Here is a 115,343-nt window from a genome sequence, read left to right as displayed (position 1 = left end):
TATCAACGTTGCTAGTTGTGTCTTCTACGCCTCGAGCAGCATCAACTTCTGCTATAATCGCCCTGCTAACTACGTCTCTTGGTGCTAAATCCGCGTGCGTATTATCGTAGTTCTTCATAAAAGCTTCGTTTTTGCAATTCCTAAGCACTCCGCCTTCTCCTCGCGCGGCTTCCGAAAGTAATATTCCAGTGTGTGCTAATCCAGTTGGGTGGAATTGTATAAACTCTATGTCTTCTAATTGCAATCCAGTATTTAGCGCTAAAGCCATTCCGTCTCCAGTTAAATCCCAGGAGTTAGAAGTTGTTGCAAATAGTCTTCCAGCGCCTCCAGTTGCAATAAGAACATTGTTTGCGCTTATTTTTTCTACGCTTCCTGTTTTTTCGTTTAGCGCTATAACTCCTTCTACGCTGTTTGTTTCGCTATTTATTGCAATGTCTGTAACGTAAATTTCTTCGCTAATTTCAATGTTTTCTTCTAAGCATTTTTGCCACAAGCTGTATAGAATTTGGTGGCCGATTCTATCTGCAGCGTACGCAGCTCGCCTAACTGGCTGTTTTCCAAAGTTTGCAGTATGGCCTCCAAAGAATCTTTGATTAATGTGACCGTCTTTTGTTCTAGAAAAAGCAACTCCAAAGTGTTCAAGTTCAATAACTGTGTCTCTAGCTTCTTTTGCCAGCATTTTTGCTGCGTCTTGATCGCTTAGCCAGTCGCCTCCGTGAACAGTGTCGTAATAGTGCCATTGCCAGCAATCTTTTTCTACGTTTCCTAATGATGCTGCAATTCCGCCTTCGGCAGAGCCTGTATGAGATCTTAACGCTTGAAGCTTGCAAATCACTAGTATTTTAGGCTGTTTTCCGTGCGTTTTTAGCGTTTGGTATTCTTTAGACTTTACTAAGCCTAATGCAGCTGAAAGTCCTGCGGCTCCAGCTCCAATAATTAAAACGTTGTAAAACGAGTTATTTATTTTTATTTGTTCGCTTTTTTCTTGACTTTTTGCGTTTGATTCGCTTTGCTCAAAGTTTGATTGCATAACACTTATTTTCTCATATTTTTCGCATTTTATTTAAGACTTTAAGACTTTTATTTAAGACTTAAGTCTTTTTTCGATTTATGCTAAAAACGCCATTTTGACTTTTGATTAATCCATCTAACTCAAGAATCGCAAGCTCTCCTGATATTTGCGATATTGAAAAATCGCCATTTGTTTCTGATTTTGCAATAGCTTCGTGAATATTGTCTATATTTGCACATACTTTGTTGTGCTTGCATTTGTGAATCGCTTTTAATATAAGCTTTTGTAAATCATTGCAAGTGTCTGGAATGCTTTCGTTGTTACTTAGTGAATGTGGTAAATAATGGTGTGAATTAGGGTAGATGTCTTCTATATCTCTGTGTGAGCATATCATCATAGCTTTTCCGTCATGAATAAGCATGTTGCATCCAGCATTATTTGGCAAAGTTACATCTCCAGGAACAGCATACAATTCTCGGTTTAGTTCCAATGCCCAATTTGCTGTGTTTAACGCTCCCGACCTTAATCTAGCTTGAGAAACTATGACTTTGCTGGCAAGTGCTGCAATAAGGCGGTTTCTTAGCAAGAATCTGCGTGCTTCTGGAATAGTTTCGGGGCAAAGCTCGCTTATGCATGCGCCTCCGCTTGCAAGTATTGCGTTAAAAAGTTGAGCATTGCTGCTTGGTCCCATATTGTTTAGTCCTCCAGCAAAAACGACTATTGTTTTACCTACAGGACTTGCGTTTATTGCGTGGCAATCCAATGCGTCTAATGTTCCCCAATGTGCTGCAGCGTCAATTCCGTAAGCTCCGCCAGAAACAATTGTGTGCCCTTTTTTAGCGCACGATTTTGCGAAAGTAAAGCTAAGTTCGTACCCGTAGTCATTGCATCCTCTAGATCCAACGATTGCAAGTGGCTGTTTGCATTGAATAAGAGCGTTTGGGTCTCCAATTCCCCATAAGCAAAGTGGGGGAGCGACTTTGCATTTTGTTGCTAAATCTTGTAATTGTTTAGGCCAATACTTGCTTTTTGGAGATATAATCCATTGTGATCCGCTTGAGCTAAACCATTTTTTGAGTTTGTTTGCATCCCAAAAAGGTAGTTTTTTCATTCGTAGGCACCATTTTTTAACAGATTTATGCAATACAGCAAAATTATTTACTTCATTTTTATTGTTTGCACTTTTACCGCCCCAAATTTTAAGACCTTCCAAAAAGCATTTTTCTAAAACCTTGATTTGTGGGTGATTTTTTACAATGTTTGTAAGCACATTGTCTAAATCGTTTGTGCTTGAATCGGTATTGCATTCTTGCTGTTTATTTTCGCTCGAATCTTTTTGATGACTATTTGTTGGAAAATCAAGCTCTAATTGTTTATTGCTTATTTTGCTTGTGCTTTTAGTGATTGATTCGCAAATAGAATATAGTGCATCTACAATGCTTGCAGCATTAACAGTTCCTATAGTAAGCGTGTACATTATTGCGTCTGCTCCATCTACACAAAACGTTAGTATTGCTCGCGCTAAAGTATCGTCATTTATTGCATAAATATCACTTGTTTGCGTGTTTGTTATATTTGCTGCATTGGTCATATTTACAGCATTTGCATTATTTGCATTATCTGTACTAATCATATTCTTGTCCTTAAGCTAATTGCTTGAGCCATATCGGTTAAATCTGGGCAAGTGCGACCACAAAGATCTGCCAAAGTCCAAGCAAGTCTAAGTGCTCTATCTGCGCCGCGTAAACTCAACTTGTGGTTTTCAAGAGACTTATTTATAAGCTCAATCGCTTTTTGAGATGTGTATTTTCTAAGCCACGTTCCAGAAGCTTGAGCGTTGCAACTCCAACCAAGTTTCTTAAAACGATCTTGTGCAACAAGTCTTGCGTTCTTTACATTTTCACGCATCATTGCGCTAGTCAAAATCTTTTCCGACATTTGACTTGCGCCGTTTTCTAACATGGCTTTTCTGGTTATGATTTTTTCTACTGGCGGAACATCCATTTGAATATCAATCCTGTCTAAAATTGGGCCAGAAAGTCTAGAAAAATAGCGTATGCGTTCCTTCTCTTTGCAAGTGCATCGCTCTCCGTTTCCGTACGCATATCCGCATGGGCACGGGTTTGCTGCTATAACTAGTTGGAATTTAGCAGGATACAGCGTTGTTCCTTTAGATCTAGAAACAGCAATATGCCCAGATTCCAATGGTTCTCTAAGTGTTTGCAAAACTCGTGGCGAAAATTCTGGAGCTTCGTCCATAAATAAAACTCCACAATGCGCGCGAGTTATGATTCCAGGCTTGGCTAAACCTGCGCCGCCTCCTATAAGAGATGCTGCAGAAGAAGTGTGATGAGGTGCTTCAAAAGGCGGAACGTCCGTTATTCCGTAGTAGGGAAGTGTTCCGCAAAGCGACCTAATAGATGCCACTTCTAGCTGCTCTTGTTCGTTAAGAGGGCACATTATGCTCGGCATTCTAGAAGCTAGCATTGTTTTTCCAGACCCAGGAGGGCCTATCATCATAACATGGTGTCCTCCAGCTGCCGCCACTTGCAAAGCCCACTTTGTGTGCTCTTGGCCTAATACTTCCGACATGTCACCAATTTCGTTTAATGGTTTATCGTTATTTACAGGCTCAACGTTATCTGCCATATTTTTGCTCGGGCATTTAATTGCGTTGCTATTAGCATTGCTCAAATCGCCAGCTTTTTCTCTTTCTTCTACTCTAATGTGGTCGTACTTGTTAATCGCATTTAGTGCGCGTTCTCTGTTCTTTTCGGCAATCGGCCTAGCTTCGTCTTCTAATTTTCCATTTAGCTCGTCTACTAAATCCAAAATATGCTTAATGCCAATTGCTTCAATCCCATTTACTAGCTTTGCTTCTTCAAGATTTCCGTATGGAATAATCATTTTTGTAATATTTTTTTGCTTAGCGTATAGTGCGATTGGCAGCATTCCTTGAATTGGTAAAACGGATCCGTCTAAATTAAGCTCGCCTAAAATAATAGTGTTTTCTAGCTCGCTAAGTGGAATAATTCCTCTGGCGCTTAGTATGCTTGCTGCGATTGCAAGGTCGTAAGATGCTCCACTTTTTGGCATAGAAGCAGGAGAAAGATTTACTGTTAGCCTTGTGTCTGGCCATTCGCATCGCAAAGACATGTATGCCGATTTAACTCGTTCTCTTGCTTCGCTTAAAGAAGTATCGGGAAGGCCAATAATTGAGAATCCAGGCAGGCCGCTAGATATAAATGCTTGCAATTGTATTGTAAAGGCCTTTAACCCAAGTAGTCCTACAGATAATGCGTTTCCAATAATCATTAGAATGCTCCTAAAATGTGGTGTATTTGAATGTTTTTGTTTTTGGAAATAAGTATTGATACAACGTCGAATCGTATTCTTCTATGCTTAAACATTTTGTGATTTTCTAGCCAATTAAATGCAGCTTTATGCGTTTTTATGCGTTTTTCTTCTGTTACTGCTTCTAGAGGAGTGCCAAAACGTATGCTTCTACGCGTTTTTACTTCAATAAATACGATTATTCCTTCTGTGTTCATCATTACAACATCAAGTTCTCCAAAACGGCTATGCCAATTTCTATCTAGCAAAATCCAATTTTTAAGCATTAGTTTTAGTGACGTGTATTCTTCGCCAAGGCTGCCTATTGTTTTATTTGGTATTGAAAAGTCGCATAGTTGTTCTTCGACTTTTGCTACGCGGCTTAGCAGCTCTTCTTGTTGTATATCTTCTTGTTGTATATCTAATATCATGTCTTCTTCGTTTATCATGATGCAATTTCATCAAGCTCAAAATCTTTTTTCTAGCTTTTTAGAGCAATGTGGTTAAAGGCTATACTTCGGCGTGTTGCCTTTAATCTAGGGAAAAATCATACTGTTTAATAAAGGATTTTTTTATTTTCTAAAAAAGCTTGCATTATGCAAAAGTTTAATCTTTTTTAAGAATCGCCTTATGTATTGATGAAAACTATATAAATATATGCAATACTTGAATTATGCAAATTAGACCAGGTTCTATGTATCCGCTTGGAGCTACCTACGATGGCGCGGGCGTAAACTTCGCATTGTTTTCCGAAGTAGCAAAGCATGTTGAGTTGTGCTTGTTTGATGAGCAAGACAACGAAACGCGCATCGATATGACTGAGCAGAATTCTTACGTTTGGCATACTTACATATCTGGAATACAGCCAGGCCAAAGATACGGCTATAGAGTTCACGGTCCGTATGATCCAAATCATGGATTGTGGTGTAATCCAAACAAGCTGCTTTTAGACCCATATGCTAAAGCGATTGAGGGAAATATTGACGGCGACGAGAGCCTGTTTTCTTATTGGTTTGCAAATCCAGATGATTTAGCAGCAATGAACACTTTGGATTCTGCAGATCACACTATGAAAGCTGCTGTTATAAACCCATATTTTGATTGGGGGAACGACCAGCACCCAATGATTCCGTATCACGATAGCGTGATTTACGAAGCTCATGTTAGAGGAATGACGAATCTAAATCGTAATGTTCCTCCCGAAATCCGCGGAACGTATGCTGGATTAGCTCATCCAAGCGTAATATCTTACTTAAAAAAGCTTGGAATTACTGCCATTGAGATTATGCCTATTCATCAATTTGTAAACGATTCTTTCTTACAAAATAAAGGTTTAAGCAACTATTGGGGATATAACACAATTGGCTTCTTTGCTCCTCAAAACTCGTATTCAAGCTCTGGTCAGCGCGGCGAGCAAGTAAACGAGTTTAAGGCAATGGTTAAGGCATATCATGCTGCAGGAATGGAAGTTATTCTAGACGTTGTTTACAATCACACTGCAGAAGGAAACGATAGGGGCCCAACTTTAAGCTTTAGGGGAATCGACAATCGTGCTTACTATCGCTTAGTAGACAACGATCAGCGTCATTATTTTGACACTACTGGCACAGGAAACTCGCTTCTTATGCGATCTCCTAAAGCCTTGCGATTAATCACAGATAGCTTGCGATATTGGGTTACGGAAATGCATGTTGATGGATTCCGATTCGACTTGGCAGCAACGCTAGCTCGTCAATTCCAAGAAGTAGATAAGCTTTCTGCATTCTTCGACATTATTGAGCAAGACCCTATTATCTCTAGCGTAAAGCTTATTGCAGAGCCTTGGGATATTGGCGTTGGCGGATACCAAGTTGGCGGATTCCCTCCAAGCTGGTCCGAGTGGAATGGCCGCTACCGCGATTGTGTACGCGATTTTTGGCGCTCGCAGCCTTCGACTTTGCCTGAGTTTGCAAGCCGACTTATGGGAAGCTCCGATTTATATGAGCAAAATGGTCGTAAGCCTGTAGCTTCTGTAAACTTTATTACTGCTCACGACGGCTTTACTATGAACGATTTGGTGAGCTATAACGAAAAGCATAATGAAGCAAATAAGGAAGGCAATAACGACGGTGCTAACGACAATCGTTCGTGGAATTGCGGAGTAGAAGGCCCTACAAATATTCACGATGTTAACGAGCTTCGTCAGCGCCAAATGCGAAATCTTTTCTCAACTTTGCTAATGAGCCAGGGCATTCCTATGATTTGCGCTGGAGACGAGATTATGCGTACTCAAAATGGAAACAACAACGCATATTGCCAAGATAATGCTATTTCTTGGATTAATTGGGATTTTGATTCCACTCAAAAAGATATGTTTGACTTTGTTTCTAAGCTTATTCATTTAAGACTAGATCACCCTGTTTTGCATAGGCGTAGGTTCTTTATTGGTCGTATGCCTTCGGACGATGCTTCAGAGATTCCGCAAGTAGAGTGGTTTGATCACACGGGTTCCGTAATGGATATGGAAGCTTGGAGTAATACTCATGCGCTTTCGGTGATGATTTATTTGAATGGTTCAGATATTCCAGAAACCGATTGGTACGGAAGTAGAATGGTCGATAATGACTTTATTCTTATTTTCAACGCGCATTACGAGCCTATAACTTTCACTTTGCCAGATAAGCGTTATGGCGAAAAGTGGACTCTTGTTGTAGACACTCATAATCCAAAAGGTCCGCAATTGCATTACGAATCTGGTTTTAATATTGTTGCTCAATCAAGAAGTTTCCTTCTTCTTATGAGTGAGAAGCAAGAATAATATTAAGAATAATATAAGCAAATTAATTAATTGTGACCTATGATTTTGCTGATTTTAGCTGGTTGTAGGTCACATTTTTAATATCTTGATTTAATATCTTGATTTAATGCATTATTTAATACATTATTTAATACATTATTTAAGATTTGACTTAAGACCTTAAACGGTCGCTTTGCATAGCTGCGACTTGCCTTGAAAACACTATTATCCACCCTAAAAATAGTAAACAAGATAAAGCTTCTACATTTGTTAAAGTGTTATTGCCATGAACCCATTGATTTCCAACCCAAGCAGTAAGAATAACAGCTAAATCCGAAGCAACGTAGAATGTTTTAGAAAGCCTAGGGGCAAGCCATGGAAGGCATATAAGCATTGTGCAAATAAGACCAGTAACACCTCTAGCACATAAATCGTGTATAACTGGGTGAGGAGTGTAGCGGAACGTTCCAATCCCAATAAACGCTATTCCTCCAAGAATTAGCAAAGCTGCCATAATGGTTGTTCGAGTCTTAAAATGCTTTGTAGTGTTAGTGCCCTTATTTTGCAAGATTTCGTGCTGTGTTGCAACAAACTCGGTTATAGCAAAGTAGCTTGTAATAATAATGCATATTCCAGCTAGAATTAGCGTTGCATTAAACATGCTTGCTGCAAACGTTGTTCTGTCTCCTAGTTGAGAGAAGTTATTGTTGTACCAATACGGGTCGTCGGAAGTTAATCCAGCAGTTGCAGCTCCAGAAATCACAAATAGTGGAAGAAGCGAAGCAACGGTTTTTGCTTCTAAAAGTTCTGCTTGTACAAGAGTTGCGTATCCAACAATTCCGCTTAATGCGCAACAAAGAACAGGAAGATAAGTGTTTACGGCACTTCTTCCAATAATGCTATTGATTATAGAAAGAAGAGCAAAAGACATAAGTAGCATTGTTGCGCCATAAATCGTAGAAAGCGCGATTATTTCAAAAGCGTGTTTTGCGATTTGCAACCAATTCTTTTTAAGTATTCCTTTGTGTGTTCTTAAATATCCGACTACAAAAGTGCACATGCTGCAAGCGGCAACCACTCCAGACGCCATTGTAAACAAGCGTTGTGTAACTTGCCATATTGCTGGCATTGTGTTTATGTATATAGACATTACAATCATGCCAAATAATGCGCACGCTAGAAAAGCGATTAATCCAGCTGCTTCTGCACGTTGAAAACGCCCCATATGAACCTCTAAAATCCGTTTCCTATTTTTCAATGCTTGTTCTATTCTATCGCGCGTGTTGCAAATTTGCGTTTGTCTGCAATGTGCGCTATTGTATTTGATTGTGCTTGGAGCTGGTAATCAGCTAGAAAGCATCGGGGTGTAGCGCAGTTTGGTAGCGCGCCTGCTTTGGGAGCAGGATGTCGCAGGTTCGAATCCTGTCACCCCGACTTTTTTATATCTGCTTGTTTTTTGAACATCTACTATACAAAAAAGCACTCTATGTGTATTCTTGTGTAGGTAAGTTTTTGATGTATTATTTGCATTACATTCTTACACTGTGATTATAAATATTTGACTCGGGAGCCGTTTCTGGCTGAGAGGAAGCGGAAGCTTCGACCGATTGAACGTGTGCTAAGTAATGTTAGCAACGGATGTCGCTCTTTTCCCGTGCCCAAATCTTTCAATATTGAAGAAAGGCACTTATTATGACTAATGTTTCAATGGAACATTCTAATCGCTGGCGTATTCTTGATATCGTCATAGCTGCTATTATCGCTGTTGCATCTGGCGTATTATTCTGGGCTTGGGATATTGTGTGCGCAGCTCCTACTAATCTTTTTGCAAGCTTATTGCCTGGTGCTGAAGGTTTATCTAATGGTTTTTGGCTTTTTGCTGGACCTTTAGCTGCAATAATCGTGCGTAAGCCTGGCGCTGCATTGTTTGCCGAAACGCTTGCTGCTTTTGTGGAACTTATGTTAGGAAATCAGTGGGGTGTTGGCGGATCGTTAATCGTCGGTATTATTCAAGGCGTTGGCGCTGAACTCGCATTCATTTTCTTTATGTACAAAACATGGAATTTGCTTTCCACTGCAATATCTGGATCGTTAGCAGGCGTAGCTTGCTTTATCTACAATTGGGTTAGCGGCGGTCAAGGCTGGAATGCTCAATATGTTATTGCAAATCTCATTACTTCTATTATTTCTGGCCTTATTGTTGCAGGTATTGTTGTGTGGCTTGTTCAAAAGGCATTAGCTGCAACTGGTGTGCTTGATCGTTTTGAATCGGGCCGTCCTCAAGCATTAGTGTGAGTTATATCTAAATACTAATTGCAACTTGTAAACTATCGTGTTTAATGCTCAAAATGCAAAAACACGGTAGTTTACTCGTATGATGCTTATATTTTGTACTTGTTTTATGTTTTATATTTTTTGAAATTGTGTTATGCAATTTTTAGATTTTTAGATTTTGCTATTTTTAGATTTTGCTATGCAATGAAAGTTTGTTTGTATGCAATTTGTTGATAAAAACGAGTGGACTCCAGCTAGCGTAGTTGCTAAAGACTGGGGTTGGAGACACGCTACGCGCAAAGATTTTGTGTTAAGGAATGTAAATATTGATATTAAGCCTGGCGAGCATGTGTTGCTTTTAGGTGCTTCTGGCGCTGGGAAAAGCACGTTTATGGCTGGTTTAGCAGGTGTTTTAGGTGATGAAACAGAAGGCATGGAAGAAGGTAGCCTTCTAATCGGTGGTGTTCATGCTAGAGACGCTCGCGGAAAAGTTGGACTTGTTATGCAAGATCCAGATTCTCAAATCATTCTTGAAAGAGTAGGCGACGACGTAGCTTTTGGAAGTGAGAATCTTGGAGTTAATAGCGAAGAGACTTGGAACCGCGTAAAGCTTTCGCTAAAAGCTGTTGGTTTAGACAATATTACTCAAGGAAGTCAGGGTCTTAGACGCTCAACACAATCTTTATCGGGAGGCCAAAGGCAACGTCTTGCTTTAGCAGGAGTGCTTGCAATGCATCCTGGATTGCTGCTTTTAGATGAGCCTACAGCTAATCTAGATCCTAAAGGTGTTCAGCAAGTTCATGATGCTGTGGCGAATATTCTTAAAAAAACAGGTTCTACAATGATTGTAGTTGAACATCATATTGATGTGTGGCTGGATTTGATTGATAGAGTTATTGTTATTGGAAAAAACGAAAATAATAATGATGCAAATGTAGGATGCGTTATTGCAGACGGTAAGCCTGAGGATGTTTTTGAAAAATATGGCGATATGCTCGCAAAAGGTGGTGCTTGGGTTCCAGGAAGAACAGTTGAATCTTTTGCACCTAAACGTTGCGATAGCGAAATCAATAGCGAAATCAATAGCGAAATCAAAGATGCGGAAGAATCTGTTGCGCTCTATACTAATGATTGCTCTTTTGGAAGAACTCTGCCACTAGCAGAACATGTTAATGTAGCTTTTCGTTTTGGCGAAGTAACGGCTTTAATGGGGCCTAATGGTGCTGGTAAAACCACGCTAGCGTTAACGATTGCAGGATTATTAAAACCAATTGCTGGCAGTGTGTGCATGATGGAAAAGTATGTTCCAAAACGACGTGAAAATAATCTTTTTACTTGGAAAAGTCAAGAATTGCTAGGGCGAGTTGGCATGGTGTTTCAGGAGCCAGAACATCAATTTATAACATCTTCTGTAAGAGACGAAGTTGCTGTAGGCCCTAAAAAGCAAGGAAAAAGCGAAAAGGAAGCTTACGATATTGCCGATAGCATGCTTGAACGTATGGATTTGAAGCGTTTTGCTCTTGCTAATCCTTATACATTATCTGGAGGAGAAAAACGTAGACTTTCTGTAGCTACGCTTTTAGCTGCCGCTCCGCGTGTTGTTATTATGGATGAGCCTACTTTTGGGCAAGATTTTAGAACTTGGACAGCAATGGTAAAACTTATTGCGCAAATACGCGATAGTGGCTCAGCGGTGATTGTTGTTACTCACGATGACGAGCTTGTAAAGTCTTTAGATGCCAGAGTAATAAGAGTTGAGTCACGAAAAAATCGCAGTGTCCGCTCATAACTATAGTGAAGGGAATGAGTAGAAGTGAATAAAACTAGTAGTGCAGAAGAATCGTCTAGTATTCAAGTTAAAGATTTTGAAAGTTTATTAAAAGTTTCGCATATTGATGTAACAGCGTCTTCTAAACGTTTAGAAAGTGAACGACTAGTTTCGCCTTCTTGGTTTATTCGTAAGCTCAATCCAATAAGTCGTTTTATTGGAGCGTTATTACTCTGCTTGCCTATGTTTGTTACATTAGATATTGTTTCTGCTTCTATTGCATTTGGTTTAGATATACTGTTATTTGCAATTGCTGGAGTAACTCCTTGGTATGTTTTACGTCATACTTGGCCAGTTTGGATTGCTGCTTCGGGTAGTTTTATATCGGTTCTTTTATATGGTCAAAGTTCTGGAGATGATATATTTAAGTTTGGCTGGATGCATATAAGCCAAGGATCATTGTATTTGGCAATTTGTACCTTTGTTCGTGTTGCATCTGTAGCAGTTCCAGGCGTTATATTAGCCATTGGATTAGATCCAACTGATTTAGCAGACGGCTTAGTACAGATTTTGCATTTTTCTCCACGATTTGTGTACGGAGCATTAGCTGGATTGAGAATGTTTAGTCTATTACAAAATGATTGGCGTGCTTTTGGTTTAGCTCGAAGGTCTCGTGGTATATCGGATGGTAAAGCGTTACAGCGTATGCTTTCGCAATCTTTTGGTTTGCTCGTGTTATCTATTCGCAGAGGCACTAAGCTTGCTACAGCTATGGAAGCTAGGGCTTTTGGAAGTAGTATTAAACGTGTTCCAGCGCGAAAATCGAAGTTAACAGCATACGATTGGATATTTTATGCAATTTGCATTGCTGTTCCTACTATTGCTTTATATGCGTCAATACAAACAGGATATTGGCATAATGCGTTTATTCATATGTAAATCATTTTGAAAATTGCAATGCGTACATATTCATAGATAGTATTCATAATATGAGCGGAATAATGAATTCTTATAATCATGATGATGTTTGGCAAGCTCCATCATGCAATACTCCTTTGAATGCAACAGTGAATATTCCTGGAAGCAAGTCGTTATCTAATCGATACTTGATTTTGGCAGCTCTTGGTAAAAAGCCAGTTGTTCTAAAGGGATTGCTGAGATCAAGAGATACGGAACTTATGATTAACGCGCTAAGCGTATTTGGAGTTAAATGCGATTCGCTAAGCCGCGACGGCACAGCAGTTTGTGTTATTCCGCCCAAAAATGGCGTTTTTAGCGTAGATGATTGTGCGGTTGTTAATTGTGGCTTGGCTGGAACAGTTATGCGTTTTGTAACAGCTTTAGCGCTGTTTGCAAATAATTGTGTGAAATTTGATGGAGATGAGCAAGCGTATGCTCGTCCAATGAAGCCTGTTCTAGATGGATTGGAACAGCTAGGCGCAAAAATCGTATATCACGGAAAAGTCGGATTCTTACCATTTAGCGTTATTCCGCCCAAAAATCTTGAATCATATGGTGTAAATTGTGCGCAAAATTCTTGCAATAATCGCGTTATTCGCATTGACTCTTCGTCGTCGTCTCAATTTATATCTGCGCTTCTGCTAATTGCATCTCGAATTCCAGGAGGATTACAAATAGAGCATATTGGAAGCAAATTGCCTAGTATGCCTCATATTCAAATGACAATGGAAGACGTGCGCAAAGCTGGCGGAGTAGTAGATATGCCAGAAAGCGGAGTATGGCGTATTAAAGAGCATGATTTGACTTTGCCAGATGAAGTTGTTGTAGAGCCAGATCTTTCTAACGCAGCGCCTTTTATTGGAGCAGCGTTGATTGCTGGCGGATGCGTTAAAATCCCTAATTGGCCGCTTAAAACAACTCAGCCTGGGGGATTGTTGCCTGGGATTCTAGAGCAAATGGGCGCAAAAATTGTTTTTGAGCATTCTAGCGCAGATTCTTCAACATTGTGCGTAACTGGTAGCGGCAAAATTCACGCAATTAAGTCGCTTGATTTGGCTGCTGCTGGCGAGGTTGCTCCAAGTATTGCTGCGATTCTTGCGTTTGCAGATGGTGTAAGCGAGTTGCACGGTATTGCGCATTTAAGAGGACACGAAACGAACCGCTTGAGTGCAATAGTTACGGAACTAAATCGCGTTGGAATAGGCGCTGATGAGCTAGATGATGGAATTCGTATTATTCCTAGCAAAAATATGCATGGGGAAGTGATGGAGACTTATGCGGATCACAGAATGGCAACTTTTGCATCAATGTTAGGTCTTCGTATATCTAATATAAGAGTAAAAAATATTGCCACTACGCGCAAAACGATCCCTGATTTTCCTGGTATGTGGAATAAGATGCTCGAATAGTGAGCTTGAATAGTTAGCTTGAATAGTGAGCCTAAATAACAAATAATCCCGAGTTTTTTTAACCCGGGATTATTTATGTGTTACGTTTTTACGTTACGTTGTTTTACACTACGATTTAGCGCTCAAACTTGTTGCCGTAAGAATCGACTCCAGCTTCTGCGATTTGTGCAGACTTTCGAGCGATTGCCAACTCTTCGTTAGTTGGGATTACAGCAATAATCACAGAGCTATCTGGAGTGGAAATAATGCGTGGCTCCTTAGAACGAACCAAGTTCTTCTCTTTATCGAGCTTAACGCCGAATGGAGCAAGCTTTTCGCATACAAGAGCGCGAACAATCTCGTCGTTTTCGCCAACGCCAGCGGTGAATGTGATAACGTCCACGCCGCCCATTTGAGCTGTGTAGTTGCCAATGTAGCCAACAATGCGGTGAACGTACACGCCAAGAGCAAGCTTAGCGTCTTCGTCGCCTTCTGCGATGAGCTTATGAATATCGCGCAAATCGCCGTGGCCAGTCATGCCCATCATGCCAGAACGCTTGTTAAAGAGCGTATCAAGCTCGTCTACGTTCATGTGAGCGTTGCGAATAAGGTGGAACACTACAGCTGGGTCAATATCTCCAGTGCGGCCGCCCATCATTAAACCTTCGAGAGGCGTTAAGCCCATAGAAGTTTCAATTGGCTTGCCAGAAACCTGAGCAGAAGCAGAAGCGCCATTACCAATGTGCAAAACAATCTGCTTTAAGCCTTCTGCAGGCTTTCCAACAACGCTTGGAACTACAGAGCCAATGTATTCGTGGGAAGTGCCGTGAGCGCCATAGCGACGAATGTGGTACTGGTTTGCAATATCTTTGTTCAATGCGTAAGTCGCAGCAACCTGTGGCAAATCGTGGAAGAACGAAGAGTCAAACACCATAATTTGTGGAACATCTGGCAAAAGTTCAGTCATAACTTCAGCGCCAACAGCTTCTGGGCCGTTGTGAAGTGGAGCCAAAACAGCCAAATCCTTCACCTTATTAATGGTCTTTTTGTTCACTAATGCAGGCTTAGGGAATGTTAAGCCACCCTGAACAACGCGGTGTCCAACAGCTACGATTCCAGACTTGGAAAGATTTGGACCATATTCCTCGAAGAAACCGAGTACGCGCTTTAAGCCTTGCTCGTGATCGTGCACTGGCTCGTCAAACTCATGCTTTTCGCCATTGAATACGTGCTTGTAGTGTCCGTCAACTGGTTCGCCAATTTTTTCTACAATACCAGATGCAATACCTTCGCCGCTTTCCAAATCGACGAGCTGGTACTTAATAGAACTAGAACCAGAATTGATAACAAGAACGGTTTTTGCCATGAGGGCATCCTCCATAAAGTGTTGATAAGGCTAGTAAATTGCCATGTTTAAGTGTACATGCAAGTTCCTACAATGAATGCCAATAAATGCTTTTGTATTTACTTATTATTACATTTGCAAATCATTGTAAGAACTTGCAATTATTAAATTATTGCTTGCGATTATTGCTTGCGATTATTAGAACTGCGCTTCCAATGCTGTAAGAGCAACAGTGTTGATAATATCTTGAACCAACGCTCCTCTAGACAAGTCATTAACAGGCTTGTTTAAGCCTTGAAGGATTGGTCCAACAGCTAACGCGCCGCTGGAGCGCTGAACGGCCTTGTACCCAATGTTTCCAGCACATAAGTCTGGGAACACAAACACATTTACGTGGCCTGCTACATCATTGCCTTTAGCTTTGGACGCAGCAACAGTTTCGGACCACGCAGCGTCAAACTGAATAGATCCAACAACCTTTAAGTCTGGGTCGCTTTCTTTTACAATCTTTGTTGCTTCTTCTACAAGATCAACGTCTGGGCCTTTTCCAGATCCAAGAGTGGAGTAAGATAGCATTCCAACCTTAGGATCTAAGCCAAAAGCTTTAGCAGTTTGTGCGGATTGAAGAGCAATATCTGCAAGCTGTTGCGCGTCTGGATTAAGGTTGATTGCGCAATCTGCAAATACTGCCACATGATCCTTAAAGCACATAATGAATGCGCCAGAAACAAGCTTAGATCCAGGCTTAGTTTTAATAACTTGAAGAGCAGGGCGAACGGTATTTGCCGTTGAGTTAACAGAGCCAGAAACAAGTCCGTCTGCTAATCCAAGTACCACTAGCATTGTGCCAAAGTAGCTTGCGTCTTTAAGCTGTTCTCTAGCTTGATCTTCTGTCATGCCTTTCTTTGCACGCAATTCGCAAAGCTTGCTAATCATCTTGCTAAGAACAGCCTCGTCGCTCATAGACTGGAAGCTTGCTTTGTTAAGGGACTTTAATCCAAGCTCTTGTGCTCTTGCAAGAATAGATTCGCGTTCTCCAACAATAATGAGGTTTACAATGTCTCGCTCTAGCAAGTAATCAGCTGCTTTTAGAATGCGATCTTCTTCGCCTTCTGGAAGTACTATTGTTTTCTTATTTGCTTTAGCTTTTCCAAGCAAGCTGTATTGGAAGGCATATGGGGTAGTAGGAGCTGCAAATGGCTGCTGCAAAGCGCTAATGATTTCTTCGTTCGCAACGTAATCACTGAATTTATTCGACTCTGCCTCGCTTATAGAAGGCAAAGTCCAAAGTGGAGTGCCATTATTGCTTTGAGCATAGTCTTCTTTTAATTCTTTTGCTAAGTCTTCTTTGCAATCAGTTACAAATACGCCAAATACTTTTGTGTATTCTTTGCTAATGCTTACGGATTGTGCTTCGATTGTTTGCAAGATTTGCTTGCTATCTCTGCCTTCTGCGCAAACGCTTAGGAACACAGGAGAAGCTAAGTCTGCTGCAACAGATGCATCGAATCTAAACAAGTTTGGATCAAATACAGAAGTAGAATCACTTGCTACAATAACGCATCCTTGAGCGTTTGTTGCGCTAATCAGCTCGTTGTAATGAGCTACAATATCTCCTCTTAGTGTGTCTTTGTTTTTACGAATTGCGCATGGGGATGCTGCGATTACTTGTTCCAGCGTTGGTTTTGTGTTGCTTGCGGCTATCAATTCGCTTGTAAACGCGTCATCATGCTTTGCAGATGGTCTAAAAACAGTTGTTGAATAATGATTAGAAAGAGCTTTTGTAACTCCTAGTGCTACAACATTGCGACTTTGCGCGCAATCTGCGCTAATAATAGTTACGTTAACTAACGACACGACTTTTCTCCTTTGATGCGTCTGTGTTTATTTTATTTTGCTTTGCATTTTATTTTGCTTTGCATTTTCGTTTTTGCTATTCTTCGTGTTTCAACGTTGAAAATTGTATGTCGAACGAAGAATCCTTAGCTATTTTAAGGCTATTTGCAAAACAACAAGCGGAAATTTTGATTTTTATGTGTTTTATTATTAATTTTTTTTTTATTCGAATAATTTTTTAGGGAGCCAACCTTTCGATTGACTCCCTAAAAATCAGCTAAGCAATTTTAGCGTTGATAGCTTAAAACTACTCGTTATCGCCAGCGGTTGCAGCGGTAGCGGTGACAGCGCCTGGCTTGTCGGTCTTAACGCCTGGCCATACCCAATCGGTGTAGTCTGGGTGATCAAGACCCTTGTCGACTGCATACTGGAAGGCTTCGAGGCGGAAGTCCTCGAGCTTCTTGATTTCGTCGGCATACTTAGCGGCATCAACCATGCGCAATGCTTCAGCAGTAAGCTCGTAACGATCCATGTCGTTCACGCGAACCATATCGTATGGCGTGGTGGTGGAGCCCTGCTCCTTGTAGCCATGAACGTTGAAGTTGTCGTGGTTTGGACGATCGTAAATCAAGCCGCGAACGTCATGTGCATAGGAGTGATAAGCGAAGAGGACTGGCTTATCGGCAGTGAAGAGATCAGTGAACTCTTCGTCAGTCAAAGCTTCGTTGTTTTCCTTAGCGGACTGCAACTTGAGCAAGTCAACAACGTTAACAACCTTGAACTTAACGCCAAGCTTGTTCAACTTGTCGGCAGCGGCCATCAATTCCTGCTGTGGAACATCGCCAACACCAGCAAGAACAACCTGAACTTCGTCATTGTTCTTAGCGTTGGAAGCCCACTTCCACTCAGCAGCACCCTTCTCGAGCTCTTCGCGAGCTTCGTCGAGAGTCAACCAAGTAGCAGCTGGCTGCTTACCAGCGAAGATGGCGTTAATCATGTTGGTGGACTTGTAAGCCTTTTCAGCAACAGCAAGCAACATGTTGGAATCCACTGGGAAGTAGATGCCGATTACGTGATCGTTGTTGAAGGTCTTGTTCAAGAGCACGGAGGTTACGCCTGGATCCTGGTGCGAGAAGCCGTTGTGATCCTGACGCCATACGTGAGAGGACACAAGCAAGTTCACAGAGGAGATTGGCTTACGCCATGGGATCTCGCGAACTGTAGCCTCAAGCCACTTTGCGTGCTGGTTCAACATGGAGTCGATAACGTGTACGAAGGACTCGTAAGAGCTCCAAATGCCGTGACGACCAGTGAGCAAGTAGCCCTCGAGGAAGCCTTCCATCTGGTGCTCGGAAAGCTGCTCGGTAACCTGGCCAGTAACAGCCATGTGCTCGTCGACTAAGCCAGAAAGGTAGCCTGCGTCCCACTGCTTGTTGGTTACTTCGTAAGCAGCCTGCAAACGGTTGGAAGCGGTCTCATCTGGGCCGAAGATACGGAAGGAATCTGGGTTGTTCTTGATGATGTCGCGAGTGTAAACACCAAGACGACGGGTAGCTTCGAGCTGACCCCAGCCGTGACCGAATTCCTTAACTTCCTTGACTTCGTAATCCTCAAGCTTTGGAAGCTTAAGATCTTCGCGAATACGACCACCATTGGCGTTTGGATTTTCGCCAATACGGAGTTCGCCCTTTGGCATGAAGGAAAGAACGTCTTCCTTAACAGCACCCTTTTCATCGAAGAGCTCTTCAGGCTTATAGGACTTCATCCAGTTCTTCAAAACCTCGAAGTGAGCTTCGGTATCGCGAGCGGAAGCCAGTGGAACCTGGTGTGCACGCCAAGAACCTTCGGTCTTCTTGCCGTCGATGAACTTCGGGCAAGTCCAACCCTTTGGAGTGCGGAAGATAATCATTGGGTAGTAAGGGCGAGTTACGTCGTTAGTTTGAGCCTCGGCCTTAATATCGCAAATCTCATCGAAGATGGTTTCAAACATATCGGCAAAGCGACGGTGAATGGAAAGGTGATCCTCATCATCGAAGCCAGCAACGAACTCATATGGCTCGTAGCCCATGCCGTGGAAGAACTCGTGAAGCTCTTCGTCGGAAATGCGGGAAAGAATGGTTGGGTTAGCAATCTTGTAGCCGTTCAAATGCAAGATTGGAAGCACAATACCATCGGTACGTGGGTTCACGAGCTTGTTGGACTGCCAACCAGTAGCCAAAGGACCAGTTTCAGCTTCGCCATCGCCAACGATTGCTGGAACGAACAAGCTTGGGTTGTTCATAACAGCGCCGTAAGCGTGGGAGAGAGCGTAACCAAGCTCTCCACCTTCGTGGATGGAACCTGGGGTCTCTGGAGCAAAGTGAGAAGGAATGCCGCCTGGGTAAGAGAACTGACGGAAGAACTTCTGCAAACCAGCTTCGTCCTTGGTGATCTTTGGATAGTACTCAGTGTAGGTACCGTCAAGATAAGACTGAGCAGTACCAGCTGGGCCGCCGTGGCCTGGACCCATGATAATCACGGTGTTCTGCTGGTGATCAGCAATAAAGCGGTTGATGTGTCCAATAAGGAAGTTAAGGCCTGGAGTTGTACCCCAGTGGCCGACTAGACGATGCTTAACATCTTCGCGAGTGAATGGCTCCTTCATTAGAGGATTGCTGCGAAGATAAATCTGACCGATAGCGAGGTAATTAGCAACGCGCCAATACTTGTCTACGCCTTCGATGGCCGCCTCGGAAACTGGAGCGTTAAGCTTCTTCCAAGGGGTGCCAATAACAGGACTCGTCATGTGTACTCCTGTACTCAAGCACTTTTCAGTGCGATTTTAATCATTACCATTTGGTTATAGAGGCCAAAAAACAAATGTATTCGCCTCTTTTTCCATCTTTTTCAGTATAGTAACAGCTTTTGACTTTTGTGCGTTTGATTAGTTACTACGTGCGAATTTGTTGAAAAAATGTGTTAAAGTGTTAACAAAAATCACCTTAAAAGTATCAATTATGTTATGTTTGATGTTCACTTTCTTGTTATGTCAAGGTTGTTTATTTTTACAATTTTTATAATTTGTTAAGTTACGGCGTTTCGCACAACGCAACGTCTAAAAGCGCCATTAGTATAAATTGAATCACCTATAAATGTGTTTCTTATATATAAGGAGAATCATGGCAAACGGTCCGGTACTTGTAGTTGACTTCGGTGCCCAATATGCCCAGCTAATCGCTAGAAGAGTGAGGGAAGCAAACGTTTATTCGGAGCTTGTTCCACACTCCATGCCAGTAGAGGAGATGCTGGCAAAAGATCCAAAAGCCATAATTCTTTCTGGCGGACCTGCCTCTGTTTATGAGCCAGGAGCGCCAAAAATTGACACAAAGATTTTTGAAGCAGGCGTTCCAGTGCTTGGAATTTGCTACGGATTCCAAGTTATGGCTCACGAGCTTGGCGGCGTTGTAGACAAAGCTGCATTGGGTGAATATGGAAAAACGCATGCAACTGTTGATGAAGCAGAAGGATTGCTTGCAAATTCTCCATTAGAGCAAAACACTTGGATGAGCCACGGAGTGGCAGTTAAGAGTGCGCCAGAAGGATTTGAGGTGCTTGCGCACACTCAAGGCGCTCCAGTTGCAGCTATGCAAGATAAAAGTCGCAAGCTTTACGGAGTGCAATGGCATCCAGAAGTCAAGCATACGCCTTTAGGCCAAAAGCTTATTTCTACATTCTTGCATGAATGTGCAGGATTGGAAAATGATTGGAATCCTTCGAGCATTATAGAAGATCAGGTTGCAAAGATTCGCGCCGAAGTTGGAGATGCACAAGTTATTTGCGGACTTTCTGGAGGAGTTGATTCCGCTGTTGCTGCGGCTCTTGTGCACAAAGCAATCGGAGATCAGCTTACTTGCGTTTTTGTTGATCATGGTCTTCTTCGTAAAGGCGAAGTCGAACAAGTTAAGCATGATTTCGTTGAGGCAACTGGAATCAAGCTTATTGCAGTAGATGCAGACGATGACTTTTTAGATGCGCTTAAAGGTGTGAGTGAGCCAGAGCGTAAGCGCAAGATTATTGGAGAAAAGTTTATTCGCACATTTGAAAAAGCTCAGCGTCAAGTTATTGAAGAAGCTGGTAAAACTGGAGCAGAAGTTAAGTTCCTTGTACAAGGCACGCTTTACCCAGATGTTGTTGAGTCTGGCGGCGGAGACGGTGCTGCAAATATTAAGTCGCATCACAATGTTGGTGGCTTACCAAAGGACTTAAAGTTTAAGCTTATTGAGCCTTTGCGCACGCTGTTTAAGGATGAGGTTCGCGCAATTGGTACGGAGCTTGGACTTCCAGATGCTATTGTGTGGCGTCAGCCGTTCCCAGGTCCTGGTTTGGGAATTCGCATTGTTGGCGAGATTACTCGCGAGCGTTTAGCTGTGCTTAGAGAGGCAGACGCTATTGCGCGCGAAGAGCTTTCTGCAGCTGGATTAGATCGCGATATTTGGCAATGCCCAGTTGTTCTTTTGGCAGATGTTCACTCTGTTGGAGTTCAAGGAGACGAGCGCACATACGGTTCTCCGATTGTGCTTCGACCAGTAAGCTCTGAGGATGCTATGACCGCTGATTGGTCGCGAGTTCCTTACGATGTATTGGCAAAGATTTCTACTCGAATCACAAACGAATGCCGTCAGATTAATCGCGTTGTGTTAGACGTTACATCTAAACCACCAGCAACAATCGAGTGGGAATAGATGAGCCTAATATAGTGAGGTAGAATCTAGCTCTAAAAAGAACAAAGTAAGAACAAGGTAAGAGCAAAGCAAAGCCGCAATTCTTGCAGAAAGGAACAATGATGATCCGCAACATAGAGGTATTTACAGGCTTCAATAAAAAGACGCTTGTAAAGTTAAAGTTTGTGTTGGCAAGAGTTGCGGCTATAACATCTTGTGTTGCTACCGTTTTGGCGGGAGCAGTAATCGCAAGCAGCCCAGCGATTGCAAATGAGAGCGCAAAATCATCTCAAAAAACTACACAAAAAGGCGTAATTGTAACAGCATTCCAACAAAATTGGAAAAGTATAGCAAAAGAATGCAAAAAAACGTACGGCCCAGAGGGCGTAAAATACGTGCAAGTTTCTCCTCCGCAAGATCATATTAAGGGCGATCAATGGTGGACAAGTTATCAACCTGTAAGTTATAAGCTAAATTCAAAACTTGGCACAGAAGACGAGTTTAAAAAGATGATTACAACTTGCAAAGCTTCGGGTGTTGGAATTATTACAGATGCGGTAATAAACCACACAACTGGTTTTTCAAACAAAGACACACTTGGCGTTGGCGGAAGCAAGTATGATGCTGCAAATCAGTCGTTCCCAGATGCTGGATATACAAAAGACGATTTTCACAAGTCAACGGAAGATATAAACACGTATAGAAAAGCAGAAATCGTTTGGACGCATCGACTTGTTGGATTGTTGGATTTAGACACTTCTAATCCTCATGTGCAAAAAACTTTGGGAGAGTACTTTGCGTATATGCTAAAGCTTGGAGTGGCTGGGTTTAGAGTTGATGCAGCAAAACACATGTCTCCACAAGATGTAAAGGCTATAAAAGCTGCGGCTGCGGATGCTGCTGGAACAACGCCAGATAAGATTTGGTGGATGCAAGAAACAATAGGGTTCCCCGAGCAAGACCCTAGAATTCAGCCAGACCAATATTTACAAACTGGCGAAGTGAACGAATTTGAGTACTCTTATAGGCTTAGAAACTATTTTTATGGGTCTATTGAGAATCTTAAACATATTACAGATAAGCTGATTCCAAGCAAAAAAGCTGCGATTTTCGTTACGAATTGGGATACTGAGCGAGACAATGCAAGCAGAGTTTTGACGTATAAAGATGGCAAAAAGTATGAGCTTGCAAACGCGTTTATGCTTGCGTATCCGTATGGAACTCCAAATGTGTTTTCTGGTTATGAGTTTACAAAACGAGATGAGGGAGCACCTGGAGCTATGCAAACTTCGATTCCTGATGTGAGTTGTGCAAAGGATTCTAAGTGGCAATGCACGCAGAGGTTAACTTCGATTCGCGGAATGATTGGGTTTTACAACGCTGTTAGAGGCACTAAGGTTACTAATTGGCAAGATGATGACGATAATAACGTTGCGTTTAGCCGAGGAAACAAGGGTTTTCTTGCGATTAACAACACGGAAAAGCCTCAAAAAGTGAATTATAAAACCGACTTGCCAGATGGCGAATATTGCAATGTTTATGAGTCTAAAGATTGCACTAAAACTGTGAGCGTTAGTGGCGGCAAAGTAGAGACCACTATTGATGCGGAATCTGCTGTTGCTCTTCATGCTAATGCTGTAAAAAGCCTTGGAAATGCTAAAGCTAGAAACGTTACAATATTTATTTGCGTGTTTTCTGTGTCAATTTGTGCGTTTGTTGTTAATAGAAGATTTGTTGAAAAATCGAAGAAGCTTGCTAAAGGCAATAGTGATGGTGTTAAAACAGGTGAGACTGAAGGTAAGTGATTCTGGAATAAATCTTTAGGTGAGTCTTTAGTTGAGCTTTATGTGAGCTTTAGTTGAGTCTGAAATAAATCAATATTCTAAAACAGGTTGACTCTGTTAAAACGTTTATTTATAATGATTATTCTGGCTTTATGCCAGTATTTAAATGATAGTTTGATAAATCAAAAGGGGTCGATCGGTTTCGACGGTGATCTGTTCGCCGCGGGGAAGCGTGCCGAGAATGCGAAAGTCCACTCGTAAACGTCCTTTCGCAAAAGAATAAGTGCTAAATCTAATCGCACTGAGTTCGCTCTCGCTGCCTGAGCTTCGCGCCAGGATTAACCAGTGAGCAGCTGCTCCGTTTACCCACTCACGTCTTCGGAGTGGTGCTAAACGTCATTAGAAGACTTGCTTGAATTGCCGAGCTGCAGGGTAGTTCAGGGACTTTTACTGTAGATATGCTCGCCATGAATTGTCTGCGATAACATGGGGGCAGAAAAACTGCCGAATGGCCAGCAGACTACGCACGTAGAAGACCGAGGGTACGGTTTCCGGACCGGGGTTCAATTCCCCGCGACTCCACAAACGCAATAACGCCACTGCTCAAACAGTGGCGTTTTTTTTTGTTGTTGTTCTATTGTTTAACATATCATGAATTGCTGTAAAGTCGCGCAAAATGCGTTAACTAGCTTCGTTTTTTGCGGACTTTTTGCTGGCTGAAGATTTTCTACTGGATGCAGATTTTTTGCTGGCTTCACTCTTTGCGCTAGTCGCAGGATTCCTGCTAGTTGTAGTGTTCGTTCTGTGTGTATCCATTCCGCTAGGCGTAGCCTTTGCGTTGTTTGCAGTGTTTCCACTGTTTGTAGTCGTGTTACTAGTTTTACTACTACTTTTACTAGTTGTGTTTTGAGTCGTGTTACTACTAGTGTTGTTTGTGTTGCTGTTTGTACTCGTGTTTTGAGCCGTGTTTTGTTGTTTTACTGCTTCTAGGTTATGTTGAAAGTTTTGGCGTTTAATCTCGTTCTTCTCGTATTCGCATAATTGTTTTCCTAGGCTTCTAGCTATCATGCGTGCTCGAGTTTTAATATTATTATCCGACATGTTTTTGAACTCGTTTAGCATGCTGATTTTACGCATGACCATGTTTTCAGCGTCTATGAGTTCTTTACAATGATTATTAACCGCGTGCGCTTGATTTTGTGCTTCTAGTTTTTCTTTTTCTGCTTGCTTGCATTTTTTAAGATGCGCGTCTCTTAGACGGCGTATAGCGTTTTCAACGCTTCTACTTCTTGTGTTCGCGCGCCCTTCGGCAATTACAGGGTTTTTCGCGTAATAGTCGTGGATGATTTTATGTGATAGTTCAGTATCGCATGCGTTGTTAGTGTCAACGCCTCTTCTAGCGTCAACCCATGGTAGTTCACTGCGCGCTCTGGCGGCTAAGTCTTGTGTAGTGTAATCTTTTAACGCTTCGCAAACGGCGTATACTACGCGTAGTTGGGAGCGGTTAAATGTTTTGTATAGTTCGATTGGGCTGAAGATAATATTGTTTTCGCTTACTTCGTCTTGTGTTAGGTAGCATATGTTAAATAGTTCTAGGCATACTGGCCCGTTTTTCCATGCTTGGAATGAGTTGGGGAATAATTGTATGCTTGTTGTGGATAAGTATTGTGCTTGACAGTAGTATGTGAGTAGTTCTAGTCTTTCGTGGCTCATTTTTCCGTAATTGTGTAGTATTGCGTATGCTACGCGTTTGATTGTAGACATTTTTAGTATTCCTTTCACCGTTGAAAAGATATGACTATTGGTGGGGTAATGGTTTTTATTTTGCGAAAACGTTACCATACGAGTTGCGTATGGTACAAACTGGCGGCGTGTCGCGAATCGACTTGCATGGGCGTTTTGACTGAACTTGAAATTGCATAACGCATTTCAAGCTCATTCAAAGCGTGATTTGGCTCAAATGTAAAGTCCAGTGGACTTTACATGCGGCGAAGACGTTCGCGCGCTGTAACGCGAGAACGACATGACCTGCCTGAGCGCTTAGGCCTCGCAAGCGACGCGACACACCCGAAAATCCTTTTCTTAAAAAAACCTGGGAAAATTCTTCAAAAACCTTGAAATGCGTATTTTTACGGTTTAAGTGTTGTTTATCATCAAATTTTACGGCAATAGTGGCCTTAATTGTGGATTAGTTTGTGTATAACATCATTTTTTTCGGTTTGGCATGTGTGGCTGAGGCTTGACTTTTTCAAACGGGGGGGGGGTATGTTAATAGCAACATCACACGGTGGATAACCGTTGGTGGAAATGCGCGAACGCGTGTTTTAGATTTTCCCCGATCTATCGCGGGTTTTCTGCGATGTGAATGGGGGAGAAGAAGAAAGGAAATAAAATGATGAATAAGAAGGCTATCGCCGCTTTCGCTGCTGGCGCAACTTTGCTTGCCGGCTTCGCAATGGCAACCCCAGCATTCGCTGCTGTTCCACGTACTGTCAGTACTGATGAAGCTAAGGATGATTCGTTTGCTCTTAAGACTTTGAAGGCAGCTTTGAAGAAGGCTTATGATGATGCTGATACTGCCGAAAATGAAAAGACGAACGCCAAGGCTGCTGCAACTATTGTAGATGAAAATGGTGATCTTTTGAACAAGGCTGACTACAAGCTCAATGATAAAGGTGAGGTTGTCAAGAAGGCTGATGATTCTAAAGATGATGCAGCTACTAAGGCAAATACCTATCGTGAAAAGCTTGCCACATACAAGGCTGCACTTGAGGCTGTAAAGACTGCTGAGGATGCTGTAAACGCTGCAACTCCAAAAGTTGAGCCTTCTAAGGATGCAAAGCGTGTTGCTCTTGCTAAGTTGGATGAAGCTAAGGAAAACTTGGGTAAGGCTCAGGAAGCTAAGGATAAGGCTTTTGCTGAGGCTGATGCTGCTTTCAACGCTAAGCATGAGGCTGAGAATAACTTAAAGGCTGCTCAGCGTGCTCTTAAGGATTACCAGGATGAGAATGCTAAGGATAAGGGTTCTCGTGCTTACAATGCTGAAGTTGAGAGCTTGAAGAAGGTAATCAATGAGGCTAAGGAAGCTTTGGCTGCTGCAAAGACCAAGTTTGCTGATGCAAATAAGGCTTTCAATGAGGCTGCTACTAAGTTCAATAAGGCTTTGAGCGAATATGCTGGTGCTTACAAGAATGCTCAGGCTTCTAAGGCTGATGTTTCTACGTATCCAACTCCAGCTTCTTTGGCTCCTCTTTCTACTGACTACAAGTATGGCACCAACTTTGTTCCATCTACAACAGTTCAGCCAGGTAAGCCAGGTGCTGCAAAGCCAGGCAAGCCAGGTCAGGCTGCTGGCCAGGCTGGCGCTAATGCTGCTGCTGGTGCTAAGACCACTGTGGTTGAGAAGAAGAAGGATGGCGGTAAGAAGTTGCCTGGTACTGGTGTTGGCGTAACTTTGACCGCTTTGGCTGCCACCATGCTTGCTGGCATGGGTGCTGCTGTTCGCAAGGCTCGTCACTAAGCATTGCGCGCGCACTTATGCTAAGTGTGTGAGTGCGTGCTTATGCTCTTTTAGAGTTTGCACTTAACGACTGGTGTGGTGTTTTGTAGGGAAATGCCACACTGGTTTTGCTCTTGATTCTTGCACTTTTGTTTTAATTCTGGTTTGCTATTATTTTCTTTTCTTCCCAGAGTTAGGGCGTTGGTTGCGGGGTTTTGAGTGTTGAGTGTGTTGCTTTCGGTTTTATTTGCTACTAGGGGCATTTAAAATCGAAAGCTTTTTTGTTTTTCACTTTTTGTTTTTTTACTTTTGGTCTATAACCCTCACTTTTTGTCTAAACTGTTTTTTGGTCTATAGCTAACCACTGTTTTTTGTAGCGTTTTTGTTATTTTGTATTATTATTTGTTGATTTTTCTTGAACAAGAGTATAGTGTTACTAAATTTGTAAAATAAGCTATTGGATTTGTGTAGTTTGTAGTGAATTATTTAAGTTTGATAGTGATTTGCGAGTAGTTATGCATTTGCAGAAGCTTGCATTATGATTTGCGATTTTACAAGAGCTTTAAGGGAGAGTTGGTTGCTGTGAAGTCAATATTTAGTAAGAATAATATTTTTATTCGTATGAGATCTATTAGTCCAGCATTGCGATGGGCTTTGGTTGGCTTCTGTTTTTCCATGCTAGGCAATCAAGCGTATGAAGGCTCGGTTTTGCCTTCGATTATTATTGTGGGCTTGCCGGCTTGGGTGATTGGTTTTCGTAAGACTTTTATGACGGTTGCCGATTTTCTTTCGCCATGCTCTGGTTGGATTGTTGATAAGCTTGGCGGTTTTCGCGCTCTTGCAATGACTGAAGGCGTAGAAGGCGTGCTTAGTTTACTACCGCTTCTTATGCTTGGCTCTCCTGCGTGGAAGTGGTCGCTGGTGGCTCTTTCTTGCGCATTGCTGATTACTGGTCAAGTGATTGATATTGCTAGCGAAGTTTTCGAGGTTGATGCTGCAGGCGGCGATGACGGCATGATTGTAAACTACAGCGGCATTGTGAGCGTTTTGGCAAGTATTACAGGAACCTTGCTCGGCTCTCCGCTTGGTTCGTGGATTGCAAGCTGGTCGATTCCTGCTGTTTTGATTTTCTCGTCCGTGACTTCTTTTGCGGCTTGTGCTACGCGATTTATTATGAAACAAGACATTGCGCGAGCGTCTTGCGAAGTAGCGGAAGCGCAGCAAGATGTAGAGAATGAATCGCAAGAATCACAAGTATCGCAAGAAAATGACGTTGCCAACAAATCCACAGTTAAGCAATCTGCGAATCCATTACTAAAGAGTAAAATCATGCTTCTTGCTGGATCTCTTTTGGTTGCTTTTATTCCTGCATGCTCTGTTTCTTATATTCTTCTAGGTCTTGGTAAGCAATATGGTTCTAACTCTTTGACGATATTGTATATTTTTACTGGTGTAGGAAGCGTGCTTGCATCCGTTTTGTATGCGCACTCGTCTCAAAAACTCGGTTTAAGAAAAGTTGCAATTTTAGGCATTATTGTGAGCGCATTTTCTTATTGCTTTATGTTTATTAATCTTTTGCCAATAATGTGCTTTGCGTTCTTACTTGAGGCAATTGGCGGAATGCTGCTAGTGGAGCCGATTATTGTTGCGCGTCAGATTCTGTTTAAGGGAAGTACTCTCGCTAAGTTTTCTGGTTGGGCGCGCCTTGCGTTTGCGATTGGTGCTACTACTGGTTCTTGGATTGGATTTGCATTCTCGTCTACGTTCCAATGGCAGCTTTTGCCTATACTCGCGCTGATTTTCACAGCAGGATTGCTTGTTGTTTTGCCTCAATTACCAAATACTAGTTATGCTGTGCTCGCATGATTATTTGTAATATTTAATATTCAATATAGTTGTGACTTTAATCATATAGTAGTTTTTATCTATAATACTTGAATTTCCGCATGGGGGGGGGGTATCCTTTGCTCTATTAACAAGCTCTTTTGCAAGATGTGAGTTTATGTCTGCAGAGCGAGTTGAAGAGCAAATATATAAGTGAGGACTGTTAATGGTTAAGAAAACGCAAACTGCTAAAAATGCTTTACATGTGTCTAAGAATTACGCGTATTTGAAGCCGAGTGTACTTCGTTCAATGGCGAATGATATAAGTGGAACTCGTTTAGAAGCATGTAAGTCGTATGCGGTTTCGCGTTTACCGAAGATTGCTGTGACTGCAACGTTAGCAAGCTTGCTTGCTTGTGGTGCTGGTTTGCCAACTCATCAAGCTTGGGCTAATGGTTTTAATCTTCCTGATGGTAGCTATAGGTATGCGAATCGTGATTCTTCTACAAAGGCGCAGAGGTATGTGGATATTAAACTAGTGCCATGCGATGAAAAACAAAACGATAATAAGGATACGGCAGACAGAAAAACTTACGGACAATATTATAAGGTTGAATACCAGTTTAATTCTAATGGCGATTGGTGGGGTGGTCGACCATTCTGGTGGGCGAGCGTGCCTAAGGGTGTTGAGATTGTAAACGGTAAAGTTAATTTGTACAAACATGAACAGTTGACTGGTGATTCGTCTTCTCAGCAAACAGGTGCAACATATACAAAGGAGTCTTGGAATCAGTCTGCAAGCCGTTTCTGGTTTAGTAAGAATACGGAGAAAACTGAGTTTGAGAATAACTGGAAGAGGATGACTGGTGAAGCCGGTGGTTATAACAACTCAGGTGATACTTACAATACTTCTACAGCATATATGAAAGATACGAGTGCACTAATTATTAACTGGGAGAGTAGGGGCAATAGAAAATCTAAGATTAGCTTCGTTATTAAATTGAATGCTAAAGAAGAGCCATTAAAGTTTGCTGCAGGTGTGTACCAGGTGATGGGAAACTGGCATTACACTGTTGGAAAGGTTGAGCTTGCACCGACTTTGCCAGAGTATTCCGAGGAATTAGAGCTTAATTATCCTACTGATAAAGTAGAGGTTGATTCTGCGAAATATGGCAAGAATCTTTCAGAAGATGCGAAGAATGCTGTTCTTACAAAGCTATGGGATGCTAATAAGAGTAATGCCGATGTGCTGAAAAAGCTTAAAGGTATGGAACAGACTCAAACTGAAGAGGCTTTCAAGCAGGCTGTAACTATTAATGATGATGGCAGTGCGAAGGTAACGTATAAAGATAACTCTACGGATACTATTTCTAAGGAGAATCTGACTAAGCGCTACGTGCCGTTGGCGGATCGCACAAAAATTACGTATCCAGATTTGACTCCTGTGAAGAATCCAACTGATCTTGATAAGTCAGAGAAGACGCAAGTTGAAGATGCTATTAAGAATGCTAATAGTAAGATTAAGGATCTTATAGAAAAGGTTGATGTTGCTGCTAATGGTGATGCAACAATCAGATTCAAGGATGCAACTGGTACTCATTCAACTAAAAAGCTTGAAGGCAAGTATCTTGTAAAGAAGCAGCGTTCGCTTGCGGATAAGTTTACGCCATTATACGGGTTACCTATTGGTGTGAAGAATCCGAGTAGCCTTTCGCCTGATGATATCAAAAAAGTTCAGGATTCTATATACGATGCTAATAAAAATGTAAATGGATTCCTTGATGCTATAAATAATAATAAAAATAACATTTCGATTGCTACTAATGGTAATGCAACAATTACTTACAAAGATAACGAAAATAGCTTCCCTTCAAAAGATACTATTTCTCACACGTTATTAGTTTATAAGATACCATCTTTATCTGAGCGAGTGAAAATTGCTATGCCAAGCAGACTTGGTGTAAAGAATGCTGCAGATTTATCTCCTCAAGAACAAAATGTAATTAAAGATAATATCAAAAAAGCTAATAAAGATCTCGATCAAAATCTTAAGAAAGACGCTAATGCTATTAATGTAGGAAAAGATGGTACTACAACAATAACGTTCAGCGATGATAGTACTGTAAAAATTCGCGGCGAGCGTCTAGTTTATACGCAAGGTAAAAGCACTGCGCAAGGAACTCATAAAGTTACTGCTGGAAAGTATACGTACAATATAACTCCTATTAAGGTGACCAATATTAATAATATCGATGGAAATAATTGGGCTGATGCAGCTCGGCGTTTCATGTTTGATAATTATAATTGGACAAATAAAGGAACAGATTTTGACAAAATTAGCCATCAGGCTCCGCTGGGAGAGGGCGGAGGTAAGATAGCTAGTGGCTATAAATGGGATCTTGGTAAACAAGTTAATGTTTTTAGTCCAATTAATGGTACTAGCGGCTTGACTATCGATACTTTTTCAAAACCCGGTGTAAATGGAATTATTCATGGCGATGATAATACTCTCCAAATTAGGGGTGTAGACGGATGGAATTCTGATGCCCAATATTTCTCATTATCCAAAGATGATCTTTTCTATGCTGATGGACCAGCGTTTAATCCAGAAGACGAAAAGAAAAAGATTGATGATGCAATAGAGAAAGCTCTGAAAGATAAGGGATTCTCTGGAGATGAACTTAATAAACTTAAGAATGAAATATCTAAAGATAAAGATGTTTTATCGGATAAAAACGGTATTAAAAAACAAGATGACGTTGATAAGCTTCTGAAGAAAATAGACGAGCTTGTTAATAAGAAGAAAGAAGAATCTGATAATAAAAAGCAGATTGATAAGGCTAAGAAGGATCTTGGTCTTGATGATAAGCAGAAAAAAGAGCTTGATGAACAGCTGAAAGGCGTAACTGATTCTGAAAAGATTCGTGAGAAGATAAACGAGTTCCAGAAGAAGCAGGATCAGCAGAAGCAAACTGAGTCTGATGACAAGCAGGAAGAGGCTGACCAAAAGCAAAAGCAGGCTGTTCAAACTCAGCAGAATGATGATAATAATACTGTCGACCAAAAGCAGAAGCAAGCTACTCAAGAGGAGAATACTTCTAATCAGCAAGCTGAAAAAGACAAGAAGGATGCTGAGCTTGAGAAGAAAAAGCAGGCTGCTATTGATGAAATTCGCAATGGTGAAGATTATAAAAATCTTACGCCTGGTGATAAGAAGCAGTTTATTGAGCAAGTTCAGTCTGCTAATGATGAAGCTGGAGTAAATAAAGCCAAGAATGATGCTACGTTAAAAGGCAATCAGAATCAGAATGCTGCTTATAACAGTAATAAAGAAGGTTTTGATAAGGCTAAGACTGATGCTAAGAAGAAGATTGGTGAGTTGACTAATCTCAACGCACTAGATAAGCAGAAGTATCAAGACGAAGTAGGTAAGGCCGATAGTCTTGATAAAGTTGCAGATATTCTAAATAAAGCTGAGTTTGATGATGCTAAAGCTGCAGCTAAGAAGAAGATTGCTGAGCTGAAGCAGAATGGTGATCTTACTGAAGATGAAGCTAATGATTTAACCGGTCGCATTGACAGTGCTAAAGATCTGCGAGAAGTTGAGGGTATTCTTGAGGAAGCTGAGCTAAAGAAAGCTAAGAAGGATGCTAAATCTGAAGTAGATAAGCTCACCAATCTTAACAAAGCTCAGAAAGATGCGCTTAAAGCAGAGATTGATGATATTGAAACTGACCCTACCAGCAATAAGTTGAATACTGTTGATCAGGCTAAGACTGCTATCACTGATGTTGTTACCAAGGCTAAAGAGCTTGACAAAAAGATGGGAGATCTTAAGGCTCTTGTTGATTTGGTCAAGAAGCAGGAAGAAGACCTTAAAAAGTCTGATAGCTACAATGATACATCTAAGAAGACTGCTTTTGACAGTGCGTTAACAAATGCATCTACTCTTGTTGACACAGCTAACGGTACGAATGCTGATGGTACCAAGGTTGACAATATTAAGAAAGCATTAGAACAAGCTGTTAATGATCTCGGTGGTAATACTGTTGACAAGTCAAAGCTTCAGGATGAAATTGAGATAGCTTATGAATTGCAAGGCAAGAATAAGCAGGGTCAGGATGATTCTTCTAAGAAGAAGAATCCAAAGTATGAGAATGCTTCTAAAGATAAGAAGAATGATTTTGATAATGCTCTGTCTAATGCAAAGAGAGTTTATGACCAAAAAGATGCTTCACAGCAGTCTATTAATGATGCTAAAGATAATTTAAGCAAAGCGATTGATGCTCTTGATGGTCATGATAAGTCTCAATTGGTAGCAAAACTCACAGAAGCAAAAGATAAGAAGAATGATGTTTCTTATAAGAATGCTTCTGTTGGGAAGCAAACTGATCTTGACAATGCTATAACCTCTGCAGAAGATATCGTAGAGAAAGCTGGTGCAACAGCAGGTGATATTACTAACGCTATCACTGCTCTTACAAATGCTGTTACTGGTTTGGACGGTCAGGATACCTCTGCTTTGCAGAAGGCTGTTAATGATGCCAATATTAATAAGTCTAAAGTAGCTTATAAGAACGCCGATAAAGATAAGCGAGATAATTTTGATCATGCTTTGCAAGCTGCTCAATATATCTTGAAGAATCCTCAGGGCAAGACTGAGGAAGCAATCAACGATGCTAAGGCTAACCTTGAAACTGCTTCTAACGCTCTTAATGGAACTGTAGATACGTCTAAGTTGCAAGCTGAAGTTAACAAAGCTAATTCTTTGAAGAAGTCCGTACAGTATACGAATGCTGTTCAGGATAAGAAGTCTGCGTTTGATGCAGCTCTGCAGCAGGCTGAGTCTTCTCTTACTGAAGCGAATAACAATCAGTCTCATAAGTCTCCTGAAGAAAAACAGAAAGCTGTTAATGATGCGCTGCAGCAGCTTCAAACCGCAGCAGTTGCATTGAATGGTGTTGATATTGCTGATTTGCAAGCTGAGATTGCTCTTGAGAATAGTGTGAAAGAGTCTGTAAAGTACGTGTATGATACTGCTGAAAAGCAGCAAGCATATAATAAGGCTTTGCAAGATGCGAAGGAGCTTGTTTCTAAACTGGCTGGATCTGGTGACGAGAGTAAAGATCTTGCTGGTAAGTCTCAATCAGAGCGTCAGGCTCTTGTTGATTCTTCGTTAAAGAATCTTAAGAATGCTAAAGATGCTTTGAATGGTGTTAATAAGACGGTATTGCAAGCTGAAGTTGATGATGATTCTCGCTTTAGCAAGTCGTTAGAATACTCGCTTGGTGAGCCTAATGATTTGGATGTGTATAAGAAGGCGTTGGCGGAAGCTAAGAGCGTGCTTGCGGATCCTAATGCTACCCAGGCTCAAGTTGATTCTGCGTTGAAGGATCTTCAGGCTGCGAAGAACAGTATTGTGAATAAGTATAGCGGCTCTGGTACTGGCTCTGGTACTGGTTCTGAGTCTGGTATTGGTGTGAATGATAACGCGCCTACTATTGCAGATAAGGGTGAGTTGAATATTCAGATTCAGAATGCTGAGTCTGATTCACAGACTGGTAACGTTGGTTCTAATAATGCCGATAATGCTGGCGCAAACTCTGGTAACGCTTCTAGCAACAACGCTGATAACACTTCTAATGGCACAAATTCTATTGATGTGAATGCTTCTGTTGAGAATAACCAGGCTGTTAAGCAGGCAGATGCTCAAGTTTCTAAGGCTCAGGCGGATGTGAATACTGCTTTGGCGGAAGCTAAGCGTGTGCTTGCGGATCCTAATGCAACTCAGGCTCAGGTTGATGCTGCTGTTCGCAACCTTTCTATGGCTCGTAAAGCTTTGGCTGATGCTAAGTCTAATGCTGCCAAGGTTCGTGCTTCTGTGCGTTCTAAGGTTTTGAAGAGTGGTCGTGCTGATCAACTTAGTAATACTGGTAGTAATGTGTCTGTGTTTGGCTTGCTTGCTGCAACTATTAGTGCTGCTGGTGCTGCGCTTTTAGGCAGCAGGCGTCGCGGTGCTTATCGTCACAGCAATAAGTAGAATACTTGCTAGCTGGTCTGGGTATTGCAGATCGGCTAGCTTTAGAGCCTCTTAATGTTGGCTTAAATGCATTCAGTATGTTTGCTCAGTATTAAATAATAGAATAATTAAATTAACTAAAAACGTGCCTCACTTTGCATTTTCTTTACTTTGCGAAGTGAGGCATTTTGCCATTTTATTTGCGATTAAATGGGAACTTGTAGATGTTTACTATATCTTAAGTTATATTAATCATAAACACTTATTGAAGCCTTTAGTTACTGAGTTGCTAAGTCATTGAATTATTGAATTATTGAATAACTAAAACCTAACGATTTGCATACGTATGCATGCATGTGTATAATATGTAAAAATAGAAAATCTTGCGAGTATGAATACAAATAAAAGAGTATAAAATATTCTGCACAAACTAAATTACAGGAGACTCTCATGCACAAGATTGTTCAAAAGTGGAATAGCATTGACCTTATTTTGCGTATTGTTATTGGTCTTTTTCTTGGCGCTGCACTTGGTCTTTTTGTGCCAGCTCACGTTTACGTGCTAGATCTTATGGGAAAGCTGTTTGTAAGCGCACTTAAATCTGTTGCTCCGATTTTGGTATTCTGCCTGGTGATTGGCGCGCTTGCAAAAGCAAAAAGTGTTGGAAACATGAAGCTAGTAATCGTGTTGTATGCGCTTTCCACATTTATTGCAAGCCTTATAGCTGTTTGCGCAGCTATGATTTTCCCTGTTGACTTCACTTTTGCGCATGTTGAAGCAGCATCTTCTCCATCTCCTCAAGGAATTGGTGAAGTTCTTAATTCTCTTGTGTTAAATATTGTTGTAAATCCTGTAGATGCTCTTGCTAAGGGCAATTTTATTGGTATTTTATTCTGGGCAATCGCCTTTGGCGTAGCGCTTCGTTTGGCTGAGCCTTCCACTAAAGCATTCTTTGACAACGTTTCGTCTGCTATTGGAAAAATTGTCCACTGGATTATTAACGCAGCGCCTTTTGGCATTATGGGTCTTGTTTATGCAACGGTGGCAAGCAATGGTCTTCGTATTTTTAGTGAATACGGTTCCGTTATTGCCTTGTTAGTATGCACTATGGCTGTTGTTGCTTTGATTGTAAATCCTATTTTGGTTTTTGTTCTTACTGGCAAGAATCCGTATCCTCTTGTATTAAGAACATTGCGCGATTCGGGAGTTACAGCGTTCTTTATGCGTTCTTCTGCGGCGAATATTCCTGTAAATATGAATTTGTGCGAAAAGCTTGGCTTTAACAAAGACAATTACTCGGTTTCCATACCGCTTGGATCAACCATTAATATGAGTGGTGCTGCTATAACGATTTCGATTATGGCTTTGTGCGCTGCTCACACTCTTGGGATTTATGTTGATATTCCAACAGCTGTTATTCTGTCTGCTCTCTCTGCTGTTAGTGCTGCAGGTGCATCTGGTGTAGCTGGTGGCTCGCTTTTGCTTATACCTCTTGCGTGCTCGTCGTTTGGTATTTCAAATGATATTGCTATGCAAGTAGTTGCAATTGGCCTTATTATTGGCGTGATTCAGGATTCGTGTGAAACCGCTCTTAACTCTTCAACAGATGTTCTCTTTACGGCAGTTGGTGAATATCGCATGTGGCAGCGTGCAGGTCTTAAATTTAAGATGGGCATGGATCACGAGACTGTGCAACTTAACAAGTAGCTGTTGTAGCTGTTGCAACCGTTGCATCTGTTGTAGCGGTTACTAAGTATTCTTACAAGTACGCGTTCTTACGTTTTATGTTTTTACATTTTTACGTTTTAGAATCGCGTACTTTTGCTATATTTTGCGAGGTGTTATTGTAAATGAATTTAACAGACGTGCAAATAAAAGAGTATAAAAAATATAATAGCAAAGATATTTTAAGACTATATGATTCTGTTGGTTGGTCTTCATATACAGATGATTTACCCGCCTTGGAAAATGGCTTTAATAATTCGCTCAAGGTTTTAGCTGCGTATAAAAATGATGAGCTGGTCGGCATTGCTAGAGCTGTTGGCGATGGATACACGGTTGTTCTTATTCAAGATATTCTCGTTTTGCCAGAGTATCAACGCCAGGGGATAGGCTCTGCTTTGTTAAATGCGATTGTGGATTGTTACCCTAATGTTCGTCAAATTCAATTGACTACGGATTGCACCGAAAAAACTATTGCTTTTTATAAATCTGCTGGTTTTATTGAGTTAGCAGAAATTGAGTGCTGCGGTTTTATAAAAGACAGAGCATGATAGCGTATTAGGCTTTAGGAAAGTGGTAGGTTGTGTTTGCAGGAATGCTGCGGTTAATCCATGCATTTGCTGCGATTATACTTCCGCTGCCGATTGTGGTTTCTCCGCCTAAGATTGTTGCGTTTGCGTAGATTACAACATTATCTCCAATATTCGGATGCCGCTTTCCGCCTTTTACAGGATTTCCACAATTATCTAGCGCAAAACTTTTTGCACCCAGTGTTACGCCTTGGTAAAGCTTAACATGCTCGCCGATTACAGTTGTTTCGCCGATTACAATACCAGTTCCGTGATCTATGCAGAAATGTGCGCCAATTTTTGCTCCTGGATGAATGTCGATTCCAGTTTTTCTGTGTGCATATTCGCTCATAAGTCTAGGAATTAGCGGTACATTAAGTTCGTAGAGTGCGTGCGCTGTGCGGTGAATAAGCATTGCATAAAAACCAGGGTATGCGAGCGTGACTTCTACTTTACTTGTGCAAGCAGGATCGCCTTCGTATATGGCTTGAATATCTGTTAAAAGTAGCTTTTTAATTGCAGGAAGAGTATTTATAAATTGATCGCAAGTTTCTCGAATTTTAATTGTGTTGTTTGTGTAGCATTGAAGTTCGTGGAATATAATGCGTTCTATAGTATCTAACGCGTTTGAAGCAATTGTATTCAAACTAGCGTTATTATTCAAACTAGCGTTGAGTTGCGTAGTCTCGTTGCTTTCATTGCGCACATGCAACTCAGGCAAAAGTAGAGCCTGAGTTGCATGTATGAGTGCAATAATATTGCGGTAATTAGGTATGAATGTAGCTTGCCTTATGTCTGAATCGTTAATTGAGTTTAGTTGATTTATAAGGTCAAGGCGATCACTCATACATTTCTCCCGTTATTTTTATTATTTTCCTTTATTTTATAGTTTTGATCATTATCTAATAATGTTATTTATTATCCATTTATTATCCATATATTATTTAATCAAAACTTGCGTATTTACAGTAGTGCTCCTAAATTTAGTTAGTCTTCAAATAATGCTGTAGACAAGTATCGATCTCCTGAATCTGGCAGTATTGCAACGATGGTTTTGCCCCTGTTTTCTTCTCTTTTTGCTTCTTGGATTGCTGTCCAAATTGCAGCTCCGGAAGAAATACCAACGAGGACGCCTTCTTTTTTGCTTATAAGCCTGCCATTTTCGATTGCGTCTTCATTTGTTACGTGAACAATGCGATTATAAATGTTTTGGTTGAGCACATCTGGCACGAATCCTGCGCCGATTCCTTGAATCTTGTGCGCTCCTGGCTTGCCACCTGCGAGCACAGGGGAGTCGGCTGGTTCTACTGCGATTGCTTCCAGATTCGGATTTTGCTCTTTTAAGTATGTGCCAGTACCTGTGATTGTGCCGCCTGTTCCAACGCCAGCAATGAGCATATCCACGTTTCCGTCAGTGTCTTGCCAAATTTCTGGACCTGTTGTTTTGTAGTGCGCGTGCACATTTGCTTGATTGGTAAACTGTCCTGGAGTCCACGCGTTTGGCGTGTTTTCAACGATTTCCTTTGCTTTGGAAATTGCGCCTTTCATTCCATCTTTAGCTGGGGTGAGCACGAGCTCGGCGCCGTATGCTTTCATAAGTTTTCGGCGTTCAATAGACATGCTTTCTGGCATTACAATAATGCTTTTATATCCTTTTGTTTGAGCAATCATTGAAAGACCAATGCCAGTATTTCCAGAGGTTGGCTCAACAATTACTGAGCCTGGTTTAAGCGTGCCTTCGGCTTCTGCTTCTTCAATCATCTGCTTTGCAATGCGGTCTTTTACGGAGCCTGCTGGGTTAAAGTATTCGAGTTTTACAATGATTTTTGCTGCTAGATTGTACTCTTTTTCAATGTGTGTAAGCTCCATAAGTGGAGTGTTTCCTACGAGTTCTTGCACGGACTTGTAAATATTAGACATAATATTTCCCCTTACTTGTTTGTTGTTTTACTTGTTTGTTGTTTTGTTTAATTTGTTTTTAATTTTTAAAAAACAATTTTTATTAATAAAGTGATTATTTATTAGTTGTTTCTAAAGATGCCATTATTCGTTTTAACATTAACACGTATTAAATTGTTATTTTTTAACGTTATATTCGATTTTTGGCATAAAAAAAGAAACAGCGCGCTGTTTCTTGAATCGTAATTTGCTGTGTTTTAACGTAAATGCTTTTAACACAGGCTAGATGATGCATACTTACTGCTTGCAAACATCATTTCGATTAAGAAATGCGCAACAGCATACGTTACAACAACAATTTGTCATCATATTTGTATGATACATGTGCACTCCTTTACTCGTCGAAATGGTGATAAGTGAAGACTATAGCGAATGGATTTGTGTTTGTCAAATTTGATTCGTGTCTGCTGATACTAATGTGTATTAACTAATACTAATTTTAAGAAACTACGCGATTTGTGCATTTGCTTTCTTTGCTGCTTCATTTGATAGTCGGTAGTTTTATTGTTCGTAATACTCGTTCACAAATTCTTCAACAGATAGGCATGTGTATGTATAACCCAGCTTTTCACACAGTTTTACAACATCTGGCTTATCTAGTTGTGCGCTAGAAAGTATGTTATCTTGCATAAATGCGTCTCGCGTAGCGCCGTCAAAAAGAACCTTTCCATTGGAAAGCACAACAACGCGATTAAATACTCGAGCAACAAAATTCATATCGTGAAGAACAGCTATAACAGTTTTTCCTTGCAAAACAAGGTGTTTAATAATTGATTCAATACAATTTTTGCCGCAATCGTCTTGGGCGATTGTAGGCTCATCTAAAATAACAACTTGAGTATCCATTGCTAAAATCGACGCAATAGAAACCATTTTTCTTTCGCAAAGACTTAAATCGTAAGGATTTAAGTCGCTTTTATCTAAAAGTCCTACAAGTTTTAGACTTTCTTTTGCTTGGATCAATGCTTGACTCTTATCAATTCCAATTTTTAAAAGTCCAAACATTACTTCGCGCATAACAGTTGATTCAAAAATCTGGTCATCTGGATTCTGGAATACAAATCCAATATCTTTAGCAAGAGAGGGAACGCTACATTCTGCAATATCTTTACCATTTAATAAAACGCTTCCAGATTTTGGCGTAAGAAGTCCTCTAAGGATTTTAAGTAAAGTTGTTTTTCCAGTGCCATTTTGACCAACAATAGCGCATGCTCCAGGAGCAAAAGACAAATTTAGATTGTTGAATATTTGTGATGTTGGAGTATGAGAAAAAGACACATTTCGTATTTCAATAGTAGGAGTCATTGTAAGCGATTCCCTTCGTGCGAGCGTAAAATTCGTGACGTTTGATCAAGAGTTATTGGATACAAGCCATTATTGTTTTTTAACGAAAGTTTTTTGCAAATTTGAGTATAAACAGGAGGATTTACGCCATATTCTTCCAAGTCTTCGCGAGAAAAGACTTTCTGCGGAGTATCAAAATCAATGAGTTTTCCTTCGCTTAAAAGCATTACGCGGTCGCTATATTGCGCGATTTTTTCCATTTTGTGCTCAACCATAATAATAGTTTGGCCCTGATTTTTTAAGGATTCTACTGCTTTAAAAACCTCTTCTGAACCTTTAGGATCAAGCTGCGAAGTTGGCTCGTCTAAAATTATTACTTCTGGTTGCATAACTAAAATAGCGGCAATAGACATGCGTTGCATTTGACCGCCAGATAAATCATATGGAGAACAATCTTTAAGATGCGCAATATTAAGCATCTCCATAATTTTCTCTACGCGACTTTGCATCTCGCTTTGCTCAATGCCAATATTTTCCAGACCAAAAGCAATCTCCTCATACACAGTAAGCTTCGAGCCTGTAATTTGATTAAAAGGATTTTGAAAAACCAGTCCAACTTTTTTGCAAAGACTGTCTATTGGAGTAGTTTTTGCGTTAAGACCGTCTACCTCTACTTTGCCGCCGTACGCTCCGTGGTAAAGATTAGGAACAAGACCTAAAATAGCTTGAGATAATGTTGATTTTCCAGCTCCATTAGCACCTATTATTCCAATAAATTCGCCTTTATGAATATCGCAAGAAATGTCATTAAGTGCAAGAGTTTTACTATAAGGATAGCGATATTTTAAGTGCTCTATATGAATAGCTGCCATGCTACATATCCTAAATTATTAAGTAACGCATAAATAATAGATGCGATTATTACGATTAAACAAGCGCATAAAAATAGCGTATTGTATTTACTAGGCTTAAACGGTTTTATGAATGTTTTTTGATTATTGCACGAAAATCCGCGAACTTCTAAAGCTATAGTTCTTTCTTTAGAACTCATAAACGAAGACATTATAATCGGGGATATTAAAGGCAAAAAAGCTTTGAAACGCGTTATTAGGGAACCTTTTGTTTGTAATCCTCTGCTTCTTTGTGCATCAACAATAGTCGAAGTTTGCTGTGTTATTTGAGGAATGATTTGAAATAGAGATACAAAAACATAGCCCATTTTAGGTGGTAAACCAGCTTGTATCATCTCTTGCATCATATTAGAAGGTTTAGTTGTAAGCGTTAAAACACAAAATGCAAACGAAATATTTAATATATTTAGCACAATCTTCATTGCTACTTCAAAACCTTCTTTGCGAGCAATCAAAGGTCCTAGTTTGAATAAAATCGTGTAGTTTCCCGATCTAAAGAAAGTTTGAACTATAAAAATAGTTACAATAATAAAACCAGTAACTTGTATTACGATTTTTATTTTTGCTAGGACCCTTGATGTTGCAAGCAATATTAGGCTCAAAATAATAAAGATAGCAAAAGAAGTATAGCCTCCAAGCAAACTCGGCGTGCTTGTAGCGCATATTACGTATGCAAGCTTGGTTTTTGCAGATAGTCCGTTTAGAAACGAATGCTTATCTTCAAATAGGCTGATGCTTTTCATAGTATCTCGTCTTATTGTGCTTATAAAAACTTGTAGAACTTAACGTTTATGCGATTTATTTGCTTGCGATAAACGCTTATTTATCAAGATCTTCGTCATCGGATTGATAAATAGCTATTAAACTCTTAGGAAGAACTTTATAAATTCCAGCTGCAAGGAACAAAACAACAATCTTGTCTGGTATATCTACAACAAGCTCATCTACGAATGATGCAAAGAAGCCTTTGGAGCCCATTGCTGCAAAAACAGCGTCGCCCCAAACGTTTCCAGTGGTTCCGCCCCAATAAATCATGTTTAGAGGTGTAGAGATGATTATTGCGATTGCTGCAACAATAAGACTTGTTATAAAAATGTGTAAGCCTTTGTTCATGTACTTTAGTCGTGCAGCGATTCCAACGCTTACGCCGATTGCTGCAGCTGTAATGCTATAGACTGTAGAAATTGGATCAATTGTTAAGCCGTAGACAATATTGGTTAAAAATCCAGCAATTCCGCCCACAACAGGTCCTGCTAAGCATGCTGAAATGCAAGTGCCTAGTGTGCCAAGCCAAAGAGGTAGCTTTAACATGCTAGCGAATAGTTTTGCAACATAATTTATGCCGATTGCGGCTGGTATTAGTACGAGTGAAGCAGTAGTTAATTTAACGCTCCAAATAGTTTTTAGTTTCTTTACCATTTTTGAACTTCCTATCAGTTAAGGAATAAATTCAAGTTCATTATACGCTTTGAGAAATGTTATTAAAGTAGTTGAAAATTAATGTGTTATAAATTGTTATATTGTTTATTTTGTGTTATTTTGTTCTTTGTTATTTGTTTTGTATTAAGTCTTTATTGAAAATAATCACAGCTATATCACTTTTATATCAAAATCAAAGTTGTTATTATTTTGTTATTTGATTATTTCACTATTCCAAATTTTGCTATCACAAATTTAACTATTCCAAATAATGATTATTTATGATAAAAAAATATAAGAGCCTTTTATGACTTTTATAAAGATGTTGTTATAAAAATATTGGCGATTATAAGAGGGAGATGACGATGAATGTAAAACATAGTAACGTGTTTACAAATCCCGAAGTTTTAGAAAGACTTAATAAATTAGAAAAATCTCCCCAAATGCAAGGGAAACTAAATGAGTTAAAAGAAGGCATAAAAAATAACGCTTTTGACCCAATGCGTTTAATCCCATTAATACCAGTAGTGCTGATTATTGGTGCTGTTGGCAATTATCTTCCTTCGTTTGACTACTCTACTTATAAATATCCTTTACTCATAATAGTTGCCTTTGTTGTTTGCTTTGCTGGCAAGTTTTTTGTAACAAATAAGGTTGATGTAAATACTCTATATGCGAATAATGTTTTAACGCCGATTCTAAATGCGATTCTGCCAGGAACGGTATTAGAAAATTCTGAAGGAATTGACAATAGTATTTTTAATAATCTTCTGCCAATATCGAGTAGGTATTATTCAAATAAACACATAATTTTTGGCGATGAATTCAAAACTGAATTTTCAAACATGCAAGCAATACACTTTTCTAGAAGTGAAAGTGGAAAAACTGTTAAAAAAACGGATTTTATTGGGCAAGTCTTATTAATAAACGCAAAAACCAATATAAATGGTCACATTAGAATTGTTCCTGTTACTGGAAAGAACTTTATGGGGCAAAAACTAAGTGGATACTATGGCAAAAAAACAAAAGAGGAGAGTGAAGTTCAAACAGAATCCATTGAGTTTAACAACTCGTATTCAATCTTTTCTACAGACGATTTTTATACAAAGCTTGTATTAGATCCAAGTTTTATAGAAGCATTGAATAATTTGCAAAAAAGAATGAGAGTTTGCATATATCTAGATAGCGAGCATATTATTGCAGCTTTTGATTCTGGTCGGTATATATTAGGAAATCCTGGAAAATCTGGAATAGAAAACCTATCTTTAACAATAGAATATGCAAGATTTAGAGATGTTTTGGCTGAATATTACGAAATAATCAGCGTAATTAGAGAAAAATTGCAAAATTAGAAGCTATAAAATTAAAAAAGTAGAAATTGCAATACTTGTGAATTGCAAAATTAGAGATAATTAAGACTAGAAAAAGGCTAAAAATAAAGGAGACATTATGGATTATAAGACTATTTTAATAGTTATTGCGGCAGTGCTTGTAGTGGCTATTGGCTGGTTTATTGGTACGTTAAATAGACTAAGAAAATATAGGGTGATTATAGAAGAGTCGCAAAAAAACGTTGACATTGCGCTCGCTAAAAGGTACGACACGATTTGCCAAATGCTTAAAGTTGCGCAATCGTTTGCAAAATACGAAAAAACAACATTAGTTGATTTGGTGAGTTTAAGAGAAGGATTAAACTCTGCGGATTCTAGCGAAGCAATGAAAAATCAGAATCATGCAATAGGGAAGATTTATGCTTTGGCAGAAGCTTACCCAGAATTAAAGTCTTCAGAACAATTTTTGAATTTGCAAGAAGAAGTGAACGACGAAAACGAGCAGCTGGCTGCAGCAAAAAGAATAGTAAATAGTAACATTAGTACTCTTAATCAAAATATTGTTACCTTCCCAGTTTCGCTTATTGCAAGATTAAGCGGAATAAAGCAGATGGCTTTTCTTGATGAAGATGATCTAAGCAATAAGAAGAATATTGATAGCATATTGGGCTAGACACTATATTGAGCTAGATAGCATATACATATATGAAGTAGCCAATCGCCCGCGAATTTGCAGTGATTGGCTATTTTTTTATAATCTTTGCGTACTAATGCTTGTATTTGTATATAGTATTGAGTGATTATAGGATGGAGCTGATTGTGTGAAGGAGCTGATTATATGGCAGAATATGATTTACCGATTTTAGAGTATGATTCAGATAAAAGTGCAGTTTTAATGCCAAATCACGATAATATTTCTGTTCAGCTTCCATCTAAAGCGGTTTTTGCTTTCTTAGGCGATGAAATCGATCAGTATGCTTTAAGCAGGAAAGCTACGATTGTAGCAAATTTTGAATCTGCAACTAAAGTATATCCAATATATGTTTTGGAAGAGAAAGTAGAGAAAAAAGTAGGGGATAAGGCAGGTGAGAATGCAGGTGAGAAAGTAGATGAAAAAGTAGAAGAAGAAACGCAAAAAATCTGCTTGGTACAGGCCCCAGTTGGCGCTCCTGCCGCTGTTCAGATATTAGATTGGTTGATTTCTTACGGCGTTAGGGAAGTCGTTAGTGCTGGTTCTTGCGGATCGCTAGTTGATTATGCGGAAAACGTTTTTCTGGTTCCGTATAAAGCTTTAAGAGATGAGGGAACTTCTTATCATTATTTGCCTCCAAGTCGTTATGTTGACGTTTCAGAGCGTTCAAGGCATGCTATTTTACAAACTTTGCAAGCGCACAATTTGCCTTATCATGAAGTTAAAACGTGGACTACGGATGGGTTTTTCCGTGAAACTAAGACGAAAGTTGCTAGTCGTAAGCAGGAGGGCTGCGCGGTTGTGGAGATGGAGTGTTCTGCTTTAGCTGCGTGTGCGCAAATGCGTGAGATTGTTTGGGGTGAGATTCTTTATACTGCAGATACTTTGCATGATGTTGAAAATTACGATGAGCGCAATTGGGGTGGGGATTCTAAAGCGTATGCGCTTGAGCTTTGTATTGAAGCAGTGTTGCGCATTTGATTTTTGTACGCGTTTACAGAGCTAATTAATGGGCTCGACGTGTATCAAACTTTGCCTGTTTTTTACAATTTGGGGTAGTGAAGAAAATAGCCGCAAATGGCAAAAATCTTCACCAGCGTTTATTAGATGTATATTGTTGGTGACTTTCAGCTAAATGCTAAATAAACTGCGATATTACAATGCCTGCAGCCATAAGTGGAATGTTAAAAATAAGGAATGTTGGAACACAAGTATCCCAAATGTGGCTGTGCTGACCATCTGCATTTAAGCCAGAAGTAGGACCAAGCGTTGTATCGGAAGCAGGAGAACCTGCGTCTCCAAGAGCTGCAGCGGAAGACATAAGAAGAATTGTTGCAGGAGTGCTAAAACCAATGCTTTGGCAAAGCGGTACGAACAAAACTGCAAGAATAGGAACCGTGCCAAACGAGGTGCCGATGCCCATAGTAACAAGCAAGCCAATAATCGTAATAACGAATGCAGCGATTAGCTTGTTTTGACCCATACAAGCAACGCCAAGGTGTACAAGCTCATTAACTCCGCCCGTAGCTTGAATCACGTTAGCGTAGCCGCCAGCAATGAGCATAATAAATGCAATAAGACCCATAAGCTTAACGCCGCCCATAAGCTGCTTGTCGATGTCTTTCCACTTTATTGCGCCAAAAATAATCATGGTTACAAGACCTGCAAGAGAAGAAAGCGAAAGATCCTTACTAATAACTTGCACTACTACAACAACAATAATCGCAAGAATGGTTACGTAGTGTGCTTTAGTAAGCGGGCCAACAACAGCGTCTGCAGCGCGAGTATCTGCTTCGGTTGTTTTATATTCGCGAGGCTTGCGGTATAGAACAAAAACTGCAAACAGTAAAGCTGCAAGCATTGCAGCACCTAAATACCAATTCACAGCGCTAACGTCTGAAACGCTAACTTTCATGCCGTTTTTAGAAAGATTAGTTGCAATAACTGTTTGGAAAATTAAGCCAAAGCCAAATGGAATAGCAATGTATGGAACTTCTAGGCCGAACGCAGTACAGCAAGCGGCAGCACGGCGATCTAGCTTAAGCTTGTTCATAATGGAAAGAATTGGTGGAATAAGAATAGGAATATAAGCAATATGAACTGGCACAATATTTTGAGACATGCATGCAATAATCGTTAGAACTGCAAGAAGAATAAATTTGTTTGCGCCAATAAGTTTACTGATTTTTTTAGAAATGATTTGAGCTAGACCGGTTGCTGTAATGGCTTCTGCAAAAGTACCAAGAAGAATGTAGGCGAGCGCAGTTTGCGCGTTTGTGGAAAATCCATCGCAAAGCAGCGCCATAATAGTATGGCTTCCATCTCCAAAAAGAGGGAGATGGCCGGCAATGCCGCCTGCAACGCACGCAACAATCATTGCGAGTAAAACATTGAGTTTAGCGAGACTTAACGCGCATAACACTACAACCGATACAATTACTGGGTTGCATAGAATGTTTAAAATTTGCATACTCTTTCACCTCTTTTTAAAGTTATCTTCATTTTGATGTTTGTAATAATATGTTTTTCAATTTTTATAATTTTTAAATTTTAATAATTAAAGACAATATCATAAAGACTTACGTAAAGTTTTATTCGTAAAGTAAAACTTAGATTACGCTTTTATAAATCACTCTTTAAAAGTTAAATACATTAATACATTAATGCAGATTCGTTCACAATAGTTTGTTAGCAATAGCATTTAAGAGTAGGCTCAGCTGTGTTGTTATCTCTAGTACCCAATCACCGCAAAATTGCACCTAATGGTTACTAGCGCTGCTTCAGAATTTATTGCGCTAAATTGTACAGCGCAAGCCAATCCAAAACCAGCGTAACAGTATTACATAGACACAGTGTAAAGCGAGTAGAAGTAAGCCTTCTGATTCATAAGATCCTCAAAGCTTCCGCGCTCAATAAGTTCGCCGCTTTTCATCACAAGAATTTCATCATATTGCTTAAGAGAATTGGCATCCAAGCGGTGAGTTACAACAAGTCGAAGAATTCCTTGTAAATCCAAAATAGACTGCGTTACGTTAACGCTCGTCTCGTTATCTAGCGCGCTCGTTGCCTCGTCAACCAGCAGAATCTCGGACTTTTTAAGCAAGCTTCGCGCAATAGCAATACGCTGCTTTTCGCCGCCTGAAAGATGACTACCGTTCTCGCCACACTGATAATCATTGCCTTTAGCGGCAATCAAATCATCCAAACCAGCCAAGTGAATCACGCGATTCACTTCCGCATCCGGGAACGGCTTGAAAAGCGTAATATTATCTAAAATCGAAGCATCAAACATAAACACAGACTGCTGCATAAGAGTCGTCTTATCATAAAGCGAACTCTTGCTCACATTGCTAAGTTCGTGATTATTCAGCTGCACGCTACCCTTATAATCCTTGTAGTAGCCCATAAGCAGATTAATCAAACTACTCTTACCAGCACCAGAAGGCCCTACTATCGCGTAAGATTTTCCAGCTTGCAAAGTTAGATTTACGTTTTTCAAGACTTTACGATCCGCATCATAAGCGTATGAAACATCTCGCAAAACAACACTTTTAATCGGATCGTCAATAATCTCGCCAGAATCCTCTTTAGCGTTACTCATGTAATCAGCCATCTTACTAATAAGCTTCTTAGCACCCTTCATCTCGCCAAGCATTTGTGGAAGACTTGCAATAGGCTGAAGTACGCCATTCATCAAATTAGTGAAAGCTAAAACCATTCCAGCAGTAATAACACCAACATGAGCGTTAACCATCCAAGCGCCAACAAGCATTACGCCAAGCTGAGTTGCAAGGCTGGAAATTGTGCCAAGAGCAGAAACAGTAGTCATCGTTTTTTCGCGAAGATTCTTTGTATGCTCAAGCTCCATCGACTGATTCTGATAACGGTTAATAACCTCCTGCTCCGCCTTAAAACTCTTAATAACCGAAACTCCGTTCAAAACATCCTTCGTCAGGGCCGTATAAGACTCATTCGATTTAGAAACCTGCTCCTCGCGAGTGGCAATTCCGCTAGCTGTAAGAATCGAGCACGCCATTGGAAGCACAGAAATAATAAGAGCAATAACAGTGAGCAACGGACTATAGTAAATCATAAGAGCTAGCGAGCTTACAAGCATAAGAACGTCTTGAACAAAGTCAAAAATCTTCTTCAAATACTTTTCTTGAATACGCTCACAATCATTAGTGAGCACAGAAAGATATGTTCCAGAATTTGCAAGCGAAAAATCGCTATAACTCTTTTTTAACAGCTTTTTAATAACAGACTCTTTATACTGATTCATTGCTTTTTCAAGAAAGCGAGGATACGCGCTGCGCTTTAACGCGAAAATCAGGGAGATTGCCAGCATAAAGGAAACTACAAGCAGCAAAATAGTAGCTAAAGAAAAAGCTCCTTTACCAGCCATATAATCGAAAATAATTTGCAAAATCCAAGAAATAGCAGTGTAAATCATAGACAAGGCAATAAAAACTATCATCGAAAGAAAAGCTACAAGCTTGTTTTCTTTGAAAAATAGTTTTACGTAATTTTTTACGTCGGGATGTAGTTTGGATGATTGCTGATTCGCAGGCGATTGCTGATTCGACGCAGTATTTTGATTTGCGCGTGAATTCTGATTTGCCGTGTTGTCAGTTTTGCTCATTCTCGCTACCTCTCGCTTCCTTTATATCTATTTTGCTATTTTTCTCTAATGGTATTTTTGTAGCTAGCATTTTCGCTTCTGTTTTTCTGATTCGCTCGCTACAAAACGTTGAAAGCTACATTATCATACTCATTCTGATTGGTCACAATTATCTACTTGACAACATATGACAACACATATAAATACTTATATAAATACTTAGACAAACTTATAGGTAATGTTCACCAGAAATAATATTAGAAGTCACACGATTAAATCAAAAATGTGAGATTTTGTTATATATAGCGTGTTTTTAGAGCTAAAATATAGACAAATGAACAAAATGTTCAAAAATAAGTTAGTATTTGTTCACCTTGAAGAGTACAATGAAAGTACTTTCGGGGGATTGACGTCAATAATTGGCCTCTTTATTTATAACCTTTTGTTGCAACATAGCAATATGAGGTAGTCGCCAAAATCATTGTAGGCGATATCAGAATTAAATATTGAGTCTGAAGTTAGGAAAATCAAAAAATCAAAAAATTGAAAAATTGAAAAATTGAAAAAGTTAGATACAAAGGAGGAATGCATAGCAATTTCGATAGCAACATTAAAAATGTATACCATTTAGAAATGTATACCATCGGTATTTTGCAGCAAACAAATCATGCAAATTATGCAAGAAGAACAAACGCTTATAGAAGCGAAAGAATTAGGTTTACAAATATTTAGAAGAACACCATTTTGGGACGTATCGTTAAAAGTAGAGCCTCATCAAATCGTTGCAATATCAGGCGAACACGGCTCTGGAAAATCAGCTTTGCTGCTTGCATTGTCTGGTTATATGAAATTTACGAACGGAACTCTTACTATTGCGGACGCAACTCTTCCTAACGATTTTAAAGAATCGCGTAAATATGTGGGATTGGGATTATTCAACGGAATTAACGAATTCTACAAAATGCAAACAATAGAAGAAGTTCTTATGAGCGAGCTGAAACTAGCAGCGCGTTCGCCTCTATTTTTGAAGCAATACAAAAATGATGTTAAAAACCGTGAAGCTTTACAGCAGTACGCTTACAACGTGCTAACTCAATGGAAAGTATTTTCTCCTCACAAAACAGCAATAGGAGAGTTGACTCCGTGCGAGCGCATGCGCTTGGCAATTGCGTTGGCTTTGCTAAAAAAGCCGTGGCTGCTATTTGTTGATGGAATTGAGATGGAGCTTACTAGTGAGCAAAGCGAATGCTTACTTGCAGACATTCGCGAATATGTTAGCAAAAACTACTGCTCCTGCCTTGTTGGAGTTTTGCAAAGTGAGTTAGAAAAGCAAGCGGATCAAGTCTTAAGACTTATGCCAAATAATGAGAAAACAGAAAATTCTCATACTGATTCTCAACTTGCTACAAGTGAAGCAAATGGTGGTGAAAACAATGCACGTTAATACTATTGCTCTTGCATTTCGTGAGATTAACAATACGATGAAAGGAAAAGCTAGAAAGCTTGTTATTGGAACCGTAGCTTTGATTCCACTTTTATACGGATCGCTTTACTTGTGGGCGTTTACAAATCCTTACAAAACGCTAGACACCGTTCCAGTCGCTTTTGTTGTGGAAGATGACGGTGCGATGATAAACGGCAAAATGCGCAATGTTGGCGATGAAATCAAGAATCGTTTAAAGAATCAAAAAGATGGAAGTGAAGGATTCCAGTGGAACTTTGTAGATAGCGCTAAAGCAAATAAAGGCCTTAAAAATGGCGATTATTTTATGGTAGCAACTATTCCATCGTCTTTTAGTAAGTGCATTGCTTCTGCGCAATACGATACTCCTACTAAAGCAAAGCTTCACGTAAAATACGATCAAGCAAGCAATATGCTGGCTTCACAAATCGGTAAAACTGCTTTCCGCACTATGAGAAGCGAAATTAGTGAGGCGATTGTTCAAGAATATTGGGAGCATATGTTTGAAAAAGTAAATTCTGCTTCTGATTCTCTTAATTCAGCAGTGAGTGGTTCTGGCGATTTAAGCGCTGGAATGCAATCGCTTAATGGCGGAGTAGATAAGCTTGCTTATGGATCGATTAAGCTTACTCAGTCTTTGCAAAAACTACAAAACGGATTAAGCGAACTTCAAAAGGGAGCGCAATCGCTTAAAAATGCAAATGCGCAAAGCAAAGATGGAGCGCAATTCTTAGCTCAAAAAACTAACGATTTGGCAAATGGCGCAAATCAGCTAAATAGTGGAGCGCAAACGTTATATAACGCTACAGACGAACTATATAATGGTGCTCAAAAGCTTTCAGATTCTAGTGCGCAGCTTGAACAGCATGTTAAGGCTGGAAACGAGGCTACAAAAAATCAGCTTGCTCAATTGCTTGTTGAAGCGCAAAATCCGCTTGTAACAAAAGAGCTTGTGTTAGAAAAATTGCAAGGTCTTGCAGGAGGATTAAGCGAAAATTCTAAGCTCTTAGAGACGAATCTTTCGGCGTTGAGCCAAGGTGCTGGAGCACTTTCTTCTGGTAGCTTGAAGATAAAAGCTGGAGTTGACGCCGTTTCTAAAGGAATATCAAGCGTTCGAGGTGGCTCATCGCAGCTTTCCGCTGGAGCAAATAAGCTGGCGGAAGGTCTTAGCGCTGTAAGCAACGGAAGTGAAAAGCTCAATAATGGTATTAATTCTGCTGCGCTTGGGTCTGCAAAAATAGTTGATGGATCAAGTCAATTGAATTCTGGAGTTCAAAAGCTTTCTGAAAATACTCCAAAGCTTGCTGATGGAGCTAAAAAGTTACATGAAGGTCTTAAAAGCGCACAAAACTCTAGCAAAATCAACAATATTAAGCAAAAAAGTAAGATGATGAGCGCACCAGTTTCCTTGGAGGAGCACGAGTATTCGCACGTTGAAAACTACGGTACCGGTTTTGCACCTTACTTTATTTCTATCGCCCTTTGGGTTGGTGCTCTTATGACAACATTCGTTTTGAGAGTTATGGATAGGCGAGCGATACTAAACGGCATGAATCCGCTTAAAAGCGCGCTTGTTAGCTTGACGCCGTTTGTGATTATGGGCGTAGTGCAAGCGATTATTCTTATGGGCGTTGTTCAAGGAGCGTTGAAGTTCCAAATCGATAATGTTGGTGCATTCTACGCGCTGGGGATTATAGCGTCAATAGTCTTTATGGCAATAATGCAAATGATTATGGTGGTGTTCCGAATGCCAGGGCGAATAGTTGCTATTGTGCTTCTTATGTTGCAAATCACAAGCTCTGCAGGAACGTTCCCAGTACAAATGACGCCATCGTTCTTTAGAGCTGTTCACCCATATTTGCCAATGACGTACTCGATTATGGGGTTGCGTCAAGCAATGTCTGGAAAGAACAGTGGTGAAATAGTCTCTGGCGTTGGAATGCTTGTGCTTTTCGGCGTTATTGCGATTGCTATAACAAGCATTGCCTTCCGCATGAAGCGTACTGTAAAAATGTTTGATTTGCATCCTGTAATAACGCTTGACGCGTAAGTTTCACATAGTCGCGATAATTGAAATCCCTAAAATAAATCCCCACAACCTTCATTGTTGTGGGGATTTATTTTTTAGTGAAATTAGTGAAATTAGTGAAATTAGTGAAATCTTTAGTTAGATTTTACTTTTTAGTGAAATCTGACTTTGTAGTGAAATCTGACTTTAGAAAGTAGATGCGTAAACTTCGGCAATGGCATCTTCGCTCATATGCATGTACGAATTCTTCAAAAGTCGTTGCTGCTCTTTAACAACGCTTGAAGCCCAGTCGCGAATCATATCTTCGCTCATGCCATACTCGTGAAGCTTGTGCTTAGTCAAAATTGTGTTAAGAACTTCGTCAAGCTTATCTAATACATCTACCTTTTGGCATTCAAGAATATTTGCCATAAAGTCAAAAAGCTTAGAAAGCTCAGTGTTTTCGGCGCTAGTACTGTTTTCTGCATCATGCTTAGCATAGTAGCGCAAAACGCTTGTAAGAAGAGCAGCATTTGTTTCGCCATGAGCCACGTGGAAAGTGCCGCCAAGTGGATAAGCCATAGCGTGCACGCAACCGCAGCCAGCGTTACCAAAAGCAATGCCAGCGTAAAGACTTGCAGAAACCAAGTCGCTTACAACTTGGCTTTTAGCGCTGCTACCTTCCTTAACAACTCGCATATAGCTTTGCAAAATAAGCCCGCAAGCCTTGTAACTAAACATTTTTGTAAGCTCGGTTGCAATAGGTGAAAGCGCAGACTCAATAGAATGCGTAAGGGCATCAATAGAACTGGTTGCAAAAACGTAATCTGGAAGGCTTTTTAACAATTCTGGAATAAGAACCGCGTCTGTAGCGTAGCAAGCATCGTTTGCTAAACCCTTTTTAGTGTTGCGCTTTGTAAGCGAGAACACGGCAACGTTGGTAACTTCGGAGCCAGTTCCGCAAGTAGTTGGAACAAGAATAAGATCCGCGCCTTTTTGCGCAGGAATCTTGCCGTCAATCAAGTCTTCGAGTGGGCTTGTTTGCTTTAACGCGCAAACTTTAGAAATGTCCAAAACAGTGCCGCCGCCAATGCCAATCACGCGCTTTGGGGTAGTGTGAATATCTCGAACAATTGCATCAACCATTTCGTCGCTTGGCTCGCCCTTGCCGTAGTTTTCCTGGAAAATCACATTGCAATCAAGGTTTAAGCTGCCAAAATAAGGCTCCCAAATGTACTTGTTTGTAATAACCAAATCGTCTTTGCAAAGCTTAAATTCTTGCGCAAAATCGCGCGTATTTTCAAATTTATGAATAGTCGGCTTAATAGAGAGCTGCTTCATCCTAGACTCCTTTGTTTTAATTTGTATGTCTTACGCTAATATGCGCGTTTTGGTTCGCGATTTGTGCGCGGATGATTAAAAAACCAAGCAACTGCTCCATTATAGAACAAATTGCTTGGTTTAATAAACGCGATTTAAGCTAATCATAAGCTAATCAGCAAAAAGCGATTCAGCCTAAGCTAATCAGAAAAGTCTAATCAGATATTAATCAGCCCTTCAACAAAGCCGTGTAAGCTGCCATTGTAATGTAGTTGTATGGCTGGTTGAAGTGAGGCATAAAGAAGATATCGCACAAAGCAAGCTCTTTAATCGTGACTTTCTTTTGAATAGCAAGAGAGAACAGGTGGATTGCTGCAGACATATCGTAGTTAGAAGCCAATTGGCATCCAACAATCACCTTAGAATCCTTCTTGTAAACAATGCGAATCTTAACTTTTGGATTCTCAACTTCCATAAACGCAGGCTTTTGAGTATCCTCAAAATCAACGTAGTCAACGTCCATGCCTTCTTTTTGAGCGGCAGTCAAGCTCAAACCAGTGCAAACAAGCTTGTAATCGTAAATCATCATTGCGCTAGAGCCTTGCACGCCCTCGGTTTCTACAGGAGTTCCGCAAACATTGTGGCCTGCAATCAAGCCGCTTCGAACGGCATTAGTAGCGAGCGCAATGTAGTTTACGCGGTCTCGAGCGTTGTCGTAGATTGTAGCGCAATCGCCAATAGCGTACACGTCTGGGTCGGAAGTCTGCTGCTTCTTATCAACTAGGAAAGCGCCATTTTCGTATTGCTTCAAATGATCTTTTCCAAGAGCAACATTTGGGTGGAATCCAATAGCGCAAATCACCATGTCGGCTTCGTAAGTGCCCTTGCTTGTTTTAACAGCCTTGACTTCAGTATCTCCAACAATCTCTTCAACAGCTTGGCCAAGCTCAAACTTAATGCCCTTATCTTCCATAATTTTCTTCAAATTATCGGAAAACTCTGGGTCAAAGTAGCCGTTAAGAATATGGTCTTCCATGTCAATAAGAGTCACGTTTTTGTTCAAACGCTTAAACGCTTCCGCAAGTTCCACGCCAATGTAGCCGCCGCCAAGAACCACAACATTATGGAAATCGCGCTCTTGAAGCTTTGCAATAACAGTTTGCGCGTTCTGGAAAAGCTTTACCATTTGCACGTTTTCCAAGTCAATGCCCCTAATGCGTGGCTTGTTTGGAAGGCTGCCAGTAGCAAGAACGAGTTTATCGTAAGAATCGTGAATAACAGTGCCGTCTTTAAGCTCTACAGTAACTTCTTTCTTTGCATAATCAATGTCTAGAACTTTGCTTTCCAGATTTACTTTTGCGCCTTTTTTAACGAAATCTTCTGGCTTTTGGTAGAACAGGCCATCGCTGCTTTGAATCTGCTTGCCAATCCACAAAGCCATACCGCAGCCAAGGAAGGAAATGTTGCTATTCTGATCGTAAATTGTAAGATCGTTTCCTGGGTAGCTCAAAATGGTGTTAGCACAGGCAGTGCCAGCATGATTTGCGCCAATTTGAATAATCTTGGTCATCGGTAATCTCTTTTCGTCATTGATTTTTTATTTATGTGTATTTATATGGTTTATTTATATTGTTTTATATGCGCGCTGTTAACAACATTGTTCGTTAAGCACGCGCCAATAGACAATCATATTACACTAAGACGAGTCTTGCTAATCGTGAGTCTAGGTGTGTTGTTTTTGATTATTGTATAAGTTGTAATTACCATTTAAACTTTGCTATGAAAGTGAAGTAAGTAATAGAATCATGAATGTTCTATACAAGTGCATTAGTGTGTATACAGTTTTTGCAATGTATTTTGATAAAGTTTTATAAAGTTTGATAAAGTTTGATAAGTGAGAGTTGTATGAGGGGGTATTGTAATGCGTATTTTGATTACTGGTTTTACGCCGTTTGATAATGAGTCTATAAATCCTTCGTGGGAGATTGCGCAATCAGTGCATGCGCCTGAGGGTGTGGAACTTGTTCGTTTGCAGATTCCTACGGAATTTAACAAGGGCGCGCAAAAAGTTATTGAGAAAATAGAGGAAGTTAACCCTAATGCTGTGCTTTCGTTAGGGCAATTTGGCGGTTCTGCTTGTTTTAACGTTGAGTATGTTGGCATTAACTGTAGAGCTGCACGCATACCAGATAATAGTGGATATAAGCCTTGGTATGAGCCTGTTGTGCAGGATGGTGATGTGGCTTATAAAGCGACTTTGCCAGTTGTGAACATAGTTGATGCTTTAAATAAAGCAAAATTGCCTGCGGCTGTGTCTTTTTCTGCTGGCGCATACGTGTGTAATGACGTGCTTTACAGTGTTTGTAATTATTGCCAGACTAAAAAATTGCCAATTAAGAGCGGTTTTATTCACGTTCCGTATTTGCCTGAACAGGTTCTCAATAAGCCGAGCACGAGTTCTATGAGTTTAGATGATATGCTTCGAGGTGTTGAAGTTGCGTTGCGAGTGATTGCAGATGATTGCAAGTGATTGCAGATAAATCGCCAGCAAATCTTTAATTCGTAAGTAATTGCTAATAAATAGTATGAAGTATTTATTGTCTATACTTGCTCAAGCACGAGCCTACTTTCCAGGATCTTGCTGGCCCTCGTTAGACCTGTTTGGATCTGGCTGAGAAACAGTAGGCTTTTCGGTAATAGGCTTCTTTTGATCAGCTTCTTGCTTTGCTAAATCTTTGCGCATATCGGTCGTAGTTTTGCTAGCATTGTCAATGTCTTCGCAAATCTTCATAACCCATTTTCTTAAATCGGTTGCATACGTTGGCATAAGTTCATTAACCCACATTACAGATGTGTAGCTTCTGCCAGCAGTTCCCGTCAAAATGTTAATATCGTCGCCTTTATGCTGACTATTGCTTATAAGTACGTCGAATTTTCGTTCTTCAATAAGCTTTTGGAATTCATCTATATTAGCCTTGTCTACTTCGTCGCCTTGCGCTACTTGCTGAGCATATGCTTTAGGTGCAGAATCGTTGATTCCCATATCGGACATAAGCCAGAAAAGAACAGGATTTATTGAAGCGTACTTAAACTTTTTGTGACTTTTAGCAAAGTTTGAAAGATATTCATCAAGCTTATTTTCTTGCGATTTAACTGCGTCAAGTCTTTTAGCAAAAACCTTCTTTTTTGAAGGAAGGACTTTAGAAAAAGCGTTGCAAATGCTAGAAGCCATCTCGTTTCTAGCATCTTTTGAGAACCAAAGATAAGGGTTATCGCCATTTAGCGCGCCGACTGTAGAAGCTGCGTTTACAATCTCGCTGCTTTTAGACGTATGCTTTGCAACCCAACTATCGTAGCCAGCGCCATTTGACACAACAACTTGCGCAGAATACAGCTTTTGCAAATCTTTACTAGACGGCTTAAAAGTAGACATATCGGTATCTGGATTGCTGATTATAGATTGCACTTCAACATCGTTTCCGCCGATTTCTCTAGCCAAACTTGCCCAAGATTCAAGAGTGGAAACAACCTTAATTTGCTTAACCTCTTTTTTGGGTTGCGTTGGAGTTTTAGAAGATTGCGAGCTTTCACCGCACCCAGCTATGCCAAGCAACATTGATGGAACAATTATGCACGCTAAAACAGCTTTGCATATTTTCTTTGCGCGAGTTAAATGAAAAATATTTTCGCACATCTTTGCGCCCCTTCCGTCAGTGTTATTAGCATTAGCACTTGTTAAAACTCGTTCTAGTTTGCTGCAAGGCTTGTCTGTTGCAAGGCTTGTTTTTCAAAGGCTCGCAGTAGCTTGCTTATGCAATATAAATACAATTCTATTATAATATTCAGTTATTAGCAGTTGTGTCGCGATGCTTTGTATCGCGCACTTCGATACCTCACGATATCCTATCCATACGAATATCCTACGCGTACGAATTGTGTTAGATGATTTGTAAGTTGAACATAAGAATTAACATACGAGTTGGGAAGTGAATCATGGTTGTTGTATTAGATGGAAAAGCGCTAGCTGCAAGTATTAAAAGCGACTTAAAAAATAGAGTAGAAAAGCTTAAAGAAAAAGGCATTAATCCAGGGCTTGGAACGCTTTTAGTTGGAAGCGACCCTGGTTCGTTGAAGTATGTTGCCGGAAAACACAAGGATTGCGAAGAAGTGGGGATTCGCTCAATCCGCTGCGATTTGCCAGAAGACGCTAGCGAAGACGAAATTCTTAAAGCCGTAAATCAGCTTAATAATGACCCTTCTTGCACAGGTTTTATTGTGCAATTGCCTTTGCCAAAGGGAGTTGATTCCCAAAAAATTATTGAGGCAGTAGACCCTGCAAAAGATTGCGATGGAATGCATCCATATAATTTGGGCGAGCTGGTTATGCATATTTCGGGAGATATTGTTACGACTCTTCCATGCACGCCGCGAGGAATTTTGGCGCTTTTAGATGCTTATAACATTGATCTTGAAGGCAAAAATGTGTGCGTACTTGGACGAGGAATCACGGTTGGCCGAACAATCGGGCTCCTTCTTACGCGCAGGGGAGTAGACGCAACTGTAACATTGTGCCACACTCGCACTCGTGATTTGCACGATATTATGATGCGCTCCGACGTTATTATTGCAGCAATGGGCAGCGCGGGATTTGTAAAGCCGTGTGATGTTAAGCCTGGAGCCGTGTTGGTTGACGTTGGTGTTTCGCGCGTTTTTGATGAAGAAGTGGGAAGGTATCGCGTAAAAGGCGATGTTGATGTTGCTTGTAGAGAAGTCGCGGGAGCGTATTCGCCAAATCCTGGTGGAGTTGGACCAATGACTCGCGCAATGCTATTGGCTAATGTTGTTGACATGGCTGAGCGAGCAGCGAGTGGCAAGTAAGTGTTAAGTAGCAAATATCAAGTCGCACGACACGCCCGAAGTAAAACGGCGATTTTGGCTATGCCTATATATAACATTGACAGAGCGCGTGCATAGTGCGCGTGCAAAAGTCATAATTTAATATCGAGTAATATCCACCCCAAGAAGAAACCACTAATAAGTAATGGCAGAGAATAATAACGAAGTCGCCAAGGTTGCGATTAATGATATTGGCACCGAAGAAGACTTCATCAAGGCAGTCGATTCAACCATCAAGAATTTTGATGATGGTGATTTAGTTGAAGGTACCGTCGTAAAGATTGATCACGACGAAGTATTATTGGATATCGGCTACAAAACTGAAGGTGTAATCCCTTCCCGTGAACTTTCCATCAAGAAAGACGTTGATCCAGATGATGTTGTTGAAGTTGGCGACACCATCGAAGCCCTTGTTGTAACTAAGGAAGACAAGGAAGGACGTCTTATTCTCTCCAAGAAGCGTGCACAGTACGAGCGTGCTTGGGGTGATATTGAGAAGATCAAGGATGCAGACGGCATTGTTGAAGGTACCGTTATTGAGGCTGTTAAGGGCGGCTTGATTGTAGACATCGGTTTGCGCGGCTTCTTGCCAGCTTCCCTCGTTGAAATGCGTCGCGTTCGCGATCTTTCCCCATACATTGGTCAGAAGATTAAGGCTAAGATTCTTGAGCTCGATAAGAACCGCAACAATGTTGTGCTTTCTCGTCGTCAGTTCCTCGAGGAAACCCAGTCCGAAGTTCGCGAGACCTTCCTCTCGCAGCTTAAGAAGGGTCAGATTCGCGAAGGCGTTGTGTCTTCTATCGTAAACTTCGGCGCGTTTGTTGACCTCGGCGGTGTTGACGGCCTCATTCACGTTTCCGAGCTTTCCTGGAAGCACATCGATCACCCATCTGAGGTTGTTAAGGTTGGCGATAAGGTTACCGTTGAGGTTCTCGACGTTGATCTCGATCGCGAACGCATCTCCCTCTCCCTTAAGGCAACTCAGGAAGATCCATGGCAGCGCTTCGCTCGCACCCATGTTCCTGGACAGGTTGTTAAGGGCAAGGTTACCAAGATTGTTCAGTTCGGTGTGTTCATCTCCGTTGAAGACGGCATCGAAGGCTTGGTTCACATTTCCGAGCTTGCTAACCGTCATGTAGAGAACCCAGAAACTGTTGTTAAGGGTGGCGAAGAAGTATTCGTTAAGGTTATTGACGTAGACCTCGATCGTCGTCGTATCTCGCTCTCCTTGAAGCAGGCTAACGAGGCTGTTGATCCAAATTCTGAAGATTTCGATCCAGCTCTCTACGGCATGCCAGCTGAGTATGACGAAGAAGGAAACTACAAGTACCCAGAAGGCTTCGATCCAAACACTAACGAGTGGATTGCTGGTTACGAGCAGCAGCGCGAAGAGTGGGAAGCACAGTATGCAGCAGCTCACGAATTGTGGGAGCAGCACAAGGTGTTTGCCGCTAAGGAACTCGCAGCTGCAGCAGAATCCGCAGCCGCTGATGGTCAGAACGAAGAAGCTGAAAAGAAGCCAGCTAAGGAAGAAAAGAAGGAAGAAGTTGCTTCCAACTATTCTTCTGAAGCAGCTAGCGAAGGTGCTTTAGCTGATTCCGATCAGCTCGCAGCTTTGCGCGAACAGCTTTTGAGCGAAAAGAAGTAGTTTCTACTTTCTACTAGAAGTTTATTAACAATTGCCCTGATGAGTTACCATCGGGGCAATTTTGTTTATGTTTGGCTACTATTTTGAGTATGTTTTACGAGTATTTTTGTGACTCAAGTTTTGTAATTAAATATAGGTACAATTAATTTTCTTTTAAGAATAATGATTATATGATGCTTTTAAACATTAATCATAATTCTTAAAAGGATTGGTGAAGATTATGAGCACGTTTGATAACAATCAGAAAAATCCTCAGTTCCCTTCGTATGATGGTAATAATGAGGAAAACGCTAAAGCAACTTTAGTAAGCTCGCGCAATAAAATTGTTGCAGGTTTGCTAGCGATTTTCTTAGGATTTTTAGGTGTGCACAATTTTTATCTTGGTTTTAAAGGAAAGGCGATTGCACAGCTGCTTATTTCTGTTCTTTCCTTTGGTTTCCTGTTGATTATTACGGGAATATGGGCATTGGTTGAGGGTATTTTGATTCTTTGCTCAAAGCCTGGAAGTAAGTGGCACAAAGATGCTGATGGTGCTGAGTTAAAAGACTAAAAATAAATATTTAGTATTAAGATTTATAAGTAATTTTACAAATAAAAGATGCGTTTTAGAATTCAATTTCCAAAACGCATCTTTTATTTTTTATGCCTAAAACATTAGAACAAATGAATAATATAGCAAATACACTTATTCTTTAATATTGCATATTTTTTAATTTCATTAATGCTGCAGAGATAGCTATTAATAGAATCATTAAAGCATAAGGAATAGTTGTGTTGATTCCAGTTTTTTGCATCATTCCTCTATTCTTTGCTAAAGCATTGCCAGATTTACTATAATGCTTATCATTATTTTCATTATCAATGCTGCTATTATCCACATTGTAATTATCATGTTTTGCTTTTGAAGAGTAATTATAATTCGTTCTGGAATTGTCTGTATTGGAATAATCCTTTCTGTAATTTTGAGAATATTCTTTATCTGTGCTAAATGTACTGCTGTTCTGTTTATTGTTATTCTTATTTGGAATTATATTTGGACTAATATTCTTATTTATCTCCTTTTCAGATTGTGTTGTTTCAGAATCTTTGCTGATTTGTATATCAGTATGTGATTGATCGTTAGATAGAGGATCTGTTTGAGTACTAGAATTTTTAGTTTCACTTACAACATTTAAGGTTATAGTCGTTTCAAATGATAATTCTGTGTTTGAACGATCTTGATTTTTATTTGCAGACGCAATACGAATTTTTGCAGTAAGTTTATCTCCAACTTTTGCTGTTTTAGGCACTTCAATTTTCAAAGGAATATATGTAGTTTTATTCGCTTCGATTGTTACAGAATCGCTTGATGCAGTAAAATCACTTGTGTTTATAGACGTAACTTTAATATTTTCATATTTAGTACTCGTAGGATTTACCACAGGAAGACTTATCTCTTTGGTGGATAGATTGATTTTAGTTGTAGAACCTAAGGTTATGTTAGGACGTATACTTAACCATTCAGCAGAAATTCTCGTATACATTATGTCATTATTATCGCCCTCATATAGAAGACCATAGCCGCCTCCTGCTTTTTGACTTAAAGCTTGAATAGTGGAGTAAGCCATTGCGCCATTCTTGAATCCCTTTTCTTCTGTCCAATTTTCTCCATCATTGTATGAGACACGTATCAAACCATTTGCTCTTCCAGAACCAGAAGAAGATGAATATAAGAGGATTTTAGCTGCATCAGATCCAATTGGAGCATCTGGGAATGCTCTTGTTATTTGAGCGTTATTACCTGGATCTGGCAGTGTCTCATCTTTGTATGCTTTACCATACGTTTCTCCGCCATCATTAGAAAAAGCAATGATTCTATGATTATTTGCACCACCTTCATGCGGTCTAGAGTTTAACATAATTCTTCCATCAGAAAGCTCTACAACCTTATTTTCATCCATATGGCTTTGTTCTTTACCTAGTCCAACTGGATTTCCAGCTTTCCAAGTTACTCCATGGTCATCAGAGTATACAGATACGGCTTGCCACTTCTCATTGTTTCTTTGCACACTTCCATTGGAACTGTTTACTATTGCGTATTGTTGTATTAAACGACCTTTATATTTTCCGTATTTTAGTTGAATTCCATGTCCAGAAGTAGCAAATCTAGCTCGTTCATTTTTTGGATATTTAGTTATGTCTTTAGTTATAACTTTTGGTTCGCTCCAAGTTAAACCGTTATCTTTTGAGCAAGTAACAGCAGCATCTAAAATATGTCTATCACTTTGATTAGTGCTAGCTGTAGAATCCCATACTCCACCATCGTATGATTTGACGAAGAATAAGAAAATATTGCCTGTTTCTTGGTCTACAACATATGAAGGGTCAGAGAATCCATATTTATTTGGGTTTTCTTTTCCTTTTGCTACGATTTGTATTTTTTCAAAAGTTTTTCCACCATCTTTAGATATTCTTTGAACAATAGAATTTGGATTAGGAGCATCAGCTGCACTATTTGGTCGATAATCCCAAGCTGTAAGAATCCAACCATTGTTAGCTTCAGCTATTGCAGGTATTCTATAATAAGGTTTTCCAGTTAGTCCTTCTACAGTTTGACCTATTGTTGCTAATCTAACGGGATCTCCGTCTTTTCTAGGCCTTGGAACTGGATTAATATTTGTAACTTTGTCTCCAATTAATTTTGGAGTAGATATAACTTCATTACCATTTGCATCTTTGCTAATTTTCCAATCGGCTGCTGGAGTGAAACCTTTTTCTTTAATATCAGAATCCTCTGTTATATGGAATCCTTGCGTGCATGATACAGTTTTTCCTGGTTGCAGATTTCTCCATCTACAGTTACCGTTATTCCCTTCAACAGCCACAGCAGTGAGATTACTGTTAGTTGGCCAAACAGTCACATTGTGATTAGTGTTATTTGTGTAAGTCAGCTTATATCTTAGCGTATCCCCAACTCGAACATCATTTTTTAAATCATCCGTACGTGTAATCGTAAATGTTACTGGTTCAGTTTGTTCAGGGGGGGGGGGTAGTTGCTGATGCTACACCTATGCTAAGTGACACAATTGTTGCAGATGTAAGAATTGCTGAGAAAATATTTTTGCAAACTTTATGCGCTGTTCCAATCATTATATTCCTTTCTTCATTGAAGGCGTATAAGTAATTACCTATAAATTACATCTTTGTCTTTATAGTTTGCGAGAACAATTACCTCGTATCTGTAGATTCTAAATCATTCATATGACATGTGACGTATGTTGAATTTTATGATAAAAAGAAGAAATTATATTGATTAAGTGAATATAAGCGAAAATATTTCGAAAATAATAATTAGTACTTATATAACGATGGTTATGTAAAATCAAATATGCATATGTCGATTAAATATGTTGTGTTGTAATACGGATAGTAGCTTGTATAAAGGATTTTTATGAAGAACATTGAAATTAAAAAATTAGATTATTCAGAAGCCAAAGATAATATGAATATAATTTTAGATTTATATCTAAAAGCATTCCCTAAAGAACTGGATCGTATAGATAATGTTCGTGAGCGCATATTAGATAGTTTGAAAGATAACAATAGTGCGCTTTTACTTGTTGCTACAATGAATAATCGTATTATCGGTGTTTTATATGGCATAGAATTATTACAAGATAATTGGTATGCGAATCAAATTAAGCCATTTTTATCAGAAAATTATGATTGGTACAATCAAAGCTTAGAATTAAATGAGTTGTTTGTAGATCCTGAGTTTCAGCATATAGGCGTTGGCAGTGCGCTTATGAAGAAAGTCGAAAATCTTAAATTATATAAAACAATAATTTTATCTACAGAAAAAGATAATAATGTTGTTGCTTTAGATTTTTATAATAAGCTTGGATACAGTTTATTAACCGATAATTGGAAATCTTATTACGGGTCTATTTACTGCGTGCTATATAAGAAGTTTTAGTTGTGTCAATTAAAACTTACGTTATTGTGAGAAATGTATCGTTTATAATCAAAATATGACAATGATGCGTATTGCTGTAACGGGCGGAATTGCGGCTGGAAAATCTACTGTAGTAAACCATTTGCGTTCGCTTGGCGCGTTTGTTATAGATTACGACGTTTTAGCGCGTAAAGTAGTGGAACCAGGAAGCGTAGTCTTGCGGAAAATCGTAGGCATTTTTGGGGAAGATGCCGTTTTGAATGATGGCTCTTTGAATCGCGAGTTTATTGCGGAGCATATTTTTGGTGATGATGTAAATCATAAGCAAGCGTTAAGCAGGATTGAATCGCTTATTCATCCTGCTATTTATGATTTAGCGAAGACTTTAGAAGGTGAGTATATAAGCGAGTATGAAAGCAAGCATGATAGTCAGCTCAAAGAAAACCGTTGCAAAGTCGGCGCTTTGAGCTCGATTATTGTGCACGATATTCCGCTTCTCGCGCAAGTAATTGACAGCATTCCATTTAGTTTTGACCATATTATTACAGTTGAAGCGCCTAAAGATGTTCGCATTGCGCGAATGATAATCGAGCGCAAAATGAGCCAGAATCAGGCGCAGCAGCGCATAAATAATCAAGTTGAAGAGATTGTGCGAAGGAAAATCGCGGATTTTGTGGTTGATTCTACAAAACCTATGGAAGTTATGCTTAAAAGCGTTGATTCAAAAATTAAAACGTGGATTAGTAAGGATGAGTAAGGAGCATTAGAGACCCAAAGGAAAAGTCGCCAGCAACCGCGCGATTGTTGGGTTTTAGTAAAATAAATAAAATGCTCTTGGAGAAAAGTAATGTCGAATAAAATTCAGCGCACAAACAAGCCTTTTGTAGTAAAAGCGCCATACAAGCCTTCAGGAGATCAGCCGCAAGCAATCGACGAGCTGGCTAATCGCATTGAAAACGGCGAAAACGACGTTGTTTTAATGGGTGCTACAGGAACTGGTAAAACCGCTACAACCGCTTGGCTTATTGAGCGTTTGCAAAGGCCTACCCTTATTATTGAGCCGAATAAAACTTTGGCAGCTCAGCTTTGCGCAGAGTTTCGTGAGCTTATGCCAGATAATGCTGTGAGCTATTTTGTGTCTTACTACGATTACTACCAGCCAGAAGCGTATATTCCGCAAACAGACACGTATATTGAAAAAGACTCGAATATTAACGACGATGTTGAGCGTCTTCGTCACGCAGCTACAGCAAATTTACTTACTCGACGGGATTGCGTTGTTGTGGCTACTGTTTCTTGCATTTACGGCCTTGGTACTCCAGAGGAGTATGCCGAGCGAATGCTTATGCTAAGCGTTGGCGAGCAGCTTGAGCGAGACGATTTATTACGCCAATTTGTGAGCATGCAATACAAGCGCAACGATATTGCGTTTACGCGCGGAACTTTTAGAGTGCGAGGTGACACAGTCGAGATTATTCCAGTGTACGAAGAATTAGCTGTGAGAATTGAGTTCTTTGGCGACGAAATTGACAGAATTACCATGTTGCATCCGCTTACGGGGGAAGTAATTCGCCAGGAGAGTAGCGTTCATATTTTCCCAGCATCTCACTATATTGCAGGACCTGAGCGCATGGAGTGCGCGTTAAAGGCGATTGAAAAAGAGCGTGATGAAAGAGTAGTGCAGCTTAAAAAGCAAAATAAATTGCTGGAAGCTCAGCGTTTAGAGATGCGAACTACGTATGATTTGGAGATGCTCCGCCAGGTTGGGGTGTGCCCAGGAGTGGAAAATTATTCTAGGCATTTTGACGGCCGCGCGGCTGGCACGCCTCCGCATACTTTGCTTGACTTTTTCCCAGACGACTTTCTGCTTGTTTTAGACGAGTCACATGTAACCGTTCCGCAAATTGGAGCCATGTATGAAGGCGACGCTTCGCGCAAAAGAACGCTTGTAGAGCATGGCTTTAGGCTGCCTTCTGCAATGGATAATCGCCCGTTAAAGTGGAAAGAATTTTTGGAGCATGTTGGTCAAACTGTGTATCTTTCTGCAACGCCTGGAGATTACGAGCTTGGGCTTTCGGATGGTGTAGTTGAGCAGATTATTCGCCCAACTGGCTTGCTTGACCCTAAGATTGAGGTTCGCCCTGTAGAAGGCCAAGTTGACGATTTGCTTGCGGAAATCAAGGCGCGAGTGGCAAAAGATGAGCGCGTGCTTGTTACTACTCTTACGAAGAAAATGGCAGAAGACTTAACTGATTACTTCCTTGAGCTTGGTATTAAAGTTGAGTATTTGCATTCGGATGTTGATACTTTGCGCAGAGTGGAGCTTTTGCGCGAGCTTCGCGAAGGCAAAATTGATGTGATTGTTGGCATTAATTTGCTTCGTGAGGGTTTGGATTTGCCGGAAGTTTCGCTTGTTGCGATTTTGGATGCAGATAAGGAAGGTTTCTTAAGATCTTACCGTTCGCTTATTCAGACGATTGGTCGTGCTGCTCGTAACGTTTCTGGAACTGTTCTTATGTATGCGGATACTGTTACTGATGCTATGAGCAAGGCGATTAGCGAGACAGAGCGCCGTCGCGAAAAGCAAATCGCGTATAACAGGGCTCATGGAATTGATCCTAAGCCTTTGCGAAAGAAGATTAGTGATGTGAACGACATGCTTGCTAAAGAGGATGTTGATACTCAAACTTTGCTAGCAGGCGGTTACAGGAATGCTAATAAGGCTGGGAACTCGCATTATGGCGTGCCAAAAGAACCAAATCTTGGGCAGCAAAGCAAAGAAAAGCGTATGGCGAATATTTCTGAGCTTCCGCAAGACGATATTATGTCGCTGATTAAGAATTTGAGTGAGCAAATGCATACGGCTGCAGAACAGTTGCAATTTGAACTTGCAGCGCGATTGCGCGACGAGATACGCGATCTTAAAAAAGAGTTGCGTCAAATGGATGCGGCTAATAGGTGATGTATTAAGTTAGCGTGATTGATCGTGAGTTAATCGTGAGTTAATCGTGCGAAATTTAGTTATGTTATGTGAGTGATTATTGATTATCTCTGTTTTTGCTATGTCTTTGCATTGATAGAGAATCAGCCATGGAATATTCTAAATTTTGTTAATGTGAAAAAATAAATTTATTTTATTTTTTTGAAAAAATACTTGACAAAAGGATTGAGAGAGAGCATGCTCAGACAGACAGACAGACAGACAGACAGACAGACAGACAGACAGACAGACAGACAGACAGACAGCGTGATTTTGTCTTTTTTGTAACATAATTTTTTACAATTTTCACCACTCTATACACTATTTATTTTGAATTCGCACATAATTTTTGGCCTATAAACCTATATTTGCGCTATATAAATTTTTGAATTTAATAAAAAATTATTATTACTATAATCATTAATTTGGTTGGGAATAAAATGAATAATAAAATAATAAATAAAGTTATTAGTTTAATAGTTGCTTTTATAACTGCGATTGGACTTTTTGCAGGGGTTGTGAATGCACAAGCTGATAGCAAAACAACTACAGAAGTTAAGAAATATCCGCTTTCACTTGATATGGATATTGTTTTAAAATCTGGAGATGGTTACATACATCCAGGTGCTAAAAATCAAGTCGCCAAGAACATTGAAAATATGTGGGAAAATCTTCCGATAACTGTCGAAGATGAAAATGGAAATAAAATTGATGTCAAGAAAGAGCTGCAATCTAACTTTCAGCGTTTTGTTGGCAATTTTGCGATAGGACAAAAATTAACAATAACGATTGATACTAATAGCATTCTTGACGGTTATAATCTTTCTTATAATGCGGATCATGAATATATTTCTCAAGCAAGCGGTTATTCTAAATTCACAGTCAAATATCACCTCGACAAAGATAATGACCCTATGGTTGTTAGAATTTCGTTTGGAAAAATGAATGTGAAATTCGATCCTAAGGGCGGAAATATTGGCAGTGAGTCGGGCACAATCATAAAAACTGTAAAAAAAGATAATACGGTTGATTTCCCAGCTAACCCAACAAAAAAAGATTTGGAATTTGGGGGATGGTATACCGAGCTTCCTGATATTGAAGCTTACCGACAGCGTAACATTGTAGGCAAACGCTACTATTGGGATAATAATTCGCTATTTTCGGATTGTAACCGTGATTGGCAGACATACAATGATACTACTTTAGACCCATTATATGATGGTGTATTTTTACTTCGCGCACAATGGAATGCAAGATATACATTTAATGCTAATGGCGGCACCTTTAGTGATGGTACAGCCAAGAAAAGTGAAGCAGTACAGCAAGGCAAGAATATTAATATATTGCCTGCGCCTACGTGCGAAGATTATCAGTTCTTAAACTGGGCGGATGCTGCTGGTAACACTTACAATCCAGGTGATACTTATACTTTGAATGCTAATACCGTGTTTACTGCCGAGTGGAAGCAGATTCGCAATACGGTTACATTCAAGAACGGCGATAATACTCATGCAGCAGTAAAAGTGGAAACTGGTAAGGCTATTGATACGGATACCTTGACTGACCAGTCTATGCCGAAGGATCCAAAGAAGGATGGCTATACCTTCAAAGAGTGGAATACAAGCTCGGATGGTAAAGGTAAAGCATTTACTGGCACAACGCCTGTAAATAGTGATTTGACTGTGTATGCCATTTTTACGAAGAATACAGATGGAGATAATGACGATGATAATGACGGAGGAAGTGTTGTGCCAGATTCGACTGATAATCCTGAATTAAATGTTGGAGGCGGCAGCGTCAATAACAATAGAACGTTAAACGGTGCTGCGAACGGCTCGGCAGACGGTGCTGCAAATGGTGCAGCTGACAATGTAAACGGTGTTGAAAACAGAAGTGATTCTGCTAAGTCGCGGACTGCTGGCACGCGCTCTTCTGGAGTGCTGCCAAATGGTGGTGCGGATGCCTCTGGAGTAACTCTTGCGTCCTTCGTCTCTATTGTGTTTGGCTTGTTTGTGGCTTCTGGAGCTGTGCTAAATCGCAAGCGTGCTAAGTATTTGCGCTAGTTTGCATTATTGTGTAAGTCATAAATAAATTAAGGCGGGCACTGGTTAAACGGTGCTCGCCTTGTTCTTTTAGATTGCCTTATTGTTTCTTGCGCTTTGTCGTTTGCGTTTGCAATTCCTATTCAGTTATATTACTTTAGTTGGTCTGAATTATATACAATGTAATGATAATATGTTGAATATAAACGAATATTTGCGTATAGTAAAAGAAGATGGAGGTATTGTTGTGACTACTACGAATTTAAATATCAGAACAGATAAGGGAATTAAAGAACAAGCTGATAAGATTTTTCAGAACTCGGTCTCAATATGACAACAGCAATTAACATGTTTTTGCGAACAACTATTCGTGAGAACGGGATTCCATTTTCTCTTAAATTAGAGGTTCCAAATGATACAACGATTGCTGCTATTGAGGAGGGTAGACGAATTGCATCTGATCCTAGTGTAAAGGGTTATAGGAATATGGAAGATCTTAAGGCGGCTCTTGATTTATGAAATACGAAGTAAAATTCACGAATCAATTCAAAAAAGATCTTAAATTAGCTAAGAAACAAAATAAAAATACGGATAATCTTTCAGAAGTAATTAATGTTTTAGCCAATGGTGGCGTGCTAGAAGCTAAATATTGCGATCATTCTCTGACTGGAAAATATAGCGGAACAAGAGAATGTCATATTGAACCAGATTGGCTTTTAGTATATGAAATTAAGAATGAAGTTCTTGTTTTGATGTTATATAGGCTTGGTACGCATTCAGAATTGTTTAAGAAATAAAATAACACATTTTTAAATCTACAGCTTTTTTATTGATAAAAGGTTTAATGTGCAAGCGTAAGTGCGATGTTTCATAGTTTTCCTTGCGAATTGGTGGGATATTAGTACGACGATTGGCGAGTTTTTGTTCCGACGATTGGCGAGATATTGATATGACGATTGGCTATGTTTAGAAATGTGGTTGTAAGTGCTAAACGTTAAAAGGTTTAATTAGTGGCGGCTCATCAATGCGATGGAATCTAAAGGTGATGTGTTGCTTATGATTATGGCCTCTCTTGCATGGCAGGAATCGGAGTAGCTTTCAAAGAATGTTAAGATGGGTATTCAGTTCAGATATCAGAACTGCGAGATTCATATCAATCACAACTGGTTCTTGGGATACACCAAAGATGAGAACGGACACCTTGCAGCAATACATGGTGTTTTTGTCATTTATAGAAAATTTATATGGTGGAATTATGCCAGGATTGAATTTATCAACCAAATAGTTTATAGCGTAATAAGTTTAGGTGTGTTTTAGACATAGAGGATAACGATGAAGACATTTGATATGATTAAAGAATTATGTAATAAAAAAATATAAGCGTTTCGGAACTTGCCAGACGGATAGGGCAGACTTCGCAGAACTTTGGTAAGAAACTGAAACGAGATACAGTTACTCTTGAGGAGTTGAAACAGATAGATGATGTTATGAAGGTTACCTTTGAGCAATCATTTATCTTCCCGGGTGGAGAAATGATAAAAACAAGTAATGAGTGAGAGAAATCATGGCATACGAAAAGAAAAGTATTAGAGCAATAATAGATGATGTAAATAGTAGAAGATTCTATCTTCCTGCTATTCAAAGAAAATATGTGTGGGGAGATTCACAGATCACAAGATTAATGGATTCTATCATGCTTGGATATCCTATTGGAACTTTTCTTTTTTGGAAAGTTAAGAAAACTATTGTGAACCAAAAAGAGTATTCAATGTATGAATTTATAAAAGATTACCATGAGCGAGATATGTGTAAGAACCCGGCTGCACCGCAGCCGTTCCCGTTTGGTAGTGGAGATGAAACGATCTGGGCTGTTTTGGATGGCCAGCAGAGATTGACTTCTCTATACATAGCTTTGCAAGGAAGTATGAGCAGAAAACTTCCAAACAAAAGATGGAAGAATGATGATGCATTTCCGAAGAAAGAACTGTACTTTGATTTGCACAGTGAAAAAACTGATGATGAGGACATTTCTTACGATTTCAGATTTTTAACAGCAGAAGAAGCCGCAAAGAATAAGGACAATAAGATATGGTATTTAGTAAAAGATATTCTTAAGTATTCAGCTGAAGATTTATTAACAGAAGTTATCATTCCAAATGGCTGGGCAACAGATAAAGTTGCAACAAAGAACATTTCGCTTTTACATACAAGACTTGTTACTGATGAAATTATCAACTACTTTGAGGTAGAAAAAGATTCGATTGACAGCGTATTAGATATTTTCGTTAGAGTAAATTCTGGTGGAACCGTTCTTTCAAAGAGTGACTTGTTATTCTCTACTATTGTTTCTCATTGGGATAAGGCAAGGGATGAAATTGATAAGTTGCTTTCTGAAATAAATAAGAAAGGCGAAGGATTCAAATTCTCTAATGACTTTATAATGCGAACTTGTTTGTATCTTTTAGATATGTCCGTAGCATTAAAAGTAGAAACATTCAAAAAAGACAGTGTATTAAAAATAAAACAAAACTGGGCTGCAATCCGAAAAGCCATCAAGGATACAGTTGATTTGTTAAATGAGTTCGGATTTAATTCAGAAAACATGATTTCTTATGTGGCTGTTTCTCCTATGGTTTACTACAGATACAAAGGTGGTAATTTCGATTCAAGCAGTAAAGCTGAATTAAGAAAATATATTGTAATCGCACAGGTAAGACAGATTTTTGGCACCGCATCAAACTCTGCGCTGACAAGCATAAGAGAGGCATTGAAGGCTGCGCCATCTAATTCATTTAGTATGAAAAATCTAAATGGGATTAGATTCACAGGTGGCAGAACTCTTAGATATACTGCGGATGAGATTGATGCAATGTTTGACACATATGAGATTGGTGCCTATACATTTATGTTGTTATCTCTTCTGTATCCAAATTTGAAATATAGTCAGAAGGGATTTCATCAAGATCATATGCATCCGTATACGGGATTTGAAGAAAGCAAAATTGATGGTTTGATATTGCCGGACGGAACAGTGATTGATGATGATACTAAAGAAGATTGGCGTAGAAGAAGGAACACATTAGCAAACCTTCAATTGTTGGAAGGTAGAGAGAATGAATCCAAGAATGCGACACCACTCGTTGATTGGTTGAAGATTACTGAAAATAGTGAAAATGCTAAGTACATTCCGTGTGATATTTCTTATGAACTTTCAAATTTTGAAGAGTTTATGGAGAAACGTCAGGAATTGATGAGCAATGCATTAAAGGATATTCTTTTATAGTATTTTCCTATACAAGCAATAAGGCAACCCAACGCTTGTGTCGGCTCGACATACCGATTTTCAGGGGGATGACTGTTCTATGATTGCCCTATACAGCAGATGGGTTATAGGTTACTCGTTGAACAATCAATCCACGTGGAGAGTGTTGTATTAATGTTGAGGGGTTAAAGCTGGGTGTGCATCTCGTAACGTTCAAAATTACGCTACTTCTTTCGCTACTTAGTTCGTTTCAATTCTCGCTCAAAAAATCGTGTATTAGTTGTTTGTGTCGTTAACAATATTTTCTATATTTCTGCCTGAGTAGAAGATACGGATAACAGTAACTGTAGTTTTATTTTCGTCTACTTGGTAAAAAACTGTGTAGTTATCGACTGGAACTCTGTGTATTCCTTTAGAACACCACGGCTCCCAATTAACAAGTGTATATCGCATAGGCATAGTCTCAAGAGAGCGTATAGCATGCTTAATGCGGTTGACTTGTTTTTCAGCTGTTTTTGGAACTTGTAAATTAAAGCGAATGTATTCGTATAGTTCTGTAAGATCAAGGAATGCTTGCGGAGAATAAATTATGCTGTATGATTTGCTCATACTCCGTATTCCTTTGCGAATAACTTATCAACATCGTTGGCACTATACGATTTTCCAGTCGAAAGAGAATCGATGCCTTTTTGTAATTCTGCATCCAGTTCGGCTCTAGTTAAATTACCTAAAGCAAGCGGCTTTTCCTGCTTATTAGTTGGCAGGCGGAGTTCAAATGGCATGCCTTTTTGTAAAACAATCTGGCTGTAAAGCATTTGGATTGCTGAAGATGGTGTTATTCCAAGTTGGTTCAAGATGTTTTCAGCGTTTTCTTTAAGATTTGTGTCGATTCTTGCATATACAGCGTTCGTGTTTGTCATTGTGTTCGCGTCCTTTCTGACCTTATTTTACAAAATTCTTGCAAGCATATGCAAGCGAATGAAAGCAAAAGTTTAACTACTATTCAGATTATAGATTCCCGTTGTTGGTTTAGGTATTTTTTGTTGGATGGAAATTAGGCGTATTGGTAAACCTGAAGGAGTGTGAAGATGGCTGCAAAATATTAAGATGTGCAAGAATTGCTAGAAAAAGCTGATTTTAATGCTAGCTTGAGTTTGCTTTAGTGAGGACGATTGGAAAGCGCGGTGTGTGAAATACATGTCGTCAAGTCATAAAGGCCAAAATATTTAGTGTGTGCAGCAATTCTTTTGTTGCGTGTATTTTCATGTTTTATGCGAGCGCTACTTAATGCGTAATGCGTATCAATGCGTATAATCGTATAATAATGTGATAAAAAACACCAAAATATGTATAATAATGTGATTAAATGCACTAAATTATGTATAATAATGTGATACACGATAAAAGATAACGCAAAATATAACAGAATAACCGCAGAATTGTTGCAACATAATAACGTAGCAGAACAATCACGCGTAAAAACAGCAACGCACTAATACGGCTGCAATATCTAATAGCGTAATGCAAGATGAAAGGTGAGTAATCATGAAAAGGCTGATTATGAGCAAACTTTTAGCATGGAAGAACTCGCCGTACCGTAAACCATTGATATTAAAAGGCGTGCGTCAAGTTGGTAAAACTTGGATACTAAAAGAATTTGGTAAGCTTTACTACAAAAATATTGCTTATTTTAACTTCGATGAAAACAAAGAATATAAGCAATTCTTTGAAACCACTAAAAATGTGGAGCGAATTTTACAAAACCTAATGCTTGCAAGTGGCCAAAAAATCGAACCAGAAAACACGCTTATCATATTTGACGAGGTTCAGGACTGCACAGAAGTAATAAACGCGATGAAATATTTTTGTGAAAACGCTCCGAAATATCATGTTGCTTGTGCTGGATCATTGCTTGGAATAACGCTTGCCAAACCATCTTCATTCCCAGTTGGAAAAGTTAATTTTATGCAAATAAACCCAATGAATTTCACAGAGTTTTTACTTGCTAATGGAGATGAAAATCTAGCGAAGTTTATTGAACAAATCGATAAAATAGAGCCGATTCCAGACGCATTTTTTAATCCGCTATACGAGAAATTAAAAATGTATTATGTTACAGGGGGAATGCCTGAGTCAGTTTTAATGTGGGCTAAAGCACGAGATGTAAACGCAATGCAAGAAACATTGTTTGAGATTATAACAGCTTATGAACGAGATTTTGCGAAACATCCTAATGTTAGTGAGTTTCCTAAAATATCAATGATTTGGAATTCTATTCCATCTCAACTGGCGCGTGAAAACAAAAAATTCTTGTATAAAGTTGTTAAAAATGGTGCTCGGGCAAGAGAATATGAAGACGCTTTGCAATGGTTGGTGTCGGCACAATTGGTGTATAAAATTTATAGAAATACTGCGCCGAATTTACCTATTGCTGCTTATGATGATGTATCTGCTTTTAAGATTTATCTGGCAGATGTTGGTTTGTTAAGGCGATTAGCACAACTTGCTCCTACTGCATTTGCGGAAGGCAATAGGCTGTTTACTGAGTTTAAGGGTGCTTTAACAGAAAATTATGTTTTGCAGGCGTTACTTACTCAATTTGAAGTTATGCCTAGATACTGGTCTCAAACGAATCCGCCTTATGAAGTGGATTTTCTTATTCAACGAGAAAATGATATTTTCCCTGTTGAGGTTAAATCTGAAGCGAATATTAATAGTAGAAGTTTGAAAAAGTTTAAAGAATTATTCCCTAATCAAACGAAATTGCGTATACGATTCTCGCTGAATAATCTAAAACTAGACGATGATATGTTGAATATTCCGTTATTTATGGCTGATTACACGGATAAGCTTATAGAACTTGCGCTGAAAGATTGCACTGAAAGAAAATGATTGATAAGTTAGCGTGACCAATCGCAAGCTAATCGCAAGCTAATCGCAAGCTAAGAGTGATTAGTCGCAAGTCTGTCGCAAGTTAGTCATGTTTAATCGTAGTAAATAAATAAGCGCGAGTTTTGCGCATAGGTCACAATTTGCTGGTACACTATTACTCGGAAAGTGGGTATTTTCCCATTTAAAAATAAACAAAGGAAACAGGCAGGCATTATGAGAAAAGCCAAAATCGTTGATACTATTGGACCAGCTACCGAATCGTTAGAGGGCATTACCAAGCTTGTTGAAGCTGGCATGGATGTTGCTCGCTTAAACCGTTCGCATGGCACTCCTGAAGATCATTTGCGCGTTTACAACAATGTGCGCGAAGCTTCAAAGACCACTGGTCGTAATGTTGCTGCTCTTGTTGATTTGCAAGGTCCAAAGATTCGTTGCGGCTGGTTCAAGAAGAACGCTGACGGCGAAGACAAGGTTTATTTGGAAGAGGGCCAAGAGTTCGTTATAACCACAGACGATATTGAGGGTGATGAGCATCGCACTTCCACAACCTTCAAGGGTTTGCCAGGAGATTGCCACGCAGGCGATCCAATTTTGATTGATGATGGCAAGGTTCGTCTTGAGGTTACCAAGGTAGAAGGCAACGACGTACACACTAAGGTTGTTGTTGCTGGCCCAGTTTCTAGCCACAAGGGCATTAACCTTCCAGGTGTTGCCGTTTCTCTTCCAGCATTGACTGAAAAGGATGAGGCCGATCTTCGTTGGGCTATTCGCACGGGTGCAGACATTATTGCAATGTCCTTCGTGCGTTTTGCTACCGATATTGATCGCGCTCACGAAATCATGGACGAAGAAGGCCGCCGCATTCCAATCGTTGCAAAGATTGAGAAGCCACAGGCTGTTGCAAACTTGGAAGAGATTGTTAAGACCTTTGACGGCATTATGGTCGCTCGTGGAGATATGGCAGTGGAGATGCCACTTGAGCAGGTTCCACTCGTTACCAAGCGCTGCATTGAGCTTTCTCGCCAATACGCAAAGCCAGTAATCGTTGCTACCGAAGTTCTTGGATCAATGGTTAACTCTCCAGTTCCAACTCGTGCAGAGGCTTCTGATTGCGCTAACGCTGTTCTTGACGGCGCCGATGCAACTATGACCTCTAACGAGACCGCAGTCGGCAAGTATCCAGCAGTTACCGTTCAGACCATGTCTCGTATTTCTCAATACGCTACTGAAAACGGTTACGATCGCATTCCATCTGTGGAGCTTGACATGTCTAGCACGGGTGCAGTTTCTTCTGCAGCTGTTGACTTGGCAGACAAGCTCAACGCTAAGGCAATTGTTGCTTACACGCAAACTGGTCGTACCGTTCATCGCATTTCTCGCGAGCGCCCAGCTGCTCCAATCTACGGCTTGACCAACAATGAGCACACTTATCACTGGTTGGCTTTGAGCTGGGGCACTGAAGGCTTCTTGATTAGCGAGGACTACCACGATATGAACCGTCACGATCTTATGATCTTTACCGACAAGGTTCTTCGTGAAGCTGGCAAGGTTGAAGATGGCGACAAGATTGTTGTTTTGAGCACTGCTCAGGGTGAGCGCCAGGCCGGTCGTACCGACTCTATTTACGTTCACACCGTTGGTGCTTGCGATTAATCGCTAGCTAATCGATAGCTGATTGCTAGTTAATCGTTAGTTTTCTAAACGCGCATCCTTTTGGGTGCGCGTTTTTGTTTAGTGCGAATCTTGTGATTTCTTACGTTACGATTTAAGTTCGAAGTTGTCGATTCCCGCGTTTGTTTACCATTTGAGCCAATGAGGGAACAAATGCAGGAATGAAAAACGCTACGAGAATTAGGTGTGTCGTTTGGTGTGTTGTTTGTGTGTTGTGCAAAATCGCATGAGAGAGAGGATAACAAAAACGCCGCTTAGCATGTAAGCGGCGTTGTGCACGTGCCCCCGGTGAGACTCGAACTCACACTGCACAGATTTTGAGGCTGTTTCCTCTACCAATTGGGATACAGGGGCATCTTAAATTATCCGCGTTTTAACGCGACTTGATGACTATACCACATTTTGTAGAGTAATCAAATATACCGCGTGTTGCGCGTAAGAAAGCGAGTTGCAACCGCGCGGAAAAATCGCCAGCAACCGCGCGCCAAAAACCCAAAGTAAAATAAAAATAAATAAATATAAATCAAAACAGAATAAAAACAGAAATATTAATTTGCAAATTCTTTAAGACTGGGTGTGTTGATGTAAGAATTTTGGTATAATTGCAACTTGCGCCTCTGTAGCTCAATGGATAGAGCAACGGCCTTCTAATCCGTTGGTTGCGCGTTCGAATCGCGTCGGGGGCACTTTGCTTTGCTCTTGTGTTATGTGAAAAATGTTTGTCACGTATTATGCAAAATAAGGAGCACTTGTGGAAAATCATAGTGTAATGGAAAATGCTAGTGTAGCAGCATCAATAATTCTGGCAGCAGGTGATGGGACGCGCATGCGTTCAACAACGCCTAAAGTATTGCATAAGTTTGCTGGAAAAACGTTCTTAAATCGCGTAATGGACGCAATGGCAGGCGTAAACCCAGGGGAGCTTGCTGTTGTAGTGCATGCTCAAGCGCAACGAGTGTCGGCAGCTGCGCAAAGCTACGACAATGCTGTGCGGATTGTAAATCAAGACGATAAGCCTGGAACGGGTAGGGCTGTGCAATGCGCAATGCATGACCTTAACGAGGCTTCAAAACAAGAATGCGGTAATGCGCTTAAAGGGGCTGTGTTAATCGCAGCAAGCGATATGCCACTTTTAGATACGCAAACATTGCAATCATTAATCGATTTTCACAATAATCAGGGCAATGTGGCAACTGTTTTAACTGCTGTTTTAGACGACGCCACTGGCTACGGGCGAATTGTGCGAGAAGCAAATGGTGATGTTTTGCGAATTGTAGAACACAAAGATGCCAATGCAGGAGAGCTTGCGATTAAGGAAGTTAATACGTCTGTGTACGTGTTCGATGCGGAAGTGCTTACAGACGCAATATCCAACCTTAACTCCAAGAACGCTCAAGGCGAGTTTTACTTAACGGATGCGCTAGAGCACGCTCGCACAATGGGACGAGTTGGAGCAATGGCGGCAGCAGATTCGTTGAGTGTAGAAGGCGTGAATACGCGCGTTCAGTTAGCTGCGCTTGCAAAAGCATACAACAAGCGCGTTTGCGAAAAGTGGATGCTTGAAGGCGTAACGATTCTAGACCCAGAAAACACGTGGATTGAAGACGATGTTGTTTTGCAAGAAGATGTTACGGTTCTTCCAGGCTGCTTCTTGCAAGGGCATACAACTGTTAAAAGCGGCGCTGTTGTAGGACCGTACACTACGCTTATTGATGCGCAAGTTGACGAAGACGCGGTTGTGGAGCGCTCGCGTGTGCAAGAATCGCATATTTGCCGCGCTGCAAACATTGGTCCGTGGACGTACTTGCGACCAGGAAATGTGCTTGGCGAGGAGAGTAAAGCTGGCGCGTTTGTGGAAATGAAGAAAGCACATATTGGAAACGGCACTAAGGTTCCGCATTTGAGCTATATGGGCGACGCTGATTTGGGAGAGCACACGAATATTGGCGGTGGCACGATTACAGCAAACTACGATGGCGTGCATAAAAACCATACGACTATTGGCTCTAACGCGCATGTTGGTGCAGGAAACCTGTTTGTAGCTCCAGTTACTGTTGGAGATGGAGTTACAACGGGTGCAGGATCTGTTGTGCGTCACGATGTTCCAGCGGATTCCATGGTGTATTCGGAAAATACGCAGCACGTTGTAGAAGGCTGGAAGCCAGCTTGGGGGCGCTAGTTCGATAGTTCGATAGTTTGCTAGTTCGATAGTTAAGGAGAAACATATGGCGGCTTTAGAAAGCTCTGTTAACGCGATTAGGATTGCTGCGTCTGCAGCCGATAGGTTAAAAGCCACTAATTGCCAGGCTTTTGACGTTAGCAATCTGCTTGGAATTACAGACGCCATGCTGATTGTTTCTGCATCTAACGAGCGTCAAGTCTTAGCTGTTAGTGAAGAAATCGAAAAAGACTTGTACTTAAAAGACAACAAGCGCAAGCCAATATCTAGAGAAGGCTTGGAACTAGCACAGTGGGTTTTGCTTGATTTTGGCGACTTTGTGATTCATATTATGCACGAGGAAGCGCGCGAGTTTTATCGCCTTGAGCGTTTGTGGAATGATTGCCCTGTAATTGATTTGCAACTTCCAGATCATAGCGAGAGCGATGCGGATGGTGATAATGGTGATGATGCACAAAATGGCGATTAAGAGTCTGAAAGGTAGCGCAAGATAATGGTGGATTTTGTTGAAAGCGCAACGCAAATTGCGCATAATGCAAATAAAAACAGCGCTCACGAGGGTATTGCGCGTTCTGTAATGCTTGTTCGCCACGGTCAGACGCCTTATAATGCACAATTTAGACTTCAAGGCATGATTGATATTGCTTTAGATGAGTCTGGAATAGACCAGGTGACTCGCTCTGGCAAGGCTTTGCGAGTGCTTTTTGGAGCTTCCGACTTAGAAGACCCAAAGAATCCAAATAGCCAGGAGCACGTGCGCATTACTCCAGAAGAAGCGGACGCTAGTTTTGTTGCCATTGTTTCGCCGCTTATTCGCGCACAACAAACGGCTCACGCTTTTGCAGATAAGATTGGTCTTAATGTGCATGTTGAAGATGGCGTGCGCGAGCGATTTTTTGGCGAGTGGGAAGGCCTTAATCGCCAGCAAATTAGCGAAAAATGGCCAGAAGATTTTAATGCTTGGGTAAAAGGCGAAGGTGGAGAGCTTAATCACGGTGCAGAAACTAAGCAAGAAGTTGGCGAGCGCGCGGCGAAAGCTGTAGAAGATTGGGCGCGCAAAACTGGCTCAGACCGCGATTTACTAGTGTTCTCGCACGGATCTTGCCTTTCTCAAACTGTTCATAAGCTTCTTGGATTAGACAAGGTAGATTCTTCTTATAAGACGATTGGCGGAATGGGAAACGGCCGTTGGGCGCGCTTAATTCCAAGCCAAAATTCAGATGGCTCGATTCATTGGCGTTTGGATGCTTACGATCAAGGTCCTGCAGCAGACCCTACAAGCCAGCGTCTTATTCGCATTTGGGGAGCAGCTTAATCTGCGTAATCTCTCCTTTTTACCGCTTATATTTCGAAAACTACCGTTTAGCGATTTTGTAAAGACAGACTATTTACAGTGCCGTATAGTCAAAATTACAAAACAGAAAGCTAGCAAATGCTAATAAAAGTTAGCAAAGCTAGCAAAATCTAACGGTAGTATACGGAAGGGAGGCTTGATGAAAGTAACGATTGCTATTGTGCCGCCAGAAGAAGAGCAATGCGCTCAATTGTCAGTTCACAATATTGACGATAACCTTAAACGCATTATAGCCAGCTTGCAAAGCATTGATTCTAAAGATGCAAAATCAAGCAATGCTGAAAATAATACTGCGATTGCCGAAAATAATACTGCGAATGCGGCAAATAGCAACAATAATTCATTCATATATGGTTATATTAATGATTCGATTATTGTTATGCACGAGCCGGATGTGATTATGATTTGCGTAGAAAATTCGCGTGTAATCATTCACAGTGATAAAGGCGAGTGCGTGTCTTACAAGCGCCTAATGGATTTTGATAATCCGCAATTCGCGTCGTTTGTGCGCATATCTAAATCCGCAATCGTGAACTTAAATCGCATTGTTCGAGTTGATCCAGGATTCGGCGGAAGTATGAGCGTAAAAATGGACGACGGAAGCGTTGAGTGGATTAGTCGCAGATGCTTGAGCTCGTTCAAAAAGCGCTTAGGAATGTAGTTTTAAGCGTATTTTTTATTACTAATTTTTAATACTAATTTTTTAATACTTAAAAAGGAAACGATTATTATGGAAAAGCAAGTTACAACAATAGGCAAAACAATGGTAAAAAACATTGTTAAAGGCATTGGCATAGCGTGCACTATTTTTACTGCAATTAGTTTTGTGTCAAGCTTGTTAGCAAATACCGCAGTTGGAAACAGAATCGCATCTTATGCTGTAGCGTCGTTTGTTATTGGCATAGGCTATGGAGTATTCGCTATTTTTTGGTCGAATGAGCGTATGTCAAATCTTGCAAAATTCGTTTTTGCACTAGTTCCACCAATTGCTATTCAATTTATTGTGTCTGTGATTGTTGGATGGATTTCATTCAAAGATGAGCCAGCTGTGATTTGCGGATGGATTTCGTTCACTGTTGTTTTCCCGATTGCAATTGCTGCAATAATTTATTACTTCGAGAAGAAGAAAGCGGAAGAAATGAACGCTAGATTGCGCGAATTGCGTAAAGAAAACAAGTAAATTAGTGACAATTAAATAATTTAAGTAAAAATTTAAGTAAATAAAATAATTAAATAAAAATTGAGTGGTGTTCATCTTCGCCTTTGAAGAAGAACGCCACTCGCTATTCTAAAACGCATCATAGAATGGTCATAATTTATTCGGCGTTTTGCTAGATTTTTGCTAAAAATTAGTATTTTGATTAATCTTTAGCAGTTCACTAATCGGCTAATTGACTAATTGACTAATCTTTAGCAATCGTCTTTCCAGCATTAGCTCCAGAAGTCAAATCCTGAATCTCATTAATCTCCATAACAGGAACAGCAGCTGGCTTCTTTGTGCCTTTTTCTTCTGCAACGCGAACCTGCTCGTTGTAAATCGCGTCATCTGTGTGAAGTGTAACTGTTCCGCGGAAGCGATAGCCCTTCTTTTCTGCCAAATTTGCAACAGCAACAACAAGCTGGCTGCCGTCTTGCAAGTTCTTAAAATGCTGACCTGCAGTGCGCTCGTGGTAAGCAAGGTGATTATCGTCTAGAACAAACATCGACATCTTTGGGCCAAGATCAAGCTCGCCATCTTTGCTAATCGTTGCAATCCAAGCCAAATTGTTTTCAATAAAAGTCTTCATATCTTCACTAAGAGTTGCCATGTTGAGTCCTTTCTTCAACTGATTATTGTGCAATCGCGCAATCATGCGATTATGTTTCAATCACTTTTAAGATTACGCGCAATCGTGCATATAAAGGCTTAAAAATCGATGCATTTTTGTAAAAATGCGTAAACTTGTGACATAAATCACTAATTGCACAAAGTGCGCGCTCCGAATTGCCTTCGCGCGCTACGCTTTAAGCGCGAAGGCAGGTTTGAGCGACTACAAAGTCATGTGTTGTAAATCATGAATCGTAAATATTAAGGCAATAGCGTGCTATCAAGTGCTGATTTCGCAATAAAGTAGTAAATTTTCCGAAGGAACGCCAATGGGTTGTACTTTTCTTGTTTTTGTGGCTATTCTATAAAGTTTATAAGGCAATTTAGCTAACTTAAAGAAAAATTTAATGCTATAGACTTGTTGTTTGCAATAATGAGGGGAGTGACATGAGTGAAATAAATAGCGCTGTTCAACCAAGGCAGAATAATCGAATTACCGTAAACATTGCGCGAATCATGTTGCTCTTATGCGCCGCAATTTGGGGCGGAAGCTACGTATCGTCTAAATACGCTCTAGAGGTATTCACTCCGCAATGGCTTATGGGGGTTCGCATGCTTGGAGCGTGCATAATAATGGGCGTGGTTTTCTTTAAGACGATTCGCAAAAATTTTACTAAAAAGCTAATAATTCCTTCGCTTTTAACGGGCGTTACATACTACGCGTCTTTAGTTACGCAAACAGAAGGATTAAGGTGGATTGACCCAGGTAGAAGTGCTTTTCTTACAGCTGCATATTGCGTTATAGCGCCATTTTCCGCGTGGATGATTATTAGAAAAAAGCCAACGCTTTTAGGAATTATTGCGGCTTTAACATGCGTTGTTGGCGTTGGATTCGTTGCGCTAAAGCCAGGCTCTCTTGTTCTTACGCTTTCTCACGGAGATGTTTTAACTCTTATTTGCGCGGCTGTTTTTGCGTTTAACTTAACATACTTAGCTTATTATTCTAGACAATACAATCCAGTTGCTTTAACATTCGGCCAGTTTAGTGTTTCTGGAGTTCTATTTTTGTTCGGAGCTGCAATAAGCGAGCCTTTGCCTAACTTTAGCGCAGAAGATAATTGGATTACATTTACAAACATGTTCTATCTTATAGTGATAGTAACTGTTGTTGCTCAAGTTATTCAAAACTACACGCTGATTTATCTTTCTACAGCTAATGCTTCTGTGATTATGTGCACAGAATGCTTGTTTACATTGCTATTTTCTAGCATTCTTTACAATGAGCGAGTAACAAGCATGGCTTTTGTTGGATTTGCGTTGATTTTTGCTGCGATTTTGCTTGCAAGTTTGGCAGAGCATATTGAGCTTATAAAAGCAAGAAAAAAGCAGAGCGCTTATAAATCTAAAGCAAAAGTGGCATCTGCGCCAGCATCTACAATCTAAGTAGTAATCAATTTGAATACTAATTAGCGAATATTTTTGGTGATTACTAATTGGTGCATATTGCTTAGTGAATAGTAGTAGATAACGATTTTAAGGTGTGCTTGTGAAGAACTTCTTTAAGGGAATATCATTTACGCAAGTTCTAGCTGGCTCTCTTGCAGCTGTGACGGCGTTTTTGCTTTCGTCAAAAATTGGTATTGCGGGGTCTGTTATTGGCGTTGCAATAGGTTCGATTGTCTCTGCTGTAGCATCGCAACTTTATCAAAATGTTATTCACGCGTCTTCTAAAAAGATACAGTCTTCTTCTGCGCTAAAGTCAGGTTCAATCCGCTATGAAGAAGATGACACTAAAGTGGTAAATAATGCGCGTTTTATTGCATTAGAGGATGATATGCCTAAAGAATACGAAGTTTACAATAATATGATTGATTCGAGCAAAGAAAAACAAGCTAGAAGAGTTGTTGCAATGGCTTCTAATGCAAATGTTGCAAATGTTGCTGGCGATTCTTTACGTGATGTCGATTCTTCAAACACACAAAACGCAAAATCGGGGGAATCGCAAGCACTTAATGCCGAAAGCACGAGTGTTATGGAATTGTCTTCCTTAAGAAAGCTAAAAGAAGAAGATAATGCGCTTTCGGAAGGAGACGAAGACTCGATTCTTACTCTTAACGACGCTAAACGCGCATTAGGCGGCAGAAGTGATTACGCAAATAGTGAAGCGAAGTATAAGAAGCTTACGATTGTTATTGCTATTTTGAGCGCGCTCGCGGCTGTTCTTCTTACTGCTGGCATTGTGCTTCTGTTTACTCAAGGAAAGGGCACAGATAATTTAGTTCCTTCTGGCCAAAATACCGAGCAGGATAATGGCCAGAATCCAAATAATCAAATGCGGCAAAATAGCCAAAATAATGGCGTTCAAAATCAAGATAAGAACTCTAAAGATGTGCAAAAAGACTCTCAAGATGCGCAAGATGAGAAAGATAGTAAAGACAGCAAAGATAGTAAAGACGGTGAAAATTCTTCGAGCAAGAATCCTAGCGAAAAGCAAGATAAAAAGACTCACGAAAGGTCTTCCTCTTCTTCTTTAGATTCAAATGGGTCTAAGGCAGATTCTGGCGATCAAAGCTCTGAGGATTCTGGCGTTTCTGGAGCGGATTCTGGCGCGCGCGGGTCTAAAGGCGATTCCTCGGTTTCTGGCGATTCTTCGCCGTCTTCGCCTTCGACTTCGACTAACAGAGTGAGTGGAGGATCTGCTTCGCAACAAGGCGAATCTGGCTCGCAGCAATCTGGCAGTTGAGAATAGGCGGCGTGAGTAGTCGGCAGCGAATAGGAATAGCGCTAAAAACCGCTGCATACGACACGCCGAGTTTGGTTGGTAGCAAAATCTGTTGTATTCTATCAAAGGTTCGTTTGAGCTATACAACTAAAACGGGGCTATGGCGCAGCTGGTAGCGCATCTCCATGGCATGGAGGGGGTCGGGGGTTCGAATCCCCCTAGCTCCACAATTTGAAACGTCACTTTTAATCGGAGTGGCGTTTTTGTTATATTTCGATACGTATCTTATATACTTGTAAGTCCTAGTGCATGTAAATCATATTTTGCACAATCATTCTAAACTGAAAACTTAACTTAAAACTTAGAGGAGAAATTCCGCATGGTAAAGCGCGCGTGGAAAGTGGCATGCAAAATAGCCAATAATGAGCGTACGTCTGGGTTGATTATGCTCGGATTCGCTTTAGCCGGATTAATGCTTGCAAATTTGCCATTTACGTCTGCGATTTTTGAAGCTGTTTCCCACACGCAAATCGGAATTCCATACACAAATATTCACATGTCGATTAGCCACTGGGTTCAAGATGGAGTGCTAACTATTTTCTTCCTTACAGTTGGTTTAGACTTAAAGCACGAGCTTATTGCAGGTTCGCTTAGAGACCCTCGCGCGGCAGCAATGCCAATGATTTGCGCGGTTGGTGGCATGATTGTTCCGCCTATTCTTTTTGCTGGAACTGTTACAATATTCTCGGAGTTGCACGCTGGTCAAGAGATTATGCGACTTACTTCTGGAGCGCTTCCGTCTTTAGATATGGTTCGCTCTGGTTGGGCTATTCCTACAGCAACAGATATAGCGTTCTCGCTAGCAGTTCTTGCTCTTTTTGCTAAAACGCTTCCTAAAGCATTGCGCGCATTTTTAATGACTTTGGCTACAGTTGACGATCTTCTTGGAATTGCATTAATCGCATTATTCTTCTCTTCGCTTAACGCGTGGTATTGGTTTGTAGGCGTTGTTTTATGCGGATTAGTGTGGACTATGCTTGTGCGATTAAAGCGCGTTCCATGGCCTGTTGTGGCGCTTGTTGGCTTGCTTGCGTGGGTTATGATGTATCAAGCTGGCGTTCACCCTACTCTTGCAGGCGTAATGGTTGGTTTGCTAACTCCTGCGCATCTTGTTCACGGCGAAAAGTCGCTTAGAGCTGAAAGGTATCGTCAAAAAATTCAGCCTTTGTCTTCTTTGTTTGCGCTTCCAGTTTTTGCACTTTTTGCAACTGGAGTTCATTTTGAAACTTTGACTTGGCAGCTGTTCTTGTCTCCAATATTAATTGCGATTACGATTGCGCTAGTTGTTGGAAAGCCTCTTGGAATTATGATTACTGCTTGGATTGCTAAGAAAGTTATGGGCTTGCGCGTTCCAGACGATTTGCGCGTTCGCGATCTTTTTCCTACAGCATGCGCGTGCGGAATTGGTTTTACTGTGTCTTTGTTAATAGCTTCGCTTTCTTATAGTGACGCGGATCTTTCGGGCGAGGCACGATTCGGCGTACTAGTGGCGTCTATTATTGCGGCTGCTGTTTCAGGATTTATGCTTGCAAAGCAATCGAATCATATGGAAGAAGAATTAGACGATATTGAAGAGTGATTAATAGCAATTAAAAGTGATTAAGATTGACTTTAATGCGCTTTTTAATCGCGATTATAAGACGACTAGAAAGTGACTAGAAAGTGACTAGAAAGTGACTAGAAGGTTTTAGAAGGTGACTTATGGTTTCTAATAATAATTTAGATAATTTAGATAATTCTGGTAAATCTGATAATTTAGGTAATCCAGATAATTCTTGCGATTCGCGCTCGCAAAACACCGAACAGAATTCACCTTGGAAAGACACTTATTACAGCGGTGCCGTAATGATGCGCGGTCCAATGATTCCTAAGGAAAGCACAACGGAAACACTGTTGCAACACGATTTGCCTAACGGCGATTCGCATAATAATTACGCGTGGCAAGGCCTTGACCCTTGGCGAGTTCTTAGAATACAAGCCGAATTTATTGATGGCTTCGACGCTTTAGCAAAACTTGGATTAGCTGTTAGCGTGTTTGGTTCTGCTCGCATAAAGCCAGACGAGCCAGAATACAGTAGCGCTCGCATAATGGGCAAAGAGCTTGTAAAACGCGGTTTTGCGGTGATTACAGGCGGCGGCCCTGGAATTATGGAAGCAGCAAACCTCGGAGCTGCAGAAGCTGGTGGAACAAGCGTTGGGCTTGGAATCGAATTGCCTCACGAGCAGGGCTTAAACAAATGGGTGAATCTTGGAATGCAATTCCGCTACTTTTTTGTTCGCAAAACAATGTTCCTAAAATATTCCTCGGGAATTATTGTGTGCCCAGGCGGTTTTGGCACAATGGACGAGCTTTTTGAGTCGCTTACGCTTGTTCAAACACATAAGGTTTCTAAAATTCCTGTTGTGCTTTTCGGCAGCGAATATTGGAAAGGTCTTATGAATTGGATTGAAACTACGGTTAAAGAAAGAGGACTTATATCGTCTTTTGACCCTAGTTTGCTTGCGATTACAGACGATCCTCTAGAAGCTGTGCGAATTGCTAGCGGAGATAAGTTTATTAGCTAGTCTTAGCTTAAGCATTACATTATTCTTGCTTATTTTGGCTTATTTTTCGCTCATTTATAAGCGTTGTAAGTTGCCAAATCTCTTCTCCAACGTCGATTCCGCGTGGGCATTGCCTAGAGCATGCGCGCACGGATTGGCACGCGCTTATGCCGTCGCTAGAATCCGCCAACTCTAATCTTCTATTAGTGGCGTTATCTCTAGAATCGTTAATAAATCGCGCTGCATTTATAAGAGCTGCAGGCCCAATAAACGCTTCTCCGCCTGCATAAACTGGGCAAATTCCTTCACACACTCCGCACATTATGCAATTGCTTAAAAGCTCAAACTTTGCAAGCTGCTCTGGGTGTTGCAAAAACTCAATAATCGCAAGCTTTCCGCTGCTGTTTCTTGTTTGAACATTTTGCGCTTGCAAGTATGGCTCAAGTCTTTTAAGCTGCGCAATCATTGGGGAAAGATCGCAAATAAGATCTCTTTGAACAGCAAAGCCTGAAAGTGGCGCAACCTCAATAATGCCAAAGCTTCCATTTTGGATTAAAGAAAGAGTTTCTTTAGATTGCACTTGCGGATTGTGATTTTCTGTCGCTGTTGCGGTTGCTTGCGATTTTACGCTACCAGTTTTTCTAAAACCGCTTGATCTAACACCTTGATTTTGCGTATTTTGCCTAGCGTTTTGAGCGATTGTAGCTGTGCAAAGCAAAGTAGGCATGCCGTTTACATTTGCAGCATCCGATCCGCAAACGCCGTGACCGCAAGAGTATCTAAATGCCAAAGTGGGGTCTAGTGTGCGCTTAATTTTAAGCAAACAGTCTAAAATCGTGTCGTTTTTGCGCGCGCGAATCGTATAATCTTGAATCCAATGTTTTCCGCTTAATGGTTTATCTGGTAAATCGCCAGAATTTTGCGCCTGGAATTGGCTACTTTTGCGTTTTTTTGCAAAAGGGCTTTCTCGGTGCCTTCTAACTAAACCAGGGGAGTTAGTGGAGGAGGTTTGTGTTGAGTTAGTGGTTGGGCCAGTGCTTGAGTCGCCAGCAACCGCTGAATCACCAGTAACAGCGGAATCGCAAGAACCTTCATCTGGCGTAAAACGAGATATGCGAAAAGTCACAAAAGCTTCATTTTGTAAAGTGCAATCTTGATTAATGGGATGCACAAAGTTGCGTCTAAAATCGTCAACCATTTGCGCATACCTCCAATTCATACAATTCTAGTTTGCCATAATACTTGCACAGAAATACTTGCCCAGGATCACATAAGTAGCAAAAATGTTGGCTGCGCCTAACGTTAGGCTTAAATTATGACAGATGCTTTGTTTTTGCTGGATACAAATAAAGACGATGCGCCCGTTCTTGCAAATGGGATTGAAGAGGGCTGGACTCTTAGCTTGCCTCAACACGTTAAAAGGCACGCAATAAGCGCAATGCGACTTTCTGATGGCGATTCGCTAGACCTTTCGGACGGAAAAGGAGTGCGAATTCACGCAACGATTACAGACAGCGAAAATGGCTTAGTTAGAGTAGATTCGTTTATAAAAGAGCCTGCTCCAACAACCAGATTAGCGTTGATTCAGGCGCTTGCAAAAACGGGTCACGACGAGCAAGCAATAGACATGGCTACGCAAATCGGAGTAGACGAAGTAATTCCTTGGTGTGCAAATAGGTCAATCTCAAAATGGAAGCCAGGGCGCACAGATAAGCGTTGGAATCAGGTGCTTGAGGCTGCTACGGAACAATCGCGAAGAGCGTGGATGCCTCAGCTTTTAGAGCCAGTTACAAGCAAGCAGATTCTAGCGATTTGTAGGCGTGCATGCGTTTACGGAAGCCTCGTAGTTGTTTTGCATCAAGACGCAACGGATTCTTTTAGTCAAATCGAAAACTACGTAAACGACTTAACAGAAAAATGCTTAAAAGACGGCAAAACGCGCACTGTTTACGTAATTGTAGGGCCAGAAGGCGGAATTAGCGAAGAAGAAGTTCAAAGTTTTATAGACGCTGGAGCTAAAAGTTGCGTTTTAGGAAGCAATATTTTACGCGCATCTACAGCAGGGTCAGTGTGTTTATCGTTGCTTTCTAGAGCGCTTGGAAGGTATGAATAGTAAGCAATTTTGCGAGCAATCTTTGCGAGCTTTGTGCGTGTTCTGTGTAAAATAGTAAATGGTATTTGGCAATAAGAATTGCAATAAGAATTATTGAAAAGTGGGCAAAATAATGGATAAAGCATGCAATACATACATAACTGACAAAAATTGCATTTTTTGCAAGATAATTGATGGGCAAATCCCAAGCAGCAAAGTGTATGAAGACGATGCAGTAGTGGCTTTTAACGATATTAATCCGCAAGCCAAGGTGCATGTTTTGATTGTTCCGCGCAATCATTACAAGAATGTTGCTGAGCTTGCGCAAAATGATTGTGATGTTTTGGCTCATATTGCATGCGTTGCGCAAAAAATTGCAAACGACTTTTATAATGGCGATTATCGCCTTGTTTTTAACACTGGTTTGGGAGCTGGTCAAACCGTGTTCCATGTTCATGCTCATGTTTTAACAGGCGAAAAACTTGAAGAAGGTAGTTTATAAATCGTGGCAAATAGTACAACGCGTATTGTTCAAATTCCAAGCGAATTAAGCCCAGTTGCTGTTTTGGGAGCAGCAGATTCAAACTTAAGAGAGTTGGAGAAGGCTTTTCCAAGCGTAGATATTTCCGTTCACGCGGATTGTGTGAAAATCGTATCTAGAAGCGCAAGAAGCGAGGAAGACGCTTGCAAAGCTGAACACGCGTTGCGCAAAATAGTTGATTGCGCTTACGAAGCTCCTGTTGATTCATATGCTGTAAAACGCATGCTAGAAAGAGATGTGCTTAAAGGCGCTGAACATGATGTGCGAATCGATAGGATTGGGCACAATGGTGGAGTTTTAGGCGGAGCGTTTAGCGGATTAAAGTCTTTTGATGCTGGTGCTGGCTTTGGTTCTGTCTCTGGTTCTTGTGCAATGGAAAGCGATTTTGCGCGAAATTCTGCCGATTTAATGCCATCTAGTGAAGATGCTAAAAGGCGCGCAATGAGCCGCAAAGCGCGAATGGCTAAAGGCGTTATAACGTTTGCAGGCGGAAATCCTGTTCGCGCAAAAACCGCGGGTCAAACGGCTTATGTGCAAGCAATGGAGTCAAATACAGTAACGTTTGGTATTGGGCCTGCTGGTACTGGAAAAACGTATTTAGCGGTTGCTAAGGCGGTTAGAGCTTTAGAAGATGGGCGAGTGCGAAGAATAGTGTTGACGCGCCCTGCTGTAGAAGCTGGGGAAAATCTTGGATTCTTGCCAGGAACACTAAACGACAAAGTAGACCCATATTTAAGGCCGCTTTACGACGCGCTTTCCGACATGTTGGGCGCTCCGCAACTTAAGAGGTATATGGACGAAAACGTTGTGGAAGTGGCTCCGCTTGCATACATGAGAGGGCGCACGCTTAATGACGCTTTTGTTATTTTAGACGAAGCGCAAAATGCTACTGTTCAGCAGCTTAAGATGTTTTTGACGCGTCTTGGATTTAACACCACAATGGTGATTACGGGAGATAGAACGCAAGTCGATTTAGCGGTTCCAAAATCTGGCTTAGCTTCGATTGAGAACGTGCTAAAAGACGTTAAAAGTATTGCGTTTGTTCACTTAAACGCGCAAGACGTTGTTAGAGCGGAGCTTGTTGGGCGAATCGTAGAAGCGTACGAAACGTGGGAAAAGCGCGAGGCTGATTTTAGGCGCGAGAAGGGTAGAAATCGGAAAAGTCTTGAATCGCAAGCAACCAACGAATCGCAAAATCTTGAATCGCAAAATCTTGAGAGGAATAGCAAGTAATCATGAGTGTTGAAGTGATGAACGAAACCGTTTGGCAAATCGACCCAAAAATATTCTCTGACCTTGGAATGTGGGTTTTGCAACAAATGCGAGTAAGCGTTCAATCCGATTTGTCGATTACTTTTGTAGACCCAGAGCCAATTGCTAGTCTTCACGAAAAGTGGATGAACTTAGAAGGCCCTACAGACGTTATGAGCTTTCCAATGGACGAGCTAACTCCTGGAAGCGACGACAAAGTTAGCGAAGGAATGCTTGGAGACCTTGTGATTTGCCCATGGGTGGCATCTCAGCAAGCGGCGGCGGCAGGGCATAGCACAATGGAAGAGATGCTATTGCTTACGATTCACGGAATGTTGCATTTGCTTGGCTACGATCACACTACGCCTCAAGAAGAAAAGCAGATGTTTGGCTTACAAAGGCAGCTTTTGCTAACGTTCTTTGCGGCTAGATCTGGCGAGCTTTACGACGCCACTTTGCCAGCAGGTGCCGTAAATGAGCTGGAAGAATACGAGAAAAATCATGCTAAATAACATTACAATTCCGCCGATTCCCGATTTGCCTGCGCATATGTGGGCTTGTTTGGGTGCGATTGCAATAGTCGCAGTTTTGCTTGTGTGGCTTTCGCTTGCAATGGCGGCGGCGGAAGGAGCTGTGCCAAGAGTTACAAGGTCTAGTCTTAATAATCTTATGATTGAAGAACAAACGAACGATAACGAAAGTCAGGTCGTTCGCTTGAGAAAGCTTGCTAGAATCCGCAGAGCAAAAAAGCTTATAGCAGATAGGTACGCAACGAGCGGAGCGTGTGCGTTTGTGCGAATCGTGTGTAATGTGCTAGACGGCGTGGCTTTTGCAGCAATCGCGGCGGCTCTTGGTGCGTCTTTTTGGCTAACGCTATTAATTGGACTAATAGTGGCAATGATTGTTGCAATTGTTTCAATTCTTGTGCGGCCAAGGTCAGTGGGCGCAGCTCAGCCAGTGTTTAAGCTAATGCGCTTGTCTAGAATAATTTCGATTGCTGTTTTTATGAATCCTTTTGCAAAAATCGCAGGCCGTGGGGATTCGCAAAGTCAAAGTCAAAATCATAAGAAAAATGTTGCGCTTTCCGACGACGAAGAGTTGGAGAATATTCAATTAGATCAAGCTAAAGCGAGTATTGACAGGCTTGTAGAGGCAAATGATTTTGACCCAGAAGTTTCGGAGATGATGCGCAATGTGCTTACGCTTTCCGACACTTTAACGCGCGAAATCATGGTTCCGCGAACCGATATGATTTGCGTTAAAAACGACGAAACACTGGAAAATTTCCTAAAATTATGCTCAAGATCTGGATTTTCTCGCGTGCCTATAATTGGCGAGTCGGTTGACGATTTGGAAGGAATTGCGTATTTAAAGGATGCTGTGCGCGCAACTGTGTTTAATCCTGCGGCATCTGAGCGCGCGGTTTCTACGATTGGCCGAAGCCCAATGCTTGTTCCAGAGTCCAAGCCAGTGGATGATTTATTCCATGAAATGCAACGAATCCGCCAGCACGTTGCCGTTGTTGTAGACGAATATGGCGGAATTGCAGGGCTCGTTACGATTGAAGACGCGATTGAGCAAATTGTTGGCGAGCTAGAAGACGAGCACGACCGCACTCAGCACGCGGATCCGCAAGAAGTGAGTAAGGGCGTGTGGAAAATGCCTGCGCGCACGCCGATTGCCGATTTGGAAGATATTTTTGAAGTGCATATAGACGAAGACGATGTAGACACTGTGTTTGGGTTGCTTACCAAGTTGCTTGGAAACGTGCCGATTGTTGGGTCGAGCGCTGTGACTCGCGGCCTTAAGCTAACTGCGGTTGATTCTGCTGGGCGGCGCAAGAAAGTCTCCACGATTCTTGTTGAGCGAGATATTCAAGGCCTTAAAGATATTCAGGGTCTTAAAGAAGAAGACGATAGTGAAAAGAGTGGGGGCAAGAATATCAGAAAGACTGATGGCAAGACTGATGGCAAGAATGGCGATAAAGATAGTGGCAAAGACAGCGGCAAAGACAGCGAATTATCGCAAGTTAATAGCAAATAAATAGTGTTGAATTATGAATAGTATGAAAGATGTTGACGCGATATGAGTAATGATATGGACGATGACTATATGGACGATATGAATGACGAAATGTTTGCTAATTTAGATCCTTCTCTAAAAGCGAGCGTAGAAGTGCCTGATTTTAACGGCTATAAATCGGGATTTGTTGCTGTAGTAGGCAGACCAAACGTTGGAAAATCAACGCTTATGAACGCGCTAATCGGAACGCAAATCGCAATCGCGTCTTCTCGTCCAGAAACAACGCGCAAGGCGATTCGCGGAATCTTAACAACTCCAAACGCGCAAATGGTGTTAGTTGATACGCCAGGAATCCACAGGCCTCGCACTTTGCTAGGCCAGCGTTTGAATGACATTGTAGACGAGTCGCTTGCAGATGTTGATGCTATTGCTTTCTTGCTTCCAGCAGATCAAGAGATTGGGCCTGGAGATCGCAGAATTCTAAGCCGACTTCGCTCCGACTTTGCTAAAAAAGATGCGGCTGGAAACTGGGCGTGGAAGGTTCCGCTTATTGGAATCGTAACAAAAATTGATACGCTAAGCCGAGATGAGTTGGTGTCTCATTTGATTGAGATTCAACAGTTTGCTGATTTTACGGATATTGTGCCAGTTAGCGCTTTGGAACGCGACAATGTTGACGAAGTTAAGAAGGTTTTGATTGACAATCTTCCAGAAGGTCCGAAGATGTATCCAGACGATCAGCTCAGCGAGGAGAGTCCTTCTAGCATGATTGCGGAGCTGATTCGTGGGGCTTTTCTTGAGGAGCTTGATGACGAGTTGCCACATTCGCTGGCGGTTGTTGTAGATAGCATTGTGCGCCCAGGAGATGAGGACTATGTGCAATATAGCGATAATAAAGCGCATGTGATTGTGTCGGTGTATGTTGAGCGCGATTCGCAAAAGCCGATTATTATTGGGCGCGGTGCGGAGCATCTTGTGCGCGTTAAGAAGCGTTTGCGTACTGCGGTGAATCGTATTACGTGCGCTAAAGCTGTGCTCGATTTGCACGTAAAGGTTGCAAAGGGGTGGCAGAGCGACCCTAAGAAGCTTGAGCGCTTGGGTTTCTAGCGAATCGACGATTTCGAGCTGCATAATGCGCGAGAAATCACCTAGACTCGCTGAGCCGCTTAGAGCAGAAGCACTGCTTCTGCTCTGCAAAGCGCTTTGACTGAGCTTGAAATTGCATAATGCATTTCAAGCTCCTTCAAAGCGTGATTTGGCTCAAATGTAAAGTCCAGTGGACTTTACATGCCAAATCAGCCGAGCGGCTACTAATAGCCGCGAGGAATAGCGCGCTGTAACGCGCGAGCGATTTGACGGGTTTTGTTGTTGATAGATACAAAAAACCGCGGAAGACGAGTCGATTATAAGACCAGTCAACCGCGGTTTTTTTTATTTAGTCTTGATTATGCGCGACGATGGCGAGCGAAGTAAGTGCCGCCTCCGATTGCTGCGATTCCAGCAACAACAGCCGCTATAGCTGCAACAACCTTAAGCGTAGTGCTGTTGGATGCGCTTTGTGCTCCGTTTTGTGCGTTGCCTGATGCCTGAGCGTTCTTAGAATCATCCTTAGATTCGCTCTTGGAATCATTCTTGGAGTCGTTCTTAGATTCGCTCTTTGCGGAATCCTTTGCATCGTTCTTTGCGGACTCGCTCTTAGCAGCAGAATCCTTAGCAGCATCTTGTGCTTTAGCAAGATCCTTGGCTGCAGCTTTAGCGCCAGCGGCTGCAAGCGCTGCTGCGATGCGGTTAGCGTGCGCTGCGCCTGCAACATTATTCGCCGCAACAGAATTAGCGTTCTGAGCATTTGCTCCGTTTGCACCGTTAGCATCGTTTGCGCTCTGCGATTGTGCAGCTGGAATCGTTGCATTAAATCCAAGTTGCTTTCCGCCGAACAAGTTGTTTGCGTATCCTGCAAGATACTGGTTGTAGTAGTTCTCGAAGGATTCACTAGAACTCGTATTGTTGCTCGTACTGTTGCTAGTGTTATTTTGCGTTTCACTAGTTGAACCAGTATTTTGATTAGCGTTGCCTGATTCTACTTCTTTAGATGGGGTAGGAGCAAGCGCTGAATCCGTACTTGCATCATGAGACGGATCTGCTTGCGGCACTGTTTGTGGCACTGTTGGAGATTCATTATTACCACCATTATTGCCACCATTACCAGCATTTCCATTCTCTGAAGTCCCATTCAGCGAATTCACTTTCTTTAACGATTCATCTAAAGTAGAAGTAGATTTATTAAGAGACTGTTCCACTGTGTTAAGCGTATTAAAACGAAGAATAAACATATTCTCAAGATCGTTGAAGCTTTGATTTACGGCAGCAAAAGTAGCGTTGTACCTTTCAATTACGTTATTTTTAGCTCCAGCCAAAAGCGTCTTAACTTTCTCATGCAATTCAGCAATTTTTTGCTTTGCTTGCAAAACTTGCATTTTAACGTTTTCAGCCTTTTTCTTTGCTGATTCAAATTGGCTTTGAGCTTCTTTTGTAATGCGTTGTGCTTGCTCAATAGCAGACTTTGCTTCATCAGCTTTTTGCTTCGCTTGAGCGGTTTTAGCAGCAGCATCAGATACTAGCTTAGCTGTATTTTCCTTATTGGAATCAGCCTTTTGCTTTTCATCTTTAGCTTTTTCTACTTCATTCTGTGCTTTGTTAACTTGGCTTTGAGCTTCTATAACTTTTCTGTTAGCAGAATCAATTTGTTGTCTTGCACCTTCAATTTGCTTCTGTGCTTTGTTAACTTGGCTTTTAGCTTTCGCAACTTTCTGTTCAGCTTCTTCTACATTTTTGTTTGCAAGTTTTAATTGTTTCTCTGCTTTGCTAACTTTGCTACGAGCAGAATCACGCAACCGTGTGGCATTACCAACAGTTTCATCTTGTTTCGTGACCTTCTCGTTGGCTTCTGCAAATTTAGTAGCGGTCTCATTAGCTTTGATTTGCAAATCGTCTTTAGCAGATTCGAGATTCCTTACAGATTCTTCAAACTCGCTGATTTTAGCTTGCTTTGCTTCACCAGTTAACTGAGATTGTTTCTCGGCTTCTTCTACATTTTTGCTTGCAACTTTATACTCATTCTCGTATTTCTCTGCTTCAATAGTGAGCTTTGCAAATTCTTCTTGAGATTCTTTTAACTCGTTCTTAGCGCTATCAAAATCGTATACAGCATTTATAAAAGCATCCAAGACAGTTTTATTTGCTGAGTTCTTTGCATTCGCAGCATCGATTGAGCTACTAAGAGTTTTAACCTTTCCATCTAGATGCGTGTACTTTGTTTGCCACTGCTGAGCAAGCTTTTTTGCAATAGCTGCATTTTCTTCGCTTCCCCAGTTTGCGCTAGGGTCGCCATATTTTTTAGCTTCACTATTTGCTTTTTCTTTCTCGGCTTTTACATGTTCTAACTCTTGTTCCTTTAGACCCTTAGCGCTCTTTTTGTCTGGCACATTCAAATCGTATTGTACTTTTCGAAGATTGTACTTAGCTTCAAACAAATTTGCATTTGCTTTATTTGCTTCAGCATTCAACTTTTGCAATATAGCGATTTCATCTGTATTTTCAGATGCGATTTCATCAGCTTTTTCTTGCTTTAGACTATTCTCATAATTACTAAGAAGATTCTTGTATTCGGAAACACTAATCGAAGATTCATTGCTTCCGTGCCATACGGCAACATCTTCATTTTTTGTAACAGTTTCTTGTTTACCGCCAGAAATCTTAGGAATTTCTTGAATATATAAATCGCCTTCTGCGAAACCGCCAGCGGTTATATCTTTTCTAGCAAAAGTAGTGTAATGACCTACGGAAAGACTAAATAAATTAGTTAGCTTGCCATTTTCGTCATTTTTTTCGAATAATCTTGTGTTTGGATTTTGGCTTAATTTCATTCCAAAATCATATTGATTGTCCTTAAGGAATTGCTTGCCAGCTTCAGAAAGTTTGTTTTCAATCGTTGTATCGCCATTGAATGTGTAGAAGATTCCTTTATCTCTAGCTTCTTCATAGCGATTCTTTTCAATCGTATACCAGCCGTCTAAGGCATTCCACTTGTTGTCCGTAGGTTTAGGTTCTGTGCTTTGCGTTTTAATTTGCTTTAAGCATGAAGTTTTACCGTCATCTAGAACTTTGCAATCGTTATTTGAATATTTCATTCGACCATTTTTATGGCCGTCGTAATCACCCCAAGCAAGATTTTCTGCAGTTTTGTACGGTGTAGTGTCCATAACGCTAGCGTTATCATACTTTTCATGGTTTACTGCATGATTATTAATGGCAGCCGAGTAGAAGGAATGCACAATGCTTTCGGCAATCAAGCTTAAACGCACGTTTACATTTTGCAACGCGTTGTTATCGTTTCTTCTGTACTCGTTTAAAGCATCGTAATACTCAGTGGCTTCCTTCATGTTTTGCAAAGAGTCAGCGCTGCCAATTCTACCAAGCCCAGGTTTTACAATATCTTCATACCATGTTGGAGCTTCTATTGTTTGTGCTTCTTTATACGATTCATCTTTGAAATCTTGCCTTGGAATCACATATGATTCGCCTTTAAGAATTTTCTGAGCGCGCTCAGCGTCTGCAATAAGAGATTCGTTCTTGTTATTTTCCTTAGCTTTTTCAGTGTTAATCACATATTGCAAGAACTTGTAGAAGTCAGACTTTTTCTCTAATGAATTCTCTGTATTAGAATCATTTTTGCTTTCAGCATTGTAGACCTTTTCTGCTGCATCTGCTTTTCCTCTAAGATTGTCTAAGTTTTTGTAAGATTCAACTAGCTTTTTGTAATCACCGATTTTTTCTAGTTCTTTTTCTTTAGATTCTAGTTCTTCACTTGTTTTGTTAATTTTCTGGGTATTTGCAGTAAGCGTTTCTTTAATTTTTGTTACTTTTTCTTGAGCTTGCTTATAAACGGATTCTTTCTCTTTAGCAATTTGTTTTACTTTTTCCAAATCCGCATTACTTAAAGCAGAATCAGACTTTTTAAGTTGCTCTAACTGTGCTTGTTTTTCTTTTAATTCTGTTTCTTTGTCTTTAAGCTCATTATCTGCTTGCTTCTTTGCTTCTTCAAGAGATTTTGCGCTTTTAACTAAAGAAGTATAAGATGACTTTTCTTTTTCAAGATTTTCTTTAGCTGCGTTTAGATTCTTGTTTTCTTCATTCAGATTTGTTTTTGCTTCATCTACCGTTTTTTGGGCATTTTGTAGTTCGTTTTGATTTTGTTCAAGTTGTGTTTCTGCTTGCTTCTTTGCATCTATAGCTTGTGCTTCAGTGTTTTCTGCTTGCTTCTTTGCATCATCGGCGTTAGTTGCCACTAATTGTGCATTTTCTTTATTTTTTTCGGCTTCGTCAACTCTCTTTTGAGCTGCATCTACTTTTTCTTTAGCTTCTGCATCTTGCTTCTTTGCATCCTCTGCATCTTTTTCTTCTTGATTTTTCGCTTCTATAGCTTCGGCTGCTTTTTTGGATGCGTCTTCTACTTTTTCATTTACTTTTGCAAGCTTGCTATTTGCGTTTTTAACAGTTTCATCGGCTTTGTCTATTTCTGTTTTGGTTTCTAGCTCAAGCTTTTCAGCTTCTCTTGCGAGTTCATTTGCTTTAGCTTCCTGTGGATTAGGATTCTCATGATTAGCATTAATTTCAACATTTGCATTATCTGAGTTTTGATTTACAACATCGGCATTTGCCACATTTGCCATTGCGAATAATGCCAGTGAACTTGCGCCTAAAGATATAGCTGCTGCGATTTTAGCATTCATAAAACCTCTCCTCATGTTTGATAATAGGAAATCGTTAGTTCTCGTGTTTTTGAACAAGATTTTTAGCAATTTCTTGCCGTTCGTCTTGTTTTGGAAAACATATTTTCTACCGGGGGGGGGTATCAAGTTTTCAATGCGATTTTATCAAATACCTATGGATTAACGTAAGCGAAGAAATGAGTGCTCAGAGTGTACACATGATTACACCAAACTATGTGGAGATTCGAGATTTTTCGCAGCGAAAGAGGCGTATCGTTAGCGCGGTCTAAGCGCGCTAACGTCTTCGCCGCACAGAAGCAGTGCTTCTGTTTTGAGCGGCTCAGCGAATCGAAGTGCATTCGCACGCTACGCTTTAAGCGCTCATGCAAGTCTATTCGCAGCGCCGAAGGTGGTGACTCGCCGAGAGAGCAAGAAAAATCGAGAATCTCGGTGATGAAAGCTACGCAATTGTTCTAGATATTCAGAAGGTTTGATGTATTTCTATACGAGCAATAAAAGAGGAGCGTAGCGACGGGACTTGCGAGGAGAGAAATACTCAAACCTCGCGCAACAACAGATAAAGAGAATGTGCGAGCGACATAACCTTATTTTTGTGCATAGTAGATACGAAAAACCGCGGAAGACGAGTCAGTTAGAACCAGTCAACCGCGGTTTTGAGTAGTTCGCGCGTAAATCGCAAGTCGATTTGCTGGCGATTAATGCCACACTTCACATCATGCTTTATGCTCGAATGCAAATCGTCGCGCGCAGAAGCGCTACTTCTTGCGAATCGTGTACATTTGCGTGTTAAGCAAATTAGCGTATCGGTTAATAACTCGAGGGCGAATAATCTTCATAGAAGCCGTCATCAAGCCGTTTTCTTGAGTAAACTCTTCTGGCAAAATAATGAACTTTCGCACAGACTCTGCGCGCGATACGCCCTCATTTGCAATATCCACAAACTTTTGGACTTCTGCACGCACGACCGCGTTATTTGCGGCATCTTCCATGCTCATAGTCTCGTCCAAGCCCTTGGTCTTAAGCCAGTTGCGCAAAATCTCCTCGTCTAAAGTAACAAGAGCAGATATAAATGGCCTCTTATCACCAAGAACAAGCGCTTGAGACACAAGATCGCAACGCTTAATCACTTCTTCAATAGGGCCAGGAGCCACATTCTTGCCGCCAGCAGTAATAATTAAGTCCTTCTTGCGACCAGTAATGTAAATCATGCCATCGTCGTCAATTCTGCCCAAATCGCCAGTAGCATACCATCCGTCTTCTGTAAACGAAGTCTCGGTGGCCTCTTCATTCTTGTGATATTTCTTAAACACGCAAGTGCCCTTAATTTGCACTTCGCCATCTTTAGCAATTCGCAAAGTGAAAGCTGGGAAAGCAATGCCAACGGAGCCTTCGCGGAATGGAACGCCAATAGGTGTAAATGCGCATGGGGCAGTGGTTTCCGTAAGACCGTAGCCCTCGTAAACTGGCACGCCTGCGCCGCGGAAGAACGCTAGCAGCTCTGGGTCAAGCGGAGCCCCGCCAGCAACAATCCAGCGCGCGCGTCCGCCAAGCGCTTGGCGAATCGGGCGGTAAACTAGCGGATCGTAAGCAGCGCGGCGAGCCTTTGTTAGCGCCTTAGCATCTCCAGAATCCTGTACTTCCTTCATATATTGCTGAGCTGTAACAACAGCACCCTGGAAGGCAAGTCCCTTAGCGCCGTGACCTGCCTTTTGCGAAGCCGCGTTATACACTTTTTCGAGCACACGAGGAACAACAATCATAACGGTTGGTTTTGCAACTTGAAGATCGGATATAAGCGTTGTAATGCCTTGTGCAATGTAGATTCTAAGCGTGCTAGCAACAACAATATAGTTGATTGCGCGCGCAAACGAATGTGCTTGAGGCAAGAACAACAGCACAGATCCATCAGGCTCGCTAAGCAAGTCTGGCAAATAAATCGGCAAGTTTAACGCCGTTGTGCAATAATGCTCATGCGTCATTTCCACGCCTTTTGGCGCAGCCGTAGAGCCAGAAGTGTACACGATTGAGCACAAGTCGGTTTTTTTAACCGAGTCAATGCGCTCGTCCAGCTCTTCATCGCTAACAGCGTATCCAAAAGCCTGAAGTTCCGCCAATCCGCCTGTTTCTATGCAAATAATGCGCTCAAGGCTTGGGCACTCTTCGATTGCGCCGTCCGCCTTTTCCTTCATGTCGGTTGTTCCAACAATCAAAAAGCGCGAATCGGAGTTGTTTACAATGTTGCGAATTTGCTCGGCAGAATCAGTGTCGTAAATCGTAGCAAGCACGCCTCCGCAAGCCATAACTGCAGCGTCAGCAATATCCCACTCGTACGATGTTTTGCACATTAACGCAACAGCATCGCCCTTGCGCAAACCGTAGTGCATTAAGCCTTTTGCGGCATCTCGCACTTCTTTAAGGAACTGATTTGCTGTTTTTGTAACCCATTCGTCGTTTTCTTTGTACGTGTAAAGCGGATCGTCTCCCATTCGGGCTGCTCTATCGGCATACAAGTCGTAGATGCTTGTGCCTTCATCTAGCGGAGCGCTTCCCTCGGTTTTTGTAGTCAACAAGCCAGTTTGTGGGTCTAGGAACGTTGTGGTTGGCATTTCTGCGCCCCACTCTTCTACGCGAGGCAGATCTACGCGAGGCAGACGCGATTTTTGCGCAAGTAGCGTGTTTGTTGCTTCTTGTTTTTCTTCGACTTGCGGGTAGTCTTGGCTTCCCGAGCGATCGTCGCTAACTGGATGCGCGAAGTTGCTGCCGATTTGCAAGGCCTTGCGGGCAAGGTTGAAAGCTTGCTTCTGGAGTGTGTTTAGCACGGACACGTCTGCTCCTTAATTGCGCTAATCTTGAGTCATAAATTTGTGTTGCAACATGTAATTTGTGTTATAACTTGAGTCACAAAATCAGCTTGTTTTTAAGCACACAATTTAATGCGCGCTTACTTCTTTTATATATGATAATAGCTTGTATAGCTCAAGTCACTTTTTGCCTTGATATTGCCTTGATTTTGTGTTGATATTTTTTGGATAAGCGCATGTCAAAGTGTTTTTGTAGACTAGACAAGTTGCTTTGGCGAGGGAATAACACTGCGATTGTTGTGTAAGTTCCGTTATCGACTGGGCTGATGCCAATATGGTTTTCGGCGCGTCGGTGCGCCTGAAGCTGGATTAATCAATCTATCCAGATAATTAAGGAGACCGATATGGCTACAAAGATTACACTTGAAGGCAATGTGCGCAATGAGTTCGGTAAGGGTGTTGCTCGCCGTTTGCGTGTTGCCAATTTGATTCCAGCAAGCATTTACGCTGGCGGTGCTGAACCTGTACACGTTACTCTTCCAATGAGGGAGACCACTCTTTCGCTTCGTCACGCAAACGCTTTGTTCACTATTAAGTTTGGCAAGGAATCTCGAATCGCAGTTGTTAAGGATGTTCAGCGCAACCCTGTTAAGCGCATTGTTGAGCACATTGACTTCTACGAAGTTAAGGCTGGCGAAAAGATTGACGTTGAGGTGCCAGTGTTTGTTGAAGGCACTCCAAAGGGTGCTGCTGTTGCATTCGTAGACGTTCAGGAGCTTAAGGTTCGCGCAGACGTTTCCAACTTGCCAGAGCGCTTGGTGGTTAACGTTGACGGCTTAACCGATGGCGCCAAGGTGTTTGCTAAAGACGTTAAGCTTCCTGAGGGCGTTGTGCTCGACATGGATGGCGAAGAGTCTGTTGTTAGCGTCACCGTTCCAGAAGATGCTGCTACAGAAGAGCCAGCTGCAGCTCCTGCAGCCGATGCTGCTGCTCCTGCTGCGGAAGCTCCTGCTGCCGAGTAAGGTTTTGCTTAGAATTTTTGCTTAGAATTTTTTAAGATTTGCTTGGCATTTTTAAGATTTTCTAGGATTTTCTAGGATTTTCTAAGATTTTACAAGCCGCGCATAGTCAAGATTTTCTTGGCTTGCGCGGTTTTTGTATCTCACACGATTCCGCATTTTGTACCAAATTTGACTAAAAAATGGTACAAAAAGCGGAAAAGCAGGTCGTGTCGTTCGCGCGGTCTAAGCGCGCGAACGTCTTCGCCGCGCAGAAGCAGTGCTTCTGCCTTAAGCGGCTCAGCGAATCGAAGTGCATTCGCGCGCTACGCTATTCCTCACGGCTATTAGTAGCCGCTCGGCTGATTTGGCATGTAAAGTCCACTGGACTTTACATTTGAGCCAAATCACGCTTTGAAGGAGCTTGAAATGCGTTATGCAATTTCAAGCTCAGTCAAAGCGCTCATGCAAGTCGATTCGAGCAAAAACCCTTGAAACAAAAATACTTATGGGGGGGGGGGTATCCGTGCTATCTGATAAAATGCAAAGGTTAAGTATTACGAGTTGGGAGTTTCCGTGGATAAAGCAAAAGACGTTGCTAGCAAGGTTAATTCGAGCAGTAAGCAAGTTAAGCATAAAAGCGCTAAAAATAAAGGCGCTAGTAGCTTAAAGAATGTTTCTTCGAAGAATGCGAATAATGCTTCTGGTCGCATCGGCGTTGCTGCTGTAGCTTTAGCATCTACGCTGTCTATGTTGCTGCCTGGTGCAACGGCTTTAGCTAAGACTCCTCTTAACGCTGATTCTTTTGATTCGTCTTATGTAAAGAGTGCTGCTAAGACTTCTGGCAAGGGTGCTGGCAAGGGCAATGGCGACCCAAACGGCTTATATAACAATGGTTTGCTTAACACGGGCGCTACTTCTGAGCTTGCTAGGCGCCAGATGGTTGGTTCTGCTAAAGAATATTTAGTTAAGCATGCTGATTCTAATGCTGATTCTAATGCTAGCGCGGCAGGCGTTGATAATCAGGAAGCGGCTGCTGGCGATTCTTCTGTAAGCGTTAATGGTTCTGGCGAACATTTGTCTGAGGCTGGTAATGAGGCTAGCAATGAGGCTGGTAGTGGAGATAGTAGTGGCGCTGTTACTGAAAGCAATACCAGCAATGATGTTAATGTGGAATCAAGCAACAAGCGAATCAAGACTACAACTGAGGTTCAAGCTGCGACTAAAGGTGCGCAAAATAATCAAAAGGTAGCAAAGCCAGATAGTAAAGCGGCTAAGAAAGAGCAATCAGCAGAAGCCAAGCCAGAAGAGCCAGCTGCTGATAAAGAACAGCATGCAGAAGCAAAGCCAGATGAGGCTCCTGCAGCAAAGACTGATCCAGCAGATGCAAAGCCAACAAATACAGAGCATACTGCAAAGACTGATCCAGCAAAGTCAGAACCAGCAAATGCAGAGCCTACTGCAAAGACTGATCCAGCAACAAATAAGACGGAGGCAGATCAGAAGCCAGATCAGAAGCCAGATCAGTCTGCGAACACAGAAACCGCGCAGCCCGAAACGGCGCAGCCTGGAAATAATACAAGCACGCCAAAAGTGCGTTCTCGTAGGAGTGTTGATGAAAGCACCAACGGTGATAACAAGGGGAGTAGTGTAGCTCCTAAAGATGAAGGTTCTATCGCTGACGCTGGTAATACAGAGAACACAAGCGCAAAAGAGCCAGGTGCAGAAGGCAATGCAAAGAGTTCAGTAGCAGATAGAAGCGGCGAAGAAGCGAATGGCTCCAATAATGATTCGAATGCAAACAGCCAGGTAATTAAGCCGAATGAGAAGAATCTAACAGCTGGCGACCAAAACGCTGCCAACGAACAGGTACAAACCGACAAAAAGCCAAAAGCTACGTATAATTTGCAAATTCGCTATACGATTGGCGGCGCTGCAAATAAGCAGCTTGTGCAGCCGTACGAGCTTACGATTGATCAAGAAGACTTCGATAAGCTCGGCAAAGATGACAAGTACGAGTACATTGAGCTTCCAAAGGCTGCTGGATACCGTCCATCCGTATACCATTCCGGGGATTACCAGTACTACATTAAAAACGGCGAAGGCAATTATGTTATTGACAATGGCACGGATGCGGATGCTACTCGCTACTTGCGTTTAAGCAAGAAGCTGATTACTGATTACGCTGTAAAGCAAAGGCAGGTTGTTGGAGGAGGTAACGGCGCTCAAGCTCCGCAAAATCCGCAGAATCCATCGTCTGCGCAGACGCAATCAGAAGACAATGGCATCCAGCACTACGGCGAGCTGAACATCAACTACGCTCCTAAAACAGCTAAGTACTATGTGCGTCACTTGGTGCAGGATCTCAATAATAAGGATGAGTTCCACGATGCTCCGAATTTGGGCATAGGTAAAGTAATTACTGTAAAGCATAAGGATGGCACTACTGAGAATATTCACGTTACTGAGATTACGGGCACAGTTGGCTCGGATGTAACAGCTGTTTCAACGTACATTCCAGGCTACGAGCCAGAGCACAATTTGATTAGCTCGCCGCTTTCGGATTCGGAAGATGAAAAAGATAAGCTTGTTTTGAACCTTCGCTACTACCGTAAAGCGTATGAAGTTACTTACGATTCTAACGGCGGCACGGATGTTACTGCTCAAAAAGTGTATTATCAGCAGACAGTGCCAGGTGTCACAGAGCCAACTAGGCGAGGTTACACTTTTAAAGGATGGTCTTTAGTAGATCCTAATACAGTAAATGATCCAAGTTCTGGGTTATATAGTGATCCTACTGTTATATCTGACAAAGATTTTAAGATGCCGGATCACAATGTGCAATTCCGCGCAGTTTGGGAAGAGAATAAAACCACCAACTATCGCGTGAACGTGTGGGTACAAAAAGCGGATTTGGTAGATAAAGAGCATCCAAAGTCGCTTGTAAACTACGACTTTGTTGGTCTTGTTGAGCGCAAGAACGTTAAGACTGGCAGCAGCGTTGATCTTAAAAGCATGAACGATGCTGGCGTTGCTAATGATCCTAATAAATTAAGCGGCACTAATAAAGATAATCCTATTTTGGACTCTGAGCTTGGCTTAACTAAAGAAGAGTTGCAAGGTAAAAATTCTGATCACAAAGACGGCTTAATTGCAAAGTTCAATTGGATGAACGATACGCCTGTAACAAGCTTAGATGGGTATGATACTGAGAATCCTGATGATCCAAAAAATTATACTGTAGATTCTAATGGCAAAAGAGTTTACAAGGACATATTCACGCGCTATTTCTATGTGAATAAAAAGCTTACTAGAAAATCTACAAAAGATACTACTAGTACAGACACTACGCTTTCTGCTAACGACTTAGATAATAATTTTGACTTAGTCTACGATCGCAAAGAGTACGAGCTTATTTTTGCTTCTCCTAAGAACAGTAATAATGGTATGGGCGGCAATAATGTTGTTATAAATAAAAAGAACAGCAAAGGTGAGATAATTAGTTATTGCTACGCTGGCGGCGGTGATTGCTCAGATAAATTAGACAATGAGTCTACTTACACGTATGGTAATAGTTTTAATAAAGTAACTAACAAAGTTGATCATAATGGTTACCGTGTAAAGGTTCGTTACGGTCAGAGTCTTACTGATTTTTGGCCTAATTCAGATGAAGTAGACTTTATGGATGATGGTAACACTTCTTCATTAGGTTTTTTGATTGGTGGAAATGTTAGTGGAGGTACTTATGGTACATATCGTGATACTCCTCCATTTCGTTTAACGAAAGAAGAATTTGTTGATCCAAAATTCCATTGGATGTATGGTAAGGGTACGGCTTCGCAGATTAGTGACAACCCTGCAGATAAAAATGCGCCAAAGTATACTGTAAGAGATGATCAGCGCCTACTTATTCTTGATTCCCATGATAATTCTGAAAAACTTCAAGCTAATCCTATACAGGTAATCATTAAAAAACAGAGCATTGCATCTGCAAAAAATGGCGATACTGGCAAAAATATTAAGTATGAGATTTCTACAGATTCCTATAGTAAGGATGATACTAACAGTAGTTCTTATGTGTTTCCTCCGTCTTCTATTGCAGGTTTTGAGTCAAAAATAACTGGTCTTAAACCTGACAACAGTAATCGTGAAGATGGTGTTAAGATTGGGGACGCTCTCGATGCTGATGACTTCTATACAAAAGTACATGAGCTTTATGAAGAAGTAACAGGTGAAGATGCTCCAGAAGATGCTCCAGAAGAAGGAAATGATGGCGATTTTCCTGCCCCTGATTATACTTCTGGCGAAGACGATGAGGATGGAGGACTTGCTCTTAAAAAATTAAATGATGAGATTGCTAGAAGACTTAAAACTGATCCAGCATATAAGAAATATTACGAGTTTAAAAAGAAGTATCATCTTGAGTTCCGTCGCTACTTCGCTGGCATTGAAAAAAAGCTTAATTTTGGTGATGAGGTTAAGTGTAGAGAATTTGAGTCTGATAATATAGTAACTCTCGAGTACAACCGCCAGAAGTACGACGTGCAGTTTTATAATGCGGATGGCAATGCTATAAAGGACGGCAGTGGCGCTGCTACAGATAGCCTGCCGTATGAGTATAGCTTGTCTAAGCGCGGCAAAAAAGATTTGACGGGCGAAGACGAAGAGTTATACGGAAAAGATACGTCTTACGATGCTTCTGTAGTTAAAGACGATCTTGGTAATACATCTAAGCAGTTAGATGGCAAGTACACTTTCACGCTTAATGGCAAGACTTACTCCATCGTTCGCCCAGATGATTTGCCAAAAGACTACGTGTTTAAAGGTTGGGCTGTTGATCAGACTGGTAGGCATCTTATAAATGGCGAGATAAACGACAATAGTGAAGGTGCTGAAGGCGGCAGCGAATCTGGAAGCAAAGCTAAAGGCGAAGTTAAAGATTATACAATGCCAGTTAACGGCATTAAGCTTTACGCTGCGTGGGGTAAGCCAACTGATATTAAGCACACGGTAACTCTTGATTACGATATGCCGCAAATTGGCGATCAAGGAAACGTAATTACAAATAATGATGTAACAGAACAGTTTACAGTTGAGCACCGCAAGAAAGTTAATGAGCAGGATCTTAAGGTACCAACGCGTAAAGGCTACGACTTCTACGGCTGGGAGCTTGCTAAAAAGGGCGATGAAGAATTAAATGTTCACACTCCGTACGCTTTTAGTAACCAAGTAGTAGAAGATATAACGCTTAAAGCTGTGTGGATTAAAGATACGCGCTACAACGGCACTTTTAATCACATATTCTTAAAGCCTGGGTACACGATTAAGCAGTATAAGACTACTACTGATGCCGTAGCCAAGGCCGCGATGGTAGATCACGTTTCTACTCAAACGGTTTCTGGCTTGCGTGAGCATTTGCGCTACAATGCGGAAGCGGTCTACAGTGACGAAACGCACTTCCCAGATAAGCATTTCACAAGCTTTGAAGCCTCGAGCCATGAGGAACAGAATACTGGCGAGTTTATTTACCAAACGTACAATACGCGCAAGTATAAGGTTCGATATGTAACTATTGGTGAGGATGGCCAAGAAAAGGATCTTCTTCCAGAAAGCGAAGTTAGCTCTGTAAATCGAAAGTACGACGTAGCATTCTACAAGCCGATTGAAGGCTTTATGCCGGAAACTACGCAGCAGAATATTGAATACGCTACTGACAAAGATGGCAAGCAGACTAAAGAAGATACATTCACATTCGTATATAAAGACGTTCGCGTGCTTAAGCGCAAGGACGATACCCAAGCTCGCCCAACCAACTACACGCGCTACGTGTTCAAAGTGGCCGCTGGTCAGTCGAATATGGGCAGCATTGTTGGATACGATAGTAGGCCTGCTGGAGAAGGCGGTTTAGTCTACGATGTTATTGGCGGAACGAAGGCTTACCAAATGCCTTTGCCTCAAGATCCAGTTGCAAAGCAAGGCTATGAGTTTGAAAAATGGACTTCTGAGATTTATATAGATGATGGACATGGTGGGCAAACAGTTACTGGTGGTTTCGACCGTCTGCCAATTCTTTCTGAATCTCAATCTAATCCAAAGGTTGTTTACACTGCTAACTTTAAGCTTAAAGCGCCTGTTGCAATCGATACTAAGGTTTTGAAGCCAACAGATGCTTTGACTCTGGATGAGGCTTCAGCTAAGAATCTTATAAAGAATTCTAATGAGTATCCAGATGGTGCTAAGTTCAGCTTTGCGCCAAGCGAAAAGTTTGACAGCACTCCAGGTTTGCACAAGATTAAAGTGCAAGTGAAGCTTGATGGAAACACTGCTGAAACTGAAGTGCTGTACCGTGTGCTACCAGACTTGGTATACGAAAGCGATTGGGATAAGTTTAGCCAAAGTGATTACGGCAAGAGCCATGTAGAAAATAACGAATATGTTAAAGTCACTTTTACTGGTGATTCAAAGCAGGGTAAGATTCTTGGTCATGACGGCGAGACTAGCGCTAGTAAACCTTCGCTTTTTGCATATGTGTATAAGGGTAAGAAGGATATTTCTGTTCGCGTTCCGCAAGCCTTTGGTAAGGAATACGAGGACGATCATTATCACTACGTGTTTAAGGGTTGGACTACTGGCACTGAAACCGATCCTGCAAATATAACTAATTACGATATTAAGTCTGAAGATCGCTACAAAAAAGACACGTTCAGTAAGGATGTTACTTACACCGCTGTTTACAAGCGAATCGACTACTTCTCCAGCTCGTCCGACAATGGAACAGTTCCAGAAGATTCTGTAGTTGCAATCTTCAAGCCTGCTCCAGGACGAAAGTGGAAGGACGGCACAGACGGCCCTAAGGTGTTCTACGTAAAGAAGGGTACTGATCTTTCGCATATTCCGTACAGTGCTAGCGACCAGACTAGTGCGTTGACAAGGCTTCAAGAGAACCTAACCAATGCTAAGGGAACTTGGAATCGAAGCAGCATGATTAATGGCAAAGAAGAAGTAACGCCTATAGATGATGTTTCGAATTGGAAAGTTGATAAACCATTCCAAGAGTTCGTGGCAGATCAAACTCCTTGGACAGAGCCAGCAGTGCAGACTGATTACTTGGTCGCTGTGCAAGATAAGCCTGACACGCTTCCAAAGTTAACCGATTTTATAACTAATATGTCTCAGCTCAAAGCAGATGCTGCTGTGAATAATGGCATAGAAGACATAAAAGTCGAATATGATTTGCCAACTGAAGCTGAACAAAATAAGTTAAAGCAGAAGATGCTTAAGAAGCCTGCTTTGTACACTGTTCCTTTGAAAGTTACAGTTAAGTATAAGGATGCAGCAGATTACAAGACTTATAGACTTGTAGGACGCTTAAAGGTGCTTTATCAGTTGATGTACCCAGACAGCTTGCCGCAGGAAGATACTAAACATCCTGAAGCGCAAACTGGTGTTAATGCTGAACGTAATAAAGTTCTTGATCCAAAATATTACGTTCAAGTCAAATTTGAGAATGCTCAGAATGATAGTGAGTCACCAAATGGCAAGGGTGAATTTGCTCAAGGTTCGCGCAAGTTGTACTACGCGTATAAGCAATCTGCTAGTGGTGTTCGGGCACCGCAGGTTATTGGCAAAGATTACGATGCAAATGGATACCATTATGAGTTCCAAGGCTGGGAGATGCGTGAAAATGCTGCATCTGTAGCAAATTCGGCTAATACGCCAAATGCTACGGATGGCACAAATGCTGCTGCACCAGTAGTTCCTGTTGTAACACTGTTTGCTTCTGCGGCTCCAACACCTACTACTGTGTCGAATCCGCCAAAAATTAAGCTATATTCTAGTGCTGAAATTGCTGGTATGAAGTTTGATAAAAACACTACTTTTACGGCAGTGTATAATAAAACGCCAAACGTTATCGACGCTTCCAAGCAAGACGAGATTCCAGATGGATATGTTGCAACCATCTTTATGCCAGGATTTGGTAGAACGTGGGCCGATGGTTCGCATAAGCCAAAACTGCTGTATATTAGTCACGGAAAAGATAAAGAAGATAACATTAAGTTTGCTCAAAAAGTTGCAAGCGATACTGCTGCAGAACTTTCTGGTTTTACAAAGTGGCAAATGTTTGATGCAAAAGGCGTTAAATCGAACATACTCTTACATGACAATTGGGATATTAGTAAGCCGCGCATCTTTGTTGCTGAGCAAAATGGCGTTGACGATGTGAAGATTCCAGAGACAGTTATTGCTGTGGGTGAGGGTATTCCAAACGCTAATAAGCTCGTACATAACACTGACCCTAGAGTGAGTGTATCTATAGATGATAGCTCTACTGTTGATGTTTCGAAGCCTGGAATTTCAACAATTATGGTGAATGTAACTAAGCCTACTGATGAAATTGATAAGACTACAGGAAAGCAAAAAACTGTTACAACTAAGTTGCCTGTGCGTGTGTACGTTTTGCCTAATGTGATTGCAGATAACGATTTGCCAGCTAAAGGCACTGCGGAAGCAAAGTTCATAGAAAAGAACTATAGAAAGGTGACGTATGTAGCTGGTAGTGGCGGAGAAATGAAGTCTCCTGTGTTCACATACTGGGTGCGTAAAGGCGCTAAGGATTTGCACATGCCAGTTCCAGATGTGCTTGCAGCTAATGGCTACGTGTTCAAGGATTGGACTTCTATCACGTCTGAGACTCCAGCGGCTCCAGTAGATAAGCGCAAGGCTACAGAAGAAGAGCGCGAAGCTCTGTATCGAATGGCGATTATGTATGGTATGCCATATGCAGCAAAGCTGATTAGTGATTCGCATAACTCTACGCCTGCTGCTTTGCAAAATCTTCTGAACGAAGCGCGAAAGCAACACGCTGAGCAAATCTACAATGCTAAGCGCGAAGAATTAGCTCAGATTGCAGAAAGTGAGGGTAACAATAATCTAGCTTCTGAAATTCGTCAGTCTCATGATTCCTTACAAGAGATTAAGGATAAGCTTGTTCAAAATGGCATTGATGTTGACAAAATCATTGAACAAGTTAATGAAAAAGCTTTGCTTGCAAAAATTGCTAAGGAAGCTGTAAAACCATGGCTTGCCAAGCAAATTTCCAATTCCAAGCATTCTTCAATAGAATCTTTGAAGAATTTGATGCAAGAAGCTGGAATAGACTTGACATTTGCTAATTATGAGGAAACTAATAAGAGTGATGTCAGTGATGAACAGCGAGAGGTGCTCGCTGAGCTTGCTGATGAAGCAGATAAGCCATTTGTTGCAAAGATAATTCGCAGCTCCAAGAAGTCTAGTTTGGAAGCTTTGAAGCAGGTTTTGCGCAATGCTGGAGTAAATCCAGAGATTTCGATGCCTGAGCCACAGCCAACGCGCGAAACTACGATTACTGCAAACTTTGAGCTTATGAAGCCTATGAGGTTTGAGTTTAGAAGTTCTGCGGTTTCGGGTATTCCTGCAACGTTTACGCTTACAAACTTAACGGAGAATTCGAGTGGGAATGCGACTGTTAAAGTAGATAATACCGACTTTACAATAAACAATTTCATTCCGGATGGCATTGGCTCTAATGGTCTTCTTCCTTCTTGCAATGGCACTACTTGCAAGATTTCTGGCACGCCTAAGATTGTAGACGGCAAGCCTAAAGTGGAAGTTAAATTTACAACTGTTGACCAGTATGGGCGTCGTGCGGAGATTGTTGTGTATATTGACATAGTGGATTCGGCAAAGCCTGAGCCAACGCCTGAGCCTGATTATTCAACGGTTCCTTCGGATTATGTTGTTCCAGCGTATGAGCCTGCGCCAGCTCCTGTTCCTGTTGTTCCTTTGCAAGATAAGCAAAAGACGGGAGTTAAGGGCGATTTGCTTCCTCAAACGGGTGTTGATGCTTCGCAATCTGCGTTAATCGCAAGCTTGTTGGCATCTGTTGGTTTTGCTAGCTTCGCTGCTAAGCATAGGCGAAAGCGCGAAGATGGTAAGAATAACTAAGCGAGTCGAGGGTAGTGACTAGAATAGCGAAGGTTCCGGTTCACGCTTAGCTATTGGGGCTTTGCGACCCGGGTCGCCCGAATTCCATAGGAGACATTATGAAGCAGGGTATTCATCCCGACTATCACGCAGTGCAGGTTACCTGCTCCTGCGGAGACACTTTTGTAACTCGTTCCACCGCTAATGGCGATCATATGACGGTTGACGTGTGCTCAAAGTGCCACCCATTCTATACCGGCAAGCAGAAGATTCTCGATACCGGCGGCCGCGTGGCTCGCTTCGAGAAGCGCTACGGTAAGAAGACTAAGTAGCTTTTTAATCGCCAGCCCTGCTTTCGTGTAACTTCGCGGAATCGGGGCTGGCGTTTTATGTGCTAGACGTGCATGTGTTCATGTGTATTATTTAATACTTAATACTTAATTTAATATTTAATTTTTCGATTCAAAATCCGCGTTATGCGCGACTACAAAGGAACAAAATGGCCGAGTCAATAGATGAGCAATTCCCAGCAGCGGTTACAGCTCTAAACGAATACCGCGATATTGAAAATCGCATGGGGCAGCCAGAAGTAGCATCTAATCCAGATGCAATTCGCAAGCTCGGTCGTAGGCACGCAGAACTCGGGTCGATTGTAAGCGCATACTTAAATTACAAACAGCTTTGCGAAGACTACGAAGTAGCTAGCGAGATGGCAAGCGAAGATGAAGACTTAGCAAAAGAAGCAAAACATTTAGAAGAGCAGATTCCAGCAGCAAAAGAAAAGCTTCGCACAGCGCTGATTCCTAGAGACCCAGACGATGCGCGAGACATGATTATGGAAATCAAAGCTGGTACGGGCGGCGAAGAAGCAGCTCTGTTTGCTGGCGATTTATTGCGTATGTACATGCGTTACGCGGAAAAGCGCGGATGGACTACAGTAATCCAAAGCGAAAATGCGACGGAGCTTGGCGGCGTAAAAGACGTGCAGCTTGCGATTCGCGCAAAAGGCACACCTGCTCCAGAAGACGGCGTGTGGGCAAGCATGAAGTACGAGGGCGGAGTGCATCGCGTTCAGCGAATCCCAGTAACTGAATCGCAAGGGCGTATTCAAACTTCCGCGGCTGGCGTAATCGTGTTCCCAGAAGCAGACGAAGACGATGACGAAATTGAAATCGATCCAAAAGACCTTAAAATCGACATTTTCATGAGCTCTGGTCCTGGTGGACAGTCTGTTAACACTACGTATTCCGCGGTTCGCATGACGCATATTCCAACTGGAATTGTGGTTAGCATGCAAGATGAAAAGTCGCAGATTCAAAACCGTGCTGCAGCCTTGCGCGTGCTAAAGTCGCGTTTGCTCGCTATGAAGCACGAGCAGGAGGCGGCGGAGGCGGCGGATATGCGCCACTCGCAGGTGCGCTCGTTGGATCGCTCCGAGCGAATCCGCACATACAACTTCCCAGAAAACCGTATTGTGGACCATCGCACAAACTACAAGGCATACAATCTTGACCAGGTGCTTAACGGCGACTTGCAAGCGGTTATAGACAGCGATATTCAGGCAGATGAAGCCGATCGCTTAGCTAAAGCCAATTAAGCCAAGTAAGTTAAGTTAGCCAAGTAAGCTAAGTACTCTAAGTAAAATCACCACGTGGCTTGTAAAATGCAAGAAATTTTGCACATTTTGCGCGCATCTGCCGAAAAACTTGAAGATGCAGGTGTAGAGTCGGCAGAATACGACGCACGTTTGCTACTGGCTCACGCTTGTGGCGTAAGTTTAGCAGACTTAAACAAAGCGCTAATACTTGGCGATTTTAAGGATTTTTTGCCTGATTATGCTAGCAAATATAGCGATTTTATATCTAGACGTGCATCGCGCGAGCCATTGCAACACATTATTGGATTCGCCACTTTTCGCTACATAGACCTAATAGTTGGGCAAGGCGTTTTTGTGCCGCGTCCCGAGACAGAAGTGGTAGTTCAAGAGGGAATAGATTGGATTCGCGCAAATAATCTAAAAAATCCTATTGTTTTAGACTTATGTGCAGGGTCGGGAGCGATTGGATTATCGGTAGCAAGC

Annotated in this window: 75 protein-coding genes, 4 tRNA genes, 1 other RNA gene and 4 pseudogenes (2 of these 84 running past the window's edge); 55 read left to right on the top strand and 29 right to left on the bottom strand. The window is 41.1% G+C overall.

What is annotated here, in order from left to right; all coding sequences use genetic code 11:
- From NYP55_RS01365 to NYP55_RS01345, 5 genes and pseudogenes are all read right to left on the bottom strand, one after another.
- A protein-coding gene (locus NYP55_RS01365; protein WP_472781452.1) for an FAD-binding protein crosses the window boundary here: on the bottom strand, positions 1-1,030 show its 5' portion. It extends 932 nt beyond the left edge of the window; 1,030 of the gene's 1,962 nt are visible here — the first part of the coding sequence; its start codon is at positions 1,028-1,030; its stop codon lies beyond the left edge, outside the window.
- A 61-nt stretch (positions 1,031-1,091) separates the two neighbouring features.
- A complete protein-coding gene (locus NYP55_RS01360; protein WP_472781451.1) occupies positions 1,092-2,645 on the bottom strand; it encodes a DNA-processing protein DprA in 1,554 nt (517 codons plus the stop codon).
- Positions 2,642-2,920, bottom strand: a pseudogene (locus NYP55_RS01355) (magnesium chelatase subunit ChlI family protein); the annotation flags it as partial. The gene NYP55_RS01360 and the pseudogene NYP55_RS01355, both read right to left, overlap by 4 nt.
- A gap of 69 nt (positions 2,921-2,989) precedes the next feature.
- A pseudogene (locus tag NYP55_RS01350) lies at positions 2,990-4,327 on the bottom strand (YifB family Mg chelatase-like AAA ATPase); the annotation flags it as partial.
- Positions 4,327-4,794 carry a YraN family protein gene (locus NYP55_RS01345; RefSeq protein ID WP_016831858.1) on the bottom strand — a complete coding sequence of 156 codons (468 nt, stop codon included), beginning with the start codon at positions 4,792-4,794 and terminating at the stop codon, positions 4,327-4,329. The pseudogene NYP55_RS01350 and the gene NYP55_RS01345, both read right to left, overlap by 1 nt.
- Positions 4,795-5,018: 224 nt before the next feature.
- Between NYP55_RS01345 and glgX the strand changes: the two genes are divergently transcribed.
- Positions 5,019-7,142, top strand: coding sequence for a glycogen debranching protein GlgX (gene glgX, locus NYP55_RS01340; RefSeq protein ID WP_472781450.1), 2,124 nt, complete (start codon positions 5,019-5,021; stop codon positions 7,140-7,142).
- A gap of 151 nt (positions 7,143-7,293) precedes the next feature.
- On the opposite strand, the gene NYP55_RS01335 is transcribed toward glgX, so the two are convergent.
- Positions 7,294-8,346: a hypothetical protein gene (locus tag NYP55_RS01335; protein WP_020758097.1), complete on the bottom strand. Its 1,053-nt coding sequence runs from the start codon at positions 8,344-8,346 to the stop codon at positions 7,294-7,296.
- A gap of 135 nt (positions 8,347-8,481) precedes the next feature.
- Between NYP55_RS01335 and NYP55_RS01330 the strand changes: the two genes are divergently transcribed.
- The 5 genes from NYP55_RS01330 to aroA all read left to right on the top strand — a co-directional run bounded on the left by NYP55_RS01330 (position 8,482) and on the right by aroA (position 13,532).
- Positions 8,482-8,555, top strand: a tRNA-Pro gene (locus tag NYP55_RS01330).
- A 258-nt stretch (positions 8,556-8,813) separates the two neighbouring features.
- Positions 8,814-9,416 (top strand): ECF transporter S component, encoded by a 603-nt coding sequence (locus tag NYP55_RS01325; RefSeq protein ID WP_004130237.1) that lies wholly within the window; start codon positions 8,814-8,816, stop codon positions 9,414-9,416.
- Positions 9,417-9,615: 199 nt separating this feature from the next.
- Entirely contained in the window at positions 9,616-11,184 is a 1,569-nt protein-coding gene (locus NYP55_RS01320) for an ABC transporter ATP-binding protein (RefSeq protein ID WP_004132517.1), read from the top strand.
- Positions 11,185-11,208: 24 nt separating this feature from the next.
- On the top strand, positions 11,209-12,102 hold the full coding sequence (locus NYP55_RS01315; protein ID WP_004132515.1) for an energy-coupling factor transporter transmembrane component T family protein: 894 nt from the start codon (positions 11,209-11,211) through the stop codon (positions 12,100-12,102).
- A gap of 50 nt (positions 12,103-12,152) precedes the next feature.
- Positions 12,153-13,532 (top strand): 3-phosphoshikimate 1-carboxyvinyltransferase, encoded by a 1,380-nt coding sequence (gene aroA, locus NYP55_RS01310; protein WP_472781449.1) that lies wholly within the window; start codon positions 12,153-12,155, stop codon positions 13,530-13,532.
- 115 nt (positions 13,533-13,647) lie between these two features.
- Here aroA and NYP55_RS01305 read toward each other — a convergent pair whose 3' ends face one another.
- The 3 genes from NYP55_RS01305 to NYP55_RS01295 form a co-directional block, all read right to left on the bottom strand.
- A complete protein-coding gene (locus tag NYP55_RS01305; protein ID WP_004130229.1) occupies positions 13,648-14,877 on the bottom strand; it encodes an acetate/propionate family kinase in 1,230 nt (409 codons plus the stop codon).
- A 177-nt stretch (positions 14,878-15,054) separates the two neighbouring features.
- Positions 15,055-16,713, bottom strand: a complete 1,659-nt coding sequence (gene pta, locus NYP55_RS01300; protein WP_472781448.1) for a phosphate acetyltransferase — start codon at positions 16,711-16,713, stop codon at positions 15,055-15,057.
- Between the two features lie 286 nt (positions 16,714-16,999).
- Positions 17,000-19,477 (bottom strand): phosphoketolase, encoded by a 2,478-nt coding sequence (locus tag NYP55_RS01295; protein WP_004112522.1) that lies wholly within the window; start codon positions 19,475-19,477, stop codon positions 17,000-17,002.
- A 373-nt stretch (positions 19,478-19,850) separates the two neighbouring features.
- On the opposite strand from NYP55_RS01295, the gene guaA reads away from it, so the two are divergent.
- The 3 genes from guaA to ssrA all read left to right on the top strand — a co-directional run bounded on the left by guaA (position 19,851) and on the right by ssrA (position 23,761).
- Complete coding sequence (gene guaA / locus NYP55_RS01290) at positions 19,851-21,413, top strand: glutamine-hydrolyzing GMP synthase (RefSeq protein WP_004130224.1); 1,563 nt, start codon at positions 19,851-19,853, stop codon at positions 21,411-21,413.
- A 101-nt stretch (positions 21,414-21,514) separates the two neighbouring features.
- A complete protein-coding gene (locus tag NYP55_RS01285) occupies positions 21,515-23,197 on the top strand; it encodes an alpha-amylase (protein WP_472781518.1) in 1,683 nt (560 codons plus the stop codon).
- Positions 23,198-23,364: 167 nt separating this feature from the next.
- Positions 23,365-23,761: a transfer-messenger RNA gene (gene ssrA / locus NYP55_RS01280) on the top strand.
- A gap of 96 nt (positions 23,762-23,857) precedes the next feature.
- On the opposite strand, the gene NYP55_RS01275 is transcribed toward ssrA, so the two are convergent.
- Positions 23,858-24,940: a Panacea domain-containing protein gene (locus NYP55_RS01275; RefSeq protein WP_472781447.1), complete on the bottom strand. Its 1,083-nt coding sequence runs from the start codon at positions 24,938-24,940 to the stop codon at positions 23,858-23,860.
- A 628-nt stretch (positions 24,941-25,568) separates the two neighbouring features.
- Here NYP55_RS01275 and NYP55_RS01270 point away from each other — a divergent pair.
- From NYP55_RS01270 to NYP55_RS01250, 5 genes are all read left to right on the top strand, one after another.
- Positions 25,569-26,696: a hypothetical protein gene (locus NYP55_RS01270; protein WP_472781446.1), complete on the top strand. Its 1,128-nt coding sequence runs from the start codon at positions 25,569-25,571 to the stop codon at positions 26,694-26,696.
- A 561-nt stretch (positions 26,697-27,257) separates the two neighbouring features.
- A complete protein-coding gene (locus NYP55_RS01265; RefSeq protein ID WP_162862687.1) occupies positions 27,258-28,541 on the top strand; it encodes an MFS transporter in 1,284 nt (427 codons plus the stop codon).
- A 184-nt stretch (positions 28,542-28,725) separates the two neighbouring features.
- Positions 28,726-34,539 carry a MiiA motif-containing surface protein gene (locus NYP55_RS01260; protein ID WP_472781445.1) on the top strand — a complete coding sequence of 1,938 codons (5,814 nt, stop codon included), beginning with the start codon at positions 28,726-28,728 and terminating at the stop codon, positions 34,537-34,539.
- A gap of 429 nt (positions 34,540-34,968) precedes the next feature.
- Positions 34,969-36,225 carry a serine/threonine transporter SstT gene (gene sstT / locus NYP55_RS01255; RefSeq protein ID WP_060785535.1) on the top strand — a complete coding sequence of 419 codons (1,257 nt, stop codon included), beginning with the start codon at positions 34,969-34,971 and terminating at the stop codon, positions 36,223-36,225.
- Positions 36,226-36,368: 143 nt separating this feature from the next.
- Entirely contained in the window at positions 36,369-36,791 is a 423-nt protein-coding gene (locus NYP55_RS01250) for a GNAT family N-acetyltransferase (protein ID WP_018638233.1), read from the top strand.
- Positions 36,792-36,798: 7 nt separating this feature from the next.
- On the opposite strand, the gene epsC is transcribed toward NYP55_RS01250, so the two are convergent.
- The 6 genes from epsC to NYP55_RS01220 all read right to left on the bottom strand — a co-directional run bounded on the left by epsC (position 36,799) and on the right by NYP55_RS01220 (position 42,382).
- A complete protein-coding gene (gene epsC, locus NYP55_RS01245; RefSeq protein ID WP_060785534.1) occupies positions 36,799-37,656 on the bottom strand; it encodes a serine O-acetyltransferase EpsC in 858 nt (285 codons plus the stop codon).
- A gap of 140 nt (positions 37,657-37,796) precedes the next feature.
- Positions 37,797-38,729 (bottom strand): cysteine synthase A, encoded by a 933-nt coding sequence (gene cysK, locus NYP55_RS01240; RefSeq protein ID WP_472781444.1) that lies wholly within the window; start codon positions 38,727-38,729, stop codon positions 37,797-37,799.
- Between the two features lie 540 nt (positions 38,730-39,269).
- Positions 39,270-40,073 (bottom strand): energy-coupling factor ABC transporter ATP-binding protein, encoded by an 804-nt coding sequence (locus NYP55_RS01235; RefSeq protein WP_472781443.1) that lies wholly within the window; start codon positions 40,071-40,073, stop codon positions 39,270-39,272.
- A complete protein-coding gene (locus NYP55_RS01230; RefSeq protein ID WP_472781442.1) occupies positions 40,070-40,924 on the bottom strand; it encodes an energy-coupling factor ABC transporter ATP-binding protein in 855 nt (284 codons plus the stop codon). The genes NYP55_RS01235 and NYP55_RS01230 overlap by 4 nt, the downstream gene beginning before the upstream one ends.
- Positions 40,906-41,706 (bottom strand): energy-coupling factor transporter transmembrane component T family protein, encoded by an 801-nt coding sequence (locus tag NYP55_RS01225; RefSeq protein WP_016807706.1) that lies wholly within the window; start codon positions 41,704-41,706, stop codon positions 40,906-40,908. Before NYP55_RS01225 ends, NYP55_RS01230 begins: the two co-directional genes overlap by 19 nt.
- Before the next feature lie 76 nt (positions 41,707-41,782).
- Positions 41,783-42,382, bottom strand: coding sequence for a hypothetical protein (locus NYP55_RS01220; RefSeq protein ID WP_016799393.1), 600 nt, complete (start codon positions 42,380-42,382; stop codon positions 41,783-41,785).
- 365 nt (positions 42,383-42,747) lie between these two features.
- Between NYP55_RS01220 and NYP55_RS01215 the strand changes: the two genes are divergently transcribed.
- From NYP55_RS01215 to NYP55_RS01205, 3 genes are all read left to right on the top strand, one after another.
- On the top strand, positions 42,748-43,734 hold the full coding sequence (locus NYP55_RS01215) for a DUF3137 domain-containing protein (protein WP_472781441.1): 987 nt from the start codon (positions 42,748-42,750) through the stop codon (positions 43,732-43,734).
- Between the two features lie 97 nt (positions 43,735-43,831).
- A complete protein-coding gene (locus NYP55_RS01210; protein ID WP_472781440.1) occupies positions 43,832-44,386 on the top strand; it encodes a LemA family protein in 555 nt (184 codons plus the stop codon).
- A 165-nt stretch (positions 44,387-44,551) separates the two neighbouring features.
- Positions 44,552-45,385 (top strand): nucleoside phosphorylase, encoded by an 834-nt coding sequence (locus NYP55_RS01205; RefSeq protein ID WP_346284134.1) that lies wholly within the window; start codon positions 44,552-44,554, stop codon positions 45,383-45,385.
- 157 nt (positions 45,386-45,542) lie between these two features.
- Here NYP55_RS01205 and NYP55_RS01200 read toward each other — a convergent pair whose 3' ends face one another.
- Both NYP55_RS01200 and NYP55_RS01195 read right to left on the bottom strand, forming a co-directional pair.
- Positions 45,543-46,874 carry a Na+/H+ antiporter family protein gene (locus NYP55_RS01200; protein ID WP_346284135.1) on the bottom strand — a complete coding sequence of 444 codons (1,332 nt, stop codon included), beginning with the start codon at positions 46,872-46,874 and terminating at the stop codon, positions 45,543-45,545.
- A 369-nt stretch (positions 46,875-47,243) separates the two neighbouring features.
- The gene (locus tag NYP55_RS01195; RefSeq protein ID WP_004130173.1) at positions 47,244-49,046 is read right to left on the bottom strand and encodes an ABC transporter ATP-binding protein; all 1,803 of its coding nucleotides are present in this window, start codon (positions 49,044-49,046) and stop codon (positions 47,244-47,246) included.
- A 655-nt stretch (positions 49,047-49,701) separates the two neighbouring features.
- Here NYP55_RS01195 and NYP55_RS01190 point away from each other — a divergent pair.
- Complete coding sequence (locus NYP55_RS01190) at positions 49,702-50,469, top strand: ATP-binding cassette domain-containing protein (protein WP_032819532.1); 768 nt, start codon at positions 49,702-49,704, stop codon at positions 50,467-50,469.
- Positions 50,459-52,537 (top strand): YhgE/Pip domain-containing protein, encoded by a 2,079-nt coding sequence (locus NYP55_RS01185; RefSeq protein ID WP_004130169.1) that lies wholly within the window; start codon positions 50,459-50,461, stop codon positions 52,535-52,537. The genes NYP55_RS01190 and NYP55_RS01185 overlap by 11 nt, the downstream gene beginning before the upstream one ends.
- A 165-nt stretch (positions 52,538-52,702) precedes the next feature.
- On the opposite strand, the gene NYP55_RS01180 is transcribed toward NYP55_RS01185, so the two are convergent.
- Positions 52,703-53,836: a 4-hydroxybutyrate dehydrogenase gene (locus NYP55_RS01180; RefSeq protein WP_004132241.1), complete on the bottom strand. Its 1,134-nt coding sequence runs from the start codon at positions 53,834-53,836 to the stop codon at positions 52,703-52,705.
- 208 nt (positions 53,837-54,044) lie between these two features.
- Positions 54,045-55,385, bottom strand: a complete 1,341-nt coding sequence (gene nox, locus NYP55_RS01175) for a H2O-forming NADH oxidase (protein ID WP_472781439.1) — start codon at positions 55,383-55,385, stop codon at positions 54,045-54,047.
- A 351-nt stretch (positions 55,386-55,736) separates the two neighbouring features.
- Here nox and NYP55_RS01170 point away from each other — a divergent pair, with 351 nt between their 5' ends.
- The gene (locus NYP55_RS01170) at positions 55,737-56,345 is read left to right on the top strand and encodes a pyroglutamyl-peptidase I (RefSeq protein WP_115757184.1); all 609 of its coding nucleotides are present in this window, start codon (positions 55,737-55,739) and stop codon (positions 56,343-56,345) included.
- Positions 56,346-56,438: 93 nt separating this feature from the next.
- On the opposite strand, the gene NYP55_RS01165 is transcribed toward NYP55_RS01170, so the two are convergent.
- Positions 56,439-57,509: a metal ABC transporter solute-binding protein, Zn/Mn family gene (locus tag NYP55_RS01165; RefSeq protein WP_415680711.1), complete on the bottom strand. Its 1,071-nt coding sequence runs from the start codon at positions 57,507-57,509 to the stop codon at positions 56,439-56,441.
- A gap of 299 nt (positions 57,510-57,808) precedes the next feature.
- Between NYP55_RS01165 and NYP55_RS01160 the strand changes: the two genes are divergently transcribed.
- From NYP55_RS01160 to NYP55_RS01150, 3 genes are all read left to right on the top strand, one after another.
- On the top strand, positions 57,809-58,693 hold the full coding sequence (locus tag NYP55_RS01160; RefSeq protein WP_004130520.1) for a bifunctional methylenetetrahydrofolate dehydrogenase/methenyltetrahydrofolate cyclohydrolase: 885 nt from the start codon (positions 57,809-57,811) through the stop codon (positions 58,691-58,693).
- A gap of 163 nt (positions 58,694-58,856) precedes the next feature.
- Positions 58,857-60,359: a 30S ribosomal protein S1 gene (gene rpsA, locus NYP55_RS01155; protein WP_004113153.1), complete on the top strand. Its 1,503-nt coding sequence runs from the start codon at positions 58,857-58,859 to the stop codon at positions 60,357-60,359.
- Between the two features lie 220 nt (positions 60,360-60,579).
- Positions 60,580-60,909: a TM2 domain-containing protein gene (locus tag NYP55_RS01150; protein ID WP_009994376.1), complete on the top strand. Its 330-nt coding sequence runs from the start codon at positions 60,580-60,582 to the stop codon at positions 60,907-60,909.
- 142 nt (positions 60,910-61,051) lie between these two features.
- Here NYP55_RS01150 and NYP55_RS01145 read toward each other — a convergent pair whose 3' ends face one another.
- The gene (locus NYP55_RS01145) at positions 61,052-63,223 is read right to left on the bottom strand and encodes a sialidase family protein (RefSeq protein WP_472781438.1); all 2,172 of its coding nucleotides are present in this window, start codon (positions 63,221-63,223) and stop codon (positions 61,052-61,054) included.
- A 566-nt stretch (positions 63,224-63,789) separates the two neighbouring features.
- On the opposite strand from NYP55_RS01145, the gene NYP55_RS01140 reads away from it, so the two are divergent.
- The 8 genes and pseudogenes from NYP55_RS01140 to NYP55_RS01105 all read left to right on the top strand — a co-directional run bounded on the left by NYP55_RS01140 (position 63,790) and on the right by NYP55_RS01105 (position 72,598).
- A complete protein-coding gene (locus NYP55_RS01140; protein ID WP_128831803.1) occupies positions 63,790-64,314 on the top strand; it encodes a GNAT family N-acetyltransferase in 525 nt (174 codons plus the stop codon).
- Between the two features lie 55 nt (positions 64,315-64,369).
- A complete protein-coding gene (gene coaE / locus NYP55_RS01135) occupies positions 64,370-65,050 on the top strand; it encodes a dephospho-CoA kinase (protein ID WP_018638941.1) in 681 nt (226 codons plus the stop codon).
- Positions 65,051-65,140: 90 nt separating this feature from the next.
- Positions 65,141-67,255, top strand: coding sequence for an excinuclease ABC subunit UvrB (gene uvrB / locus NYP55_RS01130; protein WP_472781437.1), 2,115 nt, complete (start codon positions 65,141-65,143; stop codon positions 67,253-67,255).
- A 458-nt stretch (positions 67,256-67,713) separates the two neighbouring features.
- Complete coding sequence (locus NYP55_RS01125; RefSeq protein ID WP_472781436.1) at positions 67,714-69,336, top strand: InlB B-repeat-containing protein; 1,623 nt, start codon at positions 67,714-67,716, stop codon at positions 69,334-69,336.
- 172 nt (positions 69,337-69,508) lie between these two features.
- Positions 69,509-69,834, top strand: a pseudogene (locus NYP55_RS01120) (type II toxin-antitoxin system RelB/DinJ family antitoxin).
- Positions 69,831-70,112, top strand: coding sequence for a type II toxin-antitoxin system YafQ family toxin (locus tag NYP55_RS01115; protein WP_004130542.1), 282 nt, complete (start codon positions 69,831-69,833; stop codon positions 70,110-70,112). Before NYP55_RS01120 ends, NYP55_RS01115 begins: the two are co-directional and overlap by 4 nt.
- A 579-nt stretch (positions 70,113-70,691) precedes the next feature.
- Positions 70,692-70,871, top strand: a complete 180-nt coding sequence (locus NYP55_RS01110) for a helix-turn-helix domain-containing protein (protein WP_430886666.1) — start codon at positions 70,692-70,694, stop codon at positions 70,869-70,871.
- An 8-nt stretch (positions 70,872-70,879) separates the two neighbouring features.
- On the top strand, positions 70,880-72,598 hold the full coding sequence (locus tag NYP55_RS01105) for a DUF262 domain-containing protein (RefSeq protein ID WP_101889618.1): 1,719 nt from the start codon (positions 70,880-70,882) through the stop codon (positions 72,596-72,598).
- A gap of 255 nt (positions 72,599-72,853) precedes the next feature.
- On the opposite strand, the gene NYP55_RS01100 is transcribed toward NYP55_RS01105, so the two are convergent.
- Together NYP55_RS01100 and NYP55_RS01095 are read right to left on the bottom strand one after the other, a co-directional pair.
- Positions 72,854-73,186, bottom strand: a complete 333-nt coding sequence (locus NYP55_RS01100) for a type II toxin-antitoxin system RelE/ParE family toxin (RefSeq protein WP_060785519.1) — start codon at positions 73,184-73,186, stop codon at positions 72,854-72,856.
- Positions 73,183-73,497, bottom strand: a complete 315-nt coding sequence (locus NYP55_RS01095; RefSeq protein ID WP_004130548.1) for a type II toxin-antitoxin system RelB/DinJ family antitoxin — start codon at positions 73,495-73,497, stop codon at positions 73,183-73,185. The genes NYP55_RS01100 and NYP55_RS01095 overlap by 4 nt, the downstream gene beginning before the upstream one ends.
- A 625-nt stretch (positions 73,498-74,122) precedes the next feature.
- Here NYP55_RS01095 and NYP55_RS01090 point away from each other — a divergent pair.
- Entirely contained in the window at positions 74,123-75,469 is a 1,347-nt protein-coding gene (locus tag NYP55_RS01090) for an ATP-binding protein (protein ID WP_004130549.1), read from the top strand.
- A 213-nt stretch (positions 75,470-75,682) separates the two neighbouring features.
- Positions 75,683-77,122, top strand: a complete 1,440-nt coding sequence (gene pyk / locus NYP55_RS01085; RefSeq protein ID WP_004114848.1) for a pyruvate kinase — start codon at positions 75,683-75,685, stop codon at positions 77,120-77,122.
- Between the two features lie 298 nt (positions 77,123-77,420).
- Here pyk and NYP55_RS01080 read toward each other — a convergent pair.
- Positions 77,421-77,494: transfer RNA gene (locus NYP55_RS01080), tRNA-Leu, on the bottom strand.
- A 259-nt stretch (positions 77,495-77,753) separates the two neighbouring features.
- Between NYP55_RS01080 and NYP55_RS01075 the strand changes: the two genes are divergently transcribed.
- From NYP55_RS01075 to NYP55_RS01050, 6 genes are all read left to right on the top strand, one after another.
- Positions 77,754-77,826: transfer RNA gene (locus NYP55_RS01075), tRNA-Arg, on the top strand.
- An 83-nt stretch (positions 77,827-77,909) separates the two neighbouring features.
- Positions 77,910-79,319 (top strand): bifunctional UDP-N-acetylglucosamine diphosphorylase/glucosamine-1-phosphate N-acetyltransferase GlmU, encoded by a 1,410-nt coding sequence (gene glmU / locus NYP55_RS01070; protein WP_018643640.1) that lies wholly within the window; start codon positions 77,910-77,912, stop codon positions 79,317-79,319.
- Between the two features lie 46 nt (positions 79,320-79,365).
- Complete coding sequence (rsfS, locus tag NYP55_RS01065; protein ID WP_472781435.1) at positions 79,366-79,788, top strand: ribosome silencing factor; 423 nt, start codon at positions 79,366-79,368, stop codon at positions 79,786-79,788.
- A gap of 24 nt (positions 79,789-79,812) precedes the next feature.
- Positions 79,813-80,634, top strand: a complete 822-nt coding sequence (locus tag NYP55_RS01060) for a histidine phosphatase family protein (protein WP_101889616.1) — start codon at positions 79,813-79,815, stop codon at positions 80,632-80,634.
- 178 nt (positions 80,635-80,812) lie between these two features.
- Entirely contained in the window at positions 80,813-81,334 is a 522-nt protein-coding gene (locus NYP55_RS01055; protein WP_101889615.1) for a LytTR family DNA-binding domain-containing protein, read from the top strand.
- A gap of 69 nt (positions 81,335-81,403) precedes the next feature.
- Entirely contained in the window at positions 81,404-81,853 is a 450-nt protein-coding gene (locus NYP55_RS01050) for a DUF3021 family protein (RefSeq protein WP_472781434.1), read from the top strand.
- Between the two features lie 223 nt (positions 81,854-82,076).
- Here the strand turns inward: NYP55_RS01050 and NYP55_RS01045 are convergent, their stop codons facing one another.
- Complete coding sequence (locus NYP55_RS01045; RefSeq protein ID WP_004132948.1) at positions 82,077-82,481, bottom strand: pyridoxamine 5'-phosphate oxidase family protein; 405 nt, start codon at positions 82,479-82,481, stop codon at positions 82,077-82,079.
- Between the two features lie 446 nt (positions 82,482-82,927).
- Here NYP55_RS01045 and NYP55_RS01040 point away from each other — a divergent pair, with 446 nt between their 5' ends.
- The 5 genes from NYP55_RS01040 to NYP55_RS01020 all read left to right on the top strand — a co-directional run bounded on the left by NYP55_RS01040 (position 82,928) and on the right by NYP55_RS01020 (position 87,827).
- Complete coding sequence (locus NYP55_RS01040; RefSeq protein WP_472781433.1) at positions 82,928-83,923, top strand: DMT family transporter; 996 nt, start codon at positions 82,928-82,930, stop codon at positions 83,921-83,923.
- 103 nt (positions 83,924-84,026) lie between these two features.
- Entirely contained in the window at positions 84,027-85,223 is a 1,197-nt protein-coding gene (locus tag NYP55_RS01035; protein ID WP_472781432.1) for a hypothetical protein, read from the top strand.
- 133 nt (positions 85,224-85,356) lie between these two features.
- Positions 85,357-85,429 (top strand) — tRNA-Ala (locus tag NYP55_RS01030).
- A 152-nt stretch (positions 85,430-85,581) separates the two neighbouring features.
- The gene (locus tag NYP55_RS01025; RefSeq protein WP_016833144.1) at positions 85,582-86,841 is read left to right on the top strand and encodes a Na+/H+ antiporter NhaA; all 1,260 of its coding nucleotides are present in this window, start codon (positions 85,582-85,584) and stop codon (positions 86,839-86,841) included.
- A gap of 122 nt (positions 86,842-86,963) precedes the next feature.
- Positions 86,964-87,827, top strand: a complete 864-nt coding sequence (locus tag NYP55_RS01020) for an LOG family protein (RefSeq protein ID WP_016833142.1) — start codon at positions 86,964-86,966, stop codon at positions 87,825-87,827.
- 19 nt (positions 87,828-87,846) lie between these two features.
- On the opposite strand, the gene NYP55_RS01015 is transcribed toward NYP55_RS01020, so the two are convergent.
- Positions 87,847-89,004: a succinate dehydrogenase/fumarate reductase iron-sulfur subunit gene (locus NYP55_RS01015; protein ID WP_472781517.1), complete on the bottom strand. Its 1,158-nt coding sequence runs from the start codon at positions 89,002-89,004 to the stop codon at positions 87,847-87,849.
- A gap of 117 nt (positions 89,005-89,121) precedes the next feature.
- Here NYP55_RS01015 and NYP55_RS01010 point away from each other — a divergent pair, with 117 nt between their 5' ends.
- The 6 genes and pseudogenes from NYP55_RS01010 (at position 89,122) to era (ending at position 94,819) form a co-directional block, all read left to right on the top strand.
- Positions 89,122-89,919 (top strand): 16S rRNA (uracil(1498)-N(3))-methyltransferase, encoded by a 798-nt coding sequence (locus NYP55_RS01010; RefSeq protein WP_016833140.1) that lies wholly within the window; start codon positions 89,122-89,124, stop codon positions 89,917-89,919.
- A 112-nt stretch (positions 89,920-90,031) separates the two neighbouring features.
- Complete coding sequence (locus tag NYP55_RS01005; protein WP_016833138.1) at positions 90,032-90,400, top strand: histidine triad nucleotide-binding protein; 369 nt, start codon at positions 90,032-90,034, stop codon at positions 90,398-90,400.
- A gap of 3 nt (positions 90,401-90,403) precedes the next feature.
- On the top strand, positions 90,404-91,672 hold the full coding sequence (locus NYP55_RS01000; RefSeq protein WP_472781431.1) for a PhoH family protein: 1,269 nt from the start codon (positions 90,404-90,406) through the stop codon (positions 91,670-91,672).
- 2 nt (positions 91,673-91,674) lie between these two features.
- Positions 91,675-92,202, top strand: a complete 528-nt coding sequence (gene ybeY, locus NYP55_RS00995; RefSeq protein ID WP_004132890.1) for an rRNA maturation RNase YbeY — start codon at positions 91,675-91,677, stop codon at positions 92,200-92,202.
- A complete protein-coding gene (locus NYP55_RS00990) occupies positions 92,192-93,733 on the top strand; it encodes a hemolysin family protein (RefSeq protein ID WP_472781516.1) in 1,542 nt (513 codons plus the stop codon). Before ybeY ends, NYP55_RS00990 begins: the two co-directional genes overlap by 11 nt.
- 13 nt (positions 93,734-93,746) lie before the next feature.
- A pseudogene (gene era / locus NYP55_RS00985) lies at positions 93,747-94,819 on the top strand (GTPase Era).
- A 338-nt stretch (positions 94,820-95,157) separates the two neighbouring features.
- On the opposite strand, the gene NYP55_RS00980 reads toward era, so the two are convergent.
- Positions 95,158-99,501, bottom strand: a complete 4,344-nt coding sequence (locus NYP55_RS00980; protein ID WP_472781430.1) for a Tat pathway signal sequence domain protein — start codon at positions 99,499-99,501, stop codon at positions 95,158-95,160.
- A gap of 755 nt (positions 99,502-100,256) precedes the next feature.
- Entirely contained in the window at positions 100,257-102,326 is a 2,070-nt protein-coding gene (locus NYP55_RS00975; protein ID WP_415688214.1) for an AMP-dependent synthetase/ligase, read from the bottom strand.
- Positions 102,327-102,706: 380 nt separating this feature from the next.
- Between NYP55_RS00975 and NYP55_RS00970 the strand changes: the two genes are divergently transcribed.
- The 5 genes from NYP55_RS00970 to prmC form a co-directional block, all read left to right on the top strand.
- A complete protein-coding gene (locus NYP55_RS00970) occupies positions 102,707-103,324 on the top strand; it encodes a 50S ribosomal protein L25/general stress protein Ctc (protein WP_016840381.1) in 618 nt (205 codons plus the stop codon).
- A 552-nt stretch (positions 103,325-103,876) separates the two neighbouring features.
- Positions 103,877-113,284, top strand: coding sequence for an InlB B-repeat-containing protein (locus NYP55_RS00965; protein WP_472781429.1), 9,408 nt, complete (start codon positions 103,877-103,879; stop codon positions 113,282-113,284).
- A gap of 98 nt (positions 113,285-113,382) precedes the next feature.
- Positions 113,383-113,595, top strand: coding sequence for a 50S ribosomal protein L31 (gene rpmE / locus NYP55_RS00960; RefSeq protein WP_004114884.1), 213 nt, complete (start codon positions 113,383-113,385; stop codon positions 113,593-113,595).
- 167 nt (positions 113,596-113,762) lie between these two features.
- A complete protein-coding gene (prfA, locus tag NYP55_RS00955) occupies positions 113,763-114,860 on the top strand; it encodes a peptide chain release factor 1 (RefSeq protein ID WP_004132881.1) in 1,098 nt (365 codons plus the stop codon).
- A gap of 66 nt (positions 114,861-114,926) precedes the next feature.
- Positions 114,927-115,343, top strand: partial view of a peptide chain release factor N(5)-glutamine methyltransferase gene (gene prmC / locus NYP55_RS00950; RefSeq protein WP_004130604.1) — the 5' end (the start) only. 492 nt of this gene lie beyond the right edge of the window; 417 of the gene's 909 nt are visible here — the first part of the coding sequence; the start codon lies at positions 114,927-114,929; its stop codon lies off the right edge, out of view.

It is taken from the genome of Gardnerella sp. c10Ua_31, assembly GCF_055700915.1.
This window is presented reverse-complemented; position numbering and strand designations above follow the sequence as displayed.

What these genes read in the sequence shown, in the direction of transcription:
- NYP55_RS01115 (WP_004130542.1), top strand. Translation starts at nt 69,831, where the DNA reads ATGAAATACGAAGTAAAATTCACGAATCAATTCAAAAAAGATCTTAAA.
- NYP55_RS01025 (WP_016833144.1), top strand. Translation starts at nt 85,582, where the DNA reads ATGGTAAAGCGCGCGTGGAAAGTGGCATGCAAAATAGCCAATAATGAG.
- coaE (WP_018638941.1), top strand. Translation starts at nt 64,370, where the DNA reads ATGACAATGATGCGTATTGCTGTAACGGGCGGAATTGCGGCTGGAAAA.
- NYP55_RS01325 (WP_004130237.1), top strand. Translation starts at nt 8,814, where the DNA reads ATGACTAATGTTTCAATGGAACATTCTAATCGCTGGCGTATTCTTGAT.
- NYP55_RS01160 (WP_004130520.1), top strand. Translation starts at nt 57,809, where the DNA reads ATGGTTGTTGTATTAGATGGAAAAGCGCTAGCTGCAAGTATTAAAAGC.
- NYP55_RS01320 (WP_004132517.1), top strand. Translation starts at nt 9,616, where the DNA reads ATGCAATTTGTTGATAAAAACGAGTGGACTCCAGCTAGCGTAGTTGCT.
- NYP55_RS01020 (WP_016833142.1), top strand. Translation starts at nt 86,964, where the DNA reads ATGGTTTCTAATAATAATTTAGATAATTTAGATAATTCTGGTAAATCT.
- prfA (WP_004132881.1), top strand. Translation starts at nt 113,763, where the DNA reads ATGGCCGAGTCAATAGATGAGCAATTCCCAGCAGCGGTTACAGCTCTA.
- NYP55_RS01345 (WP_016831858.1), bottom strand. Translation starts at nt 4,794, where the DNA reads ATGATAAACGAAGAAGACATGATATTAGATATACAACAAGAAGATATA.
- NYP55_RS01275 (WP_472781447.1), bottom strand. Translation starts at nt 24,940, where the DNA reads ATGTCTACAATCAAACGCGTAGCATACGCAATACTACACAATTACGGA.
- NYP55_RS01180 (WP_004132241.1), bottom strand. Translation starts at nt 53,836, where the DNA reads ATGAAGCAGCTCTCTATTAAGCCGACTATTCATAAATTTGAAAATACG.
- NYP55_RS01335 (WP_020758097.1), bottom strand. Translation starts at nt 8,346, where the DNA reads ATGGGGCGTTTTCAACGTGCAGAAGCAGCTGGATTAATCGCTTTTCTA.
- rpsA (WP_004113153.1), top strand. Translation starts at nt 58,857, where the DNA reads ATGGCAGAGAATAATAACGAAGTCGCCAAGGTTGCGATTAATGATATT.
- NYP55_RS01050 (WP_472781434.1), top strand. Translation starts at nt 81,404, where the DNA reads ATGGAAAAGCAAGTTACAACAATAGGCAAAACAATGGTAAAAAACATT.
- rsfS (WP_472781435.1), top strand. Translation starts at nt 79,366, where the DNA reads ATGGCGGCTTTAGAAAGCTCTGTTAACGCGATTAGGATTGCTGCGTCT.
- NYP55_RS01360 (WP_472781451.1), bottom strand. Translation starts at nt 2,645, where the DNA reads ATGATTAGTACAGATAATGCAAATAATGCAAATGCTGTAAATATGACC.
- NYP55_RS01045 (WP_004132948.1), bottom strand. Translation starts at nt 82,481, where the DNA reads ATGGCAACTCTTAGTGAAGATATGAAGACTTTTATTGAAAACAATTTG.
- NYP55_RS00970 (WP_016840381.1), top strand. Translation starts at nt 102,707, where the DNA reads ATGGCTACAAAGATTACACTTGAAGGCAATGTGCGCAATGAGTTCGGT.
- NYP55_RS01095 (WP_004130548.1), bottom strand. Translation starts at nt 73,497, where the DNA reads ATGACAAACACGAACGCTGTATATGCAAGAATCGACACAAATCTTAAA.
- epsC (WP_060785534.1), bottom strand. Translation starts at nt 37,656, where the DNA reads ATGAGTGATCGCCTTGACCTTATAAATCAACTAAACTCAATTAACGAT.
- NYP55_RS01295 (WP_004112522.1), bottom strand. Translation starts at nt 19,477, where the DNA reads ATGACGAGTCCTGTTATTGGCACCCCTTGGAAGAAGCTTAACGCTCCA.
- NYP55_RS01210 (WP_472781440.1), top strand. Translation starts at nt 43,832, where the DNA reads ATGGATTATAAGACTATTTTAATAGTTATTGCGGCAGTGCTTGTAGTG.
- ybeY (WP_004132890.1), top strand. Translation starts at nt 91,675, where the DNA reads ATGAGTGTTGAAGTGATGAACGAAACCGTTTGGCAAATCGACCCAAAA.
- NYP55_RS01170 (WP_115757184.1), top strand. Translation starts at nt 55,737, where the DNA reads ATGCGTATTTTGATTACTGGTTTTACGCCGTTTGATAATGAGTCTATA.
- cysK (WP_472781444.1), bottom strand. Translation starts at nt 38,729, where the DNA reads ATGTCTAATATTTACAAGTCCGTGCAAGAACTCGTAGGAAACACTCCA.
- NYP55_RS01125 (WP_472781436.1), top strand. Translation starts at nt 67,714, where the DNA reads ATGAATAATAAAATAATAAATAAAGTTATTAGTTTAATAGTTGCTTTT.
- NYP55_RS01215 (WP_472781441.1), top strand. Translation starts at nt 42,748, where the DNA reads ATGAATGTAAAACATAGTAACGTGTTTACAAATCCCGAAGTTTTAGAA.
- NYP55_RS01270 (WP_472781446.1), top strand. Translation starts at nt 25,569, where the DNA reads ATGATGAATAAGAAGGCTATCGCCGCTTTCGCTGCTGGCGCAACTTTG.
- nox (WP_472781439.1), bottom strand. Translation starts at nt 55,385, where the DNA reads ATGACCAAGATTATTCAAATTGGCGCAAATCATGCTGGCACTGCCTGT.
- NYP55_RS01200 (WP_346284135.1), bottom strand. Translation starts at nt 46,874, where the DNA reads ATGCAAATTTTAAACATTCTATGCAACCCAGTAATTGTATCGGTTGTA.
- NYP55_RS01140 (WP_128831803.1), top strand. Translation starts at nt 63,790, where the DNA reads ATGAAGAACATTGAAATTAAAAAATTAGATTATTCAGAAGCCAAAGAT.
- NYP55_RS01305 (WP_004130229.1), bottom strand. Translation starts at nt 14,877, where the DNA reads ATGGCAAAAACCGTTCTTGTTATCAATTCTGGTTCTAGTTCTATTAAG.
- NYP55_RS01285 (WP_472781518.1), top strand. Translation starts at nt 21,515, where the DNA reads ATGATCCGCAACATAGAGGTATTTACAGGCTTCAATAAAAAGACGCTT.
- NYP55_RS01190 (WP_032819532.1), top strand. Translation starts at nt 49,702, where the DNA reads ATGCAAGAAGAACAAACGCTTATAGAAGCGAAAGAATTAGGTTTACAA.
- glgX (WP_472781450.1), top strand. Translation starts at nt 5,019, where the DNA reads ATGCAAATTAGACCAGGTTCTATGTATCCGCTTGGAGCTACCTACGAT.
- NYP55_RS01100 (WP_060785519.1), bottom strand. Translation starts at nt 73,186, where the DNA reads ATGAGCAAATCATACAGCATAATTTATTCTCCGCAAGCATTCCTTGAT.
- glmU (WP_018643640.1), top strand. Translation starts at nt 77,910, where the DNA reads ATGGAAAATGCTAGTGTAGCAGCATCAATAATTCTGGCAGCAGGTGAT.
- NYP55_RS01230 (WP_472781442.1), bottom strand. Translation starts at nt 40,924, where the DNA reads ATGGCAGCTATTCATATAGAGCACTTAAAATATCGCTATCCTTATAGT.
- NYP55_RS01195 (WP_004130173.1), bottom strand. Translation starts at nt 49,046, where the DNA reads ATGAGCAAAACTGACAACACGGCAAATCAGAATTCACGCGCAAATCAA.
- rpmE (WP_004114884.1), top strand. Translation starts at nt 113,383, where the DNA reads ATGAAGCAGGGTATTCATCCCGACTATCACGCAGTGCAGGTTACCTGC.
- pyk (WP_004114848.1), top strand. Translation starts at nt 75,683, where the DNA reads ATGAGAAAAGCCAAAATCGTTGATACTATTGGACCAGCTACCGAATCG.
- sstT (WP_060785535.1), top strand. Translation starts at nt 34,969, where the DNA reads ATGCACAAGATTGTTCAAAAGTGGAATAGCATTGACCTTATTTTGCGT.
- guaA (WP_004130224.1), top strand. Translation starts at nt 19,851, where the DNA reads ATGGCAAACGGTCCGGTACTTGTAGTTGACTTCGGTGCCCAATATGCC.
- uvrB (WP_472781437.1), top strand. Translation starts at nt 65,141, where the DNA reads ATGTCGAATAAAATTCAGCGCACAAACAAGCCTTTTGTAGTAAAAGCG.
- NYP55_RS01090 (WP_004130549.1), top strand. Translation starts at nt 74,123, where the DNA reads ATGAAAAGGCTGATTATGAGCAAACTTTTAGCATGGAAGAACTCGCCG.
- NYP55_RS01060 (WP_101889616.1), top strand. Translation starts at nt 79,813, where the DNA reads ATGGTGGATTTTGTTGAAAGCGCAACGCAAATTGCGCATAATGCAAAT.
- NYP55_RS01220 (WP_016799393.1), bottom strand. Translation starts at nt 42,382, where the DNA reads ATGGTAAAGAAACTAAAAACTATTTGGAGCGTTAAATTAACTACTGCT.
- NYP55_RS01040 (WP_472781433.1), top strand. Translation starts at nt 82,928, where the DNA reads ATGAGTGAAATAAATAGCGCTGTTCAACCAAGGCAGAATAATCGAATT.
- NYP55_RS01250 (WP_018638233.1), top strand. Translation starts at nt 36,369, where the DNA reads ATGAATTTAACAGACGTGCAAATAAAAGAGTATAAAAAATATAATAGC.
- NYP55_RS01010 (WP_016833140.1), top strand. Translation starts at nt 89,122, where the DNA reads ATGACAGATGCTTTGTTTTTGCTGGATACAAATAAAGACGATGCGCCC.
- NYP55_RS01015 (WP_472781517.1), bottom strand. Translation starts at nt 89,004, where the DNA reads ATGGTTGACGATTTTAGACGCAACTTTGTGCATCCCATTAATCAAGAT.
- NYP55_RS00980 (WP_472781430.1), bottom strand. Translation starts at nt 99,501, where the DNA reads ATGAATGCTAAAATCGCAGCAGCTATATCTTTAGGCGCAAGTTCACTG.
- NYP55_RS01235 (WP_472781443.1), bottom strand. Translation starts at nt 40,073, where the DNA reads ATGACTCCTACTATTGAAATACGAAATGTGTCTTTTTCTCATACTCCA.
- NYP55_RS01260 (WP_472781445.1), top strand. Translation starts at nt 28,726, where the DNA reads ATGGTTAAGAAAACGCAAACTGCTAAAAATGCTTTACATGTGTCTAAG.
- NYP55_RS01150 (WP_009994376.1), top strand. Translation starts at nt 60,580, where the DNA reads ATGAGCACGTTTGATAACAATCAGAAAAATCCTCAGTTCCCTTCGTAT.
- NYP55_RS01105 (WP_101889618.1), top strand. Translation starts at nt 70,880, where the DNA reads ATGGCATACGAAAAGAAAAGTATTAGAGCAATAATAGATGATGTAAAT.
- NYP55_RS01185 (WP_004130169.1), top strand. Translation starts at nt 50,459, where the DNA reads ATGCACGTTAATACTATTGCTCTTGCATTTCGTGAGATTAACAATACG.
- NYP55_RS00990 (WP_472781516.1), top strand. Translation starts at nt 92,192, where the DNA reads ATGCTAAATAACATTACAATTCCGCCGATTCCCGATTTGCCTGCGCAT.
- NYP55_RS01225 (WP_016807706.1), bottom strand. Translation starts at nt 41,706, where the DNA reads ATGAAAAGCATCAGCCTATTTGAAGATAAGCATTCGTTTCTAAACGGA.
- NYP55_RS01165 (WP_415680711.1), bottom strand. Translation starts at nt 57,509, where the DNA reads ATGTGCGAAAATATTTTTCATTTAACTCGCGCAAAGAAAATATGCAAA.
- NYP55_RS01205 (WP_346284134.1), top strand. Translation starts at nt 44,552, where the DNA reads ATGGCAGAATATGATTTACCGATTTTAGAGTATGATTCAGATAAAAGT.
- NYP55_RS01005 (WP_016833138.1), top strand. Translation starts at nt 90,032, where the DNA reads ATGGATAAAGCATGCAATACATACATAACTGACAAAAATTGCATTTTT.
- NYP55_RS01055 (WP_101889615.1), top strand. Translation starts at nt 80,813, where the DNA reads ATGAAAGTAACGATTGCTATTGTGCCGCCAGAAGAAGAGCAATGCGCT.
- aroA (WP_472781449.1), top strand. Translation starts at nt 12,153, where the DNA reads ATGAGCGGAATAATGAATTCTTATAATCATGATGATGTTTGGCAAGCT.